Here is a 115,343-nt window from a genome sequence, read left to right on the forward strand (position 1 = left end):
GAGATCCCCGCTGATTTCGAGAGAACGCTGGTGCGGGAGAACGAGGCAACGCTTTTTATGGCCCTCAATGCCATCAACGGTGTTAAAGCCAATCTGGGCGGGGCTTACCTGCGCACCATCATACAGGATTATAACCGGGAAGTGCGCATGAAATGGATACAGCTGCCGCGCTTCAGCCCTGTGACAAGTATAGAAATAACTTCGCAGAACTGGTTTAACCCCTTGCTCAATTATAAATACTTCATGGTGCCCGGCATCCTGGTTATACTGGTTACTATGGTGGGCTCCTTCCTGGCCACGCTTAACATCGTGAAGGAGAAGGAGGTAGGCACCATAGAGCAGATCAACGTGACACCCATCCGGAAATATCATTTCATACTAGGCAAGCTCATTCCGTTCTGGGTGCTGGGGCTACTGGTGCTCACGGTAGGTTTCTTTTTATCCTGGGTCATCTATGGCATTGTGCCCGTGGGCAGCTTTGTGACTGTTTATGTGTTTGCGGCTATTTACCTGCTGGCGGTGCTCGGCCTCGGGCTGCTCATCTCCACGTATGCCTACACGCAGCAACAGGCCATGCTCATTTCATTTTTCATGATGATGGTTTTTATCCTGCTCAGCGGCCTCTATACTTCTATTGATAGCATGCCCGAATGGGCCCAATGGATCACACGGCTTAACCCTGTAGCTTATTTTATTGATGTTATCCGGCTGGTGGTCTTAAAAGGGGCAGGGCTTGCCGATATCAAACGGCAGATCGTGATCATCCTGGGTTTTGCTGTGGTATTAAACTCGTGGGCAGTACTAAGTTACCGGAAGCGGACCTAAGCGAAATTGCCTGAAGCAGCTATTGTAGCTGGTACCTTCCTTTAAAAAGGGAGCATTTTGCCTTTAAATATGTTTACTAGATCGAGACAGTGTAACTCACATTTTAACCGGAGGAGCAGGAATGACCACATTATCTGATTTTAATAAATTTACTGATAGCCTGGCCGAGCAGGAGCAGCTAATGCCTGTGCTGTTTATCGGCCACGGGTCCCCCATGAACGGTATCCTGGATAATGAATTTAGCCAGAAATGGAAACAGTTAGCCCGTGAGATACCGGTGCCAAAGGCAGTGCTGGTCATTTCGGCGCACTGGTTAAGCAAAGGCACCCGCATCACGGCCATGGACTTCCCGAAGACCATCCACGACTTTGGCGGTTTTCCGCAGGAGCTCTTCCAGGTGCAGTACAACGCGCCGGGTAGCCCGGAAATAGCCAGAGAAACGGCAGCCATTTTAACGTCTGCTACTGTAGAACTGGACCACGACTGGGGGCTGGACCACGGTGCCTGGACCATTGTGCGGCACATGTACCCGGAGGCGAACATACCCGTTTTGCAGTTAAGTATAGACTATACCCAAGGGCCGCGCTATCATTATGAGTTGGCAAAAGAACTGGCGGCTTTACGTAAAAAAGGCGTGCTGATCATGGGCAGCGGCAACATGGTACACAACCTGCGCATGGTAGCCTGGGATAAAATTAACGAACCCGAGTATGGCTTTGACTGGGCAGTGCAGATGAACACAAAGTTTAAAGAACTGATCAGCACCGGTGACCACGATGCCCTGGTCAGGTATGAGCAACTGGGCCCGGAAGCCAAACTTGCCATACCAACCCCCGAACACTACTGGCCGCTGCTTTACACACTGGGTTTGAAAGGGAGCAAAGACGATGTTTCATTCTTCAACGACAAAGTGGTAGGCGGCTCCCTGACCATGACATCCGTGCAAATAGGATAACCTTCTATAGCTTCTTTACCCCTGGTATGTATCTGCTGCCAGGGGTTTTTTTACGTAATTCCTGCCATGTTTGGTATATAGGCTTTACCGGATACTATGTGATTATAGAAACAAATAATTTTATTATTTGTATACATGAATTGACTGCTTAATTTTCATGAAATCAGGTTGCTGCTGCCTTTCTTTGGCCTGATCCTGCTTGAGATAACTCCTGTTATAACAGGTATACAACCATGTAAACCAGGTTATTACTTGTGTTAGCCTTAATGTATACTTGTAGCTATAGTGGTATGTGAATAATTCAGATTTTGCCCATGCACGAGCTATCCATCTGCGAGAATATTATTGATGCCATTGAAGCCGAGATGCAGGAGCAATTGCCACAGGTGCGGGAGGTTCATTTGGAGGTGGGCATCTTGTCTTGTGTGCAGCCGCTGGTGCTGGAGCATATCTATACCTGCATGACCGGTACCGGGCCATTGCAGCACTCCACACTGAAAATTGAGCAGGTAGAAGTGCTGGCTGCGTGCAGGGAGTGCCGGCAGCAGTTCAAGGTGGAGGACTCTATTTTTGTTTGCCCGGATTGCGGCAGTCCTTCATCCGATATTCTGAAAGGAAGGGAGTTGAAAATAGTTAGGATCATAGTTGAAGAACAACAGCATGAAGAAATTAACGAATAAACCTGCCGGCACCTTACGCGCACATGATGTTTCGCTGAGCTTGTTAAAAGCCAATGATTTTGTGGCTGAAAACATACGGAACGAGATGCAACAGCGTAATATCCTGCTGCTTAACCTGGTATCATCGCCGGGGAGCGGGAAAACGGCTTTGCTAGAAGAAACGATCAAGCGGCTGAAAGATAAACTGAACCTGGCTGTGCTGGTAGGCGACCTGGAAACGGAAAACGATGCTGAGCGGATACGGAATCAAGGGGTTCAGGCGCTGCAGATCGTTACCGGCGGCACCTGCCACCTGGAAGCGCAAATGATACACCAGGCCATACCACGTATCGACCTGTGTGATACCGATATTCTGTTTATTGAAAATGTGGGCAACCTGGTCTGTCCGGCCTCATACGACCTTGGCGAAGACATACGCGTAACCCTGATCTCCTGCACCGAGGGGGACGATAAACCAAAGAAATACCCCAGCATGTTTCTGACAACCGATACAATGGTGGTATCTAAAACAGACCTGCTGCCATACGTGCCATTCAGCGTGGAAAAGGTGATACAGCAGGCAAAGGAGGTAAACCCAAACATTGAGACATTTGAGCTTTCCAGCCTGAAAGGGGATGGCTTGGACGTTTGGTGCGATTACCTGGAAACACAACTGGACAGGAAGCGCAAGGAGAAAATGGCGGCCATGAGTAGCAGTAATCCACCGAAGCAGGAAGCACGCTTCTGACCCTAACCTAAATTGCTGCAGGGAGTAGCAACATAAACATACCAAATGAAGAAGGCCTTACATATCCAGGTTGCCGGAGCAGTACAGGGTGTAGGTTTTCGCCCATTTGTGTACCGGCTGGCACATGCGCTACAGCTGACAGGGTATGTAATGAATTCGGGGCAGGGAGTACGTATACTACTGGAAGGTCCGGAGCAGGTTATCAGGCAGTTTGTAGCACGCTTAGCTTCGGAGGCTCCCTCAGTTGCCAGTATTGACAAGCTCGACCTGAACTGGCAGAAAGCAAGCGGACTCACCGCTTTTTCAATTAACCATAGCGCGGTTTCCGGCCCCATAACGGCTTCTGTTTTACCTGATTTGGCTACCTGCCCGGATTGCCTGGCTGAGCTTTTCGATCCGAAGAACAGGCGCTATCGCTATCCCTTTCTGAACTGTACCCACTGCGGCCCCCGCTTTTCTATCCTTGAAGCGTTGCCTTACGACAGGCCCAACACTACCATGAAGGGGTTTACGATGTGTGAAAACTGCCAGCGGGAGTATGAGGACCCGCTGGATCGGAGGTTCCATGCACAGCCAAATGCCTGCCCGGTCTGCGGACCGCAGCTGGAGCTCTGGAACTCCGAAGGTGAGGTACTTGCTGCAAAGGAAGTTGCCCTGACGGTAGCGATTGAGGCTGTTAGAGCCGGTAAGATACTGGCCCTGAAAGGCATCGGGGGCTTCCAGTTGCTGGCAGATGCCAGCAACGAACGAGCGGTTCAGCTGCTGCGGGAACGTAAGCACCGCCCCGATAAGCCCTTTGCCCTTTTATACCTTTCGTTGGCACAGGTTAAAAGAGACTGCCACGTTTCAGCTGCAGAGCAGCGGCTCCTGTGTTCCGTGGCCGCACCGATCGTGCTGCTGCAGCGAAAAAAAGGGGCACCTGCAGCAATAGCGCCTAACGTGGCCCCAGGCATTCCCGCGCTGGGGGTAATGCTTCCTTATTCTCCCTTGCACCATTTGCTGCTGCACGCCCTAAATTCACCCGTGGTAGCCACCAGCGGCAACCTGAGCAACGAACCGATCTGCACCGATAACCAGGAAGCCCTGAGGCGGCTCAACACCATAGCAGATGTTTTCCTGGTACACGACCGCCCTATTAGCCGCCCTCTGGATGATGCCGTAGTGCATGTCGTGGCAGGGCAGGAGCAGGTCTTGCGCCTCGCACGCGGCTATGCGCCCCTGGCTTTACCATTGTCGCAGGTCGTGCCGCCCATACTTGCCGTAGGTGCGCACCTGAAAAATACGGTGGCCGTGAGCAACGGGCAGCAGCTGGTGGTAAGCCAGCACATCGGAGACCTGGGCACTGCAGCGGCTTATGCCGCTTTCCGGAATGCGGTAACAGACCTGCAGCAGCTGTATGAGGTCAGCCCCAGGGTTGTAGCCGCTGACAGGCACCCCGACTACCTGTCCACAAAGTATGGGCAGCAGCTGGGGCTTCCGGTGGTGGAGGTGCAGCACCACTACGCCCATGTTCTAGCCTGCATGGCAGACAATGGCATCAAAGCACCAGTCCTGGGAATAGCCCTGGATGGCACTGGGCTTGGTACCGATGGCACGATCTGGGGAGGTGAGTTTTTGCGGGTAAGGCGGCATGGTTTTGAGCGTGTAGCCCACTTTCATACGTTCCGGTTACCCGGCGGGGAGGCAGCAGTCCGGGAACCACGGCGAGCGGCATTGGGCATGCTTTACGAAGTATACGGTGATGAAATGTTTGAAACAGCCATTGCTCCCCAGCTGCAGGACTTTACAAAAACGGAGGTAGCGCTGCTGCGGCAAATGCTTCATAAAAACCTGAACACCCCTGTAACCTCCAGTTCCGGGAGGCTTTTTGATGGGGTGGCGGCACTGCTGGGTCTGCGTCAGAAAGTGAGCTTCGAAGGGCAGGCTGCCATGGAACTTGAGTTTGCAGCCCGGCAGGGTATAGCGGAAGTATACCCCATTACCATAGCTGCAGGCAACCCTGGTGTACCTGCTGTAATAGACTGGCGACCAATGCTGCTGCAGCTGATGGATGATCTGAAGCGCCAGGTGGCGCGTGGCGTGATAGCTGCCAGGTTTCATAATACGCTGGCTGAAAGTATACTGCTGGTAGCGCGGCAGATCGGGGAACAGCGGGTGGTACTGACCGGAGGCTGCTTTCAGAACAGGTACCTGGCAGAAAAAGTAGTTGCTCGCTTGCAGCAGGGTGGCTTTACACCTTACTGGCATCGCCGCATCCCCCCAAACGATGGAGGCCTTGCGGTGGGGCAACTGCTGGCCGCTGCTGCAGCGGGCATCTTAAAAAATGAGGACAAGGATGCAGTACAGCAGCCAGTGGCAACACCCGTGAAAGTGACTGAAGTTAAAATATAACACCAGAAGTATAACAAATTGATAACGTATAGCTTATGTGCCTTGCGATACCCGGAAAAATACTCGAGATAGAAGTAGTGGACAATGTTCGCATGGCCAGGGCCAGTTTTGGCGGCATTGTAAAACAGGTGTGCCTGGAGTACACGCCCGAGGTAGAGCCCGGCGATTATGTGCTGGTGCATGTTGGCTTTGCCCTGAACAGGATTGACGAAGTGGAAGCCGCGAAAACCTATAAAGCGCTGGCAGAGCTGGGGCAGCTGGAGGAGTTGCAGATACCGGGCTTCCAGGAGCAGAACAACGAAACAGCGAAAGGAGGAACCGATGATATACTTGGATGAATACCGGGACCCCGTCCTGGCCCGGAAGATCGTGAAAGAAATTACCCGCATCACCACAAAACCCTGGGTGATCATGGAAGTATGCGGCGGGCAGACGCACTCCATCGTGAAGTATGGGCTCGATAAGATGCTGCCTCCCCAGATAGAGTTAGTGCATGGCCCCGGCTGCCCGGTGTGCGTCACTTCGCTGGAGATGATAGACAAGGCGCATGCCATTGCCGCGCGTGAGGAGGTGATCTTTTGCTCTTTTGGCGACATGCTGCGGGTGCCGGGGTCCAACGCCGACCTGTTGGTGCTTAAGTCGCGCGGGGCCGATGTCCGGATCGTTTATTCTCCCATGGATTGCCTGCAGATCGCGAAAGCCAACCCCGGCAAACAGGTTGTGTTTTTTGCCATCGGGTTTGAAACTACCGCGCCTGCTAATGCCATGGCTGTCTGGCTGGCCCGGAAACAGGGCATCCGGAACTTCTTCGTGCTGGTTTCGCATGTGCTGGTGCCTCCTTCCATCGCTTCCGTTTTACAATCGCCGCTGAACCGTGTGCAGGCTTTTTTAGGTCCGGGGCACGTATGCGCTGTGATGGGTTTTGACGCGTACATACCGCTTGCCGAGCACTTTGGGGTACCCATTGTGATCACCGGTTTTGAGCCGATGGACCTCCTGGAAGGGGTATTGATGACCGTGCGGCAGCTGGAGCAGGGGCGGGCAAAGGTAGAAAACCAGTATTCCCGGATCGTGCGGCAGCATGGCAACGAAGAGGCCCAGGACCTGGTGAGCAAAGTGTTTGAGGTAACCGACCGCAAATGGCGCGGCGTGGGGCCGATACCGGACAGTGGCTATAAATTACGGCAGGAGTTCCGGGAATTTGATGCGGAACAGTTTTTTAATGTGGAGGAAATAAAGACCGAAGAGCCAACTGTTTGCCTCAGCGGGCAGGTGCTGAAGGGAATCCTAAAGCCGCACGAATGTCCGGCCTTTGGCAAAGAATGCACACCGGAACACCCCTTAGGCGCTACCATGGTGTCTGGGGAGGGGGCTTGTGCGGCTTACTATACCTATGGCAGGCACCTGGACCGGCTACTTGCCGCTGATCCTGGAAACCTGGAAACCGCTGAGAACAATGAATAGATCCGATAAAGTACTGCCGGGTGCGTGCCCGCTTCCGGTTACCAATTATGAGCAGGTTACGCTGGCGCATGGCAGCGGCGGCAAGCTGACGCACCAGCTGATCCAGCAGATGCTTTTGCCACAGTTCCGCAACGAGCTGCTTGAACCCTTGCACGATGGAGCTGTCTTTTCGGTTAACGGCACGCGACTCGCCTTCAGTACCGACTCATATGTGGTGCACCCGATCTTCTTTCCGGGGGGCGATATTGGCGAGCTTGCCGTGAATGGCACCGTGAACGACCTGGCCATGTGTGGCGCCAGGCCGCTATACCTGTCCGTTGGGTTGATACTGGAAGAGGGCCTCCCGATGGAGGACCTGTGGCGCATCGTACAGTCGATGCAGCGCGCAGCAAGTGCAGCCGGGGTGATGCTGGTAACCGGCGATACCAAGTTGGTTGACAGGGGGAAAGGGGACCAGGTTTACATTAATACTTCAGGGGTTGGTATACTACCGGATGGCGTGTGCATACACCCGGGCAATGTGCGTGAGGGAGACAAGATCATCCTCAGCGGTGAAATTGCCGTGCACGGAATTGCAGTTATGTCGGTGCGGGAAGGGCTGGCATTTGAAACCGAAATTGCCAGCGATACGGCACCCCTCAATGGCCTGGTGCAAAGTATACTTGCCGCCAGCAATAAGGTGCACCTCTTACGCGACCCGACCCGTGGCGGTGTGGCAGGTGCACTGGCCGAGATAGCGGAGTCCGCTACACTGGGTATCTGCATACACGAAACCAGCATACCGGTAAGCGAACCGGTAAAAGGGGCCTGCGAGATACTGGGCCTTGATCCGCTGCATGTAGCCAACGAGGGAAAGCTGCTGGCCTTTGTTCCGGCAGATGAAGCCGAACAGGTGCTGCAGGCCATGCTCGCCCATCCCTTAGGCGCAAAGTCCGCCATCATCGGGGAGGTGGTTGCCCGGCATCCGGGCATGGTTGTGATGGAAACAGCCGTGGGGGGTAACCGGGTAGTGGACATGCTGTCGGGGGAGCAGTTGCCACGCATCTGTTAAGCGCAGGCAACACAGGCTGCTGCTGCCATACTTGTATTCTGCACTATCAGGACCGGTATTAGCGGCTACGTTGGCTTAAAAAGCTTTCGCTGTGGTCGTATGCCCTTTGCCATCCCCCCAAACATTTCTAATTTCTAATATAAAATTTATAATTCTTCCTATCTTGCCTTAGAAAACAAACCAACGCAATGCAGCATACCATACTTCGACCTAAACAGGCGCTGAACAAGGCATACCTTCGTAACAAAACCTCTCGTGCCGAAATGGAAGGGTTTAAGAAGGCCCTCGGCACCCTGCTGGACAGCATAGACCTGAGCGAGAGCGAAGAACACGTAAAGAACCATTTGCGTGATTTTCTGAAGTTGGCATATTATGATAAGTATGGCGTAAACACCAAAGGCAAGACCGACCTGGTGATCCATACAGGCAGCAGCACCAAAAGCCCTGCCGGCGTGCTACTGGAGGTAAAGCGGCCAACCAATAAAGGCGACATGCCGTCGGAGGACAACCTGAACTACAAGGCCATGCACGAGCTGGTGCTGTATTACCTGCGCGAGCGGGTGGAGCACAAGAACAACGACCTCAAACAGCTCGTTATCACAAGCGTGTATGAGTGGTTTGTGTTTGATGCCCTGGAGTTTGACCGCATCTTTTACCGCAACAACCAGCTGAAAAAGGACTTTACTGACTGGAGCCAGGGGAAGAAATCAGGCAGCAGCACCGACTTTTTCTACAAAGAGATTGCCGCGCCCTTCCTGGCGGCACTTACCGAAACCATCACCTTTACCCACTTCAACTTAAAAGACTTTGAGAAGCCGCTGCGCAATGCCAGCACCAAAGACGATGTGAAACTGGTGGCGCTCTACAAGCTGCTCTCGCCGGCGCACCTGCTCAAAGAACCCTTTGCCAACGATGCCAACTCTCTTGACAAAAGCTTTTACCAGGAGCTGCTGCACATTATCGGGCTGGAGGAAGTAAAGGAGGGAGGGCGCAAGCTTATCCGCAGGAAAGAAAAACCGAACCACGGCTCGCTGCTGGAGGCGGCCTACCAGAAGCTACGCTCCGAGGACCTGGTGAGCGGCCTGGATAAGCCATCCGGCTACGGCAGCACCCGCGACGAGCAACTTTTTAACGTGGCCCTGGAACTCTGCATCACCTGGATGAACCGTGTGCTGTTCCTGAAACTGCTGGAGGCGCAGCTCATCAGCTACCACCACGGCGATAAGAAGTATGCTTTTATGAGCACGCAGAACCTGCGCGAGTTCGATGACCTGAACGAGCTGTTCTTTGATGTGCTGGCCGAACGCCCTGCTAAACGCGCCGCCAACGTGCGGCAGAAGTATAACCACATCCCGTACCTGAACTCGTCGCTCTTCGAGACCACGGCACTGGAGAAACATACGCTGCGCATCTCTAACCTGAAAGACAGGAGCATGCTGCCGCTGTACCCGCAAACGGTGCTGCGCGATGCACAGGGCAAATCGCTCAGCAAAACACAACCCGAACTGCACACCCTGGAGTACCTGCTGCGCTTTTTAGGCAGTTACGATTTCGGGGCCGAGGGCAAGGAGGAGATACAGGAAGAGAACAAAACGCTGATCACGGCCTCGGTGCTGGGGCTGATATTTGAGAAGATAAACGGCTACCGCGACGGCTCTTTTTATACGCCCGGTTTTATTACCATGTACATGAGCCGCGAAGCCATCCGGCGCGCGGTGGTGCAGCGCTTTGCTGAAAAGTATAACTGGAACATCGATACCAGCGCTGCCGGACCAGCGTTCGAATCGCTACAGCTCCACATACACCAGCATTATACATTAGATAAACTGAAGGAGTATAACCAGCTGATCAACAGCCTGCGTATCTGCGACCCTGCCGTGGGTTCGGGCCACTACCTGGTGAGTGCCCTCAACGAGCTGATCGTGATAAAGGCCGAGCTGCGCCTGCTGCTGAACCGCCAAAGCAAGCCGCTGCATTACGGAAGTATAGAAGTGCAGAACGATGAGCTGATCGTGACCGATTATAACGGCGACCTGTTCAGCTACACGGTGCAGCAGCACCCTGACGGCCACCGAAGTATAAACCCACAGGCGCAGGAACTGCAGGAGACGCTTTTCCATGAGAAGCAGACCATTATTGAGAACTGCCTGTTTGGCGTGGACATTAACCCGAATGCCGTTAAGATCTGCCGCCTGCGCCTCTGGATAGAGCTGCTCAAAAACGCCTATTACCAGGATCAGGATGCACAGGATGGGGGAAGGAGTGACAGGATGGTTTCAGAAAGCGAAGCTGACCTGACCAGCCCGGTGTGCTACGCCAACGCCAGCGGCCTGCGTGAGGGCTTTGGTACCGAAAACGTGACTGGCAGGTTTACCGAACTGCAGACACTGCCCAACATCGACATTAATATAAAGCAGGGCAACTCGCTGCTGAGCCGTTACCCGCTCACAGCCGACCTGCACGAGGCTTTCGGGAAGCAGGGGCACAGCTTGCAGGCTTACCGCGAGGCCGTGCTGGAGTATAAACATACTAATTCCAAAGAAACCAAGAAGCGGCTGGTCGCTTTCCTGGACGAGATAAAGCAGGGCTTTAAAACCACGCTGGCCAACAACGACCCGCTACGGAAGAAAATGGCGGAGCTGCGCGGGCAGATACAGGTAATGCAAAACCCTGACCTGTTCGGGGCCAAAAAAGTAGATAAGAAACAGCTGCAGCAAAAGCAGAAACAACTCCAGAAACTGGAGGAAGAACGCGAATCCATCGAGACGAACAAAGTATTCGAGGGAGCTTTTGAATGGCGCTTCGAGTTCCCGGAAGTGCTGGACGAGGAAGGCAAGTATAAAGGCTTCGATGTGGTGATCGGGAATCCGCCGTATATCCGGCAGGAGGAACTCGGCGACTTTAAAGTATACTTGCAGAAGGCTTTCAGTACCTATGCCGGTACAGCCGACCTGTATGTATATTTTGTAGAGCGCGGAATTGAATTGCTACGAGAAGGCGGCCAGTTCAGCTACATTATTCCAAACAAATGGATGCGTGCCGGTTACGGCCAGGCACTGCGCCAATGGCTGCAAAACCATACGCTGGTACAGCTGCTGGACTTCGGTGACCTGCCTGTTTTTGAAGAAGCCACCACGTACCCGCTGGTAATTGCTGCAGCCAGGTTAAAACCGGATGCAGGTTATACATTCGAAGCAGCAACGATAGACACGCTGAAATTTGAGCAGGGGCTGGAATCATACGTGAAGGAGCACAAGTATGATGTAAAGGCCGAAATGTTGCCGGACACTGGCTGGACATTATCAACAAATAACAAAAAAGAACTGCTCGAAAAATTGAAAAGTAGTTCAATGAGTTTAAGTGATTATGTAGCAGGAAATGCGCATTATGGAATAAAGACCGGCTTTACTGAGGCATTTATCATTGATACTGAAGTTAGAAGGCAGCTCATACTTGAAGATGAAAGAAGTGTAGAGGTTATCAAACCTGTTGTTCAAGGTAGAGATATAAAATCTTTCGTAACTCCTCAGGCTTCAAAATATTTAATCTTCACTAGAAGGGGAATTGATATAAATAAGTATCCAGCAATAAAGAGCCATCTAGAAAAGTATAGAGATAGATTAGAACCTAAACCTTCAGATTTTATAGGTAAAAAATGGTCTGGAAGAAAAGGTGGCAGTTACAAGTGGTATGAGCTTCAAGACTCAGTAGATTATTATGAAGAGTTTGAGAAGCCTAAAATCATGTATCAAAAGTTTCAAGTGAAGTCTTGTTTCATTTATGATGAAAATGGTATGTATTGTAACGACTCTATGTGGATAATACAGACTGATGATAAGGCCTTGCTTGCTATACTTAATTCAAAGCTTGGTTGGTATTTGATTTCCCAATATTGTACTTCCATACAGAACGGTTATCAACTCATATTTAAATATTTAGGCCAACTCCCCATCGCCACAGCAGACGAAGAAACGAAAGCAAGTATAACTTCACTGGTCGAGCAGATACTACGAATAAAACAAGCCGATGCCGCTGCGGATACGTCGGGGCTGGAGGCGGAGATAGATGTGCTGGTTTACCGCTTGTACAACCTCACCTACGAGGAAGTGCTGCTGGTGGAACCGGGTTTTGCCATGAGCCGCGAGGCCTATGAGCTGCAGGAAGTATAATTATTCATAACCCTTATATCACGCATGAAAACGAATTTAATGCACCTGCTGGCCTGCCTGTGCCTGCTCACCCTCATCACCGCCTGCGACAAAAAAGAGACTATCGCGCCTGAGCCAAGTTGCAAATTGCTAACTAGGACAGAACAGCATTATAACAGCTATACAACTGAAGAGCCATTGAAATACATTTATAGTAACTCTTATGATGTGCTGGGAAATCTAACATTTACTGAAGGAAATCAATACTTTGAGCAAAAAATTCTTTACAAGTATGATGAAAGTGGCAGATTAATTTTGCGGACTTCTAAAAGAAGATATGATTCTTTTCTAGACCATTACGAATATTCATACAATACTAAAGGCCAAGTAGAAAAACTGCAACATTTTCTGCAACAGGATATTTCAGGGTATCCTACGGAAAAAAGTTTATACCTGTACTACAATTACTTTTATGACGAATCGGGAAAGTGCATCAAAATCGAACTTTGGTATCCAAATGATTCCAGTCAGTTTGAACGTATCCGATATTACTCAATTCAATACAAGAACGGCCAACCTTCGACTTTAGTTGAATATAACGTAAATGGCAATTACACCATTTATATAGATTTCGTTTTTGATGGAAAGCGTGTTCCTGAGCCTAGGTTTACGGAGGATTATCCTGAATATTTCCAAAGAAATGCGTTGCCATATCTTTTCTTGTTTGACCAAAACATAATTAGCTGTATTTATACTAATGAAAGTCGAACAGAAAGGTATTATGGTTCTTATACAGCAAGCTACAAGTATAATGAGTTAGGCTATCCCATTGAATCTAAAAAGACTGAACTACTAAATGGGAATTCTATAGTTAATACTTTTGACTACAGTTGTGAGTAGTATGCCATTACATTAGCTATCCTTGTGGCACATTACATTCATACCCTTACATGAAAACAAATATACTGCACCTGCTGGCTTTACCGTTTACAAAAATAGCTCTTACACAGCTACCTATACTTATAATGAGTATGGTTTCCCGACAGAGCAGGTAAGGGCCTTTGCCAACGGCAAAACCGATAGCAGGAGGTATTACTATACCTGCCCATAATAGAGAAGTATACTATGCAAATGTGTTCATAGTTTATGCCCAAGCAGTTTGCGGAGCAATACTACCTGGCCTAAGTGGTAGGCATTGTGTTCGGCAACCAGCATCGCCTCACTTTAATTTCACCAACCAGAACACATCCCGCTATACTTCGGGCAACTACTTATACTAAACCCCGGAGTAGCAGCGGGAGCTGTGGTTGAGGTAGCAGGAGTCAGAAAAAAAGCAACCGAACAGGACACGCGAAACTGACCGGAAAAGGAAATCAAAAACACCTGAAACAGTAAAGACCAGGAACCCGAATAAGGTACAGGTCGCAAAGCAGTAGCAGGAAAAGTTTTCCTTTGGCCAAATGCAGGAAAGTACTCCCATGGCGTTTCCGGGTCGTATTGCATGGTTATAGATATTGTCTATAGTATGATAGATATTATTGAATCAGTAAAATTTGCTTGCGGGTCTACGAATAAGTATATTTATTTTAAATAAGAGTCGTTTTAGAGTAAAACCATTCCTATCCACAACTAATTTTTTATCATCATAACTATGGAACATAAGAAAGACAGACATGTAGCCCCCAATACTCCGGCTTGGGATACCAATGAATCCAGGAGATGCCCTTTTATGGGTGGTGCTATGAAGTTTACGGCAGGTAGCGGCAGATCGAACCGCGACTGGTGGCCGAATATGTTGAATCTTAGAATTTTGCACCAACATTCTTCCTTGTCTAACCCCATGGAAGAGGATTTTAACTATGCCGAGGAGTTTAAAAGCCTTGACCTTCAGGAAGTAAAGCAGGACCTGTTTGACCTGATGACGGATTCGCAGGACTGGTGGCCGGCAGATTACGGGCACTATGGTCCGTTTTTTATACGCATGGCCTGGCACAGTGCCGGTACATACCGTATTGCCGATGGCCGTGGTGGCGCCGGCTCTGGCTCACAGCGTTTTGCACCCCTCAACAGCTGGCCCGACAATGCCAACCTCGACAAGGCACGCCTGCTGCTTTGGCCTGTAAAGCAGAAGTATGGAAAGAAGATATCGTGGGCCGACCTGATGATACTGGCCGGTAACTGTGCCCTGGAGTCGATGGGACTGAAGACCTTTGGCTTTGGTGGCGGCAGAGAGGATGTCTGGGAACCGGAAGAAGATATTTACTGGGGATCAGAAGGGGAGTGGCTAGGAAATAAAGAGCGCCACGCAGGCGGCGTGCTGGAAAGTCCGTTGGCTGCCTCGCACATGGGCCTTATTTACGTGAACCCTGAGGGCCCGAACGGAAACCCTGACCCGATTGCGGCTGCCCACGACATTCGTGAGACCTTCGGGCGCATGGCCATGAACGATTACGAAACTGTTGCCCTGATAGCGGGTGGCCATACTTTTGGTAAAACACACGGAGCAGCCGACCCGCGCGAGTATGTAGGGGTAGAGCCAGCAGGAGCCGACATTGCGGAGATGGGCCTTGGCTGGAGAAACACCTTCGGGAAAGGCCATTCGGAGAACACCATTACCAGCGGCCTGGAAGGTGCCTGGACCACCACCCCGACAAAGTGGAGCAACAACTTTTTTGAGAACCTGTTTGGCTTTGAATGGGAACTGACCAAGAGCCCGGCGGGAGCACACCAGTGGAAGCCGAAAGGCGATGCCGGTGCAGGTACTGTTCCGGATGCGCACAACCCGTCTAAAAAACACGCTCCGTTCATGCTCACCACCGACCTTTCGCTTAAAATGGACCCGGCGTATGAGAAGATCTCCAGGCATTTTTACGAGAACCCGGATGAGTTTGCCGATGCCTTTGCACGTGCCTGGTTCAAACTGACGCACCGCGACATGGGCCCGATCGCGCGCTACCTTGGCCCTGAAGTGCCGGAGGAAGAGCTGATCTGGCAGGACCCGATCCCGGAAGTTAATTACCAACTGATTGATGATAACGATATAAGCGAGCTGAAAAGCAAGCTGCTGGATGCAGGTCTTTCTATTTCGCAACTGGTTACAACTGCCTGGGCGTCGGCATCTACGTACCGTGGTTCCGATAAAAGGGGAGGTGCCAACGGTGGCCGTCTTCGCCTGGCGCCGCAGCGGTACTGGGAAGTAAATAACCCGGCAGAGCTAACCGATATCCTGAACACCTATGAGCGTATCCAAAAAGACTTTAACGACGCGCAGAACGGTGGCAAGCAGGTATCTATCGCCGACCTGATCGTGCTAGGCGGATGTGCCGCTATCGAGAAGGCAGCCAGCAACGCAGGCCATACTATTACAGTACCATTTACACCTGGTCGTGCGGATGCAAGCCAGGAGCAGACCGATGTGGAGGCATTCTCCATACTGGAGCCAAATGCTGACGCTTTCCGCAACTATTATGGCAATCATGAGCATGTATCTGCATCGGCAGAGGAAATGCTAATTGACCGTGCACAGCTGATGACGCTTACGGCACCGGAAATGACCGTTCTGCTAGGAGGTATGCGTGTGCTGAACACCAACTACGACCACTCGAAGCATGGAGTGTTCACAAAGCAGCCGGAAACACTTACCAACGACTATTTTGTGAACCTGCTTGACATGGGCACAACCTGGACGGCTACCTCAGAGGCAGACAACGAGTTTGAAGGCCGTGACCGTAAAACAGGGGAGGTGAAGTGGACCGGTACCCGCGTGGACCTGATCTTCGGCTCTAATTCAGAGTTACGGGCTATTTCGGAAGTGTATGCCTGCTCAGATGCAAATGAGCGGTTTGTAAAAGACTTCGTGAAGGCCTGGAATAAGGTGATGAACCTTGACCGCTTCGACCTGAAGTAAGTATAGCTATTGCCGTTCGGACAAAAAAAAAGGCACCCTGTGAGCGGGGTGCCTTTTTTTTTATAAACGCCTCTGTCAGGCAGTCATCGCGACAGTGCTGGCAGTGGTCAGCTTTGCTTTCTGTTTCAGTGAACGGTCAATGTAAAACATGCTCACCATCGTGACCAGTGTTGTCAGCATAACGATGTAGCCGATCAGGTCGTAGTGTTTCAACGTTCCGTCTGCGGTTTGCACTACTATCAGGCCGGCAAACATAGAAGCCAGTCCCCCCGATAGCTGTTGCACCGATGATTGTATGCTCATGTAGGCGCCTCTGTCTGCGGGCTCCGGTATGGCGCTCATCAGGGCAGAACCCGATACCATGCGGGAGGTGATGCCAATGAACATGATCACGTTTATAAGTATTACCAGCCAGAGCGGCGATATGCCCAGGTTGCAGTAAAAACCGATCACGATCATAGCGATCACAGAACCCCAGAAGAACACTTTATACTTGCCCAGCTGGTCGCTCAGCTTACCTGCCAGCGGCCCCGCGATCATGGCGCAAATGCCGGTAACCACATAGATCATGGGCAGGTCGGTGAGGCTGATGCCCAGGTTATAGACAGTAAAAGCGCTGCCGAAAGGCATCAGCATAAAGCCTCCCGTAGCCAGCAACACGATTGCGCCAAAGCCTTTTAGGTAGTGCCGGTTGGTTACCACGTGCACCAGGTGGCTGAATGCTTTCCGGTCAGTTTGCAGTTGCAGGTGTGCATTTATGGGTTGCATTTTAACGGCAATTGCTACGCCTACTACCGCACTTATGGCCACCAGCAGCAGGAATGGCGCATGCCAGCCCCAGTGGTTCGCCAGGTATAAACTCAGCGGAATACCCATTACCTGGCTCACGGCAAAAGCCATTTGCACGAAACCCATTACGCGTCCCCGCATTTGCAACGGGAAAAGATCGGTGATAATGGCAAAGGATATAGAGCCGATCACACCTCCGAAAATACCGGTAACGATACGGGCAATTAGCAGCGAAAAGTAGTCAGGTGCCAGGCCACACAGCAGCGTACCTAACATAAAACCGGCATAAAAAAGGAGGAGCAGTTTTTTCCGGTCAAACCTGTCGGCAAAGCCAGCGGCCAGCAGTCCGGATGCACCTGCGCTAAAAGCGTAGGCAGACACCACCCAGCCGAACTGCTTCGGGGTGATGGACAGTTCCTGGATGAGTTGCGCCCCCAGCGGGGAGAGCACCATAAAATCGAGGATGATGGTGAACTGAAGGATAGCCAGTACAGCTACAATAAACACCTGGTACCTGGTAAAGCTTTGGGGGCTGCTGATCGCTGCGTTATCTGCTCCTTCCGCACCCTGTGCAGGAGCTTGTTTGGTGTCTTTCATGGTGGATGTCCTGCAAAGAGGTTATACTTTATACTTTGTGTTCGATATGCATCTTCTGCAACAGTAAGATAGCTCCGATAAATTGCAAAATTAAAACAATTATTTAAGTGTATTTCCTGTCAGCGTACTGAAAAATTTGTGGGAGAATATTTTCTTAGAACCCGGCAATGGTGCTGCGTGGTGGGCAGCTTACTACGGGTCAGGTTCGTCAACTTTCTGGAGTATGGGGCGAAACCTTCCTCGGCCTCGGTACAAGTCAATCCAAGCATCAGTAAATAACTTTAGGAGGCTGGCTGGGTTAAGTTTAACAGGACGTTTGAAGTGTATACCCCTATTACCTGTTACGCATTGGATAAAATCGTGAACCCGCTTGACAGTTTATTGAAATGCTTTATATTGTGCGTGTACGCTGGTGATGTATGGGAGGAATGAGGTATTTGAAATGCAGTAGTACACCACCAGCAATCGTGCAGCTAATAGGAGGTGGTAATCTTGCTAGTCAGTAGTTGGGCGGTAGCTAAACAAAGAAACCCGAGTAATCAAAATGGGATTTGGATTTAATTTATTCTTCATTTTAATTCTTGTCCCATTGACAGGAATATTGTTGATTGCTTGGGTCTTATCAAGAAAACTCTTGATTGGAAAGATACTCGGTTTCATCTGGCTCGGAATTTTAGGACTTGTCTTATTGTCAGGAATTGTACGCTGGTTGACTTCAAAAATAGAATTAGACAAAGACGACTACTATGGAGAGTATGTGATAAACAGAGATTACTTCAAGGGGAAACATACGGATTGGCAATACAATCATTTTCGGTTCAAAATAACAGAACAAGACTCAATCTTTTTTCACGTCACAGACAAGAAGAGAATATTGAAGACATATCGTGGGACAGTTAAAACGACTGACCCCAAAAATCACCGCTCGGATAGACTAATTATTGAAATGGAAAAACCAACGCACCACATTCTGACAAGTAATCCGACAACTTACAGAAGTGCTTGGAGCTTTTATCTGGTATTTAACTCGCCAAAATTTCATAACGTTTTCTTTAAGAAAGGAAAATATAAACCAATAGAATGAAAAAGCTAAACCGTTGTGCTAAATAAAAACAAACTTAACATATAATGAAAAAGCCCTTACTAGTACTTATTACCTTTATCTCTACAGCCTTTTTTCAAAGTTATGCCCAAACTGACTCTTTGAGAGCTTATGTTTTCGAGGCTCTTGACATTATGAAGTCCCACTCAGTTAATAAAAACAAAGTTGACTGGGAGACCCTCTATACCAATGCCAAAGAAAAAGTAGGTACAGTTCATAGTATCAGAGAAACATACCCAATTATCGCAGAAGCGCTGGAGCAACTACAGGACAAACACTCAAAATTTTTCCCACCTGAAGAAATAGAAGCATACAAGCAGGGCTACAGAGCTATGGGTATGGAACTTCCCACTCCTGAATTCAAGATGATTGACAGTAAATACGCTTATATTCAAATTCCGTCATTTGACGTCATCAACATCAAAGAGCAAATGGAGTACGCAGCCTCTATTCAAAAAGCCATAAAGAAACTGGATGAGCAGAAGCCAAAAGGTTGGATAATTGACCTACGGGCAAATGATGGAGGTATGTCCGTGCCCATGTCGGCAGGCATTGGTCCTTTCGTTGAGAAAGACAAATGCGTAGGATGGAAGGATGCTGACGGGAAAATCACCTATTGGATTTATAAAAAAGGGCGGGTATATGAGAATAACAAGCTAGTATTTGACATGGCAGAAAAGCCGTACAAAATCAAAAACAGAAAGTAACCAGTAGCAGTCCTTGTCAGCAAACAGACTGCCAGTTCAGGTGAGATTTTAGCCACCACCTTTGTCGGCAGACGCAACACTATGTTAACAGGTACGAACACACAAGGGCTAACATCTGCAAACAGTGAGCATGAGTTATCTGACGGAGCTTACCTTGTGCTAACCGAAGGAAATTACGTGGACAGAAATAATACTGAATATAAAAAAATAGGTGAAGGTATTGCGCCAGATATCCGACTTGAAAATCTAACAAAGGATAAGATTGAAAATGAAAAGCTTTACCTGGAAAAAGCTATAGAGTACATCAAAAAGGCCGAAAAATAAGTTTTACTTGGCACAACCACGTGTACACATCATGCCTCGGCAGATGGCCTCTATTTATCTTTTTACTATTGAGATTGGGGAGTTGGTACTTGCAAAAAGTAGATTAGGAAGGGTAGACCAGGTGTGCTAAATGGCAGCAGCAAATAAAAGAATGAAAAATACAGCAGAAGTAGTCCTTGATTCAATTAGGTTTGAGATAGTAATTTATGGTAATAGGCAAAACCATCCTGTCTTATTTTTCCATGGGTTAGGATCTTCAGCTGCCTGTATTGAGCCTGCTTCAGATACTCTTGATCAACTTGGTATATACATTATTGCGATAAACCGTCCTGGAACATCAAAATCAGATTTTTTCAAACCCAAGAGTATTTTTGAATACCTAGCTTATGTAGATCGTATTCTTGAAAAGTTTTCTATTGATAAAATTATTGTAATTGGCTGGTCTGCAGGAGGGCTTTACAGCCAGGCTTTTGCATCTAAGTATCCAAAAAAAGTGGAAAGCCTTCACCTGATTAGCAGTGCAATTCCATTTTACAATTTATCCAGCCGAAAAATACTTCCACTAAAGTGGAAAATTATTTCAGCAAGCAATCGCATACTTCCTTCTTTAAGCAAGAGAATGTTTTTGAGTATTGCCAGAAAGCTTAATAAACAGCCTCTAGAATTAATAAAACGTTCCATTAATTCATTACCTAGTGTAGATAAGCAGGTGGTAGAAAAGCCAGAGAATTATGCTGTTTTCACCACTGCTGTTAAGGAAAGCTATGGAGAATATGGCTTGGGCCCATACTTTGATATCTTAGCACTATCAGCTAAAACCCAAATACCATTAGACCAAATAAATACCAGAACACTTATATGGCATGGTAGCCATGATAATCTCTGGCCGATTGAATTTGCGAATTACTTAGGTAGTGAAATAAAAGGCGCTGAAACAAGAATAGTTGAAAACAAGGGGCACTTTCTGTATCTGGATAGTATACACCAGATATTGAAAACTGCTGCTTACAAGGATAGTCAATTACCTGGTCTGTCTCTGCATGACAATGACACGGTAATACGGGTTGGAGTATGAAAATTGAAATAGCACATACAGCGAAAGGGCCAGTAGAATATGCTACGATTGGCACTGGGAAGCCTGTTCTGTTTTTACATGGGGGGCACTCAAATTGCAGAGAAACGCTATTTCATAAAGGCTTTGATACAAGCAAATACCAACTCATTACACCTTCCCGCCCCGGGTATGGTAATACGCCACTTAACATGAATGTTACCCCTAAGTTGGCGGCAGAACTGGTGGTATCTTTATTACATTATTTAGCAGTTGATAATGTAATAGTATATGGAATTTCGGCTGGGGGATTAACTGCGATTGAAATGGCAGCCAATTACCCGGATAAAGTTGAGAAGCTGATTTTAGCATCTGCAGTTTCAAAGGAGTGGCTGGATAAAAACGGGAAGATTTACAAGACCGCTAAAAAGTTGTTTGATCCGATAACGGAGAAATTCGTGTGGGGGATGACCAGGTTGTTCTCAGGAATATTTCCCGGAATGATAGCTACTAATTTTTACCCACAGTTTTCGAAGAACAAAAGTCATCCACTTGATAAGAATGACATTAAAGAGTTGCTAACTGCCTTTAACTATTACAACTCTAAGCAAGGGTTTATCACTGATATAGAGCATACGATTGCTCCTGGTTTGATTTCAAAGGTTACTTGTCCGACACTTATCATACATAGCAAAAACGATAACAGTGTACCATTTGAGCACGCTGCATATGCTCATAAAATGATTTCGAATTCAAAGCTTGTGGTATTGGATAACGAATGGGGACACTTATTCTGGATCGGGAAAGATTCACATGAGTCGATAAAAAAAACCTTAACATTTATTGAACAGTAAAAGCCTTTTTATTCCGGGTTTGTTTTGGCAGGAATTCTAATACCTTTGGCCCTCGTACTAACCTTCTCGTAACTTAAGCCATTTACATAACTGGCTCTCAAGTATTGATATAATTTTAATATGATTTTCTCAGAGATTAGCTTAATTGAGGTCTTAGACCTTTTAGGAACATTTGCTTTTGCCATTAGTGGCATCCGGCTAGCTTCGGGCAAAAATATTGACTGGTTTGGAGCCTACGTTATTGGCCTGGTAACAGCGACAGGAGGCGGAACCATAAGGGATCTGTTGTTGGACGTAAAACCTTTCTGGATGCTGGATGCAACATACCTGATCATTACAGGGGTGGCACTGTTCGCTGCCATACTTTTTAAAGAGAAGTTACTCCGACTGGGCAATACATTGTTTATTTTCGATACTGTGGGGCTCGGTCTATTTACTACCGTAGGAATAGTAAAGAGCTTTGATGCGGGGCTGCCATTTTGGGTGTGTATCCTGATGGGGGCGCTAACAGGAACTGCAGGTGGTGTGATCCGGGATGTGCTCATCAATGAAGTACCTTTGCTGTTTCGAAAGGATATTTATGCGCTGGCATGCATTGCGGGAGGCTTCGTTTTCTTTTTGTGCTACCAGTTCAATCTTTTGATACCTGTAGTGGAGGTATTAGCTGCTTTAACAGTGATCGTGATCCGGGTAGTGGCGGTAAAATTTCATATTCAATTACCTATTCTTAACCTTGACCATACGGATGCAAAAAGGGAAGAATAATAGCATCTGCACTGTTTAAGCAATAAACCAGTTGCTCTAGTTTTGATAAGTTAAAACTTGCTACTAGTACCAACAATGCTAACGTTGCAATTACAATATAAATCAAATACATTTCATTCTTTTGCTGCAGATCCGGCAGCTTTCTCATTACAAGGAACCATTTTTTTAATGTTATACTATAAGTCCGATTATCTTGAAATATATTATTCCCAGGGTGGGCTAGTGGAAACCCGTTGGCTGAAATTTGCATCAAGCGAAGAGTACCGCGCCGGGTTAGCAATGTATTCAGATGTAGTTCGGCAGAAAGAGGTAAAGTTGTGGCTCGGGGATTATCGGTTGGCAAAAGTTGTGAGATTACATGATCAGGGCTGGGCTGCCCGGGAATGGTTCCCTCAATTTATAGCGCTTGCCACTGACATCAAACGGATGGCACGGGTACAGTCGATGGATATTTTTAACGAGACGAGTTCAGAAAACATAAAACGGAAGATAAACATAGAAGGTTTACCCTTTGAGTTCACCGAGTTTAAGGACTACGATGAGGGCCGCGCCTGGGTATTAGAGAAATAAATCCATCTTAAAAAACATACTTTTACTCGATTCACCAACCTCCACCAGTTCATGCGTTTACCGCGGCATCTTACACCTGCATCGGTGGGATACTGTTAGCTACTCTGAACGATGCTCAAATTTTTCACTTCAGTTCCCGGCGCAGCAGCTGCGCGTTTATTGCAACAATAACTGTACTCAGGCTCATGAGAGCGGCACCGACGGCAGGGGAGATCATAATACCCTGCTGGTATAGGACACCGGCAGCCAGAGGAAGGGCAATGACGTTATAACCCGTTGCCCAGATCAGGTTCTGGATCATTTTGCGGTAGGTTGCTTTTCCGAAAAGTATAAGCGAGGCAATGTCCTGGGGATTACTATTTACCAGGATAATATCCGCTGTTTCGGCAGCCACATCTGTGCCGGAGCCTACGGCAATTCCAACGTCGGCCTGTGCCAGGGCAGGGGCATCGTTCACTCCGTCGCCGGTCATGGCCACAAACTCTCCACGGGCCTGCAACTCTTTTACCTTTTCCTGTTTCTCGTGGGGCAGTACGTTGGCTATATATCCGTCCATGCCCAGTTTGTCGCTTACACTTTTGGCCACCCGTTCGTTATCACCGGTCAGCAGCAGGTTCCGGATGCCATTCTCTTTCAGGATCCGGATCGCCTCCGCAGACTCCGGCCTGATCTGGTCTCGCATGGTGATGTAGCCTGCCACTTGCTGATCCACCATAATATAGACCACGGTTTCCACACCTTCCTCGGCCTGGCTTTCGGGTACCTGCACGCCAAATTCTTTGATGTAATTCGGGCCGACAACTTTTACATCTCTGCCTTCCACAATTCCTTCCAGGCCCTTGCCGGGCAGGTAGTTAAACTTGGTGGCGGCAGGTATGGCTATACCATCTGCCTTTACCCTTCTGAGAATACCCTGTGAAATATAATGCTCCGAATTCTGCTCCACGCCGGAGGCAAGGCGAAGCAGTTCCTGCTCGGTATAACCCTTGTCGAACACAACGACTTGTGCTACTTCATGGGAGCCCTGGGTTAGGGTACCTGTTTTATCAAAGATAATAGTAGTAATGCGCCTGGAGTTTTCAAAGGCAGTGCGGTTACGGATAAGAAGCCCGTTGTTAGCCGATACAGCCGTAGAGATGGCAACCACTAATGGTATGGCCAGGCCAAGGGCGTGCGGACAGGAAATGACCATAACTGTAACCATGCGCTCCAGGGCAAAGCCGAATTCGGTGCCAGCCAGTAACCACCAGGCAAATAAGGTAGCGAAGCCAGCCGTGAGGGCAACAAATGTCAGCCACTTGGCCGCTTTGTCCGCCAGTCGCTGCGTTTCAGATTTCGTTTTCTGCGCATCCTGCACCAGCTTGATCACCTTGTTCAGGTAGCTGTCTTTGCCGGTGGTCAGCACGCGTACCTGCAGCGAACCGTTCCCGTTGATTGAGCCCCCGATCACTTTATTGTCAACTGTTTTCTGCACTGGCTTACTTTCACCGGTTAGCATGCTCTCATTCAGATAACTCTCACCCTCCGTAACCACGCCATCGGCGGGTACTTTCTCTCCGGGCTTGATCAGGATGATATCGTCCTGGTGAAGTTCTTCGACACTAACCGTAACTGTTTCACCGTTTCGTATTACCTGCGCCTCGTCGGGCATCATACTTACCAGCAGTTCAAGCGCTTTTGAAGCACCCAGCACGGAGCGCATTTCGATCCAGTGCCCCAGCAGCATGATCACGATCAGGGTCGCCAGTTCTCAGAAAAAATCCATTCCCTCCAGGCCAAAGGCCACGGCGGTGCTGTAGAGGTAAGCAACAGTGATGGCTACCCCGATCAGGGTCATCATGCCGGGGGAGCCCTTTTTTACTTCCTCTGCCAACCCTTTTATAAATGGCCAGCCACCATAGAAATAGATAATGCTGGAAAGCGCAAAGGCAATGTACAGGCTATAGGGCACAGCAAGGGTATAGCCCAGAATGCCCTGTATCATCGGGCTTAGTATAATGACCGGCAGGGATAGGGCAAGGGAGATCCAGAATCTTTTCCTGAAGTCCTGTATCATCATGCGGTGGTGGTCCTGGTGGCCTTCATGTTTTCCGTGGCCGGTATGTTTGTCGTGGGGCGGGTGGTGGCGGGTGTCCTGGTGCATGGCTTCGGTATGGCCGTGCATGGTTTTCTCTTCTAACCTTTCTTCGATGTTGTCAACGTTGGTATCCGCCTTTTGCTTTGCACCTGTTGCATGGTTGTGGTGCTTATGCTTCTGCTCGTTCATTGTTCCGGGAGTTTATGAGGTCAATGCCGTTCCGTATGCTGCAGCACAGTACCTTTTAAACGAAAAACAGCGCTGTGGGGGTTATACCGGTATCGGGTTGTAAGGTGATGCGCAGGTTTACCAGGAGTGATTGTGGCATTGGTACAGGCAAAGGTTTTCAATGTGCCGAGGTGGCGGAGAAAGAAATAGCCTGAGGTTATTATAGAATTTAATTAATGCTTATCTTAACCTAAGATTTCAAAATAAGCCACTTGCTGTAACAACAAGGAGCTGATCTGGTTGTACCTGCCATACCAGCATCATTATCACCCTGAACGTTTAAATATGAGTGCAACTGCTTTTAAGTATGACCTGTTCTTTGAGGTGTCACCTGATCTGCTCTGCATTGCAGGTTATGATGGCTATTTTAAGAAGATCAACGCCGCGGTTTCTAACTTGCTGGGTTACACGATGGAGGAATTGTACGCTAGTCCTATAAATGACTTTGTTCACCCTGACGACAAACAAATAACTTCTGCTGTCAGAAATGAGCTGATAAAATCAAGGCCACTTAATAATTTCGAGAACAGGTACATTACAAAGGATGGGAAAACAGTTTGGCTGGCCTGGACGTCACTTCCTGTGGAGGAGGAAGGCCTGATATTTGCCATTGCCAAAAATGTAACCCACAAAAAGAAGCTTGAGGTGGAAAGGAATTTAATGCTGGCGAACCTTACCAGAATTAATCAGGACCTCAAACAATTAAACTATACTGCCTCTCACGATTTAAGGTCCCCTGTAAATAACCTGCTGTCTATATTCAAACTCATTGACAGCTCTCACATCACTGACCCTACAACAGCTAAACTGATCAATTACCTGAAGTTAAGCGGCGATAAGCTAAAGCAAACTTTAAACAATTATGTAGATGTTTTAACAGAAAAACAGGAAGAGCATACTGGCATAGAAGAAGTAAGTTTGTCTGAAAGCCTGCACAACGTACTATTTTCGATAGGAGGGTTGATTGATGCCGCACAAGCTATTGTTCATTCGGACTTTTCACAAACAGAGCTCATTAGGTTTAACAGAGCTAACCTGGAGAGTGTATTTCTGAATTTGATCACGAATTCCATTAAATATGCTAGGCCTGGCTTCCCTCCTCATATTTCTATAGAGGCCACTGAAGTTTTAACTGCACAGGTGATTACTTACACGGACAATGGGCAAGGCATAGACCTGGAGAAGGTTAATGGAAAGCTTTTCGGTTTTCGGCAGCGGTTTCATGATAATTCAGATAGTAAAGGTATCGGCCTCTACCTGGTCCACAGCCACATAACAGGGGCAGGTGGTACAATTAAGGTAGACAGTAAAGTGGACGAGGGTACCCGCTTTACCATTACTTTACCCAAAGCGGACGCTGCAGCCTAAATAGTAACATCAATTAGGTTTCATAATTCATTATAAATAAAGTTAAACTGCTGTTATTTATAATGAATGGTATTTTTATATCATTTTATTGTGTAAATGCATTGAAAATTAGTGTAGAAATATAAACTAATAATCTCATCCTAAAGTATAATAATACTAATTAAAAATTGAAATTAATTTACCTATTTGCCGCTGCATCTTTTAAGCTGGGAAACTAGCCCTTCTTTTCTAGTAGTTTTCCCTTAAACTACACCCTCTTTTATATCACTTCTTAATCTATAAAGTTAAGCTGTTCAGGCTTTACTATTTAGATGTTATTGTAATATACTATGATACCTCTTAAAGGTAACAGGCAAAAGTATGTCTGTTGTTATATGAATAATTCAAAATATAAAACTTAACTGATAAGCTATGAAAAACAATTTTTTACTACTAATGGTAGTGTTGCTGGTGCTGAACACTTCAGCTGCTTTCGCCAAGATCTGGCGCGTGAACAACAATAACGGTGTTACCGCTGACTTTACTACACTACAGGCTGCTCATGATGGCGCCACATCCGGTGATACCATACATGTGGAAGGATCTGCAACAGAATACGGTGGGTTACAAAGTACTAAAAAGCTGGTCATACTAGGGCCGGGCTATTACTTAGAACAGAATGCTAATACGCAGGCATTACAGGCTAGTGCTAAAGTAAGTAGTATGTATTTATACAGTGGTTCTGAGGGCACTGTAATTATGGGACTGGATTTTAATGCAAATGCTATTAGTATCTTCGCAAGTGATATAACCATAAAACGTAATAAGTTCAATACTTTAAATGGAGAGCAAGATTGGGGTTTTGGTGCTGTAGCCTTATATTATGAACAGTCTAACTCTTCTATTCCTGTTAGCAATATAGTCATCTCTCAAAATTACGGCCTGACAATTTCAAGTAGTAGTGCTTCAACAGGAGTGCTGATTGCTAATAATTATATTGGAGTAGGAGCCAACTATGGTACCGAGAATACAACAGGCGATGCTCTTAATCTACATACTGGTACAGTAGCGTTGATACAAAATAATATCTTTACGCAAGGAAAGTTTACAGCCTATAACAGCACTTTCACTAATAATATAATGATTTTTGGTGCCTTGGAAGGCACTGGCAATATGATAGCCAACAACATTGGTAACAGCACACAATTTGGTACTACAAACGGAAATCAGTCTAATGTAAGCATGAGTACTGTGTTTGTAGGGCCAGGCACAGGTGTCTCACAGGATGGTCAGTGGAAACTGGCGGTTGGCTCTCCTGCCTTAGGCGCTGGTTATGGTAGTACCTCCACAAACCCTATCGATGCCGGTATGTACAGCAACCATACACCTTATGTGCTTTCTGGCATTCCGCCAATACCGGCCATTTACTTTATGGAAGCTCAGCCTGTTGGTAGCAGCACCGATCCAATTGATGTCACGGTCAAAGTAAAATCAAATAACTAATTATCATACATACGACTGCTGCTGGTACAGAAGCCAGGGGCAGATCTGAATTTTCCTGTTCTGCATGCAGGCTGAGGCTTGCATGGTAACTGTTATGATCTGCTGTGCCTGCTTCTGCTGCTCAAACTGCTTAAAAAGCATTCATTTTACTTTGACAAAAATTCGACATGAGAAATTATATACAAAAATCCTCGGTGTTGCTGGGGCTGCTTACGTGGCTGGCCCTTTGCTATCACGGTTCCGTGGTACAGGCACAGGAGGTGGTAAAACTGGAATATTATATTGATGATGACCCCGGCTTCGGCAATGGACAAAGTATACCCATCACACCAGGACTGGACATTTCGAAGTCCTTTCCAGTGGATATCAGTACATACCTACCGGGCTTTCATAGCCTGTATGTACGGGCGCTGGTAAAGCAGCACCAAGTTACAGAAGGCGATGCTACAGCTACAAGGGGAGGCTGGTCCATTACTGCGGTTCGCACATTTTATAAAGAAAGCTTCGACGGATCGCCCACACTTCCGAACATTGTGAAGGGGGAGTTCTTCATAGATAAAGATCCTGGGTTTGGCAACGGAACAACCATTCCTTTCACTGCGAATACAGACCTCAGTAATCTAACTTTCTCATTCGATATTACGAATTTACCTACAGGTTTCCATAACCTGTATGTACGCTTTAAGGATGCTAATAAGAACTGGGGTACCACCTCAGTGCGCACGTTTTATAAAGAGAACTTTAGTAATAATACGCCTTCAAATACTAACATCGTAAAAGGGGAGTACTTTATTGATTCTGATCCGGGTTTTGGTAAAGGTACAAACGTTGCCATCACACCGGGTTCAAACCTTTCAAACCTGGCTTTTACGGCTGATATAAGTAATGTGCCGGCTGGCTTTCACCAGTTATATACCCGTTTTAAAGACGCTAATGGCAGGTGGGGGCAAACTAACGTACGTTCCATCTTTAAAGAAGTGCTTTCAACAAAAGATCCGCTTCCCAACCTGGTTAAAGCAGAGTATTTTGTTGACAGTGACCCGGGTTACGGAAAGGGTAGAAATATTCCCATTACTGCAGCCACGGAGTTAATTAACCTGACTTTTGCTTTGGATATGAACGAAATATCCATCGGAAATCACAAGCTGTATGTGCGGGTGCAGGATGCCAAAAAGAAATGGAGTTTAACCAGCATCAGTGATTTTGTAGTGGAGTCGCCGCAGGAACTCTACGTGCTTGTTGGTACTATAACTGATCAGCTTTGCGCTGGACAGACAGTGGAGGTGCCCTATACTGTAAACGCACCGTTTGGGACAAACAACATATTCACTGCCCAATTGTCTGATGCAGCAGGTAGCTTTACAAACCCTGTCATGATTGGAACACTCACCAGCAATGTAGCAGGTACTATAAGCGCAACTATACCTGAAGCTGCCGCTGCAGGTACTGGTTACCGCATACGGGTGGTAGCCAGCTCCCCGACGCATACCAGCACATCGAATGCAACTGACCTAACCATCAGGCGGCTGCCAGTATTATCCGGAATTTCGGGTGATCAATATACCTGTACCAGCCTGAAAGAATATAGTGTGTCACCTGAAACAGGAGTAACCTATACATGGAAGCTCTCGGGCGGAGGTACGCTTACTTCCATCGGTAATACGGCTTCAATAACCTGGAACTCTGCTGGTACACATACGATCACTGTTACGCCTGCTAATACTTGTGGTGAGGGTGAAGTGAGAACCTTATACGTTACGGTTTATGATAGTGCGCCTGCACCCACGCCTGTTATTACAGCTAGTGGACGCTGGATGTATGCGTCTGCAGCTCCACTCGGTTCAGGTGTTTTAGATTACCAATGGTACCTGAATGGAGCTATCATAGTTTCTGCCAACAGCTCCTCGTTTTATGCCACTGAAAACGGAAGCTACACAGTAAGTTATAGAAACTCCTGTGGTGTCAGCCCTGTGTCAAACATGATCAGCTACTCTGGTAACAAGCTGAACCAGGCGATCACGTTTGAGCAAATTGAGGATAAGACGTATGGCGATGAACCCTTCATTTTGAATGCTACCGCCAGCTCGGGTCTAGCGGTAAGCTTTCATGTTCAGAGCGGACCCGCAACTGTTTCTGGCAACACACTAACCATAACAGGAGCAGGCACGGTTGAAGTAGTAGCATCCCAGGCAGGAGACGAGAACTACAACGCGGCAGCACCAGTAAGCAACACCTTTGTGGTTAGTCCGTTGGCGGCAACTGTGGCGCTTAGCAACCTGAACCAGACATACAATGGACAACCCAGGCCGGTAACAGTAACAACCAATCCAGCAGGAATTTCAACGAGCGTGACATACAATGCAAGTGCAACGGTGCCGGTAAATGCTGGTTCTTACGCTATTGTGGCTACTATTTCAGATCCTGACTATGTTGGCTCCAGCACAGAAACCCTGGTTATCGGTAAGGCTTCACAAACCATTACGCTGGAATCTGTAACTGACAAAACCTACGGAGATGCACCGTTCCAGGTGCTGGCTTCTGCCACTTCGGGTTTACCGGTAAGCCTCAGTGTAAGCACTGTTCCTGATGGTATCGCCACTATTACGGGGAACACTATTACCATACTTGGTGCCGGTACAGTAACCGTTACGGCCAAACAGGCAGGTGATGTTAACTATGTCGCAGCACCAGATATCTCCACCACTTTCACGGTAAACAAAGCTGATCAGACGATCAATTTTACCGCACTGCAGGATAAGACGTATGGCGATGCTTCTTTTTCGCTGAGTGCCACCGCATCTTCCGGCCTTACTGTAGGCTTCCGGATAAAAAGTGGTCCTGCAACTATTTCCGGAACAACGCTAAGTATAAGTGGTGCGGGAGTAGTAGAAGTGGAAGCATACCAGGATGGTGACGCAAACTATAAAGCGGCGCCTCTTGTTTCCCGTACTTTTACTGTATTAAAGGCAAGCCAAACCATAGCGTTTGATCCGCTCCCGAATAAAACGTACGGTGATGCTCCGTTCGATCTTTCTGCCACTGCCACTTCTGGTTTGACCATTGATTTCAGCATTGTCTCAGGACCGGCAACTATTACCGGTAGTACCCTGACCATGACAGGCACAGGCACTGTGGTTGTCAGGGCGTCGCAGAGCGGCAATGAGAACTACCTGGCAGCAGCGTCTGTAGACAGATCTTTCCAGGTTACATCGCCGGATAAGATTGCTCAGACGATCACGTTCACATCCATTACAGACAAAACTTATGGAGACGCAGCATTTGAGCTTTCTGCCTCGGCTTCGTCCGGGCTGCCGGTTAGCTTCAGGATAGTATCGGGCCAGGCAAGTATAGCAGGCAATATGCTGACCATACTTGGCGCGGGCAGCATAACTGTAGAAGCAACGCAGCCAGGTGATGCGACATACCAGTCAGCCAGTGTATCGCGAAGCTTTACAGTGCAGAAAGCGACACCTGGACTTAGCTGGAACAGGCCTGCCAACATCGCTGAAGGCACTGCGCTCTCCGCTCTGCAGTTGAACGCTGTAGCTTCAGTTCCGGGTACTTTCACCTACAGTCCGGCAGCAGGTACTGTTCTGGCAGCCGGTAATAACAGAGAATTGTCTGTATACTTTGTCCCGCAGGATGCTGATAATTATAACAGTGTGCCAGGAACAAAGACGTTCATTACGGTGAACGGAGCACCTGTGCTAACGGTAACAGGTCTTACTTCAGTAAACGAACATGAGTTGCTAACGCTTCTGAGTTCAGCTACTGATGTTAATGATGATGTTGTTTCTTTTAGCCTGGTTGGAGTTGTACCGGAAGGCATGACCATTAATGCTGCATCAGGTGCCGTAACCTGGACCCCTTCCGAAGCACAGGGCCCGGCCAGTTACAGCATCAGGATCAGAGCGACAGACAATAATACACCTGTTTTGTATGTTGAGCAGACGCTAACACTAACAGTAGAGGAAGTAAATGCAGCGCCGCAACTCTCCGGCATTCCTGGTGCTGTTACCGTTGATGAACTTTCTCCTTATACCTTCACTGCAACTTTCTCTGATGTTGACCTGCCGGCTAACTTACTGACATTGGCGTTGGAAGGTGCACCACAGGGAGCAACACTTAACCAGCAGGGAGTATTTAACTGGACACCTACAGAAACGCAGGGGCCAGGCAGTTATACTTTTAAAGTGCGTATAACAGATAATGGTAATCCGGTGCTGTTTGCCGAGCAGCAGATCACAATTCAGGTAAATGAGGTGAATCAATTGCCTGTGTTAGCCACGATTCCTGCCCAGTTTTTCGCATCCGGTGACATGGTTAGCTTTACAGCAATAGCCTCAGATGCCGATCTTCCAGCGCAGCAGCTGACTTACTCGTTGCTAAGCCTGGCAGGTGAAAATTATCCACAGGGTGCAACGATAAATGCTGCAACAGGTGTATTTAGTTGGAACTCAGCAGGGCATGCCTACAATGAGTATAAGTTTAAGGTAAAGGTAGCAGACAGTAACGGAGGGTCTACTGAGCAGCTGGTTAGTTTAACGCTACGCTCAGCAAACCAGGCACCTGTGCTAAAAGCAATAGGAGACAAAACTGTATTAGCCGGAAGCGCTCTTGCATTTATCCTGATCGCGACAGATGATGGCCTGCCTGCAGGGAAGCTTACCTACAGCGCTACAAACTTACCGCGCGGCGCCACACTTGATGCTACCTCAGGAACATTCTTCTGGAATACAACAGGCGGTCAAACAGGAACTTATAACATCACGCTTACGGTGTCTGATGGAAGCTTATCGGCAAGTGAAGCAATAAAGGTAAACGTTATCAAGAAAACAGCCGGGCTTTCGCCTCAGATAAGAAAATTCAGCCCAACTTCTGGAACAGTTGGTACAGTCGTTACCATTTATGGTAAATACCTAACAGAGGTTCACAATGTGCGTTTTAATGGAGTTATGGCCGATTTCGATCCGATTGATGAAAACACCATAGCAGCTGTTGTGCCACAAAATGCGACGTCTGGCAAGATCACTGTAAACACTGTGAATGGTATAGTGAGCAGCAAACAAGACTTTACCGTGTTGACACCTGCAATTTCCGGTCTTAATCCTAGTGTGGGCGCAGTTGGTACGCAGGTAACGATAGCAGGTACAGATCTTGAAAATGTGACAGCAGTTACTTTCAATGGTGTGCCTGTTGAAGAAGTCCTTTCTTACAGCACTACTCAACTAGTAGTAAAAGTACCTGGAGGTGCAACCAGTGGGAAAGTAAGCGTTACGGCAAGTGGAAAAACACTGGAGGGTACAGTGTTTACAGTTGCAGACGGACTTAGTGCTACGTTAGAACAAACGTTACATGCAGCAGTGGAAGAAGCTAGCTTCAATGTATATCCAAACCCTTTCATTGATCTGGCCACAGTTAGCTTTACCCTCAAAAATGGCGGGCATTATACCGTTTTGCTTTATGATTCGAGTGGTAAACTGATCAAAAGCCTTGGGGATGGAACTGCTGAAGCGGAAGTAGCTACTAAAATAGAAGTCAGTAGCAGAGGATTAAATAAAGGCCTCTATATTATCAGGCTTAACACCGATGAAGGTAGTAGAAGCATGAAACTTGTATTAAACAGGTAACGAATCTATCGGTTTAATGTAAAGGAATGTTTTAGGCTAAGGCCGCTTTATCAATAGATAAAGCGGCCTTAGATTTTGTACCTACTTAAAATAAAACTCCTGTTTAATAAAGTAGCAACATGACCAGAATATATGCTGACTGGTGGGCAACACGAATGTTTTGCTTACGCATTACTCTAAAAAGTCAACTTTAATTTGCACTCTCTCATTTTCCGGAGGAGTGCACAGTGAAACTTCAACTAAAGCACTCTCATTATAGTACTTTGCAATGCCTTTGATGATCCCTATGGCAACTCCGGCCATTCGGCGTTTGGAATAATAATCGACTATAAGCTGCTTATTACCTTTCTTTGTTACCAGCAGTAGTGGCGGACTTGCTCTGCTATCTTCTTTTCTTACGGCTCCATGCATGGCTTCTTCTGTATGAAGCAACATCTGATAGGTGCGCCACTCCGGATTAATGTACCTGTTATAGATCATAAAAAGGTCAGGAACCATAAATTCTCCATAGCGCTCCATTAATTCAATGGCAGGGATACCAGTTTTCTCAGTTGCTTTATCCAGAATGCAATAAATTTCAGAGGTCGGGTACATTTCATTCATTTCATAGGGAGAATGATCGATACCACATGCTTCCAATAGCTTTAGCCAGGTGCTGAAATCGTAACTACTTTCTACGAAACGCTTGAGTAAAACAAAGATAGAGCCATGCATCTGATCCTCTTTTCCCGAATGTGATTCCATAGGCTAAAGTGAAAATTTTACAAATGTCGATTTGTTGAAATAGAACAAAATGAATTATTAGTGCCTGTTTTGAATTCAGCTAAGTTCTTTGAAGCGTTCTAGAATTAGAACATTTATACTACGGATGAAGTCCTGAATTTACTAATTCGCAAGCAAAAAAATAAATTTCAGGATGGAAGGCTATGGAATTGTGTTCTCGATTATACCTGATTCCTGTTTTACACCCGGCTAATGCTGGTTTCTTTTTCGGAACAAGTAGGGGAGGAGTTTATGAAAGGTGATACAAAAATTAGGGTATCATGTGGTAACTATAGTTGCGATGCCAGATTTCCGGTTTCTTCCAATAGCCATGCTATAGCGTCACTTTTACTAGCAAATGTCTGGAGTTGAAACGGTATCAGCCCAACTTCTTTAAGATGTTCGAGGCTGGTCTGCACGACTTTCTCAACATGAGGATCAACGCGTTGTATGCGGGCAACTTTCTGAACTTGAGTTAAGATCAAATCACTTAAAAATTGTACAGTTATCGCCTTATTTTTGTCATCACTCACTTCTATTATAGATCTGCTAAGATCCAGAAGCAATTTTTTAACCTGGTACGTTCTTATAGCCTCAACTAATAGTTGAAGGCTGTACATAACATCAGATAAACTAAGTCCTTGTAAATCAGTGTAATTAATATGCAATATGTCTGATGCAGCATCATAGTCTAAACTAAACGTACTGTTTTGACATAGTCTCATGTTATAAAAATTTACTAAAATAGAAGGTGAGAGGAGGGAGATTATGGCTGATCAGGGATTTTATTTATGTACCAGTATTATACTTAATGTAAATCAGAGTTAATAGAAATTGGTCTCAGTTTCACTTTCACTTGAATTTATTACTATATCTATAATTGCCGATCTAAATATTTTGATGTTTATAACATTATTTAACCAATAATAACTCATTAGCAATGCTACTTGCTAAATGTGATCCTGTTTTAGTTTCAACCAAAAACTACTCTTACATAGTAAAGAGACAATGCAGGAGAGTTAACACAATAAAGATTTAACGATTTTATTTAAGGGATGTTGGCTAAAGTATCAGCTATTTTTAGCAATCCCCATCCTTTAATATACTATATGTTATAATATGAATTTAGTGAGAATTTGCAGAAGCAATCACTACGCATTTAGTAGTAAAGGATTAGATTAGCAGATCGGTAAATTGATTCTGCTAAGAGAGGCCGTTTTTATGGGAGATTTGTTAGGTCTCAGTTAAATAGGGGAGGTATTATTTTTACGGACAATGTTACGCAAGTTTAAAGCATTACATTGTCCGTAAACATTAACTAAAGACATGCATACTAGATATACCCAAGCCAGCTAAAACCCGGCTTCGTACGTTTAAAGCACCAATTATACGGTTAATGGGTGTCGGCTCCATTCTGATAAGCGTAGGTATAGCTATAATTCCTGCTTCCTCTGCCTTATCAGGGTCCTTTTGAATATCTATTATATCAAGTTTATAGTTTTCGTTTAAATTTTCCTTACAAATTTTGAGAAGAGTGTCAACGGCCTCAATTGAATTAAGGCTATTTCCGTTAATAAAGAGCTGAAATACATGCATGCTCATTGGTTGTTATTTGGCTAAAAGTAATGGTGTTTATACCAGCTGAAACTGCTATAGAATTTTAAAGCTATTCCAGCTTAATAAGCATCGGATTACCAGTAAGTATGCCGCTAATGCCTTCAAATTGTTTACCTATTTTAGCTCCTTCATCTGTTATAGAAAACTTTCTGATCAATGAATCATGCTTAGAGCCACGCATTTTAAGTACAGCTATACTTCGTTGCATTTGTCCCGACATCTCTACATAGCGCAACAGGATAATAGAATCTGTGATAGGAGAGATGTTACCTTCCGTATCCGAAGTTCCGCCTGCCAGTAAAGGGGTGTTTGAGGTAAACATACCTGTAATTTCCTGGTGCTTCAGATAAGATGTAAAGGCAATAATAAACTCTCGGAAACCCTTGTCAGATGACGCTCTAGATAGTGCTGATAAACTGTCTAGTGCAATTCTGTCTGGCTTAAAAGTCTTTACTACTTCCTGTATGTTAATAAAATGGTCTTCCAGCGAAGATATTTCCGGGTAAAGACATATCACTTTCAGAAGGCCTTTGTCTTCCAGCTGCTTAAAGTCTATCCCCCAGCTGGTTGCGTTGCGGTATAGTTGCTGGTGGCTTTCTTCGAAAGCTACCAGCAGGCAACGTTCCTTTTTTTCCCGGATTCCGTTTATAAAATTTGCTACCAGTAAGGTTTTTCCAGCCCCAATTGCACCTGAAATCAAGTTAATGGAGCCCTTATAAAACCCTCCATTCAGCACACTGTCCAGGGTAGCTATCCCGGAAGTAACCCGTTCATTGGAAGTGATATGCTGCAGGTTCATGGCTGATAAAGGGATAATTACAATCGCTTTTTCGGGGTTGATCGAAAAAGGGTTTTCGCCTTTTTCGTGGTTGCTTCCCCTGAATTTCAGTATCTCGATCGTTCTCCGGCGCTTCTCATTAAACAACACATTCCGAAGTATCACCACATTATCTGTCAGGAACTCTTCTACCCCAAAACGTGTAATTCTGCCATATTCTTCCAGCCTTTCGGCTGTAATGATAGACGTTGTACCTAATCGTGTTAATGTAAGCGCTACCTGGATCAGTTCGCGCCGTATAGAATGCATCTCTTCATGAAATTGCATGAAAATGCTCCCTATAGAGTCAATAACAACACGTTGTGCATTATTTTTTTTCACTGCCCGCTCTAACCTGACCCTGAAAGCACTCAGATCAAAGTCGCCTACAGCAATAATGATCTCTTCTTTTGGTGCAGCATCAACAAATGTCCATTTCCCTTCTTTTTCCCAGGTGTCTATATCCCAGTTAAAGCTTTTTAAATTTTCACGTATGTCATCTACTTGTTCTTCAAAGGTTACAAATACACCTGGCTGATCGAACAATAGAATTCCCAGCGCTAGAAATTGCGCACCAAAAAGTGTCTTTGCACTGCCGGAACTACCGGCTACAAGCGTTGTTCGGCCTACTGGCAACCCGCCATGAGAAATATGGTCAAAAGATGCGTTTCCGGTTTCTAGTTTATGTAGTTGCATAGGCAAACGTAAGCGATTTAAGAAGTTAAGGTAATTTTCAGAGCTTTCAGGTCGAGGCGCTACCATGTCAGAAAGTTTAAAATGGGTGATAAAGTATTACAGAAAATCATTGGCACGCTCAGCTTTCCAATTGTCCATCCTAAACTTATAAGCAGAACATTACACGAAATAGGGCAGACATGGGCATACATCCTTTTTGCTTGAAGTGTGCTAAAAAGAATGTACAAAGATGAGGTAATATGAAAGTAACACTTTACATACTTCTTCAAGTATGTAAAGTGTTACAGGTTTTCGAGAACGCTATCTCGTTTTTCTCTAATGTGTTTGTAAAAGGACGGGGAGAGGCCGGTTACTTTTTTAAACTGACTTGATAAATGAGCCACACTGCTATAGTGCAGGCGGTGAGCAATTTCTGTCAGGCTGAGTTCATCATAAAAAAGCAATTCTTTGGCTTTTTCGATCTTGTGAATAATGATGAATTGCTGAATGGTAATGCCTTTTACTTCTGAGAAAATGTTGGCCAGATAGTTATAATTATATCCCAGTTGCTCACTGATGAATACTGAATAATTTACCTTCGGCTGCTCTTCCGAAGAATGGATCATTTTTGTAATCAGCGCCTTTATTTTATCGATCAGCTTGCTTTTACTGTCCTCAAGTAATTCAAGACCTGCCTTGTTAAGATTTTCTTTTAACTGCTCGAGTTGAATATCTGTAATGTCTTTGTGTATCTCAACAATGCCCAGGTCAACAACAACATATTCTGATTGCACGCCCAGGTTTATAAGTTCATTTTGTACCAACGCTTTGCAGCGATCGCTCACCATGTACTTGATATATAATTTCATTTGTTTGTGTAAAGTGCATACTCAAATCCGGGAGTAAGATACGGCGCTGCTACTGGAAAAGTGATTAGAACCTGAATTGAAGTGATGAGCAATGAGATCAGAACTTTTAAAATAATGTAAATCGGGTTCTATGATTTATACTTAAGACGTACGCACTCCTACATTAATTCATTTATCTGCAAAGTATTAAATAATAAGTGGTATATGCTTTGCCTGAGGAGTATGGTATGAAAAGGCTTAAACCAGTTTAACCTGTCCTACACTAATTACCGTATTATTCCGGCATGTAGCAGCAGAACAGGTTAGAATGTCACTGGCTAAAGTTGATTAATGAATGGCGAGTCCTATCGTTGACACACCTGTTGAAAGGTCAAGGAAGGCACCTACTTTGTTATTAAAGTGGTATTCTGTACCTATATGCAGATCCAGGAACAGGGGATTACCTTTACGGTAGTAGTTTTTATCACCTTCATAGCCATCAGCCCAGCGTGTGTTAACTACTGCAAATCCAACTGAACCGGCCAAATAAAAGTCCCATTTTTTGTTTGCCTGGAAAATATCATCAAAGTAATATGTTCCTTTCACACCTATCGGGATTATTGTTTCGCGATAAGTATAGTAAGTATTATTGTTATCTCTGTAGTAGTCTTTAGCGTAGGTCGAGAAGCTTACAAAAGGTGCAAGTGTAAAGTCTTTCGCAACATCAAACTCATAGTTAATATTTATTACAGGTAAGGTGCTGTTGGCATATTTGTAATAACCGCCGTAGCCGCCAATACCTACACCAAGATTCAAGGTGCTGCCATGTTTTTCCTGGGCAATTGCATTTATCTGGAAAAAGCTGACAAATAGTATTATTAATGTAATAGTAAATAAATTCTTCATATTATGGTTTTTAAAATTCTGTTAAGGGTAATTTCATTATGCCTTTCTAGCCGGTGCAAAACCGGGACGGTACGCATTAATATTGTTGAAGTACACGCTATAGCACCCTATTTCAATTAATCCTGAAATATGATTTTACAGTTTTGACTGGCTTGGCAAGAAGTGTTGAATGGGTTGTTGATCAGGAAACTGATTCAGATCAGTGTACTAAAGATTCGGGAGTCTGTACTATCGCAGCACATCTTTTTTGCTTTTCTGCTGGTAATCAGTTGTTGTTGCTCCTGGTAATGCTGGTGATAGGTGTTTTGAAATCAATCAATTAGTTTCTAATATCCGTTACTGGCGGAAGCCGGACCTTTAGTAGTACAGCTGTTTTGGAGTGACAAAGGTGGCGTTATTATAACTAACTTATATTACACAGTAATAAAAGTTAGTTACATAATTCACATGTTTTCAAGGTTGCTCATACGTTTTTGCTTCAATTGCTTGTAAAAGGAGGGGGAGAGGCCGGTTACTTTCTTAAACTGGTTTGATAAATGAGCCACACTACTATAATGCAGTCTATGGGCTATTTCTGTTAAGTTAAGTTCTTTGTATAAGAGCAGTTCTTTAACCCTTTCGATCTTATGCAGGATGATGAATTGCTGAATGGTGATGCCGCTTACTTCTGAAAAGATATTGGCCAGGTAGGTATAATCGTGATTCAGTTTCTGGCTGATATAATCGGAATAATTGGCTTTCGGAAATTCATCAGAGTAATGAATCATTTCGATGATCACACCCTTTATTCGCTCTATCAGTATACTTTTCTTATCATCAAGCAGTTCTAAACCAGATTTCTCCAGGTTCGTTTTAAATTGTATACGCTGTTCTGAAGTTATATCTTCCAGTAACTCAACGGTTCCTAAGTCAACGAGCAGATATTGCAAACCAAGTTTATTTAGTTCTTCCTTTACCATTAATTTACAGCGAAGGCTAACCATGTATTTGATATATAACTTCATAAGCGTCTTGTATATAAGCTTTTATGAAGACGAAGAAGTCAGTTCATTTAAATTTACCAGCCCACTTCAATTTAAAAGCAAGCAAATGTACACAAATGCAATGTAGCAATGTGCTGGGTTAACGTAAAGTGGTTGTTTTATTATTGGAAGTGGCTACAGGTATACTTCTTCAAGAAGAACAAAGTACGAGATAAGGATCAATCGTTAATGACCAAAATGCAAGTGGAATATACTCCTTATTATGCACTTTTCACAACGTAATTCTAACTACTTAATCAACTAAATTCTCTATCAAGGTACTAAAAGGAAAAAGCACCTTATGTATTTATTCGCAATTTAGGAAAATGAAATCATTACACAGGCTTGTAAGCTACAATTGCATGCTTCCATGAGAAAGATTCTTTATTAATCTCACTTGACATTTTTAGTACCTTAGAGATATTAAAATCAACCAAAACTAAAAACAAAACCCACTCTCTTTACAAGGGTGGGTTTTGTTTTATTTGTTATTTATCGTTGACTTCCAACCATTTTCTGGCATTCACGAAGGCTTCCATCCACGGAGATACTTCATCGTGGCGGCCTTTCGGGTAATGTGCCCATTGCCATTGTAGCAGCGAACGCTCAATGTGTGGCATCATGACCAAATGCCGACCTGTTTCGTCGCAGATCATGGCTGTATTGTAGTCAGAGCCGTTCGGGCAGGCCGGGTACGAATCATACCCATACTTCGAAACGATCTGGTATCTGTCCTCTGTATGTGGCAGGTTAAAGCGGCCTTCCCCATGCGATACCCATACACCCAACGTGCAACCGGCCAGGCTCGATAGCATTACCGACTTGTTCTCCTGAATGGTCAGGGAGGTAAAGATGCTTTCGTGCTTCTGGCTCACATTATGCAACATTCTTGCCTTCTGGTCATGGCCCATCGTGATCAGGCCCAGCTCAACAAATAACTGGCAGCCGTTGCAGATACCAACTGATAAGGTGTCTGCCCGGTTAAAGAAATTCTCAAGGGCTGTTTTTGCTTTCTCATTATACATAAAAGCACCGGCCCAACCTTTGGCTGAACCCAGCACATCTGAATTAGAGAAGCCGCCAACAGCACCGATAAAGCGGATATCTTCCAGTGTTTCTCTCCCCGAGATCAGGTCGGTCATGTGCACGTCCTTCACATCGAAGCCAGCCAGGTACATGGCATTTGCCATTTCACGCTCCGAGTTACTTCCTTTCTCACGGATAATGGCTGCTTTGATTCTTGGTTTCGAGTTGTCGATAACAGGTTTCTTGCCGTTAAAGCCTTCCGGAAACGTATACTTCAGTTCTTGTTTTTTATAATTTTCAAAACGCTCTTTTGCGCTCTCAGGTCCACTTTGCTTGATGTCCAGGAGGTAAGAGGTTTTAAACCAGGTATCTCTCAGCTGCGCAATATCGAAGCTGTAGGTATCGGCACCGTTCTTAACCTCAAGTGTGGCAGCAGATGTGCTGGTGCCTATTTTGTGGAACTGTACATTGTTCGCTTTTAACGTTTCTTCTACGTCTGCTGATGCCTGGAATACGACGCCGATGTTCTCAGCGAAAAGCACTTTAATACTGTCCGCTTCGCCAAGTGACGACAGGTCGATAGAGGCACCCAGGTTATTATCAGCAAAGCACATCTCCAGCAATGTCGTGATCAAACCGCCGCTTCCAATGTCGTGGCCTGCCGCTATCTTGCCTTCTTTGATCAACCCTTGTAAGGTGTTAAAGGCTTTTTTAAACAAGGCTGCATCCGTGATGTCCGGTGTTTCGTTGCCTATTTTATTTACGATCTGAGCAAAAGAAGAACCACCCAGTTTGTAAGCGTCATTTGACAGGTTGATGTAGTAGATGTTACCGCCATCGTGCTGCAAAACAGGTTCTACCACCTGGCGTACATTGCTGCAATTCCCGGCCGCTGAAATAATGACCGTACCTGGCGCGATAACATCCTCGTCTTTATACTTCTGCTTCATTGAAAGCGAGTCCTTACCTGTCGGGATGTTGATGCCCAGCGCAATAGCAAACGCTGAACAGGCTTCAACAGCTTTGTACAAACGTGCGTCTTCGCCTTCGTTCTTAGCGGCCCACATCCAGTTTGCAGAAAGCGAAACACTTTGCAAGCCATCTTTCATAGGTGCCCAAACGATATTAGAGAGCGCCTCACCAATAGCATTGCGGCTACCTGCTGCCGGATCGATCAGGGCTGAGATCGGGGCATGACCAATAGATGTGGCTACACCTTCTTTGCCCTGAAAATCCAGTGCCATAACACCGCAATTGTTTAACGGCAACTGCAACGGACCAACACACTGCTGCTTCGCGACACGGCCACCCACGCAGCGGTCTACTTTGTTTGTTAACCAGTCTTTACAGGCTACAGCTTCTAATTGCAGCACCTGCTCCAGGTAAGTATTAAGTTGATCTTTATCGTAAGATACAGGTTGGTAATCTCTGTTGATGGATTTATCGGCCATTACCACTTTGGGTGAGCTTCCGAACATGTCGCTCAGGTCCAGGTCCATAGGCTTTTCGCCGGTAGTGCATGACTCAAAAGTAAAGCGATGATCTCCGGTTACATCACCAACAGTATACATCGGGGAACGCTCACGCGCTGCAATTTTCTGTAGGGTATCTATGTCTTTTTCCCCGATAACAAGGCCCATACGCTCCTGCGATTCGTTGCCGATAATTTCCTTAGCCGATAGGGTAGGGTCACCAACAGGCAGCTTGTCCAGGTCAATTTTACCGCCTGTCTCCTCAACCAGCTCCGAAAGGCAGTTCAGGTGTCCGCCTGCACCGTGGTCGTGTATAGAAACGATGGCATTGTGCTCGCTCTCCACCATGCCGCGGATAGCGTTGGCAGCGCGTTTCTGCATTTCGGGGTTAGAGCGTTGGATGGCATTTAATTCAATGCCGGTGCCATGCTCGCCAGTATCAGCCGATGACACTGCCGCGCCACCCATACCGATGCGGTAATTTTCACCGCCAAGTATAACGATCTTATCGCCTGGTTTCGGATGCTGTTTCTGAGCCTGACTTGCTTTGCCGTAGCCTACGCCACCAGCAAGCATGATCACTTTATCGTAACCTAATTTTCTAGGGGACTCCAGCGCATCAGCTTTTTCGTCGTGCTCAAAAGTTAGAAGCGAGCCTGTGATCAGAGGTTGTCCGAATTTATTACCAAAATCACTGGCTCCGTTAGAAGCCTTGATCAGGATATCCATTGGTGTCTGGTACAGCCAGTCTCTTTCCTGTGTGGCCTTCTCCCAGGGGCGGTCATTCTCAAGCCTGGACAAAGCCGTCATGTACACAGCTGTTCCTGCAAGAGGCAGGGAGCCCTGACCACCGGCCAGTCTGTCTCTGATCTCACCTCCTGATCCGGTTGCGGCACCGTTGAAGGGCTCTACCGTAGTCGGGAAATTATGCGTTTCTGCTTTGAGCGAGATAACCGATTCGTAGTCACTTACCTGGTAAAAGTCAGGTACATCGGCACGTTTTGGGGCAAATTGCTGTACAACCGGGCCTTTTACAAAGGCAACATTGTCTTTGTAAGCAGAAACAATATCGTTCGGGTTGGCTTCGGAAGTTTTGCGGATAAGCTTGAAAAGGGACGTTGATTTCTCCTCTCCGTCAATAATGAACTTGCCATTGAAGATCTTATGTCGGCAATGCTCCGAGTTTACCTGCGAAAATCCGAATACTTCCGAGTCTGTTAGTGGTCTGCCTACTCTTTCGGATAGCTGATTCAGATAATCAACTTCTTCCTCGCTGAGTGAAAGTCCTTCCTGTTTGTTGTAAGCCGCAATGTCGGTAACAGGTTTAACTGGCTCCGGCTGAATGTTTATAGTATAAATATCCTGATCAAGGCCATCATACTTATGTGAAAGCATAGGATCAAAATCAGTAAAGTCTTCTGTAACTACAGTGAACTCTTCGATCCGGACGATTCCTTCAATGCCCATATTCTGGGTTATTTCAACGGCATTGGTACTCCATGGCGTGACCATGGCGGCACGTGGACCAACAAAAAAGCCACTCAGCGCAGTTTCCTGCTTTAGAGTGGCGTTGCCGAATAACCATTCAAGCTTTTGAATGTCTGTAGAGGTTAGTTCACCCTTGCTTTGCAGGGCGTAAACCGTACCAGGTTGATTAAAAAAGAAGTGAAGCATGCTTGTTTTTATATCTATACACAAAGTTAAGGTTTAAATTTTAAAAGCAGGAAAGATGTGCAGCAGGTTTGAGGACATTTTAAGTTACTTTAGCAACAATCAAAACTTACAAATAGGTTTAAAAAGGCTATTTATGTAGCCACACTTCTTTTGTATGAATGGAATTTGATTAGACAGTTCAGAAATAAACCGCAAGCGCTTTTCCTTCTTAAAACTATGCACAAACAGGAAAATATATACATGATCACATGAGCCAGATGGAATGTTACTGCATGAAGACTGTTTATGAGCTTGCAAGCGAAGTTATAGTAACTGTTAGTCAAAAAAAAAAGCCCGCTGCTATTAGCAGGCGGGCTTTAGAATGTTAAGCGACTAACTGGCCTGAGCTGACCCTGGCATTGACAGTGGCCTTCCATTTTTCTGCCAGCACCAGTTCATTTGTGAAATTAAGGTTGGCTTCTCTGTCATAGAACAACAGGCTTTGGTGCGTGCGGGAGTTCTTTAAAGTAAAGTCAAGCTTAATCTGCTCAATCACTCTGTTGTCATTAATGGTTCTGTGCTCGTTGATGACAGTACATTTTTCTACCTCAGCCAGGTTGATGAATGTGGGCTTCTCTTCGTTGGCCACGCTGTCTACATAGCACAGCACTTTTTTTGATGTATCTAAACCGATGGCATAGCCGGAGCCCCAGAATTCGTATACTGAGAAGGATAAACCTTGCGCCCGGCCCAATCTATCCAGGTGTATCCTGGTTTCATTTTGTTCATTTCTATGCTTTCTTTGAAAGTAAAAGATAGGTGCAATGGCAAACATCAAAACGCCTAACCCGATCAATAATGTTTGTAAATCCATGGTTAATGTTTTTAAATTTTAAATACTTGTTAATTATGATCTGATTTGTTGGTGCTGCGGAAACACAGCTAAACTGAACGATTGACTGAAACTGATCAGTTAACCAGCTCTGCCGCTTTTTGTGACATTTGCTGCTGCAGTTTGCTGTGTCGGCGGCCATAGAGGAAGTAGATCACTATGCCGATTCCCATCCACACGATCAGGCGCAGCCACGTGTCGAAACCGAGGTTGGCCATCATATATCCGCAGATCAGGATGCCCAGGATTGGTATGAGCGGCACAAATGGCGTTCTGAAGGGCCGCTTGATCTCCGGGTTGGTGCGGCGCAGAACGATAATGCCGGCGCAGACAATCACAAAAGCCAGTAGTGTACCAATGCTTACCAGTTCGCCTAATAACCCGATCGGGAATATACCCGCTACCACGGCAGCAACTAAACCTGTGAGAATAGTGGTGACGTAAGGTGTGTGAAACTTTGGATGTACCTTGCCAAACACGGCTGGCAGCAAACCGTCGCGGCTCATGGCAAAAAAGATGCGTGGCTGCCCCATCAGCATCACCAGCACCACAGAGGCCAGACCTGCCACGGCACCCACCCCCGTAAAAAAGTAAAGCCATTTCAAAGCAGGTCCTGCTGCTTCCAAAGCCACTAGCACCGGGTCCGGCACGTTCAGTGTTTTAAAAGGCACCAAACCTGTCAGTACCAAAGACATCAACACATACAGGATCGTGCAAACGCCCAGTGAGGCCAGCATGGCAATAGGCATGTCGCGCTGCGGGTTCTTGGCTTCCTGCGCAGCCGTGCTCACGGCGTCGAAACCGATGTAGGAGAAGAACACGATGGCGGCACCGGCCACTACTCCCTGCCAGCCATAGCGGCTGCTGCCGTCGGTCAGGATCTCTTTGGCAGGTATGAAGGGTTCCCAATTTGCTGAGTTCACGTACTGAAAACCGAAGCCGATCACCAGCAGCACAATAGCCACTTTCACGATCACGATGATGTTATTGAACTTAGCCGATTCCTGTATCCCCACTACCAGCAGCGCTGTCATGACAAGTATAAGTATGATCGCCGGCAGGTTGATGATGGCACCGGTCAGTTCAAAATCACTGCCGTTGTAAGCCAGCGGAGCAGAGGCAACAGCCGCCGGAACTTGGATGCCCAGCGACTTGAGCAGACTCACGAAGTTCCCGCTCCAGCCCACGGCCACCGTGGCCGCACCAAAAAGATACTCCAGGATCAGGTCCCAGCAGATGATCCAGGCAATGAACTCGCCCAGCGTGGCGTAACCGTAGGTATAGGCGCTGCCGGCAATGGGTATCATGGAGGCAAATTCGGCGTAGCACAGGCCGGCAAACAGGCAGCCTAACCCCGCTATTAAAAAGGATATAACAATTGCCGGGCCCGCTGCACTGGCAGCTGCCGTACCGGTAAGCACAAATATGCCTGCCCCGATAATGGCACCTACACCCAGCATGGTCAGGTTGGAGGCGGTAAGCGTGCGCTTCAGGCCGTGCTCGCCGCTTTCTGATTCTTTTATGAGTTTATCGACAGATTTTGTCGCAAAAATATTCTTAGCCATTGATTTTTTCTATGGTGTGATTCATGGTGAATTGAGCAGCCACAGCTTACAAAGAGGCAAACTGAAGCAGCTGTCTTTTTGAGTAAAGACAAGATTAAAGAACGTGCCTGTATCGCACCGTTCAACAGAAGAAAGGGGTGTTAGCTAAGGGGCATTGGGCAGTATCCGGAACTTCTCCGTGATAGAAGAGGAGCCGAGTATGGCCTTACAGGTTTTCTTGTTTAACTGGCAGGTAATATGTGGCTGTGGCCATTGGACCTGCACCAGTGGTGGCAGAACCGGATCAGTAGGGGTTAGGGTGCGGTGCGTAGCGGACGTTTCGGACCAGGCAACGGGAAAGGCTAGTTTCTCTGCCTTTAGCTGTTCTGTTGCAGTATCAGGAGCGCGAGCATCGGCTTTAAGACAAACTTGCTGCGCCTTTGTATACCCGGAAAAACACAGCAAGCCAGCCCACAGGAGCAGGAGGAAGTGAAGAGCTATGTTATGCTTGCTTTTCAAGTACAGGGGCTTAAGCTTTTATAGTTGTTGGTTTGCTGTGCAGTCCGATAAAGTTGAGGAGAAACTGAAATAGCTCCATATAGGTAAACCTCAAAAGCACAAAAAATACAGGAAGAGCAGTATCCGTGCAGAGGGCACAGGTTGTTATACTTCTCTGAGGGAGAATGACAGTAGGGACTACTAAGGTCCTTTGGTGAGAATAGAGTGCAGGCCGCAGTCGCCTTTAGATGCAGGGTAAGAATGCGCGGCTGGTGCTGTTGAGGAAGTTAACGGGTAAAGCTGTTGGAGCAGTACCTGCAGGATCGGGGTAAGGAGCGATCTGTCCAGTTGCAGTACAGCCTCCGGTGCTCCGGAGGTAACATCGCCGGCAAACAATACAATTTGTTGTGCAGCAGCAAGGTCTACAACACTTTGTTGCGCTGCATGCTGGGTAGGCGCAGCTTTTACGGTAACAGGCATGGCGAAAGCAAACACGCCGCACAGCAATACAGCCAGCAGTACGTGTAACTTTTTAACAACCTGAATACCCATTGTTTTCATGGCAGCAAAGGAATGCGGTAGTTTTGACTAAAACAATAGGAGGGGCAACATATTTTATTCCTATATTTTAGTAGCGGGCTGTTTACTGAAAGGGTAGTTAGGGTTTGGATTTGATTTGAGGAGGGCAGGTTTTGTTGCCTTTAAATGGCTAAGCCAAAAGCATGAGGATGTAGCCAACATATAAAGCGAGCAGTATTCCGCCCTCCCAACGAACCAACTGCCTTCCCTTGCCTGTAAAGACGAATATAAACAAGAGCAGGCTGGCTGCAATGTTGACCATGATATCGATACCGGATTCTGGTTTCACATTCACTTGCGTTACGACGGTCGAGGTTCCAAGTATAAAAAAGGTATTGAAAATATTCGAACCTACCACGTTACCGATGGCAATGTCTACGTTCCGCTTCCTGACAGCTACTACAGAGGTGGCTAGCTCTGGTAAGGAGGTACCTATCGAGACAATTGTGAGGCCGATAATACGCTCTGAAAGACCAAAATTCTCGGCAATGTTCACCGCGCTTAGCACGATCAGGCGGCCACCTACTATCAAGCCTGCCAAACCAATTAACAGGAATAGCGACGCGCGTAAGTAAGTATAGATTAATGTAGGAGATTCATCCTCTCCTGTAGTCCCTCTTATTGCCAGTGAAACGTTATACACAAGGAAGATAGAAAAAAAGAGAAGCAGGATTATTCCGTCTGTGCGGGAAATGATGTCCGGGCCCTCTCCGTTCAGGAAGGTGTCATTTGCCAGAACGAGCACAGTGATCGCAGCCAATAAACTCAATGGTATTTCGATCCAGGTTGTGTTGGTCTTTACAGCAAGGGGATAAATCAGAGAGGAGATACCCAGGATTCCCAGCACATTGAAGATGTTGCTTCCCAGTACATTGCCCATAACCATTTCGGTGTTGTTGTCTATCGCTGCAAACAAATTTACTACCAGCTCCGGGGCTGATGTGCCGAAGGCAACAATGGTTAAGCCGATCACAATATTGGGCACTCCCAGCCTTGCTGCCAGGCTGGAGGCTGCGTCCACTAACTTGGTGGCACCGTAGATCAATGCCGCGAATCCGGCTATCAGTATGAAAACATCCGTCATGTTGGCAATATATCGAAGATTTTACCACTTCAGCTTTTCTACTACGGATATAATGAGGGCTAAAGTGTGTTCACCTGCATAATATGCCGATACCTTTGCAGCGACTTTTCGCGAAAGCTAATCTATTCAAAACATATTGGTTATTGAGATGTATTACGGGTATTATATAATTTCTATACAATGTTGAGGAATCTGCTATTAATCCTGATAGTGTTGCCTTTTGTCTGCTATGCCCAGACTGGTGTTGTTACCGGAACCATCCGGGATGTTAACACACAGGAGCCGCTGATTGGCGTAACGATTCAGTTGGGAGACACAAAGCTTGGTGCGGCAACCAACGAGCAGGGCGTCTATCGCCTCGATAATATTCCGGTGGGTAGCTATACTTTGCAAAGCTCCTATGTGGGGTATGAGCCGCAAAGCAAGTATAACATAAACGTAACGGCCGGTAATGTGCAGATCATCAACTTTATGTTAGGTCCGGCCACCAGTAAGCTGCAGGAAGTAGAGATAGTGGCTAACCGACGGCAAAGTGCCGCTGTAGCTGACCTGATCACGCCGCTTTCGGTACAAAGCCTGACAACCGAAGAGATCCGCAGTAACCCCGGTGGTAATTTCGATATTTCCAAGGTAGTGCAGGTGTTGCCGGGTGTCGCGACAAGCGGCTCCGGCGGCCGTAACGACCTGATCATCCGTGGTGGTGCACCAAGCGAAAACGTATACTACCTGGATGGCATCGAGATCCCGTTGATCAACCACTTTACTACCCAGGGCAGTGCCGGCGGGGCAACCGGTATTCTGAACGTATCTTTTATCGAGGACCTGAAAGTAAGCACTTCTGCTTTTGACGCTCGCTTTGATAATGCCCTGGCTTCGGTGTTTGAGTTCCGGCAGCGCTATGGCAACCCGGAACGCTTTTCCGGCAATGTGCGCCTGAGCGGCTCAGAGTTCGCTGCCACCCTGGAAGGCCCTGTGGGCGCGAAAACCACCTACCTTGTTTCGGCCAGGCGGTCTTACCTGCAGTTCCTGTTCAAGCTGCTCGACCTGCCCATCCGGCCTAACTACTGGGACTTTCAGTATAAAATAGACCACAAGCTAAACGAAAAGACTTCTCTTTCATTTATAGGGGTTGGCGCCATCGATGAGTTCTCTTTTGGAGTGCCACGAAACAGCACCCCGGAAAATGAGTATATCCTGCGCTCAGTGCCTTACAATAACCAGTGGAACTACACAGCCGGCATAAACCTGAAAAGACTGGTGACGGACGGTTATGTGAACCTGGCCCTGAGCCGCAATGAGTTCAACATCGACCTTAAAAAGTATGAGGCAGCTGAGGAAGGGGAGAACAGGCCGCTGACCCTCAACTCCAACTCCCGCGAAACGGAAAACAAGCTACGCCTGGATATTAACAAGTATAAAAACGGCTTTAAATATGCCTACGGCCTGTCAGGGCAATACGTGCAGTTCAGGAATGATATTTTCAGCGTGATCCGTAAAGAGCTGCGCGATGAGCAGAATAATCTTGTTCAGCCCGGAGTTACGGTGAATTACAATACCGACCTGGACTTTTTCAGATACGGGGTTTTCGGGCAGGTTTCAAAAGCAGTGCTCGACAATAAACTGGGCCTTTCGCTGGGCATCCGCACTGACATGAACTCTTTCACAGCTGAAGGTAACAATCCTTTGAAAACACTGTCACCGCGCCTGGCTGTGTCGTACCTGCTCAATGATAGATGGACCATAAACGCATCTTCAGGGATATACTACAAGCTGCCCACGTACACGGTGCTAGGCTACCAGGAAGACAATATGTTTCAGAACAAGTCTGCTGATTACATCAGATCGGTGCATTACGTGCTGGGTACCGAATACCTTCCGAGGCCTGACCTGCGCTTTACACTGGAAGGATTTTATAAAGATTACAGTAACTACCCGGTATCAGTGCGGGACGGCATCTCACTGGCAAACCAGGGAAGTGACTTTGGCTCCATCGGCAACGAAAAAGTAATCACGAACGGTGACGGACGCGCATACGGTATGGAGCTCTACATACAGAAAAAGCTGACGGGAACTGTATTCTCTGTACTTTCTTATACTTATGTAATAAGCGAATTTGCAGGAGCAGATGGCCAGTTTGTGTCCAGCGCCTGGGATTACCGGCACCTGGTATCGGGCTTGCTTGGTAAAAAGCTGCCCCGTAACTGGGAGCTTGGCGTAAAGTACAGGTATGCCGGAGGAGCGCCTTCCACGCCTTTCGACCTCGAAGCGTCCCGACGGAACTATGCTTCGCTTGGTGTGGGCATACTGGATTACAGCAGACTGAACACAGAGCGCTTGCAGCCTTTTAGCCAGCTTGATTTTCGGGTTGACAAGAAATGGAATTTCAACCGCATTACCCTTGACCTGTTCCTGGATGTAGCCAATGTTCTGGCCAGCAAAACACCCGGCTTTGACCGTTATACCTTCCAGCGAAACACTGATAACACAGGCTTTGCTACAACCGATGGAGAAGCACTAAGCTCGGACGGAAGCAACGCCATTCCGGTTATTCTAAAGGATAACGATGGCAATGTCGTACCCACGCTTGGGTTTATCGTAGAGTTTTAATCCGGTGAAAAAAAGTATAATTACCTGACCCAATAGCTACGACCTATGAAAAATGTTAAAACGTTTGCTGTTTTGAATGCTCTTTTCTTCCTGGTGCACCTGGTACCCTCTCAGCTCACGCAGCTTAAGCTTTTTTTTAACAACCAGACCATAGGGGATGTGTCGGCCAAATATCCCGCACTTTTTACACCCGCAGGAATAACTTTCTCGATCTGGGGCCTGATCTACCTGGGCCTGACTGCTTTTTGCGTCTACCACCTTATTAAGGCCTTTAAGGCATCTCCGGACGATGAGGCAAACATAGATTTACGAAGACTGGGTTATCTTTTCATGCTCAACAATCTGGCTACCGGTCTCTGGACAATTGCCTGGGTAAATGAATGGCTGGCGGTATCCGTTTTGCTGATCATCCTTCAGCTTATCACGCTCTTAACCATGCACCTGCGGCTTCACATCTGGAACCCTGCCCGTTCTGCTGCTTCCCGCTGGTTTACGCAGGTGCCCCTGAGTCTATACTTTGGCTGGATCATCATCGCAACCGTGGCTAACATCAGCTCAGCATTGGTTGGAGCCGGATGGGATGGTTTTGGCATAAGTGCCGGTACCTGGACTGTGCTAATTATTGCAGTAGCCACTTTGATTGTAGCGTTTGTAGTATGGAGCAGGTCAAATCCAACTGTTGGCCTGGTTGGTATTTGGGCACTTTACGGTATTATCCTCAAGCACCGCGATATAGAAGTGGAGGCCAGCCCACAGGTTATCACAACCGCCTGGATAGGTATAGCCATACTTGCTGTTCTGGTGCTGTATATTTTTTACAAGAAATTCAGAGTGCCATCGGAATGCAGGGCTGAAAATTACGCTGTATAAGCTGTTGCAGTTACAGTGCAGGTGTACCGAGCCTCGGGGGTGAATTGCTTATCTGAACACAGTACCAGAGCCGTTCTACGATCTACTGCCCCTGCGGCTGTAGGCCTGGCAAACTGCATCAGAGTGCTTCAAGCGGCTCTACGGAATTATGCTTTCGTCGACTTAGATTGATTGTTTATCTCTTGATATTAAGTCTATAACGGCTATTGAAATCTCCTACTGTTTATCATGGTAAATTTAATTAAATCAAATTTACTAAAGCCATGAAAACAACATTTAAAATTTTAGGGGTACTACTACTTCTTGTAAGTATGGGCTCCTGTGAAAAGGATGATATGGAATCCCTGGATCCAAACCTGTCAAATTCAGCCGACATTAAAGGAGTTCCAAACTTTAATAATGGCATGATCAATTCCTACAGCAATGAGGTAGTGCTTCAATGGAATGAATTTTTGAGTCAAACAATAGACGATCAAATGCCGCTGCCAGCAGAATCCAAGATCTATGCCATGGTCACGTTGGCGATGCACGATGCTTTGAATAATGTGGTTCCCAAATATGAAACCTACGCACTTGACAATTCAGGAGTTGATGCCAGCGATATTACAAAAAAGAACATTCATGCTATTGCCGATGCTGCCGTTTCGCAGGCAGCGAGGGATATGATTGCCCAGCTTGTTTCGGGGGCCACAGCTGCTGCCGATGCAAGGTTAAATGAGGTACTTGCAAGCATTGAGGACTCAGACCTCAAAACCCGGGGTATTAGTATTGGCAAAGCCGCAACAGCAGCCATACTGGCCAAAAGAGCGGATGATTTTCCGCTGCGTTTTGTAACATACACCGGGGGCACTGCACCAGGAGTATACCGGGCTAATTATCAGCCTTTCATCAATTTAGCATATGCTCCAAATATGGGGGAACTTACCCCATTCGGCATACGATCCTCAGATCAGTTCAGGGATGAAGCCCCTTATCCTTTAAACTCCAGTGAATACGTGGCCGATTATAAAGAGGTTAAATCCCTTGGCTGTGACGCATGTCCCTTAAGAACTGAGGAACAAACAGAGATTGGGGCCTTCTGGATTGAGAGTAACGCAAGTTCGATGAATAGATTGGCCAGGACTTTAATTGAGGAGAGAAAACTGGATGGCTGGGAAGCTGCAAGGTTAATAGGGCTTGTTGAAATGGCTGTGATTGATGCCTATATAGCCTCTTTTGAGGGAAAAGCCTTCTACAAGTTCTGGAGACCGGTTACAGCCATAAGAGCCGGGGACTCTGACGGGGTTGATGCTACCGTGGGGGATGAAAACTGGACATCGAGTTTCTTCACTCCACCAACAGCAGAGTTCCCTTCCACGCACGCTTATGCCGGAGGTGCTGCTGCAGCTGTTTTCAAATCTTTTTTCAGATCCGATCATGTAAATTTGGATGTTATAAGCCCTTACTCTTTGCCAGGGGTGGAGCGCCATCTTAGTAGTTTCTCGCAAATGGCCTATGAGACTGCTATATCCAGGATCTATATAGGATATCATTTCAGACACTCTGTAGTTGTTGGTGAAAGGCAGGGTAGGGAGCTTGGAGAATATGTATTTGACAACAATTTGAGAGAGCTCAAAAAGGTTCTATAAGTTCTATTTTTTCCAAAGTAGTCCGGTTCTTAGGAACCGGGCTACTGCTTTCCGGGATTACTAAACTGTAAATAATCACTTTCTAAGTGGCGATAAATCATGAAAAAAGGAGCTTGTATAAACAAACCTGTGGAGGAGGTAATTGTGGGTTTATCGCTTCAGTCCCTATTATAATTCTAGTTAATTACCTCTCGGCTACACCATCCGGTAAATTTTCATTGTTGGGAGTCAGCTTCAGAAAAACTTTGGTAAAGCTCTTCCCGATTGGTAGCTCAATCCTGCCAATCTCAACATCAGTTTTGGTGAAGGCAGTAATTTTATGGATGGAAACGATAAAGGATCTGTGGATTCTTAGAAACTGGTTGCCGGGCAAAATGCTTTCTACATGGTTTAAGGTGATTTTAACCCTGAGTTCCCTTTCTTTATCCATATGGATTATCACATAATCTCTTATGCACTCAATATACAGGATTTCATCCAGGAAGACTTTGATCATTTTTCTATCAGCTCTGAAATAAACAAAACTGATAGTGGGAGCGGGATTTTCTGTAAAAGGATGATTGATATGTAAAGCTTTATTAACCGCTTTTAAAAATCTTTCGAAGGAGATAGGTTTAAGCAGGTAGTCAACGGCTTCAAGTTCAAAGGCTTCCACGGCAAAGCCTTTATGGGCTGTCGTGAATATTACTTTCGGAGCATGGGGCAAAGCTTTCAGCAAGTCAGTACCGATAAGTTTTGGCATTTGAATGTCCAGAAACATCAAATCTACTCTCTCCGTTGTCAGAAGATTCAATGCTTCAAATGCATTATTACAGGTCCCGCAGATTTCCAGTGCAGGAACAGTCTCGATATATTTTTTCAGAACCTTAATTGCCGGGGGCTCATCGTCAATAATGATACATCTGCAAGCCATAATCATACTGTTTTGGTTAGTTGTAAGCGATCTATGTACTGCTCTTCCAGCAATTCTAACTCAAGCCCAAGGTTAACTACATAAACTTCCTCCAGTTTTTGAGTATCCAGTTTATACTTTCCCTTGTACAGAATTTCAAGTCTTTTCATAACATTTGTCAGCCCAAGCCCACCTGGCACATTCAGTTCTTCCTCACCTTCAGGATCAATGCTGTTGATGAGCTTAAAGTACATGGATGAATCCTCCATTTCCAGATTAAAGCTTATCCAGCATTGATCGATCTGTTTACTTGTTCCGTGCTTAAATGCATTTTCAAGAAAAGGAAGCAGTAAAAGGGGAGCTATCTGGAATTTCTCAATATCTCCCGTGATGCTAACCGACAGATCTAGTCTGTCACCGTAGCGCAACTTTTCCAAAGAAATATAATGCTGCAAGAGTTCTATTTCTTTTGCCAAAGCAATTCTTTGGGAGTTACTCTCATAGATCATAAACCTCAGCAATTCAGAAAGTTTTAAAACGATATCCGGAGACTTAGGTGAAAACTCAAGGGTATGGGAATACAGGTTATTGAGTGTATTGAATAAAAAATGGGGATGAAGTTGCGCCTTTAGTAATTTGAGTTCGGCAACTGTCCTCTGCTGTTCGGCCTCCAGCGTTTGCTTTCTCTGAATATACCAGTATTTAAGAAGTTTGATAGAGGTAGCAATAGCGGCAACATGGATGAAAGGCAGGATATTTCGTCCAACTGAGAAAGTCGCGCCCTGAAGTCGTGGATCTGAGGCAACTGAAAGTTGGGCCACAACAGTATATACTCCGCACAGGATAATGAGTATTACCTACCCTCCAAAGAATTGCCAGTACCTTCTGTGCAGGAGAAATTTAGGAACCAGGAAATACAGCAGGCAATAGACCATTATTAAATGCCCCGGAAGATAGAACAAGGCATTGTAGATGGACTTCATGGGTTCCACACCCAGGCCGAAACCCCAGGCAAAGTACAAGACAACCAATATCCAGAAGAGGATATGCAGGCCTATGGTTTTAAATGTTTTACCCACTTTTCATATGTAAGAGTACATCTAAATTATCCGTGATGAACTTATAAATCTCGCTGGGTTAAGTATACAAACTGGTATTAAAAGGTTACTTCGGGGAGATACCAGGTTGAGTCAACACAAAACAAGTAATATCTCCAACTTTCATCTCTAAAATAGTACGAATATAATATAATATTTGACTATTCTTTTCTAGTGGAGGTTGCTAATTATTACGTAAGGTGGTTCGTAGCCCTATTGATGTGTAAAAGCGTTTTCCAGGGAAAGAATATTTGAAACACACAGAAGAAGGTAATCGGGGCATAAAATAACACTAAGTGTATGCTGCTTTAGTTGTATATAATCCGTTATAAATAGTATTTTATACTCCATGTTTATAGTAAATCTATTCTTGCCTGAAGGCTTTTTTGTGCATCGCGTTATTTATCTGACTCTCTTTAAAATCCATGAAAGCAGTATCTAGGGGCGTGATTATTTAATTAATTCATTTATAAGTATGATTATTGGCAAATAATATTTTCACTAATGAATATATTATTTGAATAATATTTCCATATCTTTAAATGATCAAAACAAACTTAGATGTCTGCTTTTATTCAGGTTTTGAAGCATAAAGGTGCCGCTGCCTGTGCTTTATTATTGCTCCTGTCCACTTTTTGTCGTGCTTATGCTCAGCAGAAAGAATATTTCCCTTTCTATACAAATGATACTGTTCAGTTGCACGAGCAGGCGCTTGCTCAACGCAATTCTGTCTTGAAACATTTTGTAGTACCGCAGGGTGTCAGCTCTGACTACAAAAAAAGCTACAAGGAAATTGTAGAACGAAGTGCTGAAAACAGTTACAAGATGATGCTGTACGGGGCTTTTCAGGATTCAGTTGTAGCTCCCTTTATACAGTCTATTTACAGCAACATTATCGTTGCAAACAAGGAATTAGCAGGAACAAAACTTGTCCTCTCCAGGAATCCCAAAGAAAATGCTTATGCCATGGCTAATGGTACCATTTTCTTCAACATCGGCTTGTTAGCAAAGCTAGAAAATGAAAGCCAGATTGCTTTTGTGCTATGCCATGAGCTGGCGCACATTAAGTTAAACCACATGGACCAAAGTATACGGGAGTTTCTTGATGTGATCCATGACAAAAGTTTTAAAAAACAGCTTAATCAGGTTTCAAAAGAAAAGTATAACCGGAATGCTAAAATGGGAAACTTATTGGAAGAATTGTCTTTAGGACACTTGTTCCATAGCCGTTCACTTGAAAAGGAAGCTGATTCGTTAGGTTATGTGCTCTTATCCCGTACCAGGTACAGATCTGCGGAAGCATATACCGCTTTACAGGTCCTTAAAAATATTGACGATAATATCCCCCCTAATGAAGTGAATTTTTCAGCCTTTTTAAGTTGCGAAGACTTTAATAGTGATACGTTTCAAAAGCAAAAAAACAGTTCTTCCATTTTTGATATCACTACAGATGATTCTCCCTTCTCTGCTAGTCCTGACACCCTGAAAACGCATCCGGATATTGAAAAACGATTAGCATACATGCAGGAACTGATACAGAGCATGCCTGCGTCAAATAATTCTAACCGGGATGGTGTGTCAGTAAAAATAAAAGATGTTTGCCAGAGGGAGTTGGTACAAAGCTGGTTTGATTCAAAAAACTATGATTTTGCTTTGTACAATGCGTTGTTGTTGCTAAAAGATAACCCTGAAAGTGCTTACCTTAAAAGCATGGTGGTGTTGTGCCTGTATGAGTTGAAACGACACCTGCTGCTGCATCAGTTTGCGGAGATCATGCAAGTTGAATCCGATTATCATTCCGAATCTTTTAACCGACTCATAAAGTTTTTGAATAGCCTGAATACTTCTGATTATAAACCCCTGAGTGTTTGCTTAGCACAAAAAGTTCAGCCTTTACAGGGAGAGCATGAACATGTAGCGGCTGCTCAATATGCTTTACGAACATTGCAGGAAGAGGAGCAGGGGGCTACGGAAGCTTTAAGTATATACCTGGGTAAGTACAAGCATGGAAGATTTTTACAACTGTTTATAAAGTAGAATCAAGATTAACAAAACTTATTATCACTAAACTAAATTTATGAAGACACAATTACGCGTTTTACTAACTAATCTGCTGTTGCTATGCACCCTCATAAGCTATGCACAAACACAAACCTTGAAGGGCTTTTCTAATTTTAGAAAGAATGCACTCACGCCGATTTATGAAGGAAGTGAAGTAAAGGGATATACCATGTTTTACCGTGCCGATAAGGCCGATAAAAAAAATGATAATTTTGGTTTGGACTTTTATGATCAGGACCTTAAAAAAGTAAAAAGTGTAACACTGCAGAAAGAGCGTTATGCAACCAGCCTGTTGAGAAACGCCTACAATGGGGAGGCTTTCTGCTTTTATTTTTACAATACAAGAACAAAATCTTTTGAGTTGGATGTTTACGACAGGTCATTAAAAAAGATCGCTACTAAAAGTTTCACCAAAAATTCTAAAGGTGACCTCCAGGTAACAGCACAGGAAATTAACTTAACCGGTATTGGGGAAAACAAAGCAATGTCTGGCATGAATCTCTATGCTGTTCCTAACAAGGGTTTTATTCGGAGCAGTTATATGGGAATGATGAAAGGTTACTCTCTGGAAATGTATGATAACAAACTGAAGCTGCTGTGGACCAGCATGTCTGATAAGAAGTCAAAAGACTACGAGTCGCTGCTCCTTAATGACATAACGGACAAGTATGTTTTAGCTACAATTGCCCGCAGACCTAATATGCTGTCTAAACAGCTTACATTTTCTATGGCAGCCTTGGATGTAAAAACCGGCAAAATGCTTTTTGATATTGCCATTGAAAATGAAAAAGATGAGCAATTATCCATTAGCTCTTTCAGCTATGACAACAAAAAAGATGAGTTTGTGGCGATGGGAGAATATTATGCCTTGGATGATAAACCAGGGGTAAATAAAAGCGAAGGCTTTTTTATCAAGCGTATTGGATTGGACGGCAAAGTGAAGTCTAAAAAATTCTATAGCTGGAATAAGGAGGTAAATCCATTACTCCCAGAGGCAGCGAAGCAAAGCCTGGAGGACGGTTTTGTGAACTTTGTTCATACAGTTATAAGAGGAGCTGACGGAAAGCAACACATTGTGGCTGAGCAGTACAAGGTGAAAGCAGATGGACTTGGTATTGCCATGGCAGTATTAGGTGGTGGTACAAGCACTGTAAAAGGTGTTGTGGGTAATGCTATGATCTATTCATTGGATCAGGACCTGAACCTGGAAAAGGTTAATTTCATCGAGAAAGATCAGACAAATTGTATATTACCTCCAGGCTCTGGCTTTTACGGGACTGGTATGATTGGAATGGTAATAAAAATGATCGGAGGTTTTAATTACCAGTTCACGCAACAAGAAAGTGAACAGAATAGCTTTAATACTGCCTTTATCAACTATAAAGAAGTTAAGAAAAGTAAGTATAAAGAAAAAAGCCTGGTTAATGTAATCTATTCCGGTCAGTCGGCTCCGTTAACTGACAATGTAGAACTGGTATCAAGCAAGGATGCTTATTCTTATGTTTACCCTGCAAAGGCAGGACATGTGCTCGTGCTAAACAGTCTTCCGGACAACCATGAATTAGAGCTGAAGCTTGTAAAATTAAATAAGTAAAAACCTCTGTAATGAAAGGCCTTCTGTTACAAGAAGGCCTTTTATTTTTTGCCCCTCTTCTGTTCCGATCAAACCCACTTTCTGAAATCCCACACAGCTCTTTTTTTTAAACTCTTTAACAGTAAAGAATCTAAGGGCAGCAACAAAATCAAGTAAACTGTAAGGTTAAAGTATGCACCTCTTAGTCATCGCATTACATCAAAAATATAATTGCATTTTATAAACTATAAACTGAATATATTTTATTCAATCAATGTCGTTGCCCGTATAGATACTAATGCATGTGGTAGTCAGCTACTAAAGTAAGTATAATGCTAAAACAGCTGTCACCACAAAGACGTGCAGAAAGCATGGTCATAAATGAGAGCGTACTATTACAGGTTACTTAACCTAAAACCCTCTGAGCTTATAGTGGTAAGAAAACTGTTCCTGATCCAGCTTTTCTTAGGAGTTGCCACGGCTTTTTTATTTACGAGTGCACTAACTCAATTCCTTCACGAATTTGATGTAAAATACATCCCTGCTGTTTATCTGCTTTCCGCGCTTTTGTTGCTTATAGCTAATGTGTTTTACAGCAGGCTTGAGCAGAAGTATAGTTCCAAGAAATTACTTGAAAAAATAATCATCCTGTCTGCTGTTTCGCTTGTTGTTACCTGGTTTGCTTTTAGTTTCATTCCGATAAAGGGGATGCCCTTACTTTTAGTAGCCTGGAACTTGGTAATTTATATGTTGATAGGTTATGGTTTCTGGGGAATGGCAGCAATTATATTTAATGTAAGAGAAAGCAAGCGCATCTTTTCCCTGGTTGGTTCTGGAGACTTACCGGCGAAACTTCTGGGATATGCGCTGGTTCCATTGCTCATCCCTTACGTTGGAGTAAACAACCTGCTCTGGGTATCCGTTTGTGCCTTTGCTCTTGCTTATTATGTGCTGCATCGATTCCATCATCAGGAGGCAGAGAAAGAAGTACACCATCATTTGGATGAGCATCAGAAGCGTAGTATCAGTTCTCCGCTGATGCGCATTTTCCATAGCAGACTTATATTTTATATAGCCTTGTTTTCCTTGACAGGTTATATCGTTTATGCCCTGATAGACTATACTTTGCTGGGAGAGATCAAATCGAGGTTCTCCTCAAGCCCGCAACTGGCGGTATTTATAAGTCTTTTTTTCGCCATTGGCAGAGTGCTGGCTATCATTTTTAAAGTACTTTTCAGCAGCAGGCTCATCAGCAAGCTTGGCCTGTCAAATTCACTGCTGATTTCACCATTTGTGTTGATACTCGTCACAAGTCTCATGTTTGTTCTGGGAGCTGATGATTCTAGGATCCTATACATTTTTGGCATTATGGTGCTCCTGTCAGAGGTCCTGAAGTCAACTGTGCAGGAGCCAGCTTTTTTTATACTTTTTCAGCCACTGGACCCCCACATCAGGTTAAAAGGGCACTTAATTGCCAAAGGCTATATGTTGCCGTTTGCGCTGCTGGCAAGTGGTGTTTTCCTTTGGCTGGGTAGCAGGATATGGGGCGGTATCAGTGTCCTTTTTATGGGGCAGGTGCTGGTAGGGCTTTTATTTATTTGGATATTATCGGTTTACCTGGTAAGAAATGCCTACAAAAAAACACTTGTACATTCCATCAAAAAAGGATGGTTCACTGGTACAGCACTGTTTCTGAATGATGCTTCTGTTAAATCGTTGCTGCTTCAGAAAGTATACAGCAATAACCCCAAAGAGATTGTTGTTGCGCTTGAGCTGCTGGAACGGTCCGGGGACAAGCAACTGATCGACCTGTTGCTCGAAGTATTTCAAAGGGATTTTGAGGAAGTGAAGAAATATGCACTTCAAAGGCTTGTTAAACTGGAGGCTAAGGAGGTGCTGCCGTTTGTAGAAATTCATCTCAAAACTGAAACATCAAAATACCTGCGGACAGAGCTGGTGAAAGCTTTCTATTTCTTTGCTCCTGTAACAGCAGCAAAAGAGCACTGGCATTTGCTGCCAACAAAAGAGGACAAGAAGTATGCGCTGATAGGACTACTGATGCGTAACTCTCCTGAAGCCTGCGAAATGGCAGTGGAATACCTGGATCAAATGGTTCATGAGAGCAGCAGCCACGAAGATAAGTGCCTTGCCTTGGATGTGATGTATAATGTGCCTCTGCGTATCTTCAAGGACCAGCTGGAGACGCTGTTATCGAACGCCTCAGATGTGGTAGTTAAACAAGCCATAGAGGTTACAGGCAAGACCCGATGCTATCGTTTACTTAACAACATTATTAAATCTGCAGCAGATCACAAAGCTTATTATTCCCTTCAGAAAGCTTTGGTGCTGTTTGGCAATAAAGTTTTTTCAGAAGAAGCGTTGCAACCTCATGCAATAGATAGCAACCTTACCAAGGCCGTAATAGCAGCTGCCGGCAAAGCCAAAGGAGAACAGCCAGCCCGTTACCTCGTCGATATCTTATCGAAGTATAAGCAGTACTCGGATGAGGCAGTAGTTGCGCTTTGGCAGATGCAGCAGGAACTGCCATCTGATGCGGAGGAACTGGTTAAACAATGGGTGAGGGAAAAGGTGTCAAACTGCCGGCAACTAGCATCAGCCTGCCGCTTATTAAGGCAGAACCACGACATGCAGTTGCTATCGGATACGTTAGAGCGTGAACTTGCAGATGATGTCAATACATTAATGAGAGGCTTAGCACTGTGTTATGGCAGGCAACATATTGACAGAGTAAGCAAGCTTTTGCAGATAGGGAATAGCAGTAAAATCGCCAATGCTATCGAGATACTGGAGCACACTGTGCCAAAGCGGCTGTTTAAAGAAATAGATGCTATACTTGACTTTGTACTCGACGTAAAGGAAAGGAGGGAAGTGTGGTTGCCAAAATCACATGAAGAAGTGGAAGCACTGCTCGAAAGAATTATTACTGGTGACGGAATAAACTGTACTACTTGGTGTAGATCCGTTGCCTGCTTTTTATTACCTCATCTACCTGGCAATTGGTCAACTAGGATTCTTGCTAATAATGATCGATTACCTGAAGAGGCTGTTTTTCAAGAAACAAGAGACTATGTGCTATCTGTACTAAAATAATATAAATTATGCTGCTTATCGAGAAAGTACTTACACTACGTTCTTCTGACATTTTTAGTGAGACTCCTGAAACAGAGCTTGTAGAACTGGCGGGCGTATTAGAGGAAATTCAGCTTGGTCCTGATGAAATCCTTTTCAATAAGGGAGATGTTGGGGATTGCATGTACTTTGTGTTTAAAGGTAAAGTGAAAGTGCATGATGAAGAACTTACCTTTGCCGTGTTGGAGGAAAATGAGTTATTGGGAGAACTATCCATACTTGATACAGAGCCTCGGTCAGCAAGCGCCACTACCCTGGAGGATACTATTTTACTTAGACTTGCACAGGAGCCTTTTTACGAGATCCTTTTAAATAATGCGGATGTACTGAAGGGCATACTTAAAACACTTTGTAAGCGGCTTAGGCAGATGGATACAAAATTGGCCACTCCCAAAAAAGTGCCTACTGAACTTGACTTACTGTAGCTTTTAGCCAATTGAGGTGTGCTTGTTTCACATGTTCTCTGTTCTGCTTTGAGTAGCAAGTAAAGTAACTGTGCTTGTCTAAAAATTTGATCTGGAGTGCATTCCATTCATCTTCCCGTTCCAGCTTCTTATGGTGCACCAATTCTTTAAAAAGAGTCTGTGCGATCTTCTCAAAATCTTCCCGTCCCAGATAATCCAGGTCAGCGTCGCAGAGGATTTGTTCCAGGTGGTTATGCGGTTCCTGCGGAACCCTGGTTGCCATGATCATGTGGCACACAGTTTCTATTTGCGCCTGTGAAAACCCGTATTTTGGCAATTCCTTTTTAGCTATATCACAGCTTTTCGCTTCATGGTTCTGGTAAGTATAAATGAAACCTGAATCGTGATAAAGAGCTGCCACTTTTAACAGGAGCAGATCGTCAGCGTTGTATATGCCTTCCTCAGTTGCTATTTTCTGTACTTGCTCCAGCACATCAAGCGTATGTGCAACGCAGTGGTAGGTGAGGTTTTCCGGCAGTTTATTCTGCAGCTGAAGCACCATGTGCTGCTGAATGGGAGCGAACTGAATTGAGGCCATGGCTATAAGTTATTGTTTACTTCGTCCAATTAGTTTTGTTAAAGCACTAAGGATGCTTTAGTTACAGTAATTTTCCTGTTATGCTTGTGTCAGGTGTTATACGTACACTTTACAAAACAGAGCAGCGTTATAGTGCTTAGTCCATACTCTTGCCTTGCTATGCGACCCGTTCCACTTCGCTTTCTACAAAATACATATCAACTTCACCTTTGTTCTTTGCTGCTACCTTGCCACGGTACAAGCAGCTGAACCAGTCCTTTACCAGGTCGAAGGTAAAGTTTGAGATGTTAATTTTACCTCCTTCACCACAGGATTCCATTCGGCTTGCAATGTTTACAGTATCGCCCCAAATGTCGTAAGCAAACTTCTTGCTGCCAATAACGCCCGCTACCAGCGGACCAGAATGTATGCCGATACGCAGTTCCCATTTAGGCTGCCCGGTGGCTTCCCGCTTTTGGTTTACCTCCTGCATGTAGGTCTGTATTTCAATCGCGGCAAGTATAGCGTCCACTGCGTGTGAATTATTCTCAACCGGAATTCCGCCTGCGCACATGTAGGCATCCCCAATGGTCTTTATCTTCTCCAGGTTATGTTTTTCTACAATCGAGTCAAAAACCATAAAGTACTTATTCAGTTCTTCTATCAGAGCTTGCGGAGACAAGCCTTCGGCAATATTTGTAAAGCCAATAAAATCTGTAAAAAGAACTGTTGCGCACTCATAGAAACGTGGGGTTGCCTCGCCTTTTTCCTTTAGCTCCTGTGCCACTTCCTCGGGCAAAATGTTAAGAATAAGTTTCTCAATTTCATCCCGCTGCTGGCTTACTTCCAGGGTGCGTTCAATCACCTTCTGCTCCAGTACTTCATTTGCCTCCTTCAGTTCCTCTATCAGGTGCTTGTTTGTGCGGCGTAAGTGAAAGGCCTCAATGGCGTTATCCATGGTTATCTTCAGCTCGTTCTTATCCCAGGGTTTGGTAATGTACCGGTATACTTTACCAGTATTGATCGCCTCTATGATTGATTCCATATCGCTGTAACCGGTCAGAATCATCCGGATCATATCATTCTCATCTGGCAGATTTTTCAGGAACTGTACACCGGTCATCTGGGGCATGCGCTGGTCAGTTATCACAACGCTTACATCCTGGCCTTTCAGAATCTCCAGACCTTCTTCCCCTGATTTTGCTGTCAGCACACTGTAATGCCGCCTGAACGCCGACTTAAAAACTATAAGGTTGTCTTCTTCATCATCTATGTATAGTATAGCAGGCTTCTCATAATCACTTTGAGGCGTTTCAATAGCTTTTTCCAATGTCACGTCTTCCATTTTTCAAACTAATTTTAGGTTGCTTTTATACTTCATCATTTGCTCATGATACTGCCGCCAACGCAACTTTTTCGGAGTTAACTTTAAGTACCACTGGAATGCGGATTGTGAATTCCGTTCCAACTCCAGGCTGTGACTCCACATCTATTTTACCGTTGTGCTTTTCAACAATACCATAGCTGATCGATAGTCCTAATCCGGTTCCCTCGCCAACGTCTTTTGTGGTAAAAAATGGCTCAAATATGTGGTTCTTTACTTCCTCTGTCATGCCGGCACCTGTATCTTTGATCTTGATCACGGCATAATCGTCGTCGGTGTAAGTTTTAATGGCAATTGTTCCTTCTCCTTTTATTGCCTGCACCGCATTGCTCAATATGTTCATGAAAACCTGGTTTAGCTGGCCAGGGTAACATTGTATTTCGGGCACGTCACCATAGTTTCTTACAATTTTAATTCTGTCTTTCAGTTGGTTGTTAAGTATGACAAGGGTTGAGTCGATACCTTCATGGATGTTTGCCTTTTTAAGGTTGCTTTCATCCATTCGCGTAAAGTTTTTCAGGCTTAATACAATTTCTTTCGTGCGTGTGGCCCCGTTCTTTATGCTGTTCAGTAACTGATCAGACTCTTCTATCAGTTCTTCTACTTCCAGTTGTTTCTTTAGCTTATCCAGTTTTTGTAGCTGTGCATCGTTGTCCACGCCAGGTTTTAAAAGCAGGTAACCCTTCACCACCTCCATGATGTCGGCAAAATTGAGCTTCAGAGACTCAATGCCAGCAGACACAAAGTTGATGGGGTTATTTATCTCATGCGCCACTCCAGCCGTAAGCTGGCCAAGAGATGCCATCTTTTCTGACTGTACTAACTGCTGCTGCGTGTTGATCAGGTTGTTGTAAGTTTGTTCCAGGTGATCGCGCTGCGTTAGTATTTCTTCTTTCTGTGCGTTTATCTCTTCGTTCTTATGCTTAAGTAGTTTATTGGCCTTTGCTTTATTCCGGTAGTTCAGGAACAGGACCAGGGCAATGATAAGTATAAGTCCCAGACTTGCTGCTAAGCCGTTCCGCAGTACATGCTGCCTTTGCAGGTTTAGCGCCTGAAGTTTTTTGTCTTTTGTGAGCAGGTCTATCTGTGCCTGTTTCTTTTCACTTTCATAGTTTGCCTGCAGGTTTTCTATCTTTTCGTTTGTTTCAGCTTTGTATAATGTATCCTTAATGGCCAGGAGGCGGTCCTGATAAGCATATGCGTTCTTATAATCTGACAGGATACTATAAGCCTTAGCTATACCTGCGTAAGAGTCTTTAATTTCGTAACTGGCTCCCAGTTCTGTGGCTATCTGTTCTGCTCGTTTATGTGTGGCCAGTGCCTGTGCCGGTTGGCCCATTTCTATCTGCAGGTTGCCAATGTAATTTAGCGCCTGCGTCAGCTCCAGTTTTGCAGAGGCAGCCTCGGCCACTCTTCTGGCTTTCTGGTGTTGCTCCATCGCCTCTTTCAACTCCCCCCTGGACGTATGAACTTTGCCTATACTGTTCAAAGTATAGGCTACCTGGTTCATGTCACCCGACTCCTCGAGTATCTCCATCGCATCCTGGTAGTAGCGCATGGCCTTCTCATCATCACCCTGCTTAAAGTATATTTCTCCGATGTTTACCGTAAGCGTGCCGAGTGTTGTCTTGTCGCCTACTTCTTTGCTTAGTGGCAGCGCCTGCAGGTAGTAGTCCAGTGCTTTGCCTTGTGTAGCAGGATTATTGTTATACTGAGCACCTATGTTAAGCAGGGCAGTAGCTATCCTTAATTTATCCCCGCTTTGTTCGGCCTTCTTTAGTGATCTTAAATAATACTCTATCGCCTTGGCATCCCAACCCTGAATAGAGTATATCACACCAATATTATTGAGCATATTACTCGCTCCAACTTTGTCGTCTATCTTATTAAAGATGTTTAAAGACTGTTGCCAGTAGCGAAGTACGTTAGGATAATTTCCTTCATTTACATAAGCCATCCCGAGGCTCTTCAGCGCATAGGCTTCCCCTTTTGGATAGTTATACTTTTGAGCCAGCTTTTGAGCCTGTTTGGCATAGGCTACTGCTTTGGCCTGGTCTTCGCCGTTATACTGTTTACTTAACTCTAATAGTACATTGACGCGGGCGGTGTCTTTGGCCTGCTTCAAAAGGTTCTGCAAACTGTCTATAGCGTTTTGTTGTGCCGTGGCAGATAACTGCAGAACTATAAAAAGCAATAGGAGGAAAAGCTTTTTCATAATTCGCGTTGCTAAGTTTTACCAGATCCAGCCTGATCTATTTCCGGCTGAATTATTCTCATTGTTTCAGTACACTAATGTGTTTGATTTTATCCCCGTAACTCAATTTAATGAAGTATAGCCCTGGCCCTAGTTCGGTGGTTTTTATTTCGTTAACCGTTCCGTTTTTAAGTGTAAGGTCTTTCAGGTATGCTTTACCCAATACATCATACATTGTAATCGTAACTTGCTCATCGGTGTGCCCGCTAAGGTCTATCTTCAGGTATGCTCCGGCTGGGTTCGGGTATACCGCTATCGCGTTATCTTCAGCATCTAAAAGCTTGTCAGCAGAGGAGACTTGTGCTACGTTGGTCGATCTTTGAATACATGTAACATCTTCTCTTGCTACTTTACACTTGGATGAAGTAGAGCTGGCATTTGATGCGATGGAGGTCTTTTTTGTACCTTGGAAACTGGTTAAATCCCAGCTGAGTTTGTTCCCGTCAAATTCCACGGAGAAGGCGTAGTGCTTACCTGGTTGGAAGATCTTTGGTAGTTTTGTTCCATATACAAAGCAAGGAATATAACCATTGCTTGAAATGAGACGGTTTTCACTTCCTTCAGGCAGTCGCACAGGTACATCATTCGGGTTGTCATATGAAAAATGCGCGATGTAATAACCTGGTGTTTTGGAGGGCTGCACACAGTCCAGCGAAGGCTTTACTGCCCTTACACCCGTACCGATCGGATTGACAAAGAAGTTGCCGGGTTCGCCGTAGCTAACATCAAAGTTGTTGGAGAGCAGGGTAGCAGGCGACCATAAATGGCTGCCTAAGGTATAGCCGGTGATCAGGTTTGCAGCATAAATCGTATTCAGTACTTCGTCAGATTCATCTAGTATAAGTATAGCCTTTTCGTTGTTGGCTTCTCCAACAGTATTGCTGTTCATTACCCGCGATGCATTGATAACCCTGGAGCCATTCATTACCCTGGAGCCGTTAATTACCCTGGAGGCATTCATCAGAAACATGGCGTTCATGACGCGCGTGGCATTTAGTTCATCAAGGGCCAATGCATTTAATAATTCACTGCTCACGTTCATTACCCTGGAGCCATTTATAACCCTGGATGCGTTGGCTTCTGCTGTGGCACTAACCAGGAAACTTCTGTTACGGATAGCGGAGACATTCAATAATTCACTTTCACTTACAAGCACTGAAGTAGTAGTCTGAAGTGCGAGGTGTGAACTCCTCAGATTATCTTTAATAAGCTGTATTCTCTCAGGCGTATTATTGATCGGAACAGGGAAACTGTAGCTGTAGTTAAAACCACTTATAGGATCACCCTCTGCAATTGCCACATCGTTAGCTGTAATTTGTAACGGTATTTTTTCGATCAGTAAAATGCCGTTCTCATACACTACCTCATATTGATCAGTATTAGAAAAAATCGGGTTATCTGATGCAATTGATGGTGTGATAATGTAGGCACCAACATCACTGATGTCCGTTGCCAGTGTAGTAAACTGTATGTTAGCTGATTGTAAGTAATCCGGGCCATTGGTTATTGTTGCCTTTAAGGTTGGCATTACATCGCCATACCGTTTTGTAAAGTTTCCTGCTTTTACTGTGACAACGGTTTTAGGATATAAATACAGGGGTTTGGAACATCCACCGTCCAATCCGGATATACTTGTAGCCGGATTGCACACACGAATAGCGGGGTTACCAGTAATAGTAGGTATAGTTGCCTGCAGCTGCGTCTCACTAATAAAGGTAGTAGGTATAACCACGCCACCGAACTCTATTTTAGATACACTTTGCGTTGGTGTACCTTTAAAGTAATATCCGTTAACGACTATTTTTTTACCTACTGCAATTCCTTCTGGTGTTGTAAATCCTTCCGCGATAGGGGTAGGGGTGGCAAACGTAGAAATGGCAGCGTCTGTCCGTATAAATCCAAACCCAGTTGCCTTATCAAAACCGGCTGTTCCCATGTCTAAAGCTGTAGAACGGAGCAGACTACGCACAGCAGCCGGAATGAGTGAGGAGCCAGCATATTTTTTGTGAGCCTGCATAAGCAGTGCCGCCGCTGCAGCTGCATGCGGAGCAGCGGCAGATGTGCCGTAAAAGTTCGGGAACTGGTCTCCGTCCTCATTTACTCCTCCTAATGGCACAGTGGTGTTACCCCCGTTTGGAGCAGCAAAATCAGGTTTAACCCTTGTGATGTTTATTGCTTTACTAGTTGCATCACGAAGTATAGATGTACCTCCTCTGGAAGAGAATGATGCTATGGTTGGAGGGGTTACGCCGTAAGAGGGTGTGTTTTTATACCAGACAGCTCCGACGGCTATGGCTCCGGCAGCATTGGCATGTCCTGTAATAGTGGAGTTGCCGCTGTTAAACTCTCCAATGCCTGCATTGCCTCTAAAGATGATATATTTAAGGAAGGTGGTAGGGTCAGGAACGGCGCTTGCGTTAACAACCATAATGTTTGCCACAGCACCTCCTGCAGATACATGGAACGTCATACTTTCGAAGGGGTATGCGCTCTTGCGGTTGTAACCAATGATGATGTTGCCACTGTCGTCGGTTAGGTAGAAGTCCAGGTCCTGGTCGGTGGTGCTAACCCACTGCAGGGCTAAAGTGTAGCTGCCTTCCGGAAGAAAGAGTCGCTGCAGGTAATCGCCACTGCCAAAGTTATGTACTACCCGGCTGTCTGCAAGAGTAAGCGGGGTAAAGGTGCCTTGATACGATTTATCGCCGAAGTTTCCTGCGGCAGAAAAGTATGTTACTCCCTGTGCCGTAACCTCATCCACCGCCTGCGCAACGATGCCATCCGAAAAGTATGGATCTGAGATATACGTTATGTCATCAACCAGTATGTTGCAGCCTGCATTTTTTAACTCTCTGATGCCTTGCGCCAGATCAATAGGGCCATCAAAACCAGTCCGGAAAGCAAGCGCAGCTTTAGGTGCCACGTCATGTATAATCTGTAGCATCGCTCGTCCTTCGTCGGTACCTAAGCCAGAGCTTTCAGGTAGATCTTTCAACACTTGCACCGGTGTTATGTTGTTCGCATTTCCGGGTCCGGGCAGGTCACCCTGTTTTATATCCAGAGCAGCTTCGTTTCCGGTACGGGCGTTGTAGCTATCTGATAAAACACCGATCTTTATACCTTCACCCTGTACATTAAAACCTGACCTTGTAAGATTGGTGCGCTGTGCAGCATCGCCCTGGCTGGTAACGGCGCCGCTGCTAAAAACCGGCGTAAACACAGGCATCGCTAAATTCAGGTTCTCCAGTGCGTTCAGGTCATTCAGTTTTGAAACAGGCAACCAGCCAGTGATCTCCAGGCCACTGACTTCTGCTTTTTTAAGTCCTAATGTGGTAACGTTGCTAAGCAAAGCAGCTGTTTTGCCCTCCATAGCAGTTAATTTGATAAACACATACTGCACTCCGTCAACAACCTCTATCTGGTAAACATTATCTGAAGTGATGCTGCTGTAGCCGGGAAGTATACCCAGTTCTGATCCTATTTTGCTGTCGGTTTTTTGTGGCGATCCTAAGTTTGGCAATATTGAGCCGCCGGTGGCGCATGGTGTGGAGCTGCCGTTTGCCGTTACTGATTTAGGCTTTCCGCTCGGGCCAGTAACAGTCCAGGTTAGCTCAGGACATGTGTAAATAACTGAGAACGCCGAAAATACCCTGCCTGGTTTGTAAGTGGTTGGCAATGCTGTAGTCTTTATGTCACTACACGACAGGGTGTTGTTTTCCGGTGGTATGGTGACATCTGTTTTACTTGGGTTATTGTAACCAAATGTAGCTTCAAAGGCATTCTCCCCGGGTACCCATCTTACACATTCCAGCATGGGGATAATCTCAGTGTCTTCAATCTGAGAATAGGCAGGAATAGTAAACCATGCAACACAAAATAAAAGGAATAAACTTCTTATGGATAAGGAGTAAGAATATATAGTAGTTACAACACTATGCTTATAAGAATCTGAAGCAGTAAAACTGGCGGCCATACACAATAAGGTTAAATTATGAAAATATCATAGTAAGTTTTAACCGTGTTAAAAGGGAGTTTTACACACGTTTTGATAGCTCTTAGAAGCAATATGCTTTTGTTGCTTATTTACAGAATAAGCAGGTGAACTTCTGTAAATTTAAATCAGGAGGTAGCCATAATGGTTAATGAGCTTTAACCATATAATATTAATTAAAGCACTTACTAGATGACTAACATGTTAAGCGTAATATCCGGTATTTAACTCTTGGCAGAGCAAGGGTAGAGGGAAGCTCTGGATAAAAGATTTTATACAACAGTTTCTATACAGTATTATAATAATATAATTTGTCTTAGTAAAGATACTATTTTGTCCAGTCATTGTACTGCTGAAAAGTAAATACACCGTAAACACACTATAGCAGTTAGACAGTACTCATTTTTAGCTGGTAAACATACAGTTCATCTTATGATTCTATTATATGTTACATTAAATCAGCTGTTTATGGAATAATACATCCTGCTATGCACCCTGCATTAAGTATGAAAGCTGATCAGCATTTACCTTTTGCAGATACTCTTTTCCGTAGGTGTAGCCGGTCGTTACAATTCTGTCGAAGTTGTTTAAGTCTAATAAGCTATAGCGTGCTACTGGTGGTGTCATATTCAACTCCAGGTCATTAATTTGTTTGCGCTGGTGCACCATACTTGATAGAATAGTTGATTTAAGCATGATAGACGCTATACCTGGGCTCCTGTACCGCTTTAGAAAGGGCAAAAACTTGGAGAAAAACATGTGCCAGCCACCCGGCAATTCAGTATAGTTTAATTTGTATTCCCGCTCCACAAGCAGGTTTATCCCTACCAGCTTTCCTCCGTACTTAGCTTTCATTATATCAACCGGAAAGTTATTGAAAGACGCACCGTCAATTAATAAATTGTTTCCGTCTACAACCGGAGGCAGCACACCCGGGATTGAAACAGAGGCTGTAACTGCTTTCCAGAGCGGACCGCGTTCATGTACGACCATTTCTGATAGGGTGAAGTTGCTGGATATGCAGAAATAATTGAGCCATAGGTCTTCGATATGATAGTTTCCGAGATACCGCTTTATTACATGCTGTAGTTTGTGGCCCTTGAGCAGTGAAATAACAGGTAAAGTATAATCGTTTAGCGGCTTATCTTTTACGAAAGCGCTTCTTCCAACACGGATTATTTCTTCCGGGCTCCATTCGTGTGCAATAACAGCAGCAATAACAGCACCCATACTTGTTCCGCACACCATATCGATTGGTATTCCTTTCTCTATAAGGGCCCGGTAAATACCAATGTGGGCAAAACCTTTTGCGCCACCTCCACCCAATACCAGTCCTACACCTTTATTTACAATCATTCTGGCCAACCGGCCAATGTGTCCTTTGTCATTTAGCCGTATGTTGTAGTGCCGTTTTACTGGTCGGGAGGTTAAGAGATCGTGGGTAACTTCAGGGCTTTCTGTGTTTTCAGGATACAATAGCACGATTTCCCTGTTTTGGGTATGTTGCAGGTTAGTTTGCTGAAAAATAACACTCTCAAGCTCTGTTAATGCAGGACCAGAATTAACTTCTTTGATAACTACGATCTTATCAGCGTGTTTCAGGCATTGCTGTGTCCATAAAGTAAATTCCTGCTCTGCTTCAAAGACCACAAAATCCTGTTCCATTTCCTGCTCGGCCAGCCAGTGCTTTAGTATCTCTTCTTCATCTGATGCTCCTTTTTCATCTGCATCCAAAGGTACAGGTAACAGCTCTCTGTGCAGATAATGAACTTTACTCTCCAGTTTCAGAGCATTTACCAGTTGTTTTACAAGCTTTCTTGTTTGTTCACTGTCTGTAAGCGGAACAAGGGCAATATTTGTAGTCTTGGCTGGCACCCTTGCATGGTGCATGGTATAATTCAGGCGGTTGATAGTTAACCTTGACAAGCTTAACAGCACTTCCGGATGTTGTAAAACTAGTTGGTCAAAGTCCGGTTTAACAAGCTTTACCAAGGTAGAGTCACGCACGGCAAGTATGGTAGCGTTCCGGGTCTCACCTGTTATCAAAGACATCTCTCCAACACTCTCTCCCTGTGATATCTCTCCAACTTCGCGCTCACTGCTGGTTCCCGCTTCTACAAGAGCTTTAAGGCGTCCGGTGAGTAGCAAGTACAAACAATCTCCGGCTTCTCCCTCTTTGCATAATACTTCTCCACGCTTTAGCTCCAGCCACACCAGTTTTTTGAGTAGATCATCTAAAGCTGCTTCATTGAGAGCATTAAAAAATTTACTCGTGATTTGCTTAACTCTTTGGAATCGTAAATTACTATTATAACTGTTTGCAATTGGGGTGGGAGCGACTTTGGTTTCCATGAGCTAAAGCTAAATGAGAGAAGCTATTATTAGATAAATACTAATAACTATTTGATAAAGCACATAGTTGTTGTGGTGGTTTGAATTGTGAGTGTAGAGGCTTAATTGTTGGGTATGTAAATAAAATTACTGAGTTGGGTTGAAGATCGCTGTTACAAACTTACATGAAACCTTGTACTTTCAAGCGTGATTGATTTTACCAACTTTAACTAAGTGCCTTGTATAAAATTGCTAGAACTTTGGATAATATATAGCAATCCTCTATATTAGCTAAAATATATATGCTAATGTACGCAACCCTCACTCACATAAAAAATACGCAACAAACGAGCGTAAATCTTGTGTTCTGCAGCTACGCACATAGTGCAGATAACCGTATTTTTACGCATATACGCTAGTTGACAAACATTTAGTATGAAAATATAAAATATCTAACTTTAAAATCACATTAGCATATCATATCAAACCTTCTTTTCAATCTCCTTCACCCTAAGCTATGCAACTAACGATTGTTTACCTATTGAGCTTGCTGAGTATCTTGCAAACACCAGCAGCGGACAGTTTAATCATCTTCCATCCTAATCGCACTTACTCCTATCAAGCTTCCTTCGTGAGTCCTTCTGGCGATACTCTGTCCAGAGAGCAGATATCACTCCAACCTAACGGCCAGCCGTGGAAGTATGATAAAACCCAAACTGCCTTTGAAATCCAGTACAATAACACGCCCAAAGATTCGCTAACTTTTCTATCCTATTTAAACCCGCAGTCTAAGAAAAAGAAAAAGCCGCAGAGCTACGTTTGGATAGATGCTGAAACTACTGGCGCTATAGAGGACGAGCACCAAGTCTGGATGCATCCAATTAGGAGTAATCAGTATAACTACACCGAAATAGCACCATTCCCCAAGGTTATGCTGGATTCACTGAAAGCAGGAGGAGAGTGGAATAATGCCTTGCTGATTATGATGGGCTGGGGTGCGTTCAAAGGGAAAGTAGACAATCACTATCAGGCAGTACGGCAGGAAACAAGAACTTATGGAAGCCTTACCCTTGAGAATTGTTGGCTTATTCGCTCTGTTGGTAAGCACAGCAAGTTAGGTAATAGCTATCTCGACTTCTATTTTCACCCAAAGTATGGATTTGTTGAAATGAATTACCGCTTTTACGATGGGGCTAAGATTACCTATGTGTTGGAGGAAGTAAGAGAGAAGGGGGTATAACCCTATACCGTCACAACTCAACTGGCTTCTGAGCTTGCTTTTAACTAAAAAGTAAAATCGCGATTGCCATCACAGTTCATAGTATAGCCTGCGGCAATGCCTTGCCCATACTATGTACAAGCACCGTTATAACCAATTTTAAATACAAAAATGAAATCAAACTTTTTACTATTAGCCCTATCAATGTTTAGTTTTAGTGCGCTTGCTCAATCAGACGAACCAGTTCAATCAACAGAGTTGGTAAGTATAACAAAGCTTGAAGTCGGACTCCATGGAATTGGAGTAGGCTATGAGGTGCCCTTTAGTGATAAGTGGTCTATAAATCTGAGTGCTGGTTTGGGGGGCGGATACTCCATTGACAAGAACAGTTATGCCAACGGGTTCAACAGTACGTTCATTCTGAACGAGCCTGTAGCTTATTTTAGGTCTGAGTTCAAGTATACCTACAACCGAGATAAAAGAGCTACTAAGTCAAAGTCTTTGCTAAACAACGCGGGTAACTACATTGCCTTGCAAACCAAGTACACCACAGCCAGAGTATTCGAAAACAACGAGTGGAATCAGCTAAACAATCCCCTGAATAGAACTTTATTGAATGAAGTACATTGGGGTATGCAAAGGCCTCTTGGACAGAAGTTTCTTTACAGTTTTCACTTAGGCTTAGGTTATGCAACTGACTTCGATTTTAAAAATAGCCAGCTTTATCCAGCAGCGGGCATTCAGTTTGCATATGTAATTTCAAAAAACAAAAGGTTATAACCACACCTGTAAGCCAACTGCGCCTTATAACCAAGTCCGTTGGTAGTAAAAAACACCATTTAAAAAGAAACTAAGAAACGAAAACAAACTTAAAATGAAGAAACTCTACACAGTAGTTATTTTCCTTTTTATCTCCACAGCATCTTTTGCCCAGTTTGGGGTTAGTTTCAATCAGTCTAATTTGCCGTTTGCAGGTCTTAACTATGAGATAAACAACAGGTTTCTTCCTGAACTGCGCATAGGTACTGATAATTACTTTGACGACACAAGCCTTGAATTGACACTAAACTACATCTTTATAAGAAGCGAGACTGTCAATGTATATGCTGGTGTAGGTGGAAGAGTTCAGATTCTGGAGGGTGTGGTTGTTCCTGTTGGTTTGAATATTTATCCATTTGAAGAAAAGAAATTTGGATTTCAAATAGAGTTAGCAGGCATTTTACGGGAGTCAAGTCTTTTGAGAGGCAGTTGGGGAATTAGGTACAGGTTTGCAAAATAATGTCTACTCCCAACAAAGTTTAGCCTTTACGCTCGGCTATGCCTCGCCCATCGGCTGCACGAGTAACGTTGCCACATATAACTAATAAAAAAATGAGAAAAATTTTACTAGCTCTTTTATCCATCCTGACCTTCTGGCAAGCTTATGGGCAGACTGATAAGCATGGAAACCCTGTTTTCAACTCTGTGACAACAAGTGAAATATCCCTTGATGGCTTAACATTAATTTCAAATTACTACACCCTTAAAAATAACATCGAAAACAGGAATTCGTCTGTCTATATTTCCGCAAGTCCTCAGTTAGCTGACATAGAAAATGCCGCATTAAAGCTCCCATCAGACTTTTTTATTCTGACAAAGGCTGGTAAAATGGTAGCGATGGTTCTTCTTCAAAATGATCCCAAAAGAGAGCTCATGACTATCATCATGTCTTCAAACAAACAAGCAACTTTTCCTTGTACCCTAAAGGGTGACATCACCGAAAACAGAGCTCATGAACTTATCAAAGAAGGCTATGACCCATCTGCAAGTATGGAGAACGGCTATTTAATTTTTAATAACAACAGGTATCAGATAATATCGAACAAAGACATTGAAGAAGCTGTCCTTGACTTAATAAAAAAGGAGAAACTTGACAAAAAAGAAGCCATCAGAAATAGTAATGCTATCAAAGCAAGAAATGAAAAAATATATACTTGCTGAATCCAGAGAAGGCGGTAAGCTTGATTATTTTACAGAGATAAAGGGAAAAGAAAATAATGGAGTACAAGTAAAACAGGTGTTTTCACCACATATATGGGAGTAGCGTTGTATAAATGGGGAAGAGCTTGTTTTGACTTTGGAGTTAATAAAGTAGAAGACGCCTACGAAATCTTTACAGAAAATAAACAGGGAGATTTAAACCAACGGGAGCGGGAGTACATCAAGATGGGGTTTAATAAAGAGCTTGAAAAATAACAAGTGCTAACCTGCTTGGGAGACTTAAAGCCCCTAGAGCGAATGCAGCTTCAACTTGAATAGCAGAATTTGACAATGAATATATTATACGTGCTTAGAAAAATGGTTTTGCAATTCAGAGTCAAAGCAGCATTATCAGTAGTCTTGTTTAGCATTATATCCTTTACCGCTGCTTTAGGTCAAGAGGTTACATTCGTAAAGTTGGAGTATATCACTGCAGTCAGACCTGATAATGCGCATGTTAAAGTTGATATTTTTCAAGATATAGATAATTCCTACAGGCTTAAAGTAGAAGCTTTATCTTTATGGTTAAAGATAAAGCCACAATCTCTAAAGCCAGAGGTCAAGCCGACAACGGTGGAGATAAGCATAACAGAAGAGCAGTTCCAAAAAATTGTTAATTCTCTACAGAGGATTAAACAAGAGGATATTATTGGTGGCCCACATCCTTCTATTTTAGATGGATCAACTTGTTCTATCTCCTATGGTTCACTCGGTACAGCTGTCTCCTTTCAAGTGAATACACCTGGCTATGATACTTATAGAAGAGAATTAAGTGATTTCCTTGAAGCCTTTAAGCTTATACTTACGACAGCCAATTTAGACCCAAAGCAAATTCTTGGTTAGAGGATTTAAGGGGCAATTCAAACTCGTTTCAAAGATGAAAAAATAAACCCAACATTTTACTTAAACCAAACTTCAACTGACTGCCTTGCACGCCTCACGTACAAGCATGTTTCAATGGCTATTCATACTATGCCAGCCTGCCTGCAATGCAGAAGTATCCACTTGCCATACCTCCGCGCTTAGTTTTAACTATATAGAAAACCGCAACTAAAGAACCTCGTTTTAATGTGTTACAACTTTAATTGTTTCACAAAAGAAAGGAGGACAAATGTTTTACCACGTTAAGGAATTGCAGTTCAATGCCCGCGTTTCCAAGCCTGATCCGGCTTTTGCCAGTATGCTGCTGGAGCAGTTTGGCGGACCAAACGGTGAGTTAGCGGCAGCCATGCAATACTTCACACAGGCCTTTGCCATGCGGCAGCCACACCCCGATAAGTATGATATGCTGATGGATATCGCCACCGAAGAATTCAGTCATTTAGAGATTGTCGGTGCTACAATTCAGATGTTATTAGGCCCCATTAACGGGGAGCTGAAAAATGCAGCAGAAGAGGCAGAGATCATGCAGCTGCTGGATGGCAAAGCTAAAAAGGAAGACTTTATTCATAGCGCCATGATGAACCCGCAGTTCTTCGTTTTAAGTGGCGGAGGCCCTACAGTTACAAACAGCCAGGGGGTGCCATGGTCAGGCAGTTACGTAAATGCCAACGGCGACCCAACCGTTGATCTACGCTCCAACATAGCGGCAGAGTCCAGGGCCAAAATTGTGTATGAGTACCTGATGCAGTTTACTACGGACCCGTACGTGAAGGAAACGCTTAGCTTTTTGATGACCCGTGAGGTGGCGCATTTCCAGATGTTTGAGGCGGCCTTAGAGACTATCCAGCCGAACTTCCCACCGGGCGTGCTTCAAGGTGACCCCCGCTTCAGTAACAACTACTTCAACCTGAGTAACGGAGCCGATGCCAGAGGACCTTGGAACGAAGGTAAAAGCACTGGCCTGGGAGAAACATGGCAGTACATCGAGGACCCGATCAAGCACGTAATTGAATCAAACGGCATGGCGGATCATCAACCGCAGGGAACTGACCGTACAATGAAATCCGTGGAGAAAAAAGATAAAGAGATGAGCAAGGAACGTAGCCAACATGTTAAAAAAGCCGTACCAAGTGGGGAAAACCAATGGTGCGAATATCCGCAGAAATGACGGATTGTATGGTCTACAAATTTTATGAATTTAAAAGAAAGCAAACTAAAAAAGACTGAAAAACAGGAAGCAGGGTCGGTGGAGGTAGAGTACTACACCGACCCTCTTTGTTGTTGGAGCTGGGCTATGGAGCCGCAATGGCGCAGACTGCGCTTTGAGTATAAAGGAAATGTTAAATGGCGTTACCGCATGGGAGGTCTTATCGCAAACTGGGATGCTTTCAGCGACCCCATTAATAACATTAATCGTCCGTTACAGATGGGGCCGCTCTGGATGGAGGCTAAGTATAAATCAGGGATGCCTATCCATGACAGGGTCTGGTACGAAAACCCGCCAGCATCTTCATACCCTGCCTGCATGGCTGTAAAGGCTGCAGAACTACAGTCGCCGGTGGCGGCAGAGAATTACCTTCGCAAGGTGCGGGAGGCTGTTATGCTGCACGGGAAGAACATTGCACAACGGGAGGTTCTACTGCAGGTAGGCAAAGAGCTGTCCGAAATCTCACCGGATCTCTTTAACATCGAAAAATTCGAGCAGGATTTTGGTAGTGAGGAGGCGCGTAAAGCGTTTGAGCAGGACCTGATGCAGGTGCGCCTACACAACATCAGCAGGTTTCCAACTTTAACGATGAGAAGGGAGGGAGAAGAGATCGGGGTAATGCTAACAGGTTACCGGCCATACGAAGCACTGCAGCAAGCCTTGCTGCAGGTGGCCCCGGAACTACAGCCGGTGCAGCACACCACTGACGAAATGGAGTACAGAAGATACTGGGGAAGCGCCACAGAACGTGAAGTGAGAGAAGCTTTACGGCATGAAAGAACAGAACCCCGTAACCAAAACAAATAGTTACTGATACTGCTAAAAACTATGGAATCAATAGAGCTTACAGAAACAAACAATACGATCAGGCTGGACGGCAGCAAAGCCACCAGGAGTATGGACATCAGAAATGTAGAACTGAAAAAGTGGCCTGAAGCAGAAGGTAGTATAAAGCTGATCGTGTTTGATGAAAAGGATGTGCCTATTTATAGTCAAGTGCTGGAGCCTTCGCAGGCTAAAGAAAATGATGCCATAGTGGTTGGTAAACGTTTCGCTTTTTACGATCATCTGTCTGTTAAATTTCTTCCTGTAACAGAGGGAGATACCTTTACGCTGGTGATCAACTTTGAGTGAGAAAAGGAAGTTCAGAAAGTGGTACCAAAGTATAAAAGCCAGTTATTTTGCTATGATTAAAACAACTACCCTCGCATTCATACTTATATACCTGCTTTTGGCTGCAGGCACTTATCAGGCTGCGGCGGCAGACACTCGTCAGGTCCGGGACTCAGTTGCTCATCGCGTCATAGAAAAAGCTTATGAAGACGGTAATCTTACTGCTGTCCAACCCATCTATTTTAATTAGACTCTTGTAGGAAGGCCTTCACTTTTTCAGCTTCTTCTTTTGTAAGGTAGGCCCTGATCTGCATATGTGTCGTTACAGCGTCCCACTGCTTGTCGTCATATACATTAGGTGGAGGCGTGTTGTGACAGCGCTGGCAGTTCTCTGCCCAGAGCTGCGCACCGGGCTTTTCGTTTACCGCGGCTGTTGGCGAACAGCTGTTCACTACCACTACAACAAACAGCACGCCTGATATAAGAAAAAGTATGGTATTGCTCTTTTTCATAAGTTGAAGTTTTTGATTTAGAAACCAAGGGAAAACTGAATGAAGAGTGCGTTTTCGTCATCCTCCCCTTTAATGTTTTCAATGGCATAGTTTATTTTCAGTACTGAGCTCCAGGATAGCCAATAGTTTAGGCCGATGGTTGTCTCCTTCTGTTTCCGGTACCACGGGCTACCTTCGGGTGTCGAAAGCCTGGAGTATCTTCCTGTTAGTTCCAGGTTCTTCAAAATATCGGAATCAACATTAACAGGCCTCAGCGCTAACTGCAGGAAATAAGCTGTAGAGTTGTTGTCGAAAGTAAACGCATCATCTTGTTGATCAAAATAAGTGGCCCTGTCTACTTTCTGATGGTTGTATTGCCCTCTGAAATCTACCAGGCTTTTCAAAGCTTCGAGGTTCCAGATGTAAGAGATGTCTCCGGAATACATATTGGCACTAATGTCTTCATACGGACTATCTGCATCACCAACTTTGGCAAACTGGGCAGAAGCGCCGATTTCAAGGGTTGAATTTGCGAGTGGCAGAAAACCAATCCTTCCGCCTACAGCTTTGTTCTTGTTATTATCTCCGAAGTTCTCAAACTCCAGCATGCCTGCCTCGTCTTCCTCATCAGTTATCAGGATTGGGCCATTGGACAGGTAAAAAGAGTAGTTTACCTTTGCGTTCCCGACTGGAGCGCCGCCTCTTAATTGTGCGCCCAGAGAGGTCATCGGGCCCACCATGCCGCCTTCTTCACTAAAACCCAAAGGCTTCTCCGCCATTTTATTGATCCAGGCAGGGTGCAGTCGTTCTCCAAATATGCCAAACGGCGTCAGAAACTTACCCGCACCAAAGATCAGGTATGGGTTCAGCCTGTAGTAGATCGAAGCATATTCCAGCCCAACATCGAATTCTCCGTCTTCAATCTCTGCTTCCAATTCTGCTTCAAAAAACAAACGGTCTGTCTTTTTCCAGAGAAAGATCGGGGAGAAGCCAAGAGGTCCGAAAGTGCTTTCATCACCCTCTTGCTCAAAGCCGCTGAAACCATACCCAGCCAGCAGAAATTTTGTCTCCCCAGACTCCTTCAGCCTGTTTTCATTCATCTGCGTCTGGGTTTCGTTTATTTGACCGGAAGCCAGGATCGGGATGAGAACGATTAAGGTGATGAAGCTAAGTTTTGTAGAAATTTTCATAGTGTGTACAGGTAAAATGGTCGGTAACACAAGTGAGGCTACAGGTGAAAAGGAGCACGGCTGCTGCTTTGGGTGAAGGCTGCTGCCTGGTTTAAGCAAGGAGGTGGGTGAGGCGTAATAAGGTTATGATGGGAACAGGTAATGTTTAAACTTCATGTAGCATATAACTGGCTTTTACTTAGCTTGCAGGGTTCTGATGTAGCTTACCAGCTGCCATCTTTTCTCTTCGGACAGGGTGCTACTATAGCCGGGCATTGGGGAGCGGCCTGTAGATATTTTCCAGAAAATAGCGCCATCAGACTCCGCTTCGACTTTTGGCGATACCAGGTTGGTGGGGTGAGGGTGCAAACTGATTGCCGCCATGCCATTGCCTTCGCCTTGATTTCCATGGCAAACAACACAGTTTTTTGAGAAGAGCTTTTTGCCACTCCTGGCAGCCTCCACCTTATTTTGTAGTGGGTTTGTCAGTTTGTCTGCTTCAGGTGGTGCTTCCCATCCGTTACCCTGAATAAGGGAGTAACCGCTTAGGACCAGCAATGCTGCAAAAAGCAACACAACAAAGGCGAAGTTTCTTTTTGTTTTCATAACAGTTGATCTTATGAACAGCAACTGCCTGATTGAGGAAGCCCATCAGGGATGAATGGGCAAGTATACGGTACGCTGCCTTTGTGTAGCGTTTTAGATAGCAGCTATGCAGGCTCCTCCAACCAGGCACGAATAAACATTCCTTCAATACCTGCAACAGCTTCTAAAAGGGTGTTCATCCGGATTACAACTGAAATAAAAAGCCCGTGCAACAGGCTGCTACAGAATTTATGGTTCCGTCGCGACATCTTGTGTCTGATTTTATGCCTGTTGTGGTGCATCGGTACTGTTTTTATAGCGTTCATTCACCTGTCTTTTTCCAGTTCTCTTTTCCGGATATTGTATTCTTCAGTGTCGATCTCTCCAGTCGCGTATCTTCTTTTCAGAATGTCCAATGCAGATTCTCTTTCTGTTGGTGTACCCGGCCTGCTCCTTGCATAGGTGTTACCCAGGAATGCAAAAAATACCACGATCATAATAATCCAGAAAATCCACCACATCCAATGCATGCCCCAATAATGCCCTTCACCCATGTGCCACATAATTTACTTTTTTATAGTTGCACCTATTTTTTTATACGACGGCACTATGGTTAAGTCAACTTTAAATGGGATTTAATCACTGATATTTAGAATGATAAATATCAGTTTATTTGTAGGTATCTATTTGCTTTTAAGGCGTTTACAATATATTGTTGCCGGTGCATATATATAAGTGATCCCTGATGCACTAACAAGAAACAACGTTCGAGGATAAGCAGAAGGAGGTGTAAATCGTGCTGGGAAAACTCTCTCAGATATAGAAGGTGTATACTTAGAAAATGACAAGTTAATATTTAAAACTTTGCATTTATCAAGTCGTTAAAATTAAAGGGGCATGCATTCTTGCTATGGATCTTAATGCTGCTTCTTTATACAACATGTCATACATGATTTACTATGAAAGACAATGTAAAAGTAGCTGTGAATGGATATGGGGTTATTGGCAAAAGAGCGGCCGATGCGGTGCAGCTGCAGGACGATATAGAACTAGCCGGAGTATGCGACGTGGTGTCTGATGGGGGTATTAATATGGCTACTCATAAAGACTACCCGGTACACCCCTTTGATGGCTGCGGCACCTTGCTAAGCAGGACCACAGACCCCTGGGAGAGCCACCTAAACGGCATCATGAACACCCTGGTGCCGGAACCGGAGATACCCAGCAACCAGGGGCCGTACGCGCAAAGCGTTGACCCGGAGCTGGACGTGATCACGGCTGCAGTGAAAGTGCCGGAAACAATCGCTGCGATAAGGGCGCTGACATGGTTGGAAGAAAATGCCCAGGCCTCAATACAAAAGACCAACGCAGCCCTGGGCGTGCGGAAAGGGTCTTTTCTGCAAATTACCCCTTAGACCTCAGCCATGACAGATTACCTGAAGGAGTTACATCCTTACACTTATCCTCCGGAATATCAACCGCGAGTTGCCTACTTCTGTATGGAATACGCTATTGAGCAGTACCTAAAGACCTATGCAGGCGGCCTGGGGTTCCTGGCGGGTTCCCACATGCGGAGTGCCTATAACCTGAAGCAGAATGTTATCGGCATTGGCATTTTGTGGAAGTATGGTTATTATGATCAGGTGCACCGGTCGGATCAGACCATGGGCGTGTTGTTTCTTGAGAAAATCTATGGGTTTCTTCAAAAGACCGACATCCAGTTTGAGATTCAGGTGAACAAGGCGGCTGTGCATGTGGGCGTATATTACCTGCCTCCAAACCTGTTTGGCACCGCGCCTATTTTTTTCCTGACAACGAACCTGCCGGAGAACGACTACCTTGCCCAAACCATTTCGCACAAGCTTTACGATGCAAACCAGGAGGCAAGAATTGCCGCAAGCATTTTACTTGGTGCAGGCGGTTACAAGTTACTGGAGATTCTGGGGATAAGCCCGGATGTTTACCACATGAACGAAGCGCATGCCTTACCCTTGGTTTTCTCTCTGCTGAAAAAGTATAAGCAGGTGGAGGAGGTCCGCAAGCGTGTGGTGTTTACCACGCACACACCCGAAGACGCAGGCAACGAGCAGTCAGACATCTGGCTACTGGACAAGATGGGCTTTTTCACCGGCATGCCGTTGGAAGAGGTGCGGCAGCTCACCAAAATGAGCGGGAATACATTCAACCACACGCTGGCTGCACTTTTATTAGCCAGGAAATCAAATGGTGTTTCCTCGATGCATGGGGAAGTGGTGAAGCGAATGTGGGGGAGCTATACGGATATAAGCCCTGTTACTTATATCACTAACGCCCAGAGCTTTTCGTACTGGGCCGACAAGCCCATGTATGACTACATGCAGCGTGGAGACGATGAAAGGCTTGTAGAAAGGAAGAAGCAGCTCAAAAAGCAGCTGTTTGCCGAGGTAGCCGACCAGACCGGGGATCTGTTTGACGAGAATGTGTTTACCATTGTGTGGGCCCGGCGCTTTGCCGCTTACAAGCGCGCCGACCTGATCCTGGAGGACCTGGATCGGTTTGAGCGCATGCTAAAAGACACTACCCATCCCATCCAGATCATTTGGGCGGGCAAGCCATACCCAACCGACTATGGAGCTGTTTCAGTTTTCGATAAGCTTGTGCACCACAGCAAGAAGTATCCGCAATGCTCGGTGCTCGTGGGGTATGAACTCAAATTGTCCAGGCTACTCAAGCAAGGGGCGGACCTTTGGCTGAGCAACCCGCTGGTAACACATGAGGCTTCGGGAACAAGTGGCATGTCCGCAGCCATGAACGGCGCCGTGCTGCTGTCTACTGCCGATGGCTGGGTGCCTGAGTTCGTGAAAGAAGGGGTAAACGGTTTTATGGTGCCTGTCTCAGCCCCAACGCTACCTGTGCAGGAGCAAAACAGGCTGGATGCCACGAACATGCTTGACACACTGCAGGACACCATCTTGCCCATGTACTACAGCCAACAGTCTAACTGGGTTTCTGTTATGAAAAACAGCATGCGCGATATCCTGCCATATTTCGATTCGGATCGTATGGCGCAGGAGTATTATGACAAGATTTACGCTACAGAGCAAACTATTCCGGAATCCACTTCACAGATGAAGAGTCTTTAGCTTAGTAGGAAGGGTTGTATACTTCCTTCCATGTCCAGCCGTCTTTTTCCAATAGGGCGGTCAGCAGCTTGCGGCGGTCCCGCAGGTCTTGCTCAAACAACTGCTTTACCTGCTCTGTCGTGTTGAGGGAGATGCCATACGCACGCAGTTGTTCAATATCTGGAGTAGGAGCATTGGAACTAGTCGACTCATTTTTCAGGAAGCTTTCCTTCATCATTTCCAGGTATGTGTTGAGGGTGTTCTGCAGCATTTCCATTTTTAATTCATCCCTGGCATCACTTTGTTTTAGCAGTTGGTAGGCCTCGTCAAGTAGCACCAGGGCCGGAGTAATAGCCAACTTTACGCGGTTCGTATGAAAGTAATGGATAACAGGGTAGGAGTTGTGGTTTACCGTGTGTTGCATCAGCATCTGGCATAAGTCCGAAACAGTGTCGAAAAAGGAGGAGAAGTTCTTGCCGTTCCAGCTGCTAATCAAAAGCTGCTGAGGTGTTTTACCCATGCTGCTGATGTACAGGCTGAGCTTGCTCTGTAAACCAACGGCAGACAGCACCGGCACGAAGTAGGTGATAGAAGCTGTGATGAAGGCCAGGCCGGAGAATGCTGCCAGACTTGTAACAATACGCCAGGCATCGGTAGTTGCTATGTAATCTCCCACACCCAGCGTGGAGAGCGTAAAGCCTGCGTAGTATAGTTTCTCCAGTGGACTTGTGGAAATTAGGGTGGTGCTGTTAACAATGGAGTCTTTATCGGAGAGCAACAACAGGAATAAGCCGAACCAAAGCCCAATGATCCAAACCATCAGTATGGAGATAAGAACAGCCGGTCCGGCATAGTTTAATAAACCGGCTCTTCCGTTCTTGTTTGCTGCAGTAAAGAAAGCTTTCCAGACACCCTTCGAAACCACATTCGTAATCATACCACCCCCGTTGGAAGAGAAAGTGGTTTTGATCAGATCCAGCACCGTTACAGCAAACAGTATAATCCCCAAAGGCAGGACAAAATAATTCATATGCTTATTTTTCTATCTGTCAGCTAAACGGGGAGAGGTACCATGGAGTTTGAATTGTGTGTTGTGCATAGATAACTAAAAGCTTCGGGCTCTTTGAAACATGCCTTTTGCAGCCTCTTCACACACAACTTATACCTGTGGCTATATGTATAACCAATTGCATCGTTCATGAAGGTATGGTGTTATGCAGCGGCTTTAGAAAGCCAATTAAGTGTTAATTCATGTTCATATTTTTTACTTTGAAAAACGGAAAAGCTTACACACTCATTCCGATAATGCTCTATCTCTCCATGCTTTTCTCAGCACAAGCATTGGCACAGACGGATACCGTGGTGTACCACCTGACCATTGATTAGAAAGAAGTAAGAATAGCGGGTAAGAAAAGTATGGGCATGACCATAAATGGCACTATCCCTGGCCCTACACTACGTTTTACCGAAGGCGACTATGCGGTGATGTATGTGAAAAATGAGATGGATGTGGAAACTTCAGTGCATTGGCACGGCCTACTCGTTCCTAACTTTTACGATGGCGTGCCCTACCTCACTACACCTCCCATCAAGCCCGGGCAGACGCTCAAGTTTGAGTTCCCCCTCAAGCAGGGGGGAACCTACTGGTATCACTCGCACACGGGTTTGCAGGAGCAGTCGGGGGTGTATGGTTCCATTGTGATCGAAGACAAGGAAGAGCAGTTGGACTATGACACGGACCTGGTGATTGTACTCTCTGACTGGACCTACGAAAAGCCTAAGAACGTGCTCAAAACGTTGAAGCGGGGGCTTGAAATATACGACATCCAGAAGGGTACCTCCACACCGCTGAGTATGGTGATAGCCAGAGGGGCGCTGGGGGCGCAGCTCAATTTCTGGAAGCAGCGAATGGAGGGAGCAGACATCGCCGATATTTACTACCCGGCATTCCTGACCAACGGCCAGCCTGTGCAGGAGTACCCGGAATTTAAACCGGGACAGCGGGTAAGGCTGCGGGTGATCAATGCGTCTGCCTCCAGCCAGTACTGGCTTACCTTTGGCGGCCCCAAACCGCTGCTGATTGCTGCAGACGGCCAGGATGTGGTGCCGGTGCGGCATGCCCCAACCTTTATTGCAGTAGCCGAAACCTACGACTTTATAGTAACTATTCCGGATGACGGGAAGCTGGAAATGAAGGCAACTGCGCAGGATGGCTCCGGCTATTCTTCTACTTTGCTTGGCCAGGGACCTGTAATAGCTGCACCAGATGCGCCCCGGCCTGATAAGATTGCCATGATGCAGCAGATGGCAGCCATGGACATGCGGATGGGTGCTCCGGCCACTAAGTTCAACCCCAGTGAGGAGGAGCCTTACGAAATGATGAAGGATTGGGGCATGCAGATGGACGGTGAGATGCAGATGGGGGAAGGCATGGATATGGAGCACGGTAAAAGTATGGAGCACAAGCCCCAGCCTAAAGAGCAGAAGCCCATGCATCAGCATGATATGGAGAAGAAGCAGGATTCGGCAGGCGCTAAAAAGATGGATCACTCTAAAATGAATCATTCCAAAATGGAGCACAGGGAGGTGCAGAAAGACACGGCCGCTGCCATGGAGATGGATCACGCTAAAATGAAGAACGGCAAGCCTGGTAAAACTGATAACATGCAGATGAACCAGCCGGAGGCCAGTAAGGGCATAGGCATGCAGCACGAGGGAATGCCCGGTTTGGACATGTTTTCCGAGTATAACTATGACTACCTCAAAGCCCCTAAGTCTACTGATTTTGCAGAGGGAAAGCCCGTTAAAGAGATCCTCCTGAACCTTACCGGAAACATGGTGCGCTACATCTGGAGCATGAACGGAGTGCCTTTGAAAGAGGCAGATAAAATAAAGATACGAAAAGTGGAAGTGACCCGCATCACACTCAACAACCTGACCATGATGCACCACCCTATGCACCTGCACGGGCATTTCTTCCGGGTGATCAACGAACATGGAGAGTATTCGCCGCTCAAGCACACCGTAAACGTGGCGCCGATGCAGAAGGTGGTGATCGAGTTTGATGCCAATGAGTACGGTGACTGGTTCTTCCATTGCCACATCCTCTACCACCTCGATGCCGGTATGGCCCGTATCTTCAGCTACGATACCCCTCGTGATCCGCGTTTGAAAATGTACCCGCTCAATATCCTGACCAATAAGAGCAACCATTTTTTCTTCTGGGGAGCCGTTGATGCAGCCTCGCACATGAGCGAAACGAGAATGGTGCTTTCGAACTTGCGGAACCAGTTTACTTTGTCGGCCGAGTATGGCTGGAATAAAAACCTGGAAGCAGAGTTTACATACGGCAGGTTTCTGTACGATTACCTGAGCGTGTTTGGCGGCGTGAACGTGGAGAACGAGGAGGATGAGAGCCTGGATGAGATTGAGACGACAGCCATTGCCGGCGTCCGCTACCTGACCCCTTATATGTTTAACCTGGATCTGCGGGTAGACAACAAACTCCGTCCTGAAATAAGGTTAGGCAGGGAAGTACTCATTTTTCCACGCACTTTCCTTTTTGGAGAGTATGAATACCAGGCGGATTTTGGCTGGGTAAACGACTTTCAACCGGAAGAAGGCACGGGTAAAGTGGATAACTACCGGAGCGAGACCACCTGGAACGCTGGACTGGAGTACCTCGTATCTAAGACTTTTTCAGTGATGGGCAGCTATGATAACCGATTTGGTGCGGGTGGTGGTTTAACAGTGAGATTTTAGACTTCGCCACTGTGGTTTGTTGGTGTAGATCAGCTGCCGTTCCTGCTGCTTAATTTAGATTATGAGTAATATTATGAGTAATAATATTATGCGAACTCCCAGACAAGTGCTTGAAGACCATCTTGAAAAATCAAAACAAGGAACCGTAGAAGAAGACCTGAAGCTAAACTTTTCAGAAGATGTTGTGATGCTGACTACTTTCGGTGTTTACAGAGGGCACGAAGGTATGAGAAAGCTGGCCAAGCTCCTGTGGGAGCAGCTGCCAGATATGACATTTACGTATGAAAATTTTCAGGTAGAAGGGGAGGTCGGCTTTCTGGAGTGGACGGCAGACTCGAAACATACCGCCGTCAGGGATGGGGCTGACTCCTATGTGGTGCGCGATGGCCTGATCGTGGCGCAAACCATACACTACACCGTCGTTAAGAAGGATCAGTAACGACTTATTCTGCTTTGCAGACTCTTCTAATAAACAGTTTAAGTCAATGCGTTTTGTTTTAGTAATTACCATGCAGGGCTGGCATCTGATGATTCGCGTTATCATCTGTGCTAGCAGCAGGTAGCTATACTTTGTTATACTGTTTTCAGAGGATTAACTGAAAGTATCGTACAACCTATGCTTTATCACTAGGATATGGTTATTTAAGAAAAGTGTTTGCAATAAAGAATACTTAACAGACCTTTTCCAGGTATACTAAACCCCTTTTAATTTACTATAAAAACTCTCACTATAGCTATCGCTGATAGGTATAACAGTTTCCCCTATCCATATCCTGTTTTTTTCTATGTGATCTATCTTTTCGATGGCTACCAGGAATGATCTGTGAACACGTGCAAAATTATGAGGGGGGAGCAATTCTTCTAATTTAGCGAAACTCATAAGTGTCATGATTTTTTCCTGAGAAGTATGGATACGCAGATAATCTTTCATGCCTTCCACAAACAGCATATCCTTAATAGCAACCTTCTGTATGCGGTGGCCCACCTTTAAAAAAATATACTCCTGTTCATGCTTTGGCTCTGCTTTTACAACCTCCTTTATCTCTGGTTGTTGTCTGCTGCTTTGTTCCTGGTACAGGCGCAGCACCCCCTTGTAGAACCTTTCGAATGAAAAAGGCTTTACCAGGTAATCCTTCACTTCCAGGTCAAATGCCTTTAGAGCATAATGGTCATAGGCTGTAGTTAAAATGATCATAGGTTTTAACTTAAGCATCGGAATGAAGCTGAGACCATCCAGGTCCGGCATATTGATGTCGAGGAAAAGCAGGTCTGGTTTGTCTATTTCCAGTTGTGCGGCTGCTTCCAGGGGGCTCATAAAGGTGCCTTTCAGTTCCAGGAACGGTACTTTGGCTATATACTCTTCCAGTATTTCCTGGGCCAGATGCTCGTCGTCAATTATATAACAGCTGAGTTTCTCCTTCATGTACCTGTGTCTGTAGATTGAAGATCTTTAAAGTAATGCAAAATACCTCGCCGGTGCTGTTAATTTCTAATACGTGCTGGCCTGGGTATAGCAGTTGGAGCCTTTTCCTGACATTTGGCAGGCCTATGCCACCGGGGCCTTCCAGGGCGTTTGTCGGTTTATGGCCTATTGGGTTTTGTATACTGAAGGTAAGGGTATTTTCTTTTACCGCCACGCGAACTTTTATATCTCCTGGCTCTAGTCGGGCAGGGCTGTGTTTGTAGGCGTTTTCCAGCAAGTGTATGAATAGTAGCGGAGCAATGGCACAGTTCGTAATATCGCCCTCTTTTTCCAGGTCCACTACAGGGCTCTTTTTATACCGGAGTTGCTGCAGGCTTATATAATCCTGCACGTATACCATCTCCCTCGAAAGCGGAACCGTAACCGCATTCGACTCATAGATCATGTAGCGCATCAGGGAGGATAGGCCAAGTACAGCCTCAGGTGCTTTTGGCGCCTGTTTATAAACTAAAGTATGGATGTTGTTGAGGGTATTGAACAGGAAGTGCGGATTAATTTGGGATTTCAGGTAATAAAGTTCTGACTCAAAGGCTTGTTTCTCCAACTGCTCTTTCCTAATTGTATTTAGCACAAGGTTTTCTGTAATTCTGGCCAGCCAGCTAAGGAAAATAAAAATCGGCACCGCTGTGATGAGTGACATGCTATAGTTATCCAGTAGCTGTTCCCAGTTATTTGTTTTGCTATATTGGATAACTACAAATAGAATAGGCCCGGTTAAGAAAACGGCTGATAACTTAAGAAAATAAGCCCTTTTTTTATTCTTACCTAAATAGCGTGTCAGGAGCAGAAAATGGCTGTAAAAAACATACAGACAGGTAAGTATGAATCCAATAGCTACAGTTTGCCAATGGGAGGTTCGATCAGAATTTAACTGGATACTTATCAGCAGGCTGAACAGCAACCACAGCACAACGTGGATCAGCCTAAATACCCTTTTAATTCGATTCATAGAACAAAGTTATTTTTTCTTGCCATTCTATAACCACCTTCTCGACCATTGCCTTATCCCAATCTATGAAATGTAAAATAGAGCCTGCAAGTGATTTAGTGGTAGCAAAGCAGCCTTTGGTCGATTACATTTCCCTGACAGCATATCAGTTTTTGCTTTCTGTTTAAGTACCTGTTCCTTGTTGATGTAAATTAACTAAAGGTAGCGATTTAGCTGCTTCCGCAAATTCTATCAACCCTTAAAACAGGAACTATGGAAAATCTGAAGCCAAGTTTATCTATCCGGAATGTCTCTAAAACCTACGCTAATGGTGTGCAGGCTTTAAAGAACATAACGCTTACTATTCCCAATGGTATGTATGGGTTACTGGGGCCGAACGGGGCAGGCAAATCCACGCTCATGCGCATGCTGGCCACACTACAGGAGCCGGATGAAGGAAGTATAAAACTTGGTGCTATAGACGTGCTTTACCAGAAAGAGGAGGTGCGCCAAACCTTAGGTTATCTGCCGCAGGAATTTGGTGTTTACCCAAAGGCTACCGCAGAGGAGCTGCTGGACTATTTCGCGGTTTTAAAGGGGATTACCACACGCGCGGCCCGCAAAGAAGTAATAGAAAGTCTTCTGAAGCAAACAAACCTCTGGGACAAGCGCAAGCAGAAGCTAGGCGGTTTTTCCGGGGGCATGAAGCAGCGTTTTGGTGTGGCCGTTGCGCTGCTGGGTAACCCAAAGCTGCTGATCGTGGACGAACCAACGGCTGGTCTGGACCCGGCAGAGCGCGTGCGTTTTATGAATCTCTTAAGCGAATTAGGGGAAAACAGCGTGGTTATACTTTCCACCCACATAGTTGAAGATGTATCAGAGCTATGCACTAACATGGCTATTATCAACAAAGGGGAAATATTGCTGGAGGCACAGCCCCAACAGGCTGTTGCAGCGCTGAAAGGCAGGGTCTGGCGCAAGTTAACCGAGAAAAGTGCTCTTCCAGAATTGGAGCAGGAACACCAGGTTATTTCGGCTAAACTCCTGAGTGGGCGCACCATGGTGCACATTTACAGCCCGGAAACCCCCGGCAGCGATTTTGAACTGGTAGAACCTGACCTGGAGGATGTATACTTCAGTACCATGACGGGTAATTACGTGCAACCGCAGAGAGTGGAGGAGGTGCTGGTATGAAGTTCCTGAAGATTTTTCGATTCGAATTTACCTATCAGGTACGCAGTATATCTGTCTGGCTATACTTTGTAGTGGTAGCGGTCCTCTCTTACCTATGGATGATAGGCAATTACCTTTATGATGCACGGGACGGTTATTTTTTACTCAATGCGCCGAGTGTTATCGCAACTGTGACAGTCTTAAGTAATCTCTTCTGGCTTTTATTTGGGGCTTCAGTGGCAGGCGATGCAGCAGCCCGGGATGTTCATACGCGGATGTTTGCGCTTACCTATACTGCTCCAGCCAGTAAATTGGAGTACTTGGGAGGTAGGTTTCTGGCTGCTTTCTCCATCAATATGATGCTCATGCTCGCCATACCCTTGGGCACTTTTATCTCTCTGAATTTTTCCGGGGTTGAGGCTGAAATTCTGGGTCCTGCTCGCGTGGCATCCTATCTGACCTCCATTTTCTACATCATATTACCAAACGTTTTTGTGGTTACCGCAATCCAGTTTTCCCTAGCGGCAGTTACGCGCAGCGCTATGGCAAGCTATCTGGGCGGTGCCATACTTTTTGCGGCTGCGTTTGTCCTAGAATTGCTTTCTCAAGACGCCGGGGAGTGGCGAAATATGATAGACCCTATAGGTTTTACCCTGATTATGGGGCATCAATCGGATTGGAGCCTGTTGGAGCGGAATACGCGTCTGATTCTGTTGGAGGGCCCGTTTCTTGTTAATCGCTTGCTGTGGCTGAGTATTGCAATGGGCATGCTAGGGCTTACCTATGCTAGATTTCATTTCAAAGTACCGGAAGAAGGTCAAAAAAAGAAGCAGGCTATACAGCCAAGTTCAGGGTTTGCGGGCCTGGAGTGGCTGAAAAACAGAAAAGTGATAGCCTTACCGCCAGTCAGCGGAACATTCGGTTTTGCCACGCACCTACGCCAGCTGCGCCTCATCGCCTGGAAATCCTTTCTGCAGCTCGCCAAAAGCAAAGCGGGACTTGTTCTTTTGGCTGCTTTGGCCTTAATGGTGACGCTGGCAATGGAAGGTAACCTGAAGGCCAAAGGGGTGCCGATGTTACGCCGAACCGATTATGTCCTGAATTACCTGACGGCCCCTCTAACAGATCCGAAAAGCTTCTGGATCATACTTGTGATGCTTATTGTTTTTTATGCCGGGGAGCTGGTGTGGCGGGAACGGGAAGCCGGCCTGAGCGAGATAGCTAATGCAGCACCGGTGCCGGAGTGGGTGCTTTTCCTGGGCAGGTTCCTGGCGCTTAGCCTGCTAATGGTGGTGTGGCTGGTATTTTTGATGGCTGCAGGAGTGATGGGACAGATAAGTATGGGCTGGGCAAATGTAGATATCGGTTTATACTTGCAGGTACTTTTCGGGCTGCAATTAGTGGAGTGCCTGCTTTTTGCCTTGTTGGCGCTGTTGGTACATGTATTGATAAACCAGAAATTTGTAGGCCATCTGGTGGCATCAATTGCTTACGGACTAATCGCCTTTGCTGCTAGTCTGGGTGTTGAGCATAAGTTGCTTGTTTATAGTTCCAGTCCGGCATGGACTTATACGGATATGGCAGGCTTTGGAACCTCCCTTGCACCATGGTTCTGGTTTAAGCTTTATTGGCTAGTGTGGGCGCTGTTGCTTGCTATGGTAGCGAAGTTGTTTTGGGTGCGTAGTCGCGATGTAAGTATAACATCCCGCTTACGCCTGGCCCGTCTTCGCTTTACCCGACAAACGGCCTTGGTGGCTTTAGCGGCAGGAGGGAGTGTTTTTGTGATGGGCAGCTTTATATTCTATAACACCAATTTCCTGCATACCTACACGCCAAGCACTGAGGCAGTAGCGCAACGCGCGCAGTATGAACAGCTTTACGGGAAGTATGCCGGAATTCAGCAGCCACAACTGACAAGCACGAACCTGAAAGTAGAGATTTATCCTGAGCAGGGTGAGGTGGAAATTAAAGGAACATATCTTTTAGTGAACAAGACAAACTCACCGATTGATTCTGTCCATGTAACTCCTGCCACAGAAACCGTGACAACAGCAATAACTTTTGACAGGCCTGCTACACAGGTGCTCGCAAATGAGGAACTTGACTACCTTATTTATACTTTAAGTAAACCATTACAAACCGGCGACTCTGTAAGGCTAACTTTTGAGGTGCGCTTTAAATCAAAAGGTTTTTCCAATAAAGGAGCCGATAGCTATGTGATGGCAAACGGTACCAACTTCCGTAACTATGAATGGCTGCCTGCCATTGGCTACCAACCCTTCCGGGAGGTGGATGAGGCTGGTGCCCGGAAAAAGTATGGACTTGCCCCACGGCCAGCAACTTCTTCCCTTTACAATAAAAAAGCGCGCCTATATGCACCTTTCCCTGAGCATGTTGCCTTTGAGGCTGTTGTAGGCACAGAGAAAGACCAGGTTATAGTGGCGCCCGGAAGATTATTGAAGACCTGGACGAAAGGTATCCGCCGCTACTTTCATTACACTACCGATGCGCCTATCCGGAATGAGTATAACTTCTTTTCGGCCAACTATGCAGTACATAAAGGCAAGTGGAAAGACGTGGATATTGAGATTTATTACGACCCGGGGCAAACAGAGAACCTGGAGCGCATGGTGCAAAGCATACAGGCCTCTTTGGAGTACTATACCCAACAGTTTGGTCCATACCCACAGCAGCAAATTCGTTTCGTGTCGCATCCCGGGTATAGCTTTGGTAACCATGCCGCACCCATTAATATTACCGCCGAGGAGGGATTCTTCCTTTTGAATCCTAAGGCAGATCCGCGGGGGTTTGATTTGGTTACGGCGGTAGTGGCACATGAAGTGGCGCACCAATGGTGGGGCAATCAGATAAAACCGGCACAGGTTGAGGGAGGGGGACTACTTTCCGAGAGCCTTGCCTGGTACTCTGCGATGGGCGCCCTGGAGGAGAAGTATGGACCCGAGCATCTCAGTCGGCTCCTGAGCTTCCTGCGGGAGGAGAATGAAAATCCGCGTACCCGCGCTTCTTCTCCGCTGCTGCAGGCCACAGACCCTTACCAGTATTACCGGAAGGGACCTTTTGCCCTATATGGTCTGAGCCAGTACATTGGTAGGGAAAAGGTGGATGCCGCGCTAAGAGGTTTACTCGAAAAGCACAGACTAGGATCCTCTCCTGTGCCAGCCACCAGCCTTGATCTTTACCGGGAGTTGAAGGCAGCAACGCCGGACACGCTCCAATACCTGCTGCACGATCTTTTTGAAAAAAACACTTTTTGGGAGCTTAAAATGGAGCGGGCCACGGCAGAGAAGACAGCAGCAGGCGATTGGCAGGTGACGCTTGAGGTACAGGCACGTAAAGTGGTGGTGGATAAAATTGGTGTAGAAACCGTGGTGCCGATGAAGGATTGGATAGAGATTGGTGTTTTCGCTCCCGCAAAAGAGGGTGAAAAACTAGGTAAGCCGCTCTACCTGCAGAAGCACCGCATCGGCTCCGGAAAGCAGAAGATCACGGTGAGGGTGCCGCGTAAACCGTCTCGCGTAGGTGTTGAACCAAACAACCTGCTGATTGACTGGGAGATGGATGATAACTTTAAAGATTTGAAATTGTAGCGATATAAAATGAAATCAGCAGATGTAGGACCAGGTGTGCCAATTAAATAGTTAGATAAGGTATAGATGTGTCACGATTATGGTTTGTCAAGGAACAAAGCCAGGTGCTGGATGACGGTTTTTTTCTCCAAACCACCAGCCAGCGCGCCAGTAGTTACACCTACCGTGCTGATGAAGGCTGCCAGACGCAATTTGTCTGAAAGTCCCACCACAGGTTTGTCCAACGTAGGCCAGGTGCTGATGAGGTCCTCCGGGAAAACATGTAGTTCTATGATCATCATCAGCCCGCCTACCATCAGGAAAAGCCCAAAGCAGGCCAGGAGGATGCTTAGGAAGATGACGACATTGGCTATTGCCTGATGTTCCGTTAGCACGTTTTTCTCCTTCCTGGGAAGAAACAGGGATTGTATCTTGATCAGGTAAAAAGAAGCCCCCAATATACTGGCCGCCGCAAAGAAAGCCGTGGTCCTGTTTCCCATGTTGAGCCCTACATCCCAAATCTCTGCCGTAAAGATCAGCAGCAGGCTGGGGGCTACCGCCGCTGTGGCAAGCCCCGGAAGCGACAAGGGCAGCAGGATCGCCCAGTTGCGCAGTAGCGGGATAAGAACCGCCTTTGGATGTTTAGCGGCCATGATCAGGTGAAAAATGAAGCCTTCCAGGGCAGTGCCCCCGTGAAGCTCCCTTTCCGGCAGATACTTCACATTCTTCTTAAGCTGTGTGCGTTCCTGATCTTTATAACCGGGCGGAGATTCTCTTCTCTCCCGGAAAGAGTAGGGAGCCATTACACCTCCTTTTTCTCCTCCCATATGCTGCAGTCCGCTGATGTGCCCGAGCAAGTGCAGCAGGAGGGTAGCGGCATTTACCCGTACTGAAGGGGCATCCAGGGTGCGTACAGGTTTTCCTCTGGATGTTGTGGTAAGCCGCTGGGTAGAAATCACAGCAGTATAGGTAACTGGTGAGGCAAGTCCTGCTTCTATTCTGTCCTTGCGGGAGATAAGCGTGACATCTGTCACCACCACCACGATATCATATGGGCCTTCGGTCATCCGCATGGTGGCCGCACCCAGGAAATCGGAGGGCTCCCTTGTCCTGTCGGATGTCAGGGCTATCGGCTCCACCAGGTGGAAAGACCATGGGATTCCGGTGGAAACAGTCATCTCCGGCTGCACATCAAGTACCAGCTGCTGCAGAAACGGTTGCATTTCCTCGGGTGTGATGGCAGGGCTATAGGCAAGCAGTACCCCTACATGCATCTCTGCATCCGGGTTTATACCTTGCGCACTTTTTAGCTCACTCAAAAAACGTTTAGATGAAGTAAGGCCTCTGACAAAGGTGGTTGTAGTGGCAACACGGCTAAGTTGTAACACCCTAATTGCCCGAAGTAGGCGGAATGCCCGGAAGGCAGGAATGAAGAGTGCCAGTATTGTCAGCCAGTTTTTTTTCGTGTAAGTTATTTTGTTGGCGGAAAGCACTAGTTTGATTAAAAACTCCACCACAAAAAGAATCCATATCAGAATCACCAGCTTTTCCTGAAAGGGTGACAACCCTCTCGCCAGCTCAATAATAAAAAGGTACAACCACACAATTGAGAGCAGGAACATTGGCCCTTCCAGCCAGGCCTCAAGCTTATAGAGTATGCGGAATTTTTTTTGCTGAGTGTTCTCTTTGGTCATACTGACTGAAACTTGGTGAAAGGAATACAGCGGCCGCTGCAGGCTTTGCACATGGCATAAAGGCTTCCTGTTATTCCTGCTATACCTTAAGTCAGGATACTTTGTTAGGATTGAGTAAGCAGGAGCATCTTTGGCTCCCTCTACTGGTGCGGGGAGTATATCAACACGCTAATAATTGTGGCAATTACCGCATATTCATGCTTAGCCAAGTTGTTAGAGTTACTGTAAAAAATGTCTTTAAGACTTTTAATTTTTAACTTAGCAATTTATTTGAACAGCCTATCAAAGAATAAAATCATGAAAGACAATAAAGTGCTAAAATATATTGATGACGTTTTAGAGAATATGCCAACAGACTGGTTGAGGCTAACAACCCATCGTCTGGATATATATAATGAAGAATTGGCCAAAACGCAATTCTTAGAGCAGTTTGAAAACCTCTTTAAAAACAATAATGCTGAAACATCAGCGCTCAGTAAGTTACCCACTGCTTTCGATTATATTCGGTTAGGTCATCCATTATCTTCAATACTCGAATGGGCAATTGCTAAGTTGAATGATCTAAAGCCGGAAAATGTAATTAGTTTTTCATCAAAAACGATTCCTGTTTTAGCTGTCCTAAGAAAAAACCTGCTGGATCATAAAAACACACAGATTCTTTATACCGGAGAATTACCGGAATCTTTTGATGCTGAAATATTAAAGCGTGTTTACGGCTATAAATTTGACTTAAAGCATGTTGAGAAAACAGAAGAGATTTCCGCTTTTAACGGCAGTACAGTTTTCATTTCACAAGAAGTTGAAATTGGTCATGCTGACCTCACCTCTAACATTGATTTCTTTATCAGTGTTCACCCTCATTTGGGAAGCGTTTTACTAGTAAATGGTGAACAGAATGAAGGTTACATCTCAGAAATTCAGCATGTGCGAAGAAGAGAAACAATTGCTATGACGCCAGCCAATTGTTATTCGGCCTTGCAGATGCTAATTGGTAAGCCTTCTTTTAATAACGAGAGGGGAGATGTAGAAGCAAACAAAGCACAGGTTCAGGATTCAATCAAGAAAATTACCGGTACCACCACGAAAGCGCTAATTGGTTCTTCCGGACTCTCTATGCAATATGCGATTATGATGGGTCTCGTTCACGATGCCCTGGAAAATCACAAAGGAAAGGACATTAAGTTTATTGTTCCTCCGAATTGCTATGGTGGAACAAATGACCAGGCAAGACGGGTAGCTGCCTGTATTGACAATGTTGAAGTTGTGGATTTACCGGTTGACGGGGATAATGATATGGTTCAAAGTATTGATACAGTGTTGGAGAAAATTGCCAATCAGGATGCTGTGCCTTACATAATCGCTGAAATACCTACAAATCCAAGGGTCGAGGTACCGGATCTTGCAAAATTAAGGGATGTTCTAAGTAAAGCACGTAAGACAGCAACCGGTGAAGTTGCTATCGATCCGGTATTTATCTTAGATCAAACGTTTTGTCCTAATGTACAATTCGTAAGTGAAGACGGGATACTCTCAGCGATAAGGACCATTTCATATGTTAGCGGATCGAAGTTTCCGAGCGGCGGAAAAGCTACTGCCGGCTACTGTGTAGCAAACACAAAAGCAGCAGCCTTGCTGGGGAAAACAGAAAAGCATCTTATACTCTGCGACAACGAGGCGACAGATCTTCAAGTTGAAATATTAGCCCAACAGTTACCCTCAATGAACCAGAGAATACAAGATGCCTATAAAAATACGCGTGAGTTTGTAAACTTTATCAAGGATACTTTACCAGATGCGAAGATTAATTTCGTTTCTGAAGAATTAGCAAAAGAAGGTTTTACTCCATCCGTATTTTCACTGGATCTTCCTACAAAGGGGAATACGGATGAGGAAAGAGAAGCTTATAAACGATCATTAAATCAAAAACTGATCGATATGATGATCACCGAAATTCCGAACGAAAGCAAGTATTGTGTAAGCTACGGGCAGCTGAAGGGATGTTATTGGACGATACCTGCAACATCTACACAGGGAACTACCAAAGAAGCCGACAAAGATTACATTGCCCGTGTAGCACTATCTCCTGATATGGATCTTGAACTCCATAAAAAAGTATTTTTAGATTTTGTAGAGCAAATCTAAATCTGGTGGGGCGGAGTATGTTTTTCAGAATGAAATCCAAAAGGAGAGAAGCTTCACTTACCTCATGTACCAGACAGTTAGTAAAGCATGACATGTGAAAGTAAGCCTCTTAGGGTTAAAAAAACTGTTGTGGCATCTGGGTTAGTATCGAAGTGATATGAAAAGGACTTCAGCTTTAGCTGAAGTCCTTTTTTTGTAGACCGAGGGATGGAATTATCGTACTATTTCCACAGGGATTTGGAGGCGTTAGTAAGTTATACAGGTGACTGCTTCCATAACTGTATGTAGCACCAGTTTCATTGTGCATTAGTTCGCGCTCATAGTAAACCTGGTTTTTATCCAAGGTGTTAAAAGATTCTGATTGCTCGGTACCCAATCCAGTACCTTTTTAATTGCGATGCATATGTACTCATAGGTTAAGGTAACTACTAAATATTTTCTCTTCCTCTTTAGAGTTTAAGGTTTATAGTTATTAGAGTGCTGTGATGGCAGTTATTGCTATAACTACCAAAAAAAAAGCCTTACCGGAGGTAAGGCTTTTTCAGAAATCTATAGCTTAAAACTACGCGCGTTTTACGTTCACAGCGTTTAGTCCTTTTCTTCCTTCCTGAAGATCGAAGCTTACTTCGTCGTTCTCTCTGATCTCATCTACAAGGCCAGAAGCATGTACAAAGTATTCCTGATCTGAATTTGTTTCTTTAATAAATCCGAATCCTTTTTCGTCATTAAAGAATTTTACTGTTCCGTTATTCATATTGTGTTTTTTATTATATACCTACTACATATCTGCAGGTATATGCGTTCATTATTTTCTGCAATATACAATAAATAAATTACAAAATAAGTATTATGTTGCCTGTTGCAGGCTTTTATTTCAATAGTTAAGTTATTATTTCCGTCATCCGCTTCCATAAACGGGCTGATTTTAAGTATATATGATCATGCTAAGGCGACCTAAAAAGAAAAAAGCTGCCCATAGATACAGGCAGCTTTTTAACTTATGAATAAACGGAGTCTTATTTCCCGGGGATGATGTCGATGATAACCGTACGGTTATAAAAGCGCTCTTCGGGATATTTGTTGTTGAATGGTGCCAGTTTCTGGTCTTCGCCAAATCCATGCACTTCAAAGGTCACATCTTTTCTGCCTGCTTTCGCAAGGCTGTTCTCGATGATCCCTTTCACATCATTAGCACGAGCCAGCGACAGGTTTTTGTTGTTGGTATCGTCACCGATATTGTCAGTGTAACCGTGTATAATCACCTTACTATTCTTCGGTATCTTGGGAGTAACAATTTCGGTCAGGTATTTCTCGTAAGTAGTTATCGCTTTAGAGTCATTGAACTCATAGAGCACACTATAACGCTGGCCTTCTTCGTCTTTTGCCGGTGTCCAGAGCACCATGTTCACCGTAGTTTCTTTCTTCTCTATGGTGCCATCTTCTTTGGTGCCCAGCATCGTTACCAGGTACGTGCCTTTAGGGCGTGTTCCTAAGATGACTTTGCCAGGTATACTTACAGTTTCCTGCATGTATGGTCCGAAATTCTGAACGATGCCTTTGTCATCTGTCATGTTCATAGACCATGAAGTATAAGCTTTATCTGAACCGGCAGATGTAAAGGTTACATAACTATCAAGCGGAGCTTCTTGTATTGCTGAGATCACTACAGGTTTCAAGGCAGCTTCAGGACCACTCTGGAATTCCATCAACAACGCTGGTGCATTACTTTCTATAGACACACGACGGTCACCTTCACGAAGCAGTTCCAGTTCTTTGGTTCCACCCGGCTGCTCCGAAGGCAGTTTTGGCTTGTTACGTCCTTCTATAGCGATGCGCGAAGCATTGATACCAAACGTATTTACAAGGTAGCTTTTCACAGTTTCAGCCATTACTTTACCTTCCTGCGGACCTTTCTCTGATGAACCAACCAGGGTTATAGTTGCCGATGGATTTTTGCCCAAACGGTCACCTAAAATGTTCAGTACATTATAATATACTTTCATTTCACGATCAGAGCGGCCAGCTAATGTTTTAGGAGTAAATACTTCTAATTGATCTTCTTTGAAATCTTTTACCTGGTCTTTCTCAAGCAGCACATAACGATCCGGAATGGCTGTAGAACCCTGGTTAAAGAAAACATAGTTACGAAGCGGGAAGGTCTCTCTTACTCTGCGGTCTGCCGCAATGTTGGTTGGCGAGTTAACCGAAAACGTTACCTCGTGGGCAGCTATAGTTGCGTTTGGTTTTCCGCGTCCGAATTTAAAGGCAGCACCAACTCTAAGCGTGTTTACGGTCATGGTTTCGATGCTGCGTGGCGACTGGCCGAAGTATGGCTGGTACGTTACAAACGGAGAAAGTATAACCTGTGTGCGGTTGTCCTGGGAAGCAAGTGGAATGTCGTAACCAGCACCCACCTGCATCGAAAGTAGTCTTTCTTTTACATCACTCAGGTCTCCTTTTACAGCAGGGCTTTTTTCCTGATCTGAGTTAGCTGGGTTAACGCCTTGGTCGTAGGTAAATTCTTTCTTTACATTAAACGCCAGTCTCGGGCCACCCATCAGGTAAAATCCTGAGGCTTTAAAAGGAGCAAAGCGCAGGCTAGGCTCAACTGTAATGTAACTCAGTTTAGTGCTTAAATCTGCAGGGCAGTCGCAGGCAGTGGTTTGCTGGTCAAATTCACCTCTGCGGCTATCGTAACCTGTTTGCAGCATCAGTCCCCATCTTGATTCCGGGCGACGATACTCTATAAGCGGCGCTGCAAAAAGACCTACTCCGTTGCCTTCATGATAAGTTACCGGCGGCGTAAGCTGAGAGTTTAACTTATGAGTAGAGCCGTTATAAAAGTTAAAGTTTGCACCTGCTGCTGCACCAAACCACCACGATGGTTTAGTGAACGGAGCATCCTGAGCCTGGGCCGGAGCCTGTATTCCTGTAAAGATAACAGTGCTAAGAACTATAGTTTTGAGCGCAAGCTTAGAGGCAGACCACGCTGTGCGCGATCCGGTATTGTTATTTTTGATTGTCATGTTAGTGTTGATTAAGGCTTCTCGATGATGTTTGTGTTGGTCATTACTACCGAGCCATTTCTGGCGAGCATTCTACCTGTTGCTTTAGCACCTGAGTTCAAGGTGATAGAGGTAAGGGCAAGTACGTTTCCTTTAAAGGAAGTACCGTCGCCTATAGTTGCTGAGCTGCCAGTTTGCCAGAAGATATTTTTAGCCTGTGCTCCGCCAGTAAGTATAATGTTACCGCCTGCGCCACCAACTGTTGTAAAGTCCGATGCTATCTGGAATATCCATACTGCATTCGGGTCTCCTTTTGCATCCAGTGTTAAGTCACCGGCCTGTACTAATAAAGTGGAAGTAGATTTGTAGATGCCGGGTGCGAGTGTTTTACCACCCTGGTCGCCGGCTACGGTAGCTGGTGCCGGAGAAGATGCTCCTTCCGCAAAAAGATAAGCTTCCAACAAATCCTGCTTTGCTTGTAGCAGCATAGCAGATGTTCCGGCAGGCGCACTATCATCTGAGGCATAAATGGCGCCGTTCACAACTATAGCTGGCGGAAAACCGGTTACCGAAGAGCGAACACCCGGTGTTATACCTACATCCAGGTTACGGATCTCGCTGAAGCCTGCGTTGTTGCTGATGCCTACACCAGCAAAGATACCGAAACGACCAACCGATTTAAGATCTACACCCATTCCTGGCGAACCTGGTTGCGTGTTATTGATACCAGTTGTAAATGTCCACTCATAGTTACCAGCTAAAGGAGCATTGTTTGTGCTCTTCGCATCAGTAGTTATAGTTGCAGTATAAGTTGTGTTTGCTGCCAGATCATTTTCAGTGGTAAATTTAGCTGTAGTACCAGTATAACTTATGTTGCCGGCTATAGTTGTTGTACCTGTTTTTAATGTAAATGAAGTGGCTGTGAACGTTGAAGGAATCATTGCTTCGCTGAAACCAGCACTGATAACTATATTTCTGGCTACACCAGTTGCGAGGTTAACAGGGTTTGTTAAAACTACTCTTGGTGTTGAAGGAGATATGGTAGTAAAGGTCCAGACATATTCTGTTTGGAGTGCGTTACCCATCACATCTTTTACTGAAGTAGCTACTCTGCCTGTGTAGGTAGTGGCATATTCCAGTTCGTTTTCAGGTACAAAAGTCAGTGTGTTGGTTTTAATATCGTAAGATATTGCACCTGGTACTTTTTCCGGGCCTGTTAAGCTGAAGGATGTCTGGGTGATGGTCTCAGGATTCATTGCCTCATTAAAGGTAACTGTAACATGAGAAGTGAGAGAAACCGGAGTAGCTCCGTTTTCAGGAGTGGTACTTAAAACAACGGGGCAAACCCCAAATTCTTCTATGAATGTATCTTCTTTACATCCGGCAATTACAACAACCGATGCAAGGGCAAGGGTTGTCACTAGTTTTTTTAATTTCAATTTGTGTTTGTTAATTTTCCGTTACTGGCGGATGCGTGCTTGTATATTAAGCACGGCAGTTTTTGAAGTTGCAAAAGTGGGCTGATGAAACAGCAAAGTCACATTTGTGCAATAAAGTTAAGTTTGTAACTATAAAACCTGAATTGCTTGTTGCATTTACAGGTTGTAGAAATTGTAGGATATTAATGGATGGCGATGCCTATAGTTGATACACCTGTTGACAGGTCAAGAAATGCGCCTACTCTGTTGTTAAAGTGGTATTCTGTACCGATGTGAAGATCCAGGAATAAGGGGTTGCCTCTACGGTAGAAGTTTTTGTCGCCATCATATCTGTCATCCCAACGCGAGTTGATCAAAGCAAGCCCTAATGAGCCAGCCATATAAAAATCCCATTTGCTGTTTGCCTGAAGTATACGATCGAAGTAGTATGTTCCTTTAACACCGATTGGGATTATTGTTTCGCGGTAAGTATAATAGGTATTATTATCCTTGTAATAGTCTTTAGAGTAGGTTGAAAAACTGATGAATGGGGCAAGCGTAAAATCTTTCGCAACATCAAATTCATAGTTAACATTGATAACAGGTAAAGTGCTATTGGCATATTTATAATAACCACCGTAGCCGCCTATGCCTATACCTAAGTTTAACGTGCTGCCGTGTTTTTCCTGGGCAGTCGCGTTTAGCTGGAAAAAGCAGATAAATAGAATGGTTAACGTGATTGTAAATAATCTCTTCATATAATGGGTTTTAAAATTCTGTTAAGGGTGATTTTTATAGTTGCTGGTTTGCAATTGCATTACCTGCTACCTGTGTTCTGGAGTATATGTGGCGCAAACTATAGTTCCTGATCTTAGTTGTTCCTGAGATGCAGCAATACTGTAAGTTTAGCTAAGTATGAAATGTGTTGTAGATGGATGATCGGGAACCTGATCGGGAGAGCGATGATCTTAATAAGGGAAATCTGTATTAGCGCAGAACGTCTTTTTTGCTGGTTTGCTGGCAAGTGGTTGTTATGACTGGTAATGCTGATGCTTGGTGTTTCTGATTCAAACAGGGGCTTTTTAATATCCGTTACTGGCGGAAGCTGGGCTTTCTATAGTTCAGCTGTTTTTGATGTTACAAAGGTGGGGTTATTCAAACTGCCTTATGTTACACAGTAAATAAAGTTTGTTACATAAATCACATGTTTTCGAGGTTTGTCATGCGCTTTTGCTTCAGTTGCTTAAAAACGAAGAGGACAGTCCGGTAACTTTCTTTAAGTGGTTTGATAGATGGGCTACGCTGCTGTAATGTAGTTTATGAGCGATCTTAGTCAGGTTAAGTTCTTTGTATAAAAGTAGCTCTTTAACTCTCTCAACATCAACAACGGTTTCCAGACCGCCCCGGACATTGAGCAGAATTACTTTTATGTCTCCCCCAACCTCAATGTCAATTGGAAACAGTTTTACCTGAACTACAGCGTGAACCTTACAGAGCCAACTGCAGCCTATTTGCAGCCTGTTCTAGATAACACGAACCCGCTGTTTATAACCTATGGCAATCCGTCGCTGAGACCAACTGTTTCCAACGCCCTTAACATCAACTACAGGAAGTTCGATACCAAGAAGTCGATCAACTACAATGCTTATGTGTATGGGGCTGTCAGGAAAAACGCCATCACCAGGCCCGAACCATTGATGAGAATGGGGTGCAGACCACCAGGCCGGTGAACACGGACGGAAACTGTGATTTGAACGGCAGCGGACGCGTGATGAAGGACTTCAAGTATGATAAGAACAAGTTCTCCATTGGTGGCACAGTGCGTGTTTCCTATGGTCGGTCACTTGTTCTGCTCAACAGCACCCAAAGCTACAGCCAGACCTGGGGTTTCTATCCGGAGGTGGAGGGCCGGGTGAACCTGGATGACAAGCTGGAGATCAGCCAGTCGTTCACCCTGAACCACAGGCGCAGCACCTATGAGAACAACGCCTTTGATGAGCTACGAATCAACACCTGCACCTCCAAGTCAGAGATCGTGGTGCGCCTGCCGAAGAAACTGGTGTGGGAGGCGACCTTTGACTACTGGTACAACTCCAACACGGCGCCGGGCCTGCAGAAAAGCTACGTCAGGCTGAACGCCGGGCTAACGTTCCTGTTCATGAAGAATGACCGGGCCCAGCTGAAGCTTTCTGTCTACGATTTGCTGGACCAGAACATTACTGCCAGCAGGTACATCCGGGAGAACCTGATCGAGGACTACCAGACGGTGGCGCTCACCCGCTACGGCATGCTCACCTTCACCTACAACATCCGCAACTTCGGGGGTAAGGTGGGCGGCAGGCAAAACCCGCTCTTCTGGTTCTAGACCTAGGGAGTTCCTGCTGGATGATGGGAAATAGGCTCATTCTACATGTAAGCTGCCTGCTCATGTGCATCGGGAATGTAAAGGATCAAAGGTTCTCCTACGGTATCAAGGGTGGTCTACGTTCCATAATCAAACTTGAGCTGTTTTGCTTGAATCTGTCCAAGTCGCTTTTCAGGGGGAAAATAACCGCGGCCGCTACTTTAGAGTAGAGTAGAGTAGAGGCCGCATTTATATAAGCATCAGATGCAAGGGAGAGAAATAATTGTTGAGGAGCATTAAATTTGTCGGAAATGGAGGCTTATCGATTCCAAAGGGTGAACGGCTTTTTCGCCCTTTCCAGCGAGATACAGCGGTTTTTGGAGGCAAAAGAAAAAGGGAAAAGCAACTGTGATAGTCACTTTTCCCTTTCAGTAGCCCGTAGGGGAATCGAACCCCTGTTACCAGAATGAAAATCTGGCGTCCTAACCCCTAGACGAACGGGCCGTTCTGTCTAATTGTGGTGCAAATATACTAGCTGTTTTTTTATCCGCAATAGGCAGCTCAAAAATATGTTAAGTTTATTTTTTAGAAGAAGCTTTTGCCTTGGTTGTCTTAGTGCCCTTAGCAGCCGCCTTCTTCTTAGCAGGTGCTTTCTTCTCTGCAGTAGTTGTCTCTGCCTTTTTCTTGAAACCTCCTCGACCTTTTTTCTCAGGGGTGGCTTCAGCAAGATCAAGACATTCCTGTAACGTTAGCTCCTGTGGTTCCTTTCCTTTAGGAATTTTGACATTCTTCTTGCCAACTACTATATAAGGACCGTAACGTCCATTTAGCACCTGCACATCTGGATTTTCATCAAAGGTCTTGATCATTTTCTCTGCATCGGCCTTTCTCTTTGCTTCAATCAAATCAATGGCCTCCTCAGCTGTTACAAGCATCGGGTCAAGGGTTTTAGGCAATGAGTAGAATTTGCTGTTGTGGCGGATATAAGGGCCGAATCTTCCTATGGCGGCAGTCATGTCCTTGTCTTCATAAACGCCAACTATACGAGGTAGTTTAAACAGATCCAGAGCATCCTCTAGAGTAATGTTCTCTATGAACTGGCCTTTTCGAAGGCTTGCATAGATTGGTTTTTCACCTGTCTCAGTATTTTCTTCTCCTAATTGAACATAAGGGCCGAACCTGCCTAACTTGGCAAGTATAGTTTTCCCGGTTGCCGGGTCTGCACCTATTTCTCGAGCGCCGGATACATCCGCTCTGGATATGGACTCGCTCGATTCGATGCGCTGATGAAACTTCTGGTAAAACTGATCCAGCATTTGTTCCCATTCCTTATGCCCCTGTGCAATTTCATCGAACTCAGCTTCTACACGTGCTGTGAAAGAATAATCAATCACGTTCGGGAAATGCTCTACCAGGAAGTCATTTACAACCATGGCAGTATCAGTAGGAAAAAGTTTCGCCTTTTCAGCTCCAGTGATTTCTGTTTTAGTTTGTTTGGATAAGGTGTCACTTTTCAGCGTAAGCACCTGGAACAGGCGCTCTTTGCCTTCACGTGAATCTTTCTCAACATAACCTCGCTTTTGTATCGTGGAGATGGTAGGAGCATAGGTAGACGGGCGGCCAATACCCATTTCCTCAAGTTTCTTAACTAAACTTGCTTCCGTATAGCGTGCCGGAGGACGACTAAAGCGCTGCGTAGCTGACATTTGTCGTAACCCAAGATTCTGGCCGATATGCAACGGAGGTAGCATGCCTTTAACATCTTCGTCAGACTCTTCCTCGTCAATTGATTCAATGTATACTTTAAGGAAGCCCTCAAATTTGATCACTTCTCCGGTAGCCTGCAATTTTTGATCAGGCTGTGTAGAGATGCCAATAGTGGCTGTTGTCTTCTCAATTTCAGCATCAGCCATCTGAGATGCAATGGCACGCTTCCAGATCAACTCATACAGTCGTTGTTCATTACGGTCAGTGCTGGCCTCCATTCTTGAGAAATCTGTTGGGCGAATGGCTTCGTGCGCTTCCTGTGCGGAAGCAGATTTGGTTTTGAAATGGCGAACTTTAACAAAACTATCGCCAAATGAACGCTTTATCTCAGTAGTAGCACCCTGAATTGCCTCCTCAGAGAGGTTGACAGAGTCCGTACGCATATATGATATCTTACCAGACTCATACAGGCGCTGTGCAACCGTCATGGTTTGTGCCACAGAGAAGTATAGCTTACGGCTGGCTTCCTGCTGCAGGGTAGAGGTTGTAAAAGGAGGTGCCGGGCTTCGCTTCAGAGGTTTTTTCTCTAAATTTTCGATCTGATAATCCGCTCCTATACATTTCTGTAAAAAGGCCTGCGCTTCTTCCTCAGTCTTAAATTTAGCTGGTAGTTCGGCACTTAGTGTCTTACCCGCTACATCAAAAATTGCTGTAATGCGGAAGGAGGACTCTGAGTTGAACCGCTCTATTTCTCTTTCACGCTCCACAACCAGGCGTACAGCTACAGATTGTACACGACCAGCTGAAAGACCAGTTTTAATTTTTTTCCAGAGTACCGGTGAAAGCTCAAAACCTACCAGCCGGTCAAGTATTCTACGAGCCTGCTGGGCATTAACAAGGTCCATGTCGATGCCTCTTGGTGTATTGATAGCATTGAGTATGGCATTCTTAGTGATCTCGCGGAAAACAATACGACGGGTTTTGGAATCATTCAGATTCAATGCCTCTGTCAGGTGCCAGGAAATGGCTTCTCCTTCACGGTCATCATCCGATGCTAGCCATACTGTTTCTGCCTCTTTAGCAAGTTTGCGTAACTGAGATACTACCTCTTTCTTGTCGCTTGAAACAACATATGTAGGTTTAAATCCATGTTCAACATCAATAGCGTTATTACCCTTTGGGAGGTCGCGCACATGACCAAAGCTGGATCGCACCACAAAATCTTTTCCTAAATAACCCTCGATCGTTTTCGCCTTGGCAGGCGACTCTACTATAACTAAGTTTTTTATCATCCTTTATATTTACAGGCAGGCTTGGCCGAAATTTGCCCAAAGTTCAAATATTTTTCTTAACAATTACAACCTGATTCGTATAACATAGGTTTAACATTAAAATTTATTTCAATAAGATAACATTACATTTAGCCAATAAGCATCTATACGGGCACATATTCCTTTTATATGCAAAGAAAAATACTCATCTGTCGTCACGCAGAAACTTTCGAGCCTTATCCATTTCAATCAGATTTTGAGCGTGAGCTAACACCCAATGGCACTAAGCAAGCTCGCGCAACTGGTGTATGGTTACGTGAAAATTTCAATAAGATTGACTATTGCCTGGTGAGTCCAGCCAAAAGAGCACAGGCGACTGCACGACTTATTGCTGACAAGATCTACTTTGACACCGAGAACATCACTTACGAGCCTGACTTGTATAACGCCCAGGAAAAACAGCTTCTGAAATGCCTGAGCAATTTACCACAGCATGTTAAATCGGTGTTATTGGTTGCACATAATCCTGGTATAACGCGCCTAGCCCGGGAACTGACGGATCGAATGGTTGGCTATCTGGAGCCGGCAAATGTATTAGCAGTAGAAATAGATCTGCAGGAATGGGAAGATATTTATATTACAACCGGTTTAGTGTCAGCTAAAAACATGCTGCATGCATAGTTTAACGGTATGTATTAGAGCGAATCCGCTTTTTATTGCACATTTTATTCTCTATATTTAATTCTTCTAAACATTTCTGTCTTGCACAGATTTCGTTATCAGTATAATCTGTATGAAAAATACTACTGTTGCTGTCATCAATCAAAAAGGCGGCACTGGCAAAACAACTACCACCATAAACCTCGGTAGTGCCCTTAGCAAACTCGGCAGAAAGGTGCTGTTAGTCGACCTGGATCCTCAAAGCAACTTATCTTACTCTTTAGCTGTCACTAATACGGATGGTACATTAGCTGACGTGTTTTTAGGCCATAAAAAGATCAAAGATATTCTTGTGGAGAAAGATGGCCTTTGGATAGCTCCCGGATCTAATGATCTGGTTGACATTGAAATATCTTTGGTGGGAGAGAAGGAGCGTGAGTTGTTTCTAAAGCAAATTCTCAAAGAGGCCGGCGATTTTGATATCATCCTGATCGATTGCCCTCCTTCACTTTCTGTTTTAACACTAAATGCCCTGACTGCTGCACAGGAAGTGCTTATTCCTTTACAAATGGAAGTGCTTACACTTCAGGGACTTGACCAGATCATGAACACAGTGGAGAAGGTTCGGAAAGCATTTAACCCGAAACTTAAGATAAAAGGAATCGTAGTGGTCATGTTTGATATTCGCAGGAAACTAAGCCAGGAAGTACTGGAGTATTTGCATCAGAATATTCAAGAGAAGATATTTTCGAACCATATACGCCTTAACGTAAAACTGGCTGAAGCGCCTTCGTTTGGTCAGAGCGTATTGGATTATGATACTTCCTCAAACGGTGCTAAAGATTATAAAGCGTTGGCTGAGGAGTTTTTGAATAGCTAACCAGCAAGCCAGTTAAGATTACTGATTTACCAATTAATAAATGTGTAAATTGCGATAATACTGTCGTACCGTACTGATAGTATTATCAGAATTATATAGATACCCATTCCAATAAAATAAACTTATGGCCTTAGGTAAAAACTTAAAGCTGAGCAAAGAAAAGCTCATAAGTGAAGTAGAAGCTAAACCTGAAAAGCCTGTAGCACCCAAAGCAAAGGATAATAACAAGGCTTCTGTGACTCAGGTGAAAGAAACTGCGTCTAAAACTGCGGGCAAAACTTCTGCTGAACCTGCTGCTACTAAAGCGACTCCTCCGGCTACGTTCATGGGAGACAATCAGGCCAGGGAGAGAGGAAGTAATAAGCAGGTGCTACCTAGCAATCCGGAATATATAAGTGAACAGCTTAATAAAGTGCTGTATGCACTGGATGCCTTTAAAAAAGGTGACATCTCTGTTCGCCTTACGAAACAAAACGATGATATTTTTGCCGAGATAGCTGAAGCCTACAACTCCATGGTGGAGATGATCGGTGGTGTGGGAGGCGAAGTATCCCGTATCTCCAAAGTGGCAGGTGTTGAAGGTAACCTGAAAGCCCGTGCTTCTGCCGAGAGTGCCTCCGGCTTCTGGAAGGACATGATCAACAACATCAATGGCCTTGTTGACTCAATTGCAGTACCAGTACTCGAAGTGGGTAAGGTACTTAAGAATATCTCGCGGGGTAACCTGGACGAGACATTCCAGATTCCGGTGTCCGGTGACTTTAAGGTGATGGCCGAAACCATTAACCGTACCATCGACAACCTGAACCTGTTTGCCGGCGAAGTAACGCGTGTGGCTCTGGAAGTGGGTACCGAAGGTAAATTAGGTGGTCAGGCATCGGTGCCAAATGTAGCCGGTATCTGGAAAGACCTTACCGATAATGTGAACACCATGGCCTCTAACCTGACTGCTCAGGTACGGGATATTGCCAATGTGGCAACTGCCGTGGCGAAAGGTGACCTGACGCAGAAGGTATCTGTGGATGTGAAGGGTGAGATCGCTCAGTTAAAGGACAACGTGAACCAGATGGTGGATTCACTTAACATCTTTGCTGATGAGGTAACACGTGTGGCCCGTGAAGTTGGTACCGAGGGTAAACTGGGTGGCCAGGCGAAAGTGCCGAACGTAGGTGGTGTCTGGAAAGACTTAACTGACAACGTGAACACGATGGCCAGCAACCTGACAAGCCAGGTGCGGGACATAGCTAACGTGGCAACTGCCGTGGCCAAAGGTGACTTAACGCAGAAAGTAACTGTAAATGTTAAAGGAGAGATAGCCGATCTAAAGGACATCATTAACCAGATGGTGGACTCTCTCAATATATTCGCCGGTGAGGTAACGCGTGTGGCACGTGAAGTAGGTACCGAAGGTAAACTTGGAGGACAAGCCAACGTGCCTAGAGTGGAGGGTACCTGGAAGGAACTGACCGACAATGTAAACTACATGGCCAGCAACCTTACCAGCCAAGTACGTGATATTGCCAACGTGGCAACTGCCGTAGCTAAAGGTGACCTGACACAGAAAGTTACTGTGGATGTGAAAGGTGAGATTGCTGAGCTGAAAAGTATATTAAATGACATGGTGGACCGCCTCAATGTATTTGGAGCGGAAGTTACCCGTGTGGCGCGTGAAGTGGGTACGGAAGGTATTCTGGGCGGTCAGGCTAATGTGCCGAACGTGGCCGGTATCTGGAAAGACCTCACTGACAATGTAAACTACATGGCCAGCAACCTCACCAGTCAGGTGCGGGACATAGCCAACGTGGCAACTGCCGTGGCCAAAGGTGACCTGAGCCAGAAAGTGACCGTGGATGTGAAGGGCGAGATTGCTGAGCTGAAAGTTAACGTGAACCAAATGGTGGATTCACTTAACATATTCGCAGGTGAGGTAACTCGTGTGGCCCGTGAAGTAGGTACGGAGGGTAAGCTTGGTGGACAAGCCAACGTGCCTATGGTTGCCGGTGTCTGGAAAGACCTTACCGACAACGTGAACACGATGGCCTCTAACCTGACGCAACAGGTACGTGATATTGCCAATGTTGCAACTGCCGTAGCGAAAGGCGACTTAACACAGAAGGTAACTGTAAATGTGCAGGGTGAGATAGCTGAGCTAAAGGAAAACATTAACCAAATGGTGGACTCGCTCAACATCTTTGCTGGTGAGGTAACCCGTGTTGCCCTGGAAGTGGGTACGGAAGGTAAACTGGGCGGTCAGGCCAATGTGCCGAATGTAGCTGGTGTCTGGAAAGACCTTACCGACAACGTGAACACCATGGCTTCTAACCTGACTGTACAGGTAAGGGATATTGCCAACGTGGCAACTGCCGTGGCCAAAGGTGACCTGACACAGAAGGTTACCGTGGATGTGAAAGGTGAGATAGCAGAACTGAAAGAGAATATCAACCGAATGGTTGATTCCCTGAATATATTTGGTGATGAGGTAACCCGTGTGGCACGTGAAGTAGGTACGGAAGGTAAGCTGGGTGGCCAGGCCAATGTGCCAAACGTGGGCGGAACCTGGAAGGAGCTGACTGATAATGTAAATATCATGGCCAGCAACCTTACGCTGCAGGTACGGGACATTGCAAAAGTAGCAACTGCCGTGGCCAAGGGTGACTTAACACAGAAAGTAACAGTAGAAGTACGTGGAGAAATTCTGGACCTGAAGGAAAACCTGAACCAGATGGTGGACTCGCTCAACATTTTTGCTGACGAAGTAACCCGTGTGGCGCGTGAAGTGGGTACGGAAGGTAAGCTGGGTGGCCAGGCCAATGTGCCAAAAGTAAGAGGTACCTGGAAGGAACTTACAGACAATGTGAACACGATGGCCTCTAACCTTACCAGCCAGGTGCGGGACATTGCAAAAGTAGCAACTGCCGTAGCTAAAGGCGACTTAACACAGAAAGTGTCTGTGGATGTGAAAGGTGAGATAGCAGAGTTAAAGGAAAACATCAACCGAATGGTAGACTCCCTTAACATCTTTGCCGGGGAAGTAACCCGTGTTGCCCTGGAAGTGGGTACGGAAGGTAAACTGGGCGGACAAGCAAATGTGCCGAACGTGGCCGGTGTCTGGAAAGACCTTACCGACAACGTGAACACCATGGCCTCGAACCTGACAACTCAGGTGCGTGGCATTGTAAAAGTTGTAACCGCTGTATCGAAAGGTGACCTGACGCAGAAACTAACCCTTGAAGCAAGAGGCGAGGTGGCAGAGTTGGCAGATACGATCAACACCATGGTTATTGACCTGAACAGGCTAGCCGGTGAAGTTAGCCGTGTGGCTCGTGTTGCCGGAGTGGAAGGAAAGCTGACAGAACGTGCGACATTACAGGGTGTTGGTGGTAGCTGGAAAGAACTTGTTGATACCCTGAACGACCTACTGGAATCAATTGTAACTCCAGTTCTGGAAGTTTCAAGAGTTGTGCGTGGTATTTCAGAAGGTGACCTGACGCAAAAAGTGGAAACACAAACAGCAGGTGACATTCTGGATATGGCAAATGCCCTGAACCTTGCCGTAGAAAACCTGAATGCGCTGTTAGGTGAAATAAATGACTCATCGCT

At 45.4% G+C, this 115,343-nt stretch carries 82 protein-coding genes, 1 tRNA gene and 2 pseudogenes (2 of these 85 only partly in view); 47 read left to right on the top strand and 38 right to left on the bottom strand.

What is annotated here, in order from left to right; translation table 11 throughout:
* The 11 genes from ACSX1A_RS05985 to katG form a co-directional block, all read left to right on the top strand.
* A protein-coding gene (locus ACSX1A_RS05985; protein ID WP_439882714.1) for an ABC transporter permease crosses the window boundary here: on the top strand, positions 1-825 show its 3' portion. The gene continues 294 nt to the left of window position 1, outside the view; only the last 825 of its 1,119 coding nucleotides appear in the window; its start codon lies off the left edge, out of view; its stop codon occupies positions 823-825.
* A gap of 121 nt (positions 826-946) precedes the next feature.
* A complete protein-coding gene (ygiD, locus tag ACSX1A_RS05990; protein ID WP_439882715.1) occupies positions 947-1,780 on the top strand; it encodes a 4,5-DOPA dioxygenase extradiol in 834 nt (277 codons plus the stop codon).
* Between the two features lie 314 nt (positions 1,781-2,094).
* A complete protein-coding gene (locus ACSX1A_RS05995; RefSeq protein ID WP_439882716.1) occupies positions 2,095-2,460 on the top strand; it encodes a hydrogenase maturation nickel metallochaperone HypA/HybF in 366 nt (121 codons plus the stop codon).
* The gene (hypB, locus tag ACSX1A_RS06000; protein WP_439882717.1) at positions 2,441-3,187 is read left to right on the top strand and encodes a hydrogenase nickel incorporation protein HypB; all 747 of its coding nucleotides are present in this window, start codon (positions 2,441-2,443) and stop codon (positions 3,185-3,187) included. The genes ACSX1A_RS05995 and hypB overlap by 20 nt, the downstream gene beginning before the upstream one ends.
* A gap of 45 nt (positions 3,188-3,232) precedes the next feature.
* Positions 3,233-5,578, top strand: a complete 2,346-nt coding sequence (gene hypF, locus ACSX1A_RS06005; RefSeq protein ID WP_439882718.1) for a carbamoyltransferase HypF — start codon at positions 3,233-3,235, stop codon at positions 5,576-5,578.
* 35 nt (positions 5,579-5,613) lie between these two features.
* Positions 5,614-5,916, top strand: coding sequence for a HypC/HybG/HupF family hydrogenase formation chaperone (locus ACSX1A_RS06010; RefSeq protein ID WP_439882719.1), 303 nt, complete (start codon positions 5,614-5,616; stop codon positions 5,914-5,916).
* Positions 5,900-7,042 (top strand): hydrogenase formation protein HypD, encoded by a 1,143-nt coding sequence (gene hypD / locus ACSX1A_RS06015; protein ID WP_439882720.1) that lies wholly within the window; start codon positions 5,900-5,902, stop codon positions 7,040-7,042. Before ACSX1A_RS06010 ends, hypD begins: the two co-directional genes overlap by 17 nt.
* The gene (hypE, locus tag ACSX1A_RS06020) at positions 7,035-8,093 is read left to right on the top strand and encodes a hydrogenase expression/formation protein HypE (protein WP_439882721.1); all 1,059 of its coding nucleotides are present in this window, start codon (positions 7,035-7,037) and stop codon (positions 8,091-8,093) included. The genes hypD and hypE overlap by 8 nt, the downstream gene beginning before the upstream one ends.
* Before the next feature lie 188 nt (positions 8,094-8,281).
* Entirely contained in the window at positions 8,282-12,262 is a 3,981-nt protein-coding gene (locus ACSX1A_RS06025) for a class I SAM-dependent DNA methyltransferase (protein ID WP_439882722.1), read from the top strand.
* A 24-nt stretch (positions 12,263-12,286) separates the two neighbouring features.
* Positions 12,287-13,141 carry a hypothetical protein gene (locus ACSX1A_RS06030; protein ID WP_439882723.1) on the top strand — a complete coding sequence of 285 codons (855 nt, stop codon included), beginning with the start codon at positions 12,287-12,289 and terminating at the stop codon, positions 13,139-13,141.
* A 751-nt stretch (positions 13,142-13,892) separates the two neighbouring features.
* Positions 13,893-16,148, top strand: coding sequence for a catalase/peroxidase HPI (gene katG / locus ACSX1A_RS06035; protein ID WP_439882724.1), 2,256 nt, complete (start codon positions 13,893-13,895; stop codon positions 16,146-16,148).
* A 75-nt stretch (positions 16,149-16,223) separates the two neighbouring features.
* Here katG and ACSX1A_RS06040 read toward each other — a convergent pair whose 3' ends face one another.
* Positions 16,224-17,534: an MFS transporter gene (locus tag ACSX1A_RS06040; RefSeq protein ID WP_439882725.1), complete on the bottom strand. Its 1,311-nt coding sequence runs from the start codon at positions 17,532-17,534 to the stop codon at positions 16,224-16,226.
* Between the two features lie 1,236 nt (positions 17,535-18,770).
* Here ACSX1A_RS06040 and ACSX1A_RS06045 point away from each other — a divergent pair.
* The 5 genes and pseudogenes from ACSX1A_RS06045 (at position 18,771) to ACSX1A_RS06065 (ending at position 22,907) form a co-directional block, all read left to right on the top strand.
* Positions 18,771-19,667 (top strand): annotated as a pseudogene (locus ACSX1A_RS06045) (S41 family peptidase).
* Positions 19,668-19,797: 130 nt separating this feature from the next.
* Positions 19,798-20,742, top strand: coding sequence for an alpha/beta fold hydrolase (locus ACSX1A_RS06050; RefSeq protein ID WP_439882726.1), 945 nt, complete (start codon positions 19,798-19,800; stop codon positions 20,740-20,742).
* Positions 20,739-21,572 (top strand): alpha/beta fold hydrolase, encoded by an 834-nt coding sequence (locus tag ACSX1A_RS06055; RefSeq protein WP_439882727.1) that lies wholly within the window; start codon positions 20,739-20,741, stop codon positions 21,570-21,572. Before ACSX1A_RS06050 ends, ACSX1A_RS06055 begins: the two co-directional genes overlap by 4 nt.
* A gap of 120 nt (positions 21,573-21,692) precedes the next feature.
* A complete protein-coding gene (locus tag ACSX1A_RS06060; RefSeq protein WP_439882728.1) occupies positions 21,693-22,337 on the top strand; it encodes a trimeric intracellular cation channel family protein in 645 nt (214 codons plus the stop codon).
* A 168-nt stretch (positions 22,338-22,505) separates the two neighbouring features.
* On the top strand, positions 22,506-22,907 hold the full coding sequence (locus ACSX1A_RS06065; RefSeq protein ID WP_439882729.1) for a hypothetical protein: 402 nt from the start codon (positions 22,506-22,508) through the stop codon (positions 22,905-22,907).
* 124 nt (positions 22,908-23,031) lie between these two features.
* Here ACSX1A_RS06065 and ACSX1A_RS06070 read toward each other — a convergent pair.
* Positions 23,032-25,173, bottom strand: a pseudogene (locus ACSX1A_RS06070) (copper-translocating P-type ATPase).
* A gap of 324 nt (positions 25,174-25,497) precedes the next feature.
* On the opposite strand from ACSX1A_RS06070, the gene ACSX1A_RS06075 reads away from it, so the two are divergent.
* A complete protein-coding gene (locus ACSX1A_RS06075) occupies positions 25,498-26,580 on the top strand; it encodes a PAS domain-containing sensor histidine kinase (protein ID WP_439882730.1) in 1,083 nt (360 codons plus the stop codon).
* A 411-nt stretch (positions 26,581-26,991) separates the two neighbouring features.
* Positions 26,992-28,062: a hypothetical protein gene (locus tag ACSX1A_RS06080; RefSeq protein ID WP_439882731.1), complete on the top strand. Its 1,071-nt coding sequence runs from the start codon at positions 26,992-26,994 to the stop codon at positions 28,060-28,062.
* A 3-nt stretch (positions 28,063-28,065) separates the two neighbouring features.
* Here the strand turns inward: ACSX1A_RS06080 and ACSX1A_RS06085 are convergent, their stop codons facing one another.
* Entirely contained in the window at positions 28,066-28,203 is a 138-nt protein-coding gene (locus ACSX1A_RS06085; protein ID WP_439882732.1) for a hypothetical protein, read from the bottom strand.
* Positions 28,204-28,229: 26 nt separating this feature from the next.
* On the opposite strand from ACSX1A_RS06085, the gene ACSX1A_RS06090 reads away from it, so the two are divergent.
* Positions 28,230-33,692 (top strand): putative Ig domain-containing protein, encoded by a 5,463-nt coding sequence (locus ACSX1A_RS06090; RefSeq protein ID WP_439882733.1) that lies wholly within the window; start codon positions 28,230-28,232, stop codon positions 33,690-33,692.
* 171 nt (positions 33,693-33,863) lie between these two features.
* Here the strand turns inward: ACSX1A_RS06090 and ACSX1A_RS06095 are convergent, their stop codons facing one another.
* From ACSX1A_RS06095 to ACSX1A_RS06155, 13 genes are all read right to left on the bottom strand, one after another.
* Positions 33,864-34,436, bottom strand: a complete 573-nt coding sequence (locus ACSX1A_RS06095; protein WP_439882734.1) for a heme NO-binding domain-containing protein — start codon at positions 34,434-34,436, stop codon at positions 33,864-33,866.
* 308 nt (positions 34,437-34,744) lie between these two features.
* A complete protein-coding gene (locus ACSX1A_RS06100) occupies positions 34,745-35,179 on the bottom strand; it encodes a hypothetical protein (protein ID WP_439882735.1) in 435 nt (144 codons plus the stop codon).
* A gap of 589 nt (positions 35,180-35,768) precedes the next feature.
* Positions 35,769-36,056, bottom strand: coding sequence for a circadian clock KaiB family protein (locus tag ACSX1A_RS06105; RefSeq protein WP_439882736.1), 288 nt, complete (start codon positions 36,054-36,056; stop codon positions 35,769-35,771).
* A gap of 64 nt (positions 36,057-36,120) precedes the next feature.
* Complete coding sequence (kaiC, locus tag ACSX1A_RS06110; protein ID WP_439882737.1) at positions 36,121-37,584, bottom strand: circadian clock protein KaiC; 1,464 nt, start codon at positions 37,582-37,584, stop codon at positions 36,121-36,123.
* Between the two features lie 281 nt (positions 37,585-37,865).
* Positions 37,866-38,432 carry a helix-turn-helix domain-containing protein gene (locus ACSX1A_RS06115; protein WP_439882738.1) on the bottom strand — a complete coding sequence of 189 codons (567 nt, stop codon included), beginning with the start codon at positions 38,430-38,432 and terminating at the stop codon, positions 37,866-37,868.
* A gap of 327 nt (positions 38,433-38,759) precedes the next feature.
* A complete protein-coding gene (locus tag ACSX1A_RS06120) occupies positions 38,760-39,317 on the bottom strand; it encodes a hypothetical protein (protein WP_439882739.1) in 558 nt (185 codons plus the stop codon).
* A 443-nt stretch (positions 39,318-39,760) separates the two neighbouring features.
* On the bottom strand, positions 39,761-40,321 hold the full coding sequence (locus ACSX1A_RS06125) for a helix-turn-helix domain-containing protein (RefSeq protein ID WP_439882740.1): 561 nt from the start codon (positions 40,319-40,321) through the stop codon (positions 39,761-39,763).
* Between the two features lie 506 nt (positions 40,322-40,827).
* Positions 40,828-44,511 carry a phosphoribosylformylglycinamidine synthase gene (gene purL, locus ACSX1A_RS06130; RefSeq protein ID WP_439882741.1) on the bottom strand — a complete coding sequence of 1,228 codons (3,684 nt, stop codon included), beginning with the start codon at positions 44,509-44,511 and terminating at the stop codon, positions 40,828-40,830.
* Positions 44,512-44,875: 364 nt separating this feature from the next.
* Positions 44,876-45,364: a hypothetical protein gene (locus tag ACSX1A_RS06135; RefSeq protein WP_439882742.1), complete on the bottom strand. Its 489-nt coding sequence runs from the start codon at positions 45,362-45,364 to the stop codon at positions 44,876-44,878.
* A gap of 95 nt (positions 45,365-45,459) precedes the next feature.
* Entirely contained in the window at positions 45,460-46,947 is a 1,488-nt protein-coding gene (locus tag ACSX1A_RS06140) for an amino acid permease (protein WP_439882743.1), read from the bottom strand.
* Positions 46,948-47,091: 144 nt separating this feature from the next.
* The gene (locus tag ACSX1A_RS06145; protein WP_439882744.1) at positions 47,092-47,445 is read right to left on the bottom strand and encodes a hypothetical protein; all 354 of its coding nucleotides are present in this window, start codon (positions 47,443-47,445) and stop codon (positions 47,092-47,094) included.
* Between the two features lie 180 nt (positions 47,446-47,625).
* Positions 47,626-47,985 carry a hypothetical protein gene (locus tag ACSX1A_RS06150; protein WP_439882745.1) on the bottom strand — a complete coding sequence of 120 codons (360 nt, stop codon included), beginning with the start codon at positions 47,983-47,985 and terminating at the stop codon, positions 47,626-47,628.
* Positions 47,986-48,133: 148 nt separating this feature from the next.
* Positions 48,134-49,087 carry a calcium/sodium antiporter gene (locus ACSX1A_RS06155; RefSeq protein WP_439882746.1) on the bottom strand — a complete coding sequence of 318 codons (954 nt, stop codon included), beginning with the start codon at positions 49,085-49,087 and terminating at the stop codon, positions 48,134-48,136.
* A gap of 180 nt (positions 49,088-49,267) precedes the next feature.
* Here ACSX1A_RS06155 and ACSX1A_RS06160 point away from each other — a divergent pair, with 180 nt between their 5' ends.
* The 3 genes from ACSX1A_RS06160 to ACSX1A_RS06170 all read left to right on the top strand — a co-directional run bounded on the left by ACSX1A_RS06160 (position 49,268) and on the right by ACSX1A_RS06170 (position 54,192).
* Positions 49,268-51,694 (top strand): TonB-dependent receptor, encoded by a 2,427-nt coding sequence (locus ACSX1A_RS06160; RefSeq protein ID WP_439882747.1) that lies wholly within the window; start codon positions 49,268-49,270, stop codon positions 51,692-51,694.
* A 45-nt stretch (positions 51,695-51,739) separates the two neighbouring features.
* Positions 51,740-52,564 (top strand): hypothetical protein, encoded by an 825-nt coding sequence (locus tag ACSX1A_RS06165; protein WP_439882748.1) that lies wholly within the window; start codon positions 51,740-51,742, stop codon positions 52,562-52,564.
* A 263-nt stretch (positions 52,565-52,827) separates the two neighbouring features.
* Positions 52,828-54,192 carry a vanadium-dependent haloperoxidase gene (locus ACSX1A_RS06170; RefSeq protein WP_439882749.1) on the top strand — a complete coding sequence of 455 codons (1,365 nt, stop codon included), beginning with the start codon at positions 52,828-52,830 and terminating at the stop codon, positions 54,190-54,192.
* 184 nt (positions 54,193-54,376) lie between these two features.
* Here the strand turns inward: ACSX1A_RS06170 and ACSX1A_RS06175 are convergent, their stop codons facing one another.
* Entirely contained in the window at positions 54,377-55,105 is a 729-nt protein-coding gene (locus tag ACSX1A_RS06175; protein ID WP_439882750.1) for a LytR/AlgR family response regulator transcription factor, read from the bottom strand.
* Positions 55,106-55,107: 2 nt separating this feature from the next.
* Positions 55,108-55,905, bottom strand: a complete 798-nt coding sequence (locus ACSX1A_RS06180) for a sensor histidine kinase (RefSeq protein ID WP_439882751.1) — start codon at positions 55,903-55,905, stop codon at positions 55,108-55,110.
* Positions 55,906-56,742: 837 nt separating this feature from the next.
* Between ACSX1A_RS06180 and ACSX1A_RS06185 the strand changes: the two genes are divergently transcribed.
* The 4 genes from ACSX1A_RS06185 to ACSX1A_RS06200 all read left to right on the top strand — a co-directional run bounded on the left by ACSX1A_RS06185 (position 56,743) and on the right by ACSX1A_RS06200 (position 63,390).
* Complete coding sequence (locus ACSX1A_RS06185; protein ID WP_439882752.1) at positions 56,743-58,218, top strand: M48 family metalloprotease; 1,476 nt, start codon at positions 56,743-56,745, stop codon at positions 58,216-58,218.
* A gap of 40 nt (positions 58,219-58,258) precedes the next feature.
* Positions 58,259-59,836, top strand: a complete 1,578-nt coding sequence (locus ACSX1A_RS06190) for a DUF6770 family protein (protein WP_439882753.1) — start codon at positions 58,259-58,261, stop codon at positions 59,834-59,836.
* Between the two features lie 411 nt (positions 59,837-60,247).
* A complete protein-coding gene (locus tag ACSX1A_RS06195) occupies positions 60,248-62,926 on the top strand; it encodes an MFS transporter (RefSeq protein ID WP_439882754.1) in 2,679 nt (892 codons plus the stop codon).
* An 8-nt stretch (positions 62,927-62,934) separates the two neighbouring features.
* The gene (locus ACSX1A_RS06200) at positions 62,935-63,390 is read left to right on the top strand and encodes a Crp/Fnr family transcriptional regulator (RefSeq protein WP_439882755.1); all 456 of its coding nucleotides are present in this window, start codon (positions 62,935-62,937) and stop codon (positions 63,388-63,390) included.
* Here ACSX1A_RS06200 and ACSX1A_RS06205 read toward each other — a convergent pair.
* From ACSX1A_RS06205 to ACSX1A_RS06225, 5 genes are all read right to left on the bottom strand, one after another.
* Complete coding sequence (locus tag ACSX1A_RS06205; protein WP_439882756.1) at positions 63,368-63,967, bottom strand: HD domain-containing protein; 600 nt, start codon at positions 63,965-63,967, stop codon at positions 63,368-63,370. The two genes, ACSX1A_RS06200 and ACSX1A_RS06205, sit on opposite strands and share 23 nt — an antisense overlap.
* Positions 63,968-64,124: 157 nt before the next feature.
* Positions 64,125-65,291, bottom strand: coding sequence for an adenylate/guanylate cyclase domain-containing protein (locus ACSX1A_RS06210; RefSeq protein ID WP_439882757.1), 1,167 nt, complete (start codon positions 65,289-65,291; stop codon positions 64,125-64,127).
* Positions 65,292-65,334: 43 nt separating this feature from the next.
* Positions 65,335-67,545 (bottom strand): tetratricopeptide repeat-containing sensor histidine kinase, encoded by a 2,211-nt coding sequence (locus ACSX1A_RS06215; protein WP_439882758.1) that lies wholly within the window; start codon positions 67,543-67,545, stop codon positions 65,335-65,337.
* Between the two features lie 58 nt (positions 67,546-67,603).
* Entirely contained in the window at positions 67,604-71,395 is a 3,792-nt protein-coding gene (locus tag ACSX1A_RS06220) for a S8 family serine peptidase (protein ID WP_439882759.1), read from the bottom strand.
* Between the two features lie 663 nt (positions 71,396-72,058).
* A complete protein-coding gene (locus ACSX1A_RS06225; RefSeq protein ID WP_439882760.1) occupies positions 72,059-73,924 on the bottom strand; it encodes a patatin-like phospholipase family protein in 1,866 nt (621 codons plus the stop codon).
* A gap of 496 nt (positions 73,925-74,420) precedes the next feature.
* Here ACSX1A_RS06225 and ACSX1A_RS06230 point away from each other — a divergent pair, with 496 nt between their 5' ends.
* The 9 genes from ACSX1A_RS06230 (at position 74,421) to ACSX1A_RS06270 (ending at position 80,364) form a co-directional block, all read left to right on the top strand.
* Positions 74,421-75,143 (top strand): hypothetical protein, encoded by a 723-nt coding sequence (locus tag ACSX1A_RS06230; protein WP_439882761.1) that lies wholly within the window; start codon positions 74,421-74,423, stop codon positions 75,141-75,143.
* A gap of 150 nt (positions 75,144-75,293) precedes the next feature.
* Positions 75,294-75,902 carry a hypothetical protein gene (locus ACSX1A_RS06235; protein WP_439882762.1) on the top strand — a complete coding sequence of 203 codons (609 nt, stop codon included), beginning with the start codon at positions 75,294-75,296 and terminating at the stop codon, positions 75,900-75,902.
* 94 nt (positions 75,903-75,996) lie between these two features.
* Complete coding sequence (locus ACSX1A_RS06240) at positions 75,997-76,401, top strand: hypothetical protein (RefSeq protein WP_439882763.1); 405 nt, start codon at positions 75,997-75,999, stop codon at positions 76,399-76,401.
* Positions 76,402-76,493: 92 nt separating this feature from the next.
* A complete protein-coding gene (locus tag ACSX1A_RS06245) occupies positions 76,494-77,102 on the top strand; it encodes a hypothetical protein (RefSeq protein ID WP_439882764.1) in 609 nt (202 codons plus the stop codon).
* Between the two features lie 93 nt (positions 77,103-77,195).
* Positions 77,196-77,357, top strand: a complete 162-nt coding sequence (locus ACSX1A_RS06250) for a hypothetical protein (RefSeq protein ID WP_439882765.1) — start codon at positions 77,196-77,198, stop codon at positions 77,355-77,357.
* Between the two features lie 75 nt (positions 77,358-77,432).
* Positions 77,433-77,984, top strand: coding sequence for a hypothetical protein (locus tag ACSX1A_RS06255; protein ID WP_439882766.1), 552 nt, complete (start codon positions 77,433-77,435; stop codon positions 77,982-77,984).
* A gap of 268 nt (positions 77,985-78,252) precedes the next feature.
* Positions 78,253-79,191, top strand: coding sequence for a manganese catalase family protein (locus ACSX1A_RS06260; protein ID WP_439882767.1), 939 nt, complete (start codon positions 78,253-78,255; stop codon positions 79,189-79,191).
* 24 nt (positions 79,192-79,215) lie between these two features.
* Positions 79,216-80,037, top strand: coding sequence for a DsbA family oxidoreductase (locus ACSX1A_RS06265; protein WP_439882768.1), 822 nt, complete (start codon positions 79,216-79,218; stop codon positions 80,035-80,037).
* A gap of 21 nt (positions 80,038-80,058) precedes the next feature.
* Complete coding sequence (locus tag ACSX1A_RS06270) at positions 80,059-80,364, top strand: hypothetical protein (RefSeq protein ID WP_439882769.1); 306 nt, start codon at positions 80,059-80,061, stop codon at positions 80,362-80,364.
* A gap of 221 nt (positions 80,365-80,585) precedes the next feature.
* Here the strand turns inward: ACSX1A_RS06270 and ACSX1A_RS06275 are convergent, their stop codons facing one another.
* From ACSX1A_RS06275 to ACSX1A_RS06295, 5 genes are all read right to left on the bottom strand, one after another.
* Positions 80,586-80,855: a c-type cytochrome gene (locus ACSX1A_RS06275; protein WP_439882770.1), complete on the bottom strand. Its 270-nt coding sequence runs from the start codon at positions 80,853-80,855 to the stop codon at positions 80,586-80,588.
* Positions 80,856-80,872: 17 nt separating this feature from the next.
* Positions 80,873-82,024 (bottom strand): hypothetical protein, encoded by a 1,152-nt coding sequence (locus ACSX1A_RS06280; RefSeq protein WP_439882771.1) that lies wholly within the window; start codon positions 82,022-82,024, stop codon positions 80,873-80,875.
* Positions 82,025-82,198: 174 nt separating this feature from the next.
* Positions 82,199-82,609, bottom strand: coding sequence for a c-type cytochrome (locus ACSX1A_RS06285; protein ID WP_439882772.1), 411 nt, complete (start codon positions 82,607-82,609; stop codon positions 82,199-82,201).
* Between the two features lie 104 nt (positions 82,610-82,713).
* A complete protein-coding gene (locus ACSX1A_RS06290; protein ID WP_439882773.1) occupies positions 82,714-82,914 on the bottom strand; it encodes a hypothetical protein in 201 nt (66 codons plus the stop codon).
* Positions 82,915-83,151 carry an SHOCT domain-containing protein gene (locus ACSX1A_RS06295; protein ID WP_439882774.1) on the bottom strand — a complete coding sequence of 79 codons (237 nt, stop codon included), beginning with the start codon at positions 83,149-83,151 and terminating at the stop codon, positions 82,915-82,917.
* 396 nt (positions 83,152-83,547) lie between these two features.
* On the opposite strand from ACSX1A_RS06295, the gene ACSX1A_RS06300 reads away from it, so the two are divergent.
* Both ACSX1A_RS06300 and glgP read left to right on the top strand, forming a co-directional pair.
* Positions 83,548-84,003 carry a hypothetical protein gene (locus ACSX1A_RS06300; RefSeq protein WP_439882775.1) on the top strand — a complete coding sequence of 152 codons (456 nt, stop codon included), beginning with the start codon at positions 83,548-83,550 and terminating at the stop codon, positions 84,001-84,003.
* Positions 84,004-84,012: 9 nt separating this feature from the next.
* The gene (gene glgP, locus ACSX1A_RS06305; RefSeq protein ID WP_439882776.1) at positions 84,013-85,710 is read left to right on the top strand and encodes an alpha-glucan family phosphorylase; all 1,698 of its coding nucleotides are present in this window, start codon (positions 84,013-84,015) and stop codon (positions 85,708-85,710) included.
* A 1-nt stretch (position 85,711) separates the two neighbouring features.
* Here glgP and ACSX1A_RS06310 read toward each other — a convergent pair whose 3' ends face one another.
* Complete coding sequence (locus tag ACSX1A_RS06310; protein WP_439882777.1) at positions 85,712-86,719, bottom strand: potassium channel family protein; 1,008 nt, start codon at positions 86,717-86,719, stop codon at positions 85,712-85,714.
* A 386-nt stretch (positions 86,720-87,105) separates the two neighbouring features.
* Here ACSX1A_RS06310 and ACSX1A_RS06315 point away from each other — a divergent pair, with 386 nt between their 5' ends.
* Positions 87,106-89,451 carry a multicopper oxidase domain-containing protein gene (locus ACSX1A_RS06315; RefSeq protein WP_439882778.1) on the top strand — a complete coding sequence of 782 codons (2,346 nt, stop codon included), beginning with the start codon at positions 87,106-87,108 and terminating at the stop codon, positions 89,449-89,451.
* A gap of 73 nt (positions 89,452-89,524) precedes the next feature.
* Positions 89,525-89,890, top strand: a complete 366-nt coding sequence (locus tag ACSX1A_RS06320) for a nuclear transport factor 2 family protein (RefSeq protein ID WP_439882779.1) — start codon at positions 89,525-89,527, stop codon at positions 89,888-89,890.
* 255 nt (positions 89,891-90,145) lie between these two features.
* On the opposite strand, the gene ACSX1A_RS06325 is transcribed toward ACSX1A_RS06320, so the two are convergent.
* A complete protein-coding gene (locus tag ACSX1A_RS06325; protein WP_439882780.1) occupies positions 90,146-90,874 on the bottom strand; it encodes a LytR/AlgR family response regulator transcription factor in 729 nt (242 codons plus the stop codon).
* Complete coding sequence (locus ACSX1A_RS06330) at positions 90,843-91,883, bottom strand: sensor histidine kinase (RefSeq protein ID WP_439882781.1); 1,041 nt, start codon at positions 91,881-91,883, stop codon at positions 90,843-90,845. The genes ACSX1A_RS06325 and ACSX1A_RS06330 overlap by 32 nt, the downstream gene beginning before the upstream one ends.
* A gap of 252 nt (positions 91,884-92,135) precedes the next feature.
* Between ACSX1A_RS06330 and ACSX1A_RS06335 the strand changes: the two genes are divergently transcribed.
* Together ACSX1A_RS06335 and ACSX1A_RS06340 are read left to right on the top strand one after the other, a co-directional pair.
* Complete coding sequence (locus tag ACSX1A_RS06335) at positions 92,136-93,056, top strand: ABC transporter ATP-binding protein (protein WP_439882782.1); 921 nt, start codon at positions 92,136-92,138, stop codon at positions 93,054-93,056.
* Positions 93,053-96,643, top strand: coding sequence for an ABC transporter permease/M1 family aminopeptidase (locus tag ACSX1A_RS06340; protein WP_439882783.1), 3,591 nt, complete (start codon positions 93,053-93,055; stop codon positions 96,641-96,643). The genes ACSX1A_RS06335 and ACSX1A_RS06340 overlap by 4 nt, the downstream gene beginning before the upstream one ends.
* Positions 96,644-96,720: 77 nt before the next feature.
* On the opposite strand, the gene ACSX1A_RS06345 is transcribed toward ACSX1A_RS06340, so the two are convergent.
* Positions 96,721-98,316: a hypothetical protein gene (locus ACSX1A_RS06345; RefSeq protein WP_439882784.1), complete on the bottom strand. Its 1,596-nt coding sequence runs from the start codon at positions 98,314-98,316 to the stop codon at positions 96,721-96,723.
* A gap of 297 nt (positions 98,317-98,613) precedes the next feature.
* Between ACSX1A_RS06345 and ACSX1A_RS06350 the strand changes: the two genes are divergently transcribed.
* Positions 98,614-100,458: a cystathionine beta-synthase gene (locus ACSX1A_RS06350; RefSeq protein ID WP_439882785.1), complete on the top strand. Its 1,845-nt coding sequence runs from the start codon at positions 98,614-98,616 to the stop codon at positions 100,456-100,458.
* Between the two features lie 562 nt (positions 100,459-101,020).
* On the opposite strand, the gene ACSX1A_RS06355 is transcribed toward ACSX1A_RS06350, so the two are convergent.
* The 4 genes from ACSX1A_RS06355 to ACSX1A_RS06370 form a co-directional block, all read right to left on the bottom strand.
* A complete protein-coding gene (locus ACSX1A_RS06355) occupies positions 101,021-101,212 on the bottom strand; it encodes a cold-shock protein (protein ID WP_439882786.1) in 192 nt (63 codons plus the stop codon).
* Positions 101,213-101,474: 262 nt separating this feature from the next.
* Positions 101,475-103,484, bottom strand: a complete 2,010-nt coding sequence (locus ACSX1A_RS06360) for an OmpA family protein (protein WP_439882787.1) — start codon at positions 103,482-103,484, stop codon at positions 101,475-101,477.
* A gap of 11 nt (positions 103,485-103,495) precedes the next feature.
* Positions 103,496-104,902, bottom strand: coding sequence for an ice-binding family protein (locus ACSX1A_RS06365; RefSeq protein WP_439882788.1), 1,407 nt, complete (start codon positions 104,900-104,902; stop codon positions 103,496-103,498).
* Positions 104,903-105,084: 182 nt separating this feature from the next.
* A complete protein-coding gene (locus ACSX1A_RS06370; protein ID WP_439882789.1) occupies positions 105,085-105,639 on the bottom strand; it encodes a hypothetical protein in 555 nt (184 codons plus the stop codon).
* A 651-nt stretch (positions 105,640-106,290) separates the two neighbouring features.
* Here ACSX1A_RS06370 and ACSX1A_RS06375 point away from each other — a divergent pair.
* Together ACSX1A_RS06375 and ACSX1A_RS06380 are read left to right on the top strand one after the other, a co-directional pair.
* Positions 106,291-106,611 carry an outer membrane beta-barrel protein gene (locus ACSX1A_RS06375; protein ID WP_439883538.1) on the top strand — a complete coding sequence of 107 codons (321 nt, stop codon included), beginning with the start codon at positions 106,291-106,293 and terminating at the stop codon, positions 106,609-106,611.
* Between the two features lie 41 nt (positions 106,612-106,652).
* On the top strand, positions 106,653-107,246 hold the full coding sequence (locus ACSX1A_RS06380; protein ID WP_439882790.1) for an outer membrane beta-barrel protein: 594 nt from the start codon (positions 106,653-106,655) through the stop codon (positions 107,244-107,246).
* A 411-nt stretch (positions 107,247-107,657) separates the two neighbouring features.
* Here ACSX1A_RS06380 and ACSX1A_RS06385 read toward each other — a convergent pair.
* Together ACSX1A_RS06385 and topA are read right to left on the bottom strand one after the other, a co-directional pair.
* A tRNA-Glu gene (locus ACSX1A_RS06385) sits at positions 107,658-107,729 on the bottom strand.
* A 74-nt stretch (positions 107,730-107,803) separates the two neighbouring features.
* Complete coding sequence (gene topA, locus ACSX1A_RS06390) at positions 107,804-110,224, bottom strand: type I DNA topoisomerase (RefSeq protein ID WP_439882791.1); 2,421 nt, start codon at positions 110,222-110,224, stop codon at positions 107,804-107,806.
* A gap of 168 nt (positions 110,225-110,392) precedes the next feature.
* Between topA and ACSX1A_RS06395 the strand changes: the two genes are divergently transcribed.
* From ACSX1A_RS06395 to ACSX1A_RS06405, 3 genes are all read left to right on the top strand, one after another.
* Positions 110,393-110,884, top strand: coding sequence for a SixA phosphatase family protein (locus ACSX1A_RS06395; protein WP_439882792.1), 492 nt, complete (start codon positions 110,393-110,395; stop codon positions 110,882-110,884).
* 112 nt (positions 110,885-110,996) lie between these two features.
* Positions 110,997-111,743 carry a ParA family protein gene (locus tag ACSX1A_RS06400; RefSeq protein WP_439882793.1) on the top strand — a complete coding sequence of 249 codons (747 nt, stop codon included), beginning with the start codon at positions 110,997-110,999 and terminating at the stop codon, positions 111,741-111,743.
* A gap of 124 nt (positions 111,744-111,867) precedes the next feature.
* A protein-coding gene (locus ACSX1A_RS06405; RefSeq protein WP_439882794.1) for a HAMP domain-containing protein crosses the window boundary here: on the top strand, positions 111,868-115,343 show its 5' portion. 1,060 nt of this gene lie beyond the right edge of the window; only the first 3,476 of its 4,536 coding nucleotides appear in the window; the start codon lies at positions 111,868-111,870; the stop codon falls past the right edge of the window.

It is taken from the genome of Pontibacter sp. MBLB2868, from assembly GCF_051904785.1.
Taxonomy (GTDB): Bacteria; Bacteroidota; Bacteroidia; order Cytophagales; family Hymenobacteraceae; genus Pontibacter.

Bases quoted from the DNA above. Each gene is read 5' to 3' on its own strand.
- ACSX1A_RS06345 (WP_439882784.1), bottom strand. From the start codon at position 98,316: ATGACCAAAGAGAACACTCAGCAAAAAAAATTCCGCATACTCTATAAG.
- ACSX1A_RS06255 (WP_439882766.1), top strand. From the start codon at position 77,433: ATGAATATATTATACGTGCTTAGAAAAATGGTTTTGCAATTCAGAGTC.
- ACSX1A_RS06100 (WP_439882735.1), bottom strand. From the start codon at position 35,179: ATGAGACTATGTCAAAACAGTACGTTTAGTTTAGACTATGATGCTGCA.
- ACSX1A_RS06235 (WP_439882762.1), top strand. From the start codon at position 75,294: ATGAAATCAAACTTTTTACTATTAGCCCTATCAATGTTTAGTTTTAGT.
- ACSX1A_RS06295 (WP_439882774.1), bottom strand. From the start codon at position 83,151: ATGTGGCACATGGGTGAAGGGCATTATTGGGGCATGCATTGGATGTGG.
- ACSX1A_RS06210 (WP_439882757.1), bottom strand. From the start codon at position 65,291: ATGGAAGACGTGACATTGGAAAAAGCTATTGAAACGCCTCAAAGTGAT.
- ACSX1A_RS06280 (WP_439882771.1), bottom strand. From the start codon at position 82,024: ATGAAAATTTCTACAAAACTTAGCTTCATCACCTTAATCGTTCTCATC.
- kaiC (WP_439882737.1), bottom strand. From the start codon at position 37,584: ATGCAACTACATAAACTAGAAACCGGAAACGCATCTTTTGACCATATT.
- ACSX1A_RS06220 (WP_439882759.1), bottom strand. From the start codon at position 71,395: ATGCTGGAATGTGTAAGATGGGTACCCGGGGAGAATGCCTTTGAAGCT.
- ACSX1A_RS06290 (WP_439882773.1), bottom strand. From the start codon at position 82,914: ATGAACGCTATAAAAACAGTACCGATGCACCACAACAGGCATAAAATC.
- hypF (WP_439882718.1), top strand. From the start codon at position 3,233: ATGAAGAAGGCCTTACATATCCAGGTTGCCGGAGCAGTACAGGGTGTA.
- hypD (WP_439882720.1), top strand. From the start codon at position 5,900: ATGATATACTTGGATGAATACCGGGACCCCGTCCTGGCCCGGAAGATC.
- ACSX1A_RS05995 (WP_439882716.1), top strand. From the start codon at position 2,095: ATGCACGAGCTATCCATCTGCGAGAATATTATTGATGCCATTGAAGCC.
- ACSX1A_RS06080 (WP_439882731.1), top strand. From the start codon at position 26,992: ATGAAAAACAATTTTTTACTACTAATGGTAGTGTTGCTGGTGCTGAAC.
- ACSX1A_RS06320 (WP_439882779.1), top strand. From the start codon at position 89,525: ATGAGTAATAATATTATGCGAACTCCCAGACAAGTGCTTGAAGACCAT.
- ACSX1A_RS06335 (WP_439882782.1), top strand. From the start codon at position 92,136: ATGGAAAATCTGAAGCCAAGTTTATCTATCCGGAATGTCTCTAAAACC.
- ACSX1A_RS06370 (WP_439882789.1), bottom strand. From the start codon at position 105,639: ATGAAGAGATTATTTACAATCACGTTAACCATTCTATTTATCTGCTTT.
- ACSX1A_RS06355 (WP_439882786.1), bottom strand. From the start codon at position 101,212: ATGAATAACGGAACAGTAAAATTCTTTAATGACGAAAAAGGATTCGGA.
- ACSX1A_RS06175 (WP_439882750.1), bottom strand. From the start codon at position 55,105: ATGGCTTGCAGATGTATCATTATTGACGATGAGCCCCCGGCAATTAAG.
- ACSX1A_RS06030 (WP_439882723.1), top strand. From the start codon at position 12,287: ATGAAAACGAATTTAATGCACCTGCTGGCCTGCCTGTGCCTGCTCACC.
- topA (WP_439882791.1), bottom strand. From the start codon at position 110,224: ATGATAAAAAACTTAGTTATAGTAGAGTCGCCTGCCAAGGCGAAAACG.
- ACSX1A_RS06260 (WP_439882767.1), top strand. From the start codon at position 78,253: ATGTTTTACCACGTTAAGGAATTGCAGTTCAATGCCCGCGTTTCCAAG.
- ACSX1A_RS06040 (WP_439882725.1), bottom strand. From the start codon at position 17,534: ATGAAAGACACCAAACAAGCTCCTGCACAGGGTGCGGAAGGAGCAGAT.
- ACSX1A_RS06275 (WP_439882770.1), bottom strand. From the start codon at position 80,855: ATGAAAAAGAGCAATACCATACTTTTTCTTATATCAGGCGTGCTGTTT.
- ACSX1A_RS06380 (WP_439882790.1), top strand. From the start codon at position 106,653: ATGAAGGACTTCAAGTATGATAAGAACAAGTTCTCCATTGGTGGCACA.
- ACSX1A_RS06330 (WP_439882781.1), bottom strand. From the start codon at position 91,883: ATGAATCGAATTAAAAGGGTATTTAGGCTGATCCACGTTGTGCTGTGG.
- glgP (WP_439882776.1), top strand. From the start codon at position 84,013: ATGACAGATTACCTGAAGGAGTTACATCCTTACACTTATCCTCCGGAA.
- ACSX1A_RS06360 (WP_439882787.1), bottom strand. From the start codon at position 103,484: ATGACAATCAAAAATAACAATACCGGATCGCGCACAGCGTGGTCTGCC.
- ACSX1A_RS06160 (WP_439882747.1), top strand. From the start codon at position 49,268: ATGTTGAGGAATCTGCTATTAATCCTGATAGTGTTGCCTTTTGTCTGC.
- purL (WP_439882741.1), bottom strand. From the start codon at position 44,511: ATGCTTCACTTCTTTTTTAATCAACCTGGTACGGTTTACGCCCTGCAA.
- ACSX1A_RS06310 (WP_439882777.1), bottom strand. From the start codon at position 86,719: ATGAATTATTTTGTCCTGCCTTTGGGGATTATACTGTTTGCTGTAACG.
- ACSX1A_RS06135 (WP_439882742.1), bottom strand. From the start codon at position 45,364: ATGGATTTACAAACATTATTGATCGGGTTAGGCGTTTTGATGTTTGCC.
- ACSX1A_RS06300 (WP_439882775.1), top strand. From the start codon at position 83,548: ATGAAAGACAATGTAAAAGTAGCTGTGAATGGATATGGGGTTATTGGC.
- ACSX1A_RS06165 (WP_439882748.1), top strand. From the start codon at position 51,740: ATGAAAAATGTTAAAACGTTTGCTGTTTTGAATGCTCTTTTCTTCCTG.
- ACSX1A_RS06340 (WP_439882783.1), top strand. From the start codon at position 93,053: ATGAAGTTCCTGAAGATTTTTCGATTCGAATTTACCTATCAGGTACGC.
- ACSX1A_RS06285 (WP_439882772.1), bottom strand. From the start codon at position 82,609: ATGAAAACAAAAAGAAACTTCGCCTTTGTTGTGTTGCTTTTTGCAGCA.
- ACSX1A_RS06395 (WP_439882792.1), top strand. From the start codon at position 110,393: ATGCAAAGAAAAATACTCATCTGTCGTCACGCAGAAACTTTCGAGCCT.
- ACSX1A_RS06185 (WP_439882752.1), top strand. From the start codon at position 56,743: ATGTCTGCTTTTATTCAGGTTTTGAAGCATAAAGGTGCCGCTGCCTGT.
- ACSX1A_RS06205 (WP_439882756.1), bottom strand. From the start codon at position 63,967: ATGGCCTCAATTCAGTTCGCTCCCATTCAGCAGCACATGGTGCTTCAG.
- ACSX1A_RS06200 (WP_439882755.1), top strand. From the start codon at position 62,935: ATGCTGCTTATCGAGAAAGTACTTACACTACGTTCTTCTGACATTTTT.
- ACSX1A_RS06350 (WP_439882785.1), top strand. From the start codon at position 98,614: ATGAAAGACAATAAAGTGCTAAAATATATTGATGACGTTTTAGAGAAT.
- ACSX1A_RS06120 (WP_439882739.1), bottom strand. From the start codon at position 39,317: ATGAAGAATTTATTTACTATTACATTAATAATACTATTTGTCAGCTTT.
- hypB (WP_439882717.1), top strand. From the start codon at position 2,441: ATGAAGAAATTAACGAATAAACCTGCCGGCACCTTACGCGCACATGAT.
- ACSX1A_RS06315 (WP_439882778.1), top strand. From the start codon at position 87,106: ATGGGCATGACCATAAATGGCACTATCCCTGGCCCTACACTACGTTTT.
- ACSX1A_RS06090 (WP_439882733.1), top strand. From the start codon at position 28,230: ATGAGAAATTATATACAAAAATCCTCGGTGTTGCTGGGGCTGCTTACG.
- ACSX1A_RS06010 (WP_439882719.1), top strand. From the start codon at position 5,614: ATGTGCCTTGCGATACCCGGAAAAATACTCGAGATAGAAGTAGTGGAC.
- ACSX1A_RS06170 (WP_439882749.1), top strand. From the start codon at position 52,828: ATGAAAACAACATTTAAAATTTTAGGGGTACTACTACTTCTTGTAAGT.
- ACSX1A_RS06190 (WP_439882753.1), top strand. From the start codon at position 58,259: ATGAAGACACAATTACGCGTTTTACTAACTAATCTGCTGTTGCTATGC.
- ACSX1A_RS06085 (WP_439882732.1), bottom strand. From the start codon at position 28,203: ATGCTTTTTAAGCAGTTTGAGCAGCAGAAGCAGGCACAGCAGATCATA.
- ACSX1A_RS06270 (WP_439882769.1), top strand. From the start codon at position 80,059: ATGGAATCAATAGAGCTTACAGAAACAAACAATACGATCAGGCTGGAC.
- ACSX1A_RS06060 (WP_439882728.1), top strand. From the start codon at position 21,693: ATGATTTTCTCAGAGATTAGCTTAATTGAGGTCTTAGACCTTTTAGGA.
- ACSX1A_RS06115 (WP_439882738.1), bottom strand. From the start codon at position 38,432: ATGAAATTATATATCAAGTACATGGTGAGCGATCGCTGCAAAGCGTTG.
- ACSX1A_RS06325 (WP_439882780.1), bottom strand. From the start codon at position 90,874: ATGAAGGAGAAACTCAGCTGTTATATAATTGACGACGAGCATCTGGCC.
- katG (WP_439882724.1), top strand. From the start codon at position 13,893: ATGGAACATAAGAAAGACAGACATGTAGCCCCCAATACTCCGGCTTGG.
- ygiD (WP_439882715.1), top strand. From the start codon at position 947: ATGACCACATTATCTGATTTTAATAAATTTACTGATAGCCTGGCCGAG.
- ACSX1A_RS06245 (WP_439882764.1), top strand. From the start codon at position 76,494: ATGAGAAAAATTTTACTAGCTCTTTTATCCATCCTGACCTTCTGGCAA.
- ACSX1A_RS06400 (WP_439882793.1), top strand. From the start codon at position 110,997: ATGAAAAATACTACTGTTGCTGTCATCAATCAAAAAGGCGGCACTGGC.
- ACSX1A_RS06105 (WP_439882736.1), bottom strand. From the start codon at position 36,056: ATGAGCATGCATGTATTTCAGCTCTTTATTAACGGAAATAGCCTTAAT.
- ACSX1A_RS06155 (WP_439882746.1), bottom strand. From the start codon at position 49,087: ATGACGGATGTTTTCATACTGATAGCCGGATTCGCGGCATTGATCTAC.
- ACSX1A_RS06265 (WP_439882768.1), top strand. From the start codon at position 79,216: ATGAATTTAAAAGAAAGCAAACTAAAAAAGACTGAAAAACAGGAAGCA.
- ACSX1A_RS06095 (WP_439882734.1), bottom strand. From the start codon at position 34,436: ATGGAATCACATTCGGGAAAAGAGGATCAGATGCATGGCTCTATCTTT.
- ACSX1A_RS06065 (WP_439882729.1), top strand. From the start codon at position 22,506: ATGTTATACTATAAGTCCGATTATCTTGAAATATATTATTCCCAGGGT.
- ACSX1A_RS06240 (WP_439882763.1), top strand. From the start codon at position 75,997: ATGAAGAAACTCTACACAGTAGTTATTTTCCTTTTTATCTCCACAGCA.
- ACSX1A_RS06225 (WP_439882760.1), bottom strand. From the start codon at position 73,924: ATGGAAACCAAAGTCGCTCCCACCCCAATTGCAAACAGTTATAATAGT.
- ACSX1A_RS06055 (WP_439882727.1), top strand. From the start codon at position 20,739: ATGAAAATTGAAATAGCACATACAGCGAAAGGGCCAGTAGAATATGCT.
- ACSX1A_RS06140 (WP_439882743.1), bottom strand. From the start codon at position 46,947: ATGGCTAAGAATATTTTTGCGACAAAATCTGTCGATAAACTCATAAAA.
- ACSX1A_RS06215 (WP_439882758.1), bottom strand. From the start codon at position 67,545: ATGAAAAAGCTTTTCCTCCTATTGCTTTTTATAGTTCTGCAGTTATCT.
- ACSX1A_RS06150 (WP_439882745.1), bottom strand. From the start codon at position 47,985: ATGAAAACAATGGGTATTCAGGTTGTTAAAAAGTTACACGTACTGCTG.
- ACSX1A_RS06250 (WP_439882765.1), top strand. From the start codon at position 77,196: ATGGGAGTAGCGTTGTATAAATGGGGAAGAGCTTGTTTTGACTTTGGA.
- ACSX1A_RS06025 (WP_439882722.1), top strand. From the start codon at position 8,282: ATGCAGCATACCATACTTCGACCTAAACAGGCGCTGAACAAGGCATAC.
- ACSX1A_RS06230 (WP_439882761.1), top strand. From the start codon at position 74,421: ATGCAACTAACGATTGTTTACCTATTGAGCTTGCTGAGTATCTTGCAA.
- hypE (WP_439882721.1), top strand. From the start codon at position 7,035: ATGAATAGATCCGATAAAGTACTGCCGGGTGCGTGCCCGCTTCCGGTT.
- ACSX1A_RS06075 (WP_439882730.1), top strand. From the start codon at position 25,498: ATGAGTGCAACTGCTTTTAAGTATGACCTGTTCTTTGAGGTGTCACCT.
- ACSX1A_RS06125 (WP_439882740.1), bottom strand. From the start codon at position 40,321: ATGAAGTTATATATCAAATACATGGTTAGCCTTCGCTGTAAATTAATG.
- ACSX1A_RS06050 (WP_439882726.1), top strand. From the start codon at position 19,798: ATGGCAGCAGCAAATAAAAGAATGAAAAATACAGCAGAAGTAGTCCTT.